Origin of the sequence: Cardiobacterium hominis, from assembly GCF_900637305.1 — a bacterium.
GTDB lineage: Bacteria > Pseudomonadota > Gammaproteobacteria > Cardiobacteriales > Cardiobacteriaceae > Cardiobacterium > Cardiobacterium hominis.
Window position 1 is genome coordinate 2,453,662 of record NZ_LR134365.1, and the last position, 115,343, is coordinate 2,569,004.

At 60.3% G+C, this 115,343-nt stretch carries 87 protein-coding genes, 4 tRNA genes and 1 pseudogene (2 of these 92 only partly in view); 37 read left to right on the forward strand and 55 right to left on the reverse strand.

Translation table 11 applies throughout. The features are described from left to right. The 9 genes from mlaE to EL199_RS11850 all read right to left on the reverse strand — a co-directional run. Positions 1 to 289: the 5' portion of a lipid asymmetry maintenance ABC transporter permease subunit MlaE gene (mlaE, locus tag EL199_RS11815; protein WP_040356178.1), read on the reverse strand. Its footprint begins 494 nt before the window's first position; the window shows 289 of its 783 coding nt (coding positions 1-289); it begins with the start codon at positions 287 to 289; its stop codon lies beyond the left edge, outside the window. Positions 290 to 294: 5 nt separating this feature from the next. After that, positions 295 to 1,101 carry an ABC transporter ATP-binding protein gene (locus EL199_RS11820; protein WP_004143084.1) on the reverse strand — a complete coding sequence of 269 codons (807 nt, stop codon included), beginning with the start codon at positions 1,099 to 1,101 and terminating at the stop codon, positions 295 to 297. Beyond that, positions 1,091 to 1,567, reverse strand: coding sequence for an EVE domain-containing protein (locus tag EL199_RS11825; RefSeq protein WP_004143082.1), 477 nt, complete (start codon positions 1,565 to 1,567; stop codon positions 1,091 to 1,093). Before EL199_RS11825 ends, EL199_RS11820 begins: the two co-directional genes overlap by 11 nt. Before the next feature lie 310 nt (positions 1,568 to 1,877). After that, the gene (locus EL199_RS12880; protein WP_232008306.1) at positions 1,878 to 1,997 is read right to left on the reverse strand and encodes a transferrin-binding protein-like solute binding protein; all 120 of its coding nucleotides are present in this window, start codon (positions 1,995 to 1,997) and stop codon (positions 1,878 to 1,880) included. Positions 1,998 to 2,022: 25 nt separating this feature from the next. Then, the gene (locus EL199_RS11830; protein ID WP_004143077.1) at positions 2,023 to 6,159 is read right to left on the reverse strand and encodes a translocation/assembly module TamB domain-containing protein; all 4,137 of its coding nucleotides are present in this window, start codon (positions 6,157 to 6,159) and stop codon (positions 2,023 to 2,025) included. Continuing rightward, positions 6,156 to 7,979 carry an autotransporter assembly complex protein TamA gene (locus tag EL199_RS11835; protein WP_004143075.1) on the reverse strand — a complete coding sequence of 608 codons (1,824 nt, stop codon included), beginning with the start codon at positions 7,977 to 7,979 and terminating at the stop codon, positions 6,156 to 6,158. Before EL199_RS11835 ends, EL199_RS11830 begins: the two co-directional genes overlap by 4 nt. 4 nt (positions 7,980 to 7,983) lie before the next feature. Beyond that, positions 7,984 to 9,522, reverse strand: a complete 1,539-nt coding sequence (gene murJ / locus EL199_RS11840) for a murein biosynthesis integral membrane protein MurJ (protein WP_004143073.1) — start codon at positions 9,520 to 9,522, stop codon at positions 7,984 to 7,986. After that, a complete protein-coding gene (locus EL199_RS11845) occupies positions 9,522 to 10,358 on the reverse strand; it encodes a methylenetetrahydrofolate reductase (RefSeq protein ID WP_004143072.1) in 837 nt (278 codons plus the stop codon). The genes murJ and EL199_RS11845 overlap by 1 nt, the downstream gene beginning before the upstream one ends. 17 nt (positions 10,359 to 10,375) lie before the next feature. Next, positions 10,376 to 10,609 carry a hypothetical protein gene (locus EL199_RS11850; protein WP_004143070.1) on the reverse strand — a complete coding sequence of 78 codons (234 nt, stop codon included), beginning with the start codon at positions 10,607 to 10,609 and terminating at the stop codon, positions 10,376 to 10,378. A gap of 147 nt (positions 10,610 to 10,756) precedes the next feature. Between EL199_RS11850 and EL199_RS11855 the strand changes: the two genes are divergently transcribed. Both EL199_RS11855 and EL199_RS11860 read left to right on the forward strand, forming a co-directional pair. After that, complete coding sequence (locus EL199_RS11855; RefSeq protein ID WP_004143068.1) at positions 10,757 to 12,091, forward strand: DEAD/DEAH box helicase; 1,335 nt, start codon at positions 10,757 to 10,759, stop codon at positions 12,089 to 12,091. A 235-nt stretch (positions 12,092 to 12,326) separates the two neighbouring features. Next, positions 12,327 to 14,291: a hypothetical protein gene (locus EL199_RS11860; protein ID WP_126316093.1), complete on the forward strand. Its 1,965-nt coding sequence runs from the start codon at positions 12,327 to 12,329 to the stop codon at positions 14,289 to 14,291. Between the two features lie 61 nt (positions 14,292 to 14,352). Here EL199_RS11860 and clpA read toward each other — a convergent pair whose 3' ends face one another. Together clpA and clpS are read right to left on the reverse strand one after the other, a co-directional pair. Beyond that, complete coding sequence (clpA, locus tag EL199_RS11865; RefSeq protein WP_004143064.1) at positions 14,353 to 16,638, reverse strand: ATP-dependent Clp protease ATP-binding subunit ClpA; 2,286 nt, start codon at positions 16,636 to 16,638, stop codon at positions 14,353 to 14,355. Positions 16,639 to 16,652: 14 nt separating this feature from the next. Then, positions 16,653 to 16,967 carry an ATP-dependent Clp protease adapter ClpS gene (gene clpS, locus EL199_RS11870; protein WP_004143062.1) on the reverse strand — a complete coding sequence of 105 codons (315 nt, stop codon included), beginning with the start codon at positions 16,965 to 16,967 and terminating at the stop codon, positions 16,653 to 16,655. A gap of 108 nt (positions 16,968 to 17,075) precedes the next feature. On the opposite strand from clpS, the gene EL199_RS11875 reads away from it, so the two are divergent. From EL199_RS11875 to mnmA, 7 genes are all read left to right on the forward strand, one after another. Next, positions 17,076 to 18,896, forward strand: coding sequence for a M61 family metallopeptidase (locus EL199_RS11875; protein ID WP_126316094.1), 1,821 nt, complete (start codon positions 17,076 to 17,078; stop codon positions 18,894 to 18,896). A 45-nt stretch (positions 18,897 to 18,941) separates the two neighbouring features. Further along, a complete protein-coding gene (gene pyrC / locus EL199_RS11880) occupies positions 18,942 to 19,973 on the forward strand; it encodes a dihydroorotase (RefSeq protein ID WP_004143058.1) in 1,032 nt (343 codons plus the stop codon). A 12-nt stretch (positions 19,974 to 19,985) separates the two neighbouring features. Beyond that, entirely contained in the window at positions 19,986 to 21,149 is a 1,164-nt protein-coding gene (locus tag EL199_RS11885; protein WP_004143056.1) for a M20 aminoacylase family protein, read from the forward strand. Between the two features lie 25 nt (positions 21,150 to 21,174). After that, positions 21,175 to 23,070 carry an ATP-binding cassette domain-containing protein gene (locus EL199_RS11890; protein ID WP_004143050.1) on the forward strand — a complete coding sequence of 632 codons (1,896 nt, stop codon included), beginning with the start codon at positions 21,175 to 21,177 and terminating at the stop codon, positions 23,068 to 23,070. A 587-nt stretch (positions 23,071 to 23,657) separates the two neighbouring features. Beyond that, positions 23,658 to 24,674: a nitronate monooxygenase gene (locus EL199_RS11895; RefSeq protein ID WP_004143045.1), complete on the forward strand. Its 1,017-nt coding sequence runs from the start codon at positions 23,658 to 23,660 to the stop codon at positions 24,672 to 24,674. 120 nt (positions 24,675 to 24,794) lie between these two features. Continuing rightward, entirely contained in the window at positions 24,795 to 26,609 is a 1,815-nt protein-coding gene (mnmC, locus tag EL199_RS11900; RefSeq protein WP_126316095.1) for an FAD-dependent 5-carboxymethylaminomethyl-2-thiouridine(34) oxidoreductase MnmC, read from the forward strand. Positions 26,610 to 26,631: 22 nt separating this feature from the next. After that, positions 26,632 to 27,741 (forward strand): tRNA 2-thiouridine(34) synthase MnmA, encoded by a 1,110-nt coding sequence (gene mnmA / locus EL199_RS11905; RefSeq protein WP_004143043.1) that lies wholly within the window; start codon positions 26,632 to 26,634, stop codon positions 27,739 to 27,741. A gap of 312 nt (positions 27,742 to 28,053) precedes the next feature. Here mnmA and ahpF read toward each other — a convergent pair whose 3' ends face one another. Further along, on the reverse strand, positions 28,054 to 29,616 hold the full coding sequence (gene ahpF, locus EL199_RS11910; protein ID WP_004143042.1) for an alkyl hydroperoxide reductase subunit F: 1,563 nt from the start codon (positions 29,614 to 29,616) through the stop codon (positions 28,054 to 28,056). Between the two features lie 92 nt (positions 29,617 to 29,708). Beyond that, complete coding sequence (ahpC, locus tag EL199_RS11915; RefSeq protein ID WP_004143040.1) at positions 29,709 to 30,272, reverse strand: alkyl hydroperoxide reductase subunit C; 564 nt, start codon at positions 30,270 to 30,272, stop codon at positions 29,709 to 29,711. Between the two features lie 158 nt (positions 30,273 to 30,430). Between ahpC and EL199_RS11920 the strand changes: the two genes are divergently transcribed. From EL199_RS11920 to EL199_RS11940, 5 genes are all read left to right on the forward strand, one after another. After that, positions 30,431 to 31,336, forward strand: a complete 906-nt coding sequence (locus EL199_RS11920) for a hydrogen peroxide-inducible genes activator (RefSeq protein ID WP_004143036.1) — start codon at positions 30,431 to 30,433, stop codon at positions 31,334 to 31,336. A 210-nt stretch (positions 31,337 to 31,546) separates the two neighbouring features. Further along, positions 31,547 to 32,206, forward strand: coding sequence for a hypothetical protein (locus EL199_RS11925; protein WP_004143035.1), 660 nt, complete (start codon positions 31,547 to 31,549; stop codon positions 32,204 to 32,206). 60 nt (positions 32,207 to 32,266) lie between these two features. After that, positions 32,267 to 32,962, forward strand: coding sequence for a sulfate transporter CysZ (cysZ, locus tag EL199_RS11930; protein WP_004143029.1), 696 nt, complete (start codon positions 32,267 to 32,269; stop codon positions 32,960 to 32,962). 51 nt (positions 32,963 to 33,013) lie between these two features. Further along, entirely contained in the window at positions 33,014 to 33,247 is a 234-nt protein-coding gene (locus EL199_RS11935) for a DUF896 domain-containing protein (RefSeq protein ID WP_004143028.1), read from the forward strand. Between the two features lie 2 nt (positions 33,248 to 33,249). After that, complete coding sequence (locus EL199_RS11940; protein WP_004143027.1) at positions 33,250 to 33,831, forward strand: GNAT family N-acetyltransferase; 582 nt, start codon at positions 33,250 to 33,252, stop codon at positions 33,829 to 33,831. A gap of 75 nt (positions 33,832 to 33,906) precedes the next feature. Here the strand turns inward: EL199_RS11940 and EL199_RS11945 are convergent, their stop codons facing one another. The 16 genes and pseudogenes from EL199_RS11945 to EL199_RS12020 all read right to left on the reverse strand — a co-directional run bounded on the left by EL199_RS11945 (position 33,907) and on the right by EL199_RS12020 (position 52,312). Continuing rightward, complete coding sequence (locus EL199_RS11945; RefSeq protein ID WP_004143026.1) at positions 33,907 to 34,752, reverse strand: NAD-dependent epimerase/dehydratase family protein; 846 nt, start codon at positions 34,750 to 34,752, stop codon at positions 33,907 to 33,909. Next, entirely contained in the window at positions 34,749 to 35,153 is a 405-nt protein-coding gene (locus tag EL199_RS11950; protein ID WP_004143025.1) for a thiol-disulfide oxidoreductase DCC family protein, read from the reverse strand. Before EL199_RS11950 ends, EL199_RS11945 begins: the two co-directional genes overlap by 4 nt. Positions 35,154 to 35,160: 7 nt before the next feature. After that, entirely contained in the window at positions 35,161 to 35,631 is a 471-nt protein-coding gene (locus EL199_RS11955; RefSeq protein ID WP_004143024.1) for a DUF2269 family protein, read from the reverse strand. Then, complete coding sequence (locus EL199_RS11960; protein ID WP_040356072.1) at positions 35,628 to 36,002, reverse strand: DoxX-like family protein; 375 nt, start codon at positions 36,000 to 36,002, stop codon at positions 35,628 to 35,630. The genes EL199_RS11955 and EL199_RS11960 overlap by 4 nt, the downstream gene beginning before the upstream one ends. A 590-nt stretch (positions 36,003 to 36,592) precedes the next feature. Further along, entirely contained in the window at positions 36,593 to 37,111 is a 519-nt protein-coding gene (locus EL199_RS11965; RefSeq protein WP_004143022.1) for a GbsR/MarR family transcriptional regulator, read from the reverse strand. 329 nt (positions 37,112 to 37,440) lie between these two features. Beyond that, complete coding sequence (locus tag EL199_RS11970) at positions 37,441 to 38,280, reverse strand: DUF4198 domain-containing protein (RefSeq protein WP_004143021.1); 840 nt, start codon at positions 38,278 to 38,280, stop codon at positions 37,441 to 37,443. 155 nt (positions 38,281 to 38,435) lie between these two features. Continuing rightward, positions 38,436 to 38,909, reverse strand: a complete 474-nt coding sequence (locus EL199_RS11975) for a hypothetical protein (RefSeq protein ID WP_050768133.1) — start codon at positions 38,907 to 38,909, stop codon at positions 38,436 to 38,438. A gap of 152 nt (positions 38,910 to 39,061) precedes the next feature. Then, the gene (locus tag EL199_RS11980; RefSeq protein ID WP_004143019.1) at positions 39,062 to 41,323 is read right to left on the reverse strand and encodes a heavy metal translocating P-type ATPase; all 2,262 of its coding nucleotides are present in this window, start codon (positions 41,321 to 41,323) and stop codon (positions 39,062 to 39,064) included. A 223-nt stretch (positions 41,324 to 41,546) separates the two neighbouring features. Continuing rightward, on the reverse strand, positions 41,547 to 42,836 hold the full coding sequence (locus tag EL199_RS11985; protein ID WP_004143015.1) for a hypothetical protein: 1,290 nt from the start codon (positions 42,834 to 42,836) through the stop codon (positions 41,547 to 41,549). Between the two features lie 42 nt (positions 42,837 to 42,878). Further along, positions 42,879 to 44,177, reverse strand: coding sequence for a nitrous oxide reductase family maturation protein NosD (locus tag EL199_RS11990; RefSeq protein ID WP_004143014.1), 1,299 nt, complete (start codon positions 44,175 to 44,177; stop codon positions 42,879 to 42,881). A gap of 165 nt (positions 44,178 to 44,342) precedes the next feature. Next, positions 44,343 to 46,253, reverse strand: coding sequence for a TAT-dependent nitrous-oxide reductase (gene nosZ, locus EL199_RS11995; RefSeq protein WP_004143012.1), 1,911 nt, complete (start codon positions 46,251 to 46,253; stop codon positions 44,343 to 44,345). A gap of 83 nt (positions 46,254 to 46,336) precedes the next feature. After that, entirely contained in the window at positions 46,337 to 48,682 is a 2,346-nt protein-coding gene (locus tag EL199_RS12000; RefSeq protein WP_126316096.1) for a NosR/NirI family protein, read from the reverse strand. A 373-nt stretch (positions 48,683 to 49,055) separates the two neighbouring features. Further along, positions 49,056 to 50,798: pseudogene (locus tag EL199_RS13695) on the reverse strand (bifunctional alpha/beta hydrolase/class I SAM-dependent methyltransferase). A 116-nt stretch (positions 50,799 to 50,914) separates the two neighbouring features. Continuing rightward, positions 50,915 to 51,505: a CDP-alcohol phosphatidyltransferase family protein gene (locus EL199_RS12010; RefSeq protein WP_004142998.1), complete on the reverse strand. Its 591-nt coding sequence runs from the start codon at positions 51,503 to 51,505 to the stop codon at positions 50,915 to 50,917. Beyond that, positions 51,502 to 52,029: a hypothetical protein gene (locus EL199_RS12015; protein WP_050768131.1), complete on the reverse strand. Its 528-nt coding sequence runs from the start codon at positions 52,027 to 52,029 to the stop codon at positions 51,502 to 51,504. Before EL199_RS12015 ends, EL199_RS12010 begins: the two co-directional genes overlap by 4 nt. Further along, a complete protein-coding gene (locus EL199_RS12020) occupies positions 52,022 to 52,312 on the reverse strand; it encodes a hypothetical protein (RefSeq protein WP_040356069.1) in 291 nt (96 codons plus the stop codon). Before EL199_RS12020 ends, EL199_RS12015 begins: the two co-directional genes overlap by 8 nt. A 121-nt stretch (positions 52,313 to 52,433) precedes the next feature. Here EL199_RS12020 and EL199_RS12025 point away from each other — a divergent pair, with 121 nt between their 5' ends. Genes EL199_RS12025 through EL199_RS12035 form a run of 3 tightly spaced genes read left to right on the forward strand, consistent with a single transcriptional unit; the run spans position 52,434 to position 54,150 of the window. Continuing rightward, positions 52,434 to 53,237, forward strand: a complete 804-nt coding sequence (locus tag EL199_RS12025) for a glucose 1-dehydrogenase (RefSeq protein ID WP_040356066.1) — start codon at positions 52,434 to 52,436, stop codon at positions 53,235 to 53,237. 2 nt (positions 53,238 to 53,239) lie between these two features. Beyond that, positions 53,240 to 53,731, forward strand: a complete 492-nt coding sequence (locus EL199_RS12030; RefSeq protein WP_004142992.1) for a GAF domain-containing protein — start codon at positions 53,240 to 53,242, stop codon at positions 53,729 to 53,731. Continuing rightward, positions 53,728 to 54,150 carry a hypothetical protein gene (locus EL199_RS12035; protein ID WP_004142990.1) on the forward strand — a complete coding sequence of 141 codons (423 nt, stop codon included), beginning with the start codon at positions 53,728 to 53,730 and terminating at the stop codon, positions 54,148 to 54,150. The genes EL199_RS12030 and EL199_RS12035 overlap by 4 nt, the downstream gene beginning before the upstream one ends. Before the next feature lie 41 nt (positions 54,151 to 54,191). Here the strand turns inward: EL199_RS12035 and citC are convergent, their stop codons facing one another. Next, the gene (gene citC / locus EL199_RS12040) at positions 54,192 to 55,205 is read right to left on the reverse strand and encodes a [citrate (pro-3S)-lyase] ligase (RefSeq protein ID WP_004142989.1); all 1,014 of its coding nucleotides are present in this window, start codon (positions 55,203 to 55,205) and stop codon (positions 54,192 to 54,194) included. Next, on the reverse strand, positions 55,202 to 55,552 hold the full coding sequence (locus EL199_RS12045) for an HIRAN domain-containing protein (RefSeq protein WP_004142988.1): 351 nt from the start codon (positions 55,550 to 55,552) through the stop codon (positions 55,202 to 55,204). Before EL199_RS12045 ends, citC begins: the two co-directional genes overlap by 4 nt. Positions 55,553 to 55,716: 164 nt before the next feature. Between EL199_RS12045 and trpS the strand changes: the two genes are divergently transcribed. The 6 genes from trpS (at position 55,717) to EL199_RS12075 (ending at position 59,030) form a co-directional block, all read left to right on the forward strand. Then, on the forward strand, positions 55,717 to 56,727 hold the full coding sequence (trpS, locus tag EL199_RS12050; protein WP_004142987.1) for a tryptophan--tRNA ligase: 1,011 nt from the start codon (positions 55,717 to 55,719) through the stop codon (positions 56,725 to 56,727). Between the two features lie 115 nt (positions 56,728 to 56,842). Further along, a complete protein-coding gene (locus EL199_RS12055; protein ID WP_040356153.1) occupies positions 56,843 to 57,814 on the forward strand; it encodes a bile acid:sodium symporter family protein in 972 nt (323 codons plus the stop codon). A 4-nt stretch (positions 57,815 to 57,818) separates the two neighbouring features. Further along, a complete protein-coding gene (locus EL199_RS12060) occupies positions 57,819 to 58,685 on the forward strand; it encodes an NUDIX hydrolase (RefSeq protein WP_004142985.1) in 867 nt (288 codons plus the stop codon). Positions 58,686 to 58,781: 96 nt separating this feature from the next. Beyond that, positions 58,782 to 58,856, forward strand: a tRNA-Lys gene (locus tag EL199_RS12065). A gap of 18 nt (positions 58,857 to 58,874) precedes the next feature. Continuing rightward, positions 58,875 to 58,949 (forward strand) — tRNA-Lys (locus EL199_RS12070). 5 nt (positions 58,950 to 58,954) lie between these two features. Next, positions 58,955 to 59,030, forward strand: a tRNA-Lys gene (locus EL199_RS12075). Positions 59,031 to 59,111: 81 nt separating this feature from the next. On the opposite strand, the gene EL199_RS12080 is transcribed toward EL199_RS12075, so the two are convergent. After that, positions 59,112 to 59,585: a hypothetical protein gene (locus EL199_RS12080; protein ID WP_004142983.1), complete on the reverse strand. Its 474-nt coding sequence runs from the start codon at positions 59,583 to 59,585 to the stop codon at positions 59,112 to 59,114. Continuing rightward, on the reverse strand, positions 59,585 to 60,298 hold the full coding sequence (locus EL199_RS12085; RefSeq protein ID WP_004142981.1) for a nuclear transport factor 2 family protein: 714 nt from the start codon (positions 60,296 to 60,298) through the stop codon (positions 59,585 to 59,587). The genes EL199_RS12080 and EL199_RS12085 overlap by 1 nt, the downstream gene beginning before the upstream one ends. A gap of 187 nt (positions 60,299 to 60,485) precedes the next feature. Here EL199_RS12085 and EL199_RS12090 point away from each other — a divergent pair. Both EL199_RS12090 and EL199_RS12095 read left to right on the forward strand, forming a co-directional pair. After that, positions 60,486 to 60,562, forward strand: a tRNA-Pro gene (locus tag EL199_RS12090). 110 nt (positions 60,563 to 60,672) lie between these two features. Next, on the forward strand, positions 60,673 to 62,397 hold the full coding sequence (locus EL199_RS12095) for an SLC13 family permease (protein WP_004142978.1): 1,725 nt from the start codon (positions 60,673 to 60,675) through the stop codon (positions 62,395 to 62,397). Between the two features lie 210 nt (positions 62,398 to 62,607). On the opposite strand, the gene ypfJ is transcribed toward EL199_RS12095, so the two are convergent. The 3 genes from ypfJ to EL199_RS12110 form a co-directional block, all read right to left on the reverse strand. Continuing rightward, positions 62,608 to 63,444: a KPN_02809 family neutral zinc metallopeptidase gene (gene ypfJ, locus EL199_RS12100; RefSeq protein ID WP_004142977.1), complete on the reverse strand. Its 837-nt coding sequence runs from the start codon at positions 63,442 to 63,444 to the stop codon at positions 62,608 to 62,610. 21 nt (positions 63,445 to 63,465) lie between these two features. Beyond that, entirely contained in the window at positions 63,466 to 64,197 is a 732-nt protein-coding gene (locus tag EL199_RS12105) for a type III pantothenate kinase (protein ID WP_040356062.1), read from the reverse strand. Between the two features lie 293 nt (positions 64,198 to 64,490). After that, complete coding sequence (locus EL199_RS12110) at positions 64,491 to 64,967, reverse strand: hypothetical protein (RefSeq protein ID WP_040356059.1); 477 nt, start codon at positions 64,965 to 64,967, stop codon at positions 64,491 to 64,493. A gap of 58 nt (positions 64,968 to 65,025) precedes the next feature. Here EL199_RS12110 and rpe point away from each other — a divergent pair, with 58 nt between their 5' ends. After that, positions 65,026 to 65,706, forward strand: coding sequence for a ribulose-phosphate 3-epimerase (gene rpe / locus EL199_RS12115; protein ID WP_004142967.1), 681 nt, complete (start codon positions 65,026 to 65,028; stop codon positions 65,704 to 65,706). Further along, positions 65,703 to 67,130, forward strand: coding sequence for an anthranilate synthase component I (gene trpE / locus EL199_RS12120; protein WP_004142966.1), 1,428 nt, complete (start codon positions 65,703 to 65,705; stop codon positions 67,128 to 67,130). The genes rpe and trpE overlap by 4 nt, the downstream gene beginning before the upstream one ends. A gap of 494 nt (positions 67,131 to 67,624) precedes the next feature. Here trpE and mscL read toward each other — a convergent pair whose 3' ends face one another. From mscL to brnQ, 3 genes are all read right to left on the reverse strand, one after another. After that, positions 67,625 to 68,056 carry a large conductance mechanosensitive channel protein MscL gene (gene mscL, locus EL199_RS12125; RefSeq protein ID WP_004142965.1) on the reverse strand — a complete coding sequence of 144 codons (432 nt, stop codon included), beginning with the start codon at positions 68,054 to 68,056 and terminating at the stop codon, positions 67,625 to 67,627. Positions 68,057 to 68,208: 152 nt separating this feature from the next. Continuing rightward, complete coding sequence (locus tag EL199_RS12130; protein WP_004142964.1) at positions 68,209 to 69,063, reverse strand: D-amino-acid transaminase; 855 nt, start codon at positions 69,061 to 69,063, stop codon at positions 68,209 to 68,211. Between the two features lies 1 nt (position 69,064). Beyond that, a complete protein-coding gene (gene brnQ / locus EL199_RS12135; RefSeq protein ID WP_004142963.1) occupies positions 69,065 to 70,420 on the reverse strand; it encodes a branched-chain amino acid transport system II carrier protein in 1,356 nt (451 codons plus the stop codon). A 211-nt stretch (positions 70,421 to 70,631) separates the two neighbouring features. Between brnQ and EL199_RS12140 the strand changes: the two genes are divergently transcribed. Continuing rightward, positions 70,632 to 71,606, forward strand: coding sequence for an IS30 family transposase (locus EL199_RS12140; RefSeq protein WP_126316097.1), 975 nt, complete (start codon positions 70,632 to 70,634; stop codon positions 71,604 to 71,606). A gap of 19 nt (positions 71,607 to 71,625) precedes the next feature. On the opposite strand, the gene EL199_RS12145 is transcribed toward EL199_RS12140, so the two are convergent. Beyond that, positions 71,626 to 73,014, reverse strand: coding sequence for an MFS transporter (locus EL199_RS12145; RefSeq protein WP_040356151.1), 1,389 nt, complete (start codon positions 73,012 to 73,014; stop codon positions 71,626 to 71,628). A gap of 378 nt (positions 73,015 to 73,392) precedes the next feature. Here EL199_RS12145 and EL199_RS12150 point away from each other — a divergent pair, with 378 nt between their 5' ends. Next, the gene (locus tag EL199_RS12150; RefSeq protein ID WP_004142959.1) at positions 73,393 to 74,868 is read left to right on the forward strand and encodes an inorganic phosphate transporter; all 1,476 of its coding nucleotides are present in this window, start codon (positions 73,393 to 73,395) and stop codon (positions 74,866 to 74,868) included. Between the two features lie 251 nt (positions 74,869 to 75,119). Further along, entirely contained in the window at positions 75,120 to 75,713 is a 594-nt protein-coding gene (locus EL199_RS12155) for a MarC family protein (RefSeq protein ID WP_004142958.1), read from the forward strand. Between the two features lie 59 nt (positions 75,714 to 75,772). Here EL199_RS12155 and EL199_RS12160 read toward each other — a convergent pair whose 3' ends face one another. From EL199_RS12160 to oppB, 3 genes are read right to left on the reverse strand one after another with little or no spacing between them, the layout of a single operon-like run. Next, a complete protein-coding gene (locus EL199_RS12160) occupies positions 75,773 to 77,386 on the reverse strand; it encodes an ABC transporter ATP-binding protein (RefSeq protein ID WP_004142957.1) in 1,614 nt (537 codons plus the stop codon). Positions 77,387 to 77,391: 5 nt separating this feature from the next. Next, complete coding sequence (locus EL199_RS12165; RefSeq protein ID WP_004142956.1) at positions 77,392 to 78,279, reverse strand: ABC transporter permease subunit; 888 nt, start codon at positions 78,277 to 78,279, stop codon at positions 77,392 to 77,394. Next, positions 78,276 to 79,238: an oligopeptide ABC transporter permease OppB gene (oppB, locus tag EL199_RS12170; RefSeq protein ID WP_004142954.1), complete on the reverse strand. Its 963-nt coding sequence runs from the start codon at positions 79,236 to 79,238 to the stop codon at positions 78,276 to 78,278. Before oppB ends, EL199_RS12165 begins: the two co-directional genes overlap by 4 nt. Before the next feature lie 135 nt (positions 79,239 to 79,373). Here oppB and EL199_RS12175 point away from each other — a divergent pair, with 135 nt between their 5' ends. Continuing rightward, positions 79,374 to 80,966 (forward strand): peptide ABC transporter substrate-binding protein, encoded by a 1,593-nt coding sequence (locus EL199_RS12175; RefSeq protein ID WP_004142953.1) that lies wholly within the window; start codon positions 79,374 to 79,376, stop codon positions 80,964 to 80,966. A gap of 263 nt (positions 80,967 to 81,229) precedes the next feature. Here the strand turns inward: EL199_RS12175 and prlC are convergent, their stop codons facing one another. The 9 genes from prlC to EL199_RS12220 form a co-directional block, all read right to left on the reverse strand. Continuing rightward, positions 81,230 to 83,383, reverse strand: coding sequence for an oligopeptidase A (gene prlC, locus EL199_RS12180; RefSeq protein WP_004142952.1), 2,154 nt, complete (start codon positions 83,381 to 83,383; stop codon positions 81,230 to 81,232). A gap of 194 nt (positions 83,384 to 83,577) precedes the next feature. Next, entirely contained in the window at positions 83,578 to 84,828 is a 1,251-nt protein-coding gene (gene ccoP, locus EL199_RS12185) for a cytochrome-c oxidase, cbb3-type subunit III (protein WP_004142951.1), read from the reverse strand. Beyond that, positions 84,825 to 85,025: a hypothetical protein gene (locus EL199_RS12190; RefSeq protein ID WP_004142950.1), complete on the reverse strand. Its 201-nt coding sequence runs from the start codon at positions 85,023 to 85,025 to the stop codon at positions 84,825 to 84,827. The genes ccoP and EL199_RS12190 overlap by 4 nt, the downstream gene beginning before the upstream one ends. Before the next feature lie 6 nt (positions 85,026 to 85,031). Further along, a complete protein-coding gene (ccoO, locus tag EL199_RS12195; protein WP_040356142.1) occupies positions 85,032 to 85,643 on the reverse strand; it encodes a cytochrome-c oxidase, cbb3-type subunit II in 612 nt (203 codons plus the stop codon). A gap of 26 nt (positions 85,644 to 85,669) precedes the next feature. Then, a complete protein-coding gene (gene ccoN / locus EL199_RS12200; RefSeq protein ID WP_004142948.1) occupies positions 85,670 to 87,088 on the reverse strand; it encodes a cytochrome-c oxidase, cbb3-type subunit I in 1,419 nt (472 codons plus the stop codon). Between the two features lie 316 nt (positions 87,089 to 87,404). Then, on the reverse strand, positions 87,405 to 88,568 hold the full coding sequence (ppk2, locus tag EL199_RS12205; RefSeq protein ID WP_004142946.1) for a polyphosphate kinase 2: 1,164 nt from the start codon (positions 88,566 to 88,568) through the stop codon (positions 87,405 to 87,407). 144 nt (positions 88,569 to 88,712) lie between these two features. Beyond that, positions 88,713 to 89,180, reverse strand: a complete 468-nt coding sequence (locus EL199_RS12210) for a hypothetical protein (RefSeq protein WP_004142945.1) — start codon at positions 89,178 to 89,180, stop codon at positions 88,713 to 88,715. Between the two features lie 21 nt (positions 89,181 to 89,201). After that, positions 89,202 to 89,615 carry a hypothetical protein gene (locus tag EL199_RS12215; RefSeq protein ID WP_004142944.1) on the reverse strand — a complete coding sequence of 138 codons (414 nt, stop codon included), beginning with the start codon at positions 89,613 to 89,615 and terminating at the stop codon, positions 89,202 to 89,204. Between the two features lie 66 nt (positions 89,616 to 89,681). Continuing rightward, a complete protein-coding gene (locus EL199_RS12220) occupies positions 89,682 to 90,182 on the reverse strand; it encodes a hypothetical protein (RefSeq protein ID WP_004142943.1) in 501 nt (166 codons plus the stop codon). Positions 90,183 to 90,355: 173 nt separating this feature from the next. Between EL199_RS12220 and EL199_RS12225 the strand changes: the two genes are divergently transcribed. The 6 genes from EL199_RS12225 (at position 90,356) to EL199_RS12250 (ending at position 98,603) form a co-directional block, all read left to right on the forward strand. Beyond that, positions 90,356 to 91,663 (forward strand): DUF2157 domain-containing protein, encoded by a 1,308-nt coding sequence (locus EL199_RS12225; RefSeq protein WP_004142942.1) that lies wholly within the window; start codon positions 90,356 to 90,358, stop codon positions 91,661 to 91,663. Further along, positions 91,660 to 92,259, forward strand: coding sequence for a GDYXXLXY domain-containing protein (locus EL199_RS12230; RefSeq protein ID WP_004142941.1), 600 nt, complete (start codon positions 91,660 to 91,662; stop codon positions 92,257 to 92,259). The genes EL199_RS12225 and EL199_RS12230 overlap by 4 nt, the downstream gene beginning before the upstream one ends. Before the next feature lie 198 nt (positions 92,260 to 92,457). Next, complete coding sequence (locus EL199_RS12235; RefSeq protein ID WP_004142940.1) at positions 92,458 to 95,280, forward strand: DNA translocase FtsK; 2,823 nt, start codon at positions 92,458 to 92,460, stop codon at positions 95,278 to 95,280. Between the two features lie 222 nt (positions 95,281 to 95,502). Next, on the forward strand, positions 95,503 to 96,363 hold the full coding sequence (locus EL199_RS12240; protein WP_004142939.1) for a LolA family protein: 861 nt from the start codon (positions 95,503 to 95,505) through the stop codon (positions 96,361 to 96,363). Between the two features lie 315 nt (positions 96,364 to 96,678). Next, entirely contained in the window at positions 96,679 to 98,001 is a 1,323-nt protein-coding gene (locus EL199_RS12245) for a replication-associated recombination protein A (protein WP_040356054.1), read from the forward strand. Next, complete coding sequence (locus EL199_RS12250) at positions 97,998 to 98,603, forward strand: DUF6636 domain-containing protein (RefSeq protein WP_004142937.1); 606 nt, start codon at positions 97,998 to 98,000, stop codon at positions 98,601 to 98,603. Before EL199_RS12245 ends, EL199_RS12250 begins: the two co-directional genes overlap by 4 nt. Positions 98,604 to 98,662: 59 nt before the next feature. Here the strand turns inward: EL199_RS12250 and EL199_RS12255 are convergent, their stop codons facing one another. From EL199_RS12255 to nth, 3 genes are all read right to left on the reverse strand, one after another. After that, entirely contained in the window at positions 98,663 to 104,047 is a 5,385-nt protein-coding gene (locus EL199_RS12255) for an Ig-like domain-containing protein (RefSeq protein WP_126316100.1), read from the reverse strand. Between the two features lie 112 nt (positions 104,048 to 104,159). After that, complete coding sequence (locus EL199_RS12260) at positions 104,160 to 114,980, reverse strand: spherulation-specific family 4 protein (RefSeq protein ID WP_126316101.1); 10,821 nt, start codon at positions 114,978 to 114,980, stop codon at positions 104,160 to 104,162. Between the two features lie 166 nt (positions 114,981 to 115,146). Beyond that, positions 115,147 to 115,343: the 3' end of an endonuclease III gene (gene nth, locus EL199_RS12265; RefSeq protein ID WP_004143529.1), read on the reverse strand. It continues 436 nt past the right edge of the window; only the last 197 of its 633 coding nucleotides appear in the window; its start codon lies beyond the right edge, outside the window — the gene reads right to left on this strand; its stop codon occupies positions 115,147 to 115,149.

Genomic DNA, 115,343 nt, shown 5'->3' on the forward strand with positions numbered 1-115,343 from the left:
CACGCAACAGCGACAACGCCACCATCGTGCCGAGCGCCTGCTCCGCGCCGAAGCGCACCATCGTCGTATAAGCCTGGAATGACAGCACCATGCCGACGAACAACCCGGCGACCAAAATAATCGGCAGCGACAACACGCCCGCCGCATACGTCGCGCGCAGCGTGAGCAACGGCTTGCGCAACAAAATCGCCACATGGCGCAGCAGCGCCAGCGCGAACAAACAAAAATCACCCAGCGCGGCGAGACAGGCGAGCGTCGTCGCCCCTACCGCCGCAAGAAAATCCGACACAAACTTCATCGCACCCGCTCCAGCAAACCCTGCGCATAATCGGCGGCAGGAAAATGAAACGCCACCGGGCCGTCCGCCTCGGCATGCATGAACTGATGCACCAAGGGGTCCGTGCTCGCATACAGCTCGGCGGGCGCGCCATTGGCGAGCAACTTGCCGCCGGAAAAGAGCAGGATGCGGTCGGCAATCTTGCTCACCTCGGCCACATCATGCGACACCACAAAACTCGTCATGCGCAGGCCGTCGTTCAAATCACGCACCAGGCGGGTCAGCACGCCCAGCGAAATCGGATCCTGCCCGGTAAACGGCTCGTCATAAATCATCAACTCCGGATCAAAAGCAATCGCCCGGGCGAGTGCCACCCGCCGCGCCATGCCGCCGGACAGCTCCGCCGGCATCAGCGCCGCCGCACCACGCAGACCGACGCGCTGCAACTTCATCAGCGTCACCGCCTCAATCAAACGGCGGTCAAGGCGCGTCTTCTCGCGCAGCGGAAAAGCGACATTCTCCGCCACCGACATATCCGAAAACAGCGCGCCGGACTGGAACAACATGCTCATCCGCCGCCGCAGCCGCATCAGCGCCGCGCGCGACAAATCCGGCACCGACTCGCCCAGCACCTCGACCGTCCCCGCGTCTGGGCGCAACTGCCCGGTCAAAAGACGCATCAACGTCGTCTTGCCCGTACCGGACGGCCCCATGACGGCGACCACTTCGCCGCGCGCAATCTCAAAACTCACATCATCAAAAATCTTGCGACTGCCGCGTGCAAACGACAAATGCGCGACGCGCACCACCCAATCAGTAGCCATCAACAGCCTCCCCGGCCAGCGCCAGCACCGCCTGCCACTCGGCAGGGGTAACCGGCGAAACCGACAACCGGCTGCCCTTGCGCACCACCTCCATGCCGGCAAGCGCGGGCACATCCTTCAACTGCGCCAGCGACACCATCGCAGAAAACGCGCGGACAAACTGCACGACGACCAAATCCCAGCGCGGCGCATCGAGCGACGCCTTCGCGTCAAAATAGCGGCTCTCTGGGTCAAACTGCGTCGGGTCAGGGCGCGCCTCGCCGACAATCTCCACCACGCCGACAATGCCAGACGGCTTGGCGTTGGAATGATAAAAAAACGCCCGGTCGCCTGCGCGCATCTGCCGCATAAAATTGCGCGCCTGAAAATTGCGCACGCCGTCCCACGGCTCGCGCTGCCCCGGACGCGCACGCAAATCATCGAGGGAAAAATTGCCCGGCTCGGACTTTAACAACCAATAATTCATGCAAAAAGACGGTCAAAAAGAAAGCGCGCATCATACCGACAACGGTGGCGGTATGCCAGCGCATGACGATTATAGCGGGCCCCATTTGTGTTCCATAACAACAGTACGCAGCAGAAAGCCCTTGCTTCTGCGAGAAACAGAACCAGCGTGTACGGGATAAAAATGGATAGCTATAACATCAGGTTAAACCATAAAGCGCAGCAAAAAAAAAGGATTGGATGCGCGACGCATCCAATCCTGCTTCAGAGCAAACGGTTTTATTCAGCGTTAGACCAAACGCACCGTCTTGATTCAACAATGACGAAAATATTTATCGCTCTTTGGCACCAAAAGCACCAATAAATTCTTTTTCGTTAGGCATGGAAGAATCCTTGCCATAAGTACCGGAAATTTCTTCACCCCGGTTTCCAAAGAAACGACCATCGGTCACCACCTTATCGTTAGTCGCGCCGCCGTTAGTCCCGCTCAAATTCGTAGATGAGGTCCACCGCGCGCTCTTGTGCGTGGGCGCTCGCTTCGATGTTGAGGTGTTCGGTGAATTGGTAGCGGGCGATGAATTCGGTGACGCCGGTGAAGAAGTTGCTTTTCAGGCCAACGTACATGTCCTTGCCGAGGTATTTGCCTGCTTTGAGGCCGGTGACGCCGAGGTCGAAGACGTCCAGCCCGCTGTCTTTGCCGAGTGCGTCCAGTTTGCCGCCGCCCGGCAGGATGCCGCCGAGTGAGAGGCTGGCCGCGCTTTGCAGCAGCGCTTCGTTGTCCATGGTGCCATCCGGCGGGCGACCAAAGAGGAGGTAGGAGAGGATGGCGGAGTCGGGCAGTTTGGGCGTGGAGGTGAGTTTGAGTTGCAGGCGTTCAACGCTGCCGGTGATGGCGGCGCCGACTTTGATGTCTTTGCGGTCAATGGTGCGCAGGGCGAGGAAGTCGATGGTGGGGTTGGCGATGTTGCCGCCGGTAAAGGTGACTTTGCCGCGTTTGATGTCCAGCTCCTGGCCGTAGAGTTCGTACACGCCGCTCGCCACTTCGATGGTGCCTTTGGCGGCCAGCGGACGGTTCGGGCGCTCGATGATGGTCATGCCGCCTTTGAGGCGGATATTTACATCTTTGTTTTTGAAGTAGACTTTGTCGCCCAGGAGGATTTCGATGTCAGCTTTGAGCGGTACGGGCGGCTCGACCGCCGCCAGCGGCTTTTTTGGGTTTTCTTCGTTGAGGATAACGACGTCTTTGGAGATTTCGACGCCGCCGCTGGTGTCGGGGATGGAGATGTTGGCTTTGGGGACGTGGATTTTGCCTTTGACTTCGATGCCGCTCGTCGGGTCAATGGTGATGCGGAAGTCGGGCGAGATGCTGACCATCATGGTTTTGGAGTCGGCAATGAGCATGTTTTTGCCGACAAGCGCGAGGTCAAGGCGGGTCGGCGCAAGGTACAGCACGCCTTTGGCGTCGAGGTTGCCGTCCGGGGTGCCGATGTTGCCGTTGATGTCGATTTGTCCGCTGCGGTGCGCCGAGAGGCGGAGGCGGATGTTTTTGAGTTCGGTCGCGTATTGCGGGATTTTGATGAGGCCGTTTTCGAGTTGCAGCTCGCCGCTGACTACCGGCGCTTTGGCGCTACCGCTGAATTGGAGGACGCCGCCGACGCGGCCGCGCATTTCGCTCGCTTTCGGCACGAAGTTGCGGTACTTGCCGATGTCCGGGATGTTCACTTTGATTTCGCCGGAAAGCGTTTGTTTGTTCAGGTCGCTGATGAGGGCGCGGCCGTTGATGCTGCCGCTGTCGCCAAGGTCGATGGCGAGGGTGTTTTCTGCCTGGCGGTCGGTGAAGCGGGTGCGCAGTTGCGCGGTTTTGATGGCGAGGTTGAGCGGCGGCTGGCCTTTGATTTGGATATTGATGTTGCCGGGGGTGAGGTGCAGGTCGGCGTTGCCGCGCAGTTGGCCGCTGTCGGCGATGGCGATTTTGCCTTCGCCTTGCAGCGCGGTGTTCAAGCGGATGTTTTTCGGGATGAGTTTGCCGAAGCTTTTGGGATCCAGGGTGCTGATGCGGTAGGCGAGTTCGGTTTGTTTGTCGCGTTTGAGGTCGAGGCAGAGGCCGCTGTGGGCGTCGGCGAGGCAGAAGTCGCGCAGGGTGATTTGTTTGGGGGCGATTTGCAGGGCGCTGCGTTGTTTCAGGCGCCATTGCATGTCGTAGCCGCTGGCTTCCAGGCTGTTGATGTCGCCTTTCCAGGCATCCGGCGCGCTGAAGCCGCCGCTGGCGGCGAGTTGCAGGTTGGCGTCGCCGCCGCTGGTGCGCAGGGTGAGGCTGTGGCGGTCGTAGTTGCCATCGCTTGCGAGCTGGATGTCTTTCCAGTTTTGTCCGGCTGTCTGTACGCCTTGTAGCTGGATGCGGTTGTTGAAGCGCCCGCCTTTTTTCAGGCTGGTGGCGAGGTCGGCTTGCAGGCTGGCGATTTTGTGACCGGCGTAGGTGAGCGCTTTGCCGCTCAGTTGTGCCTGGAGTTCGGGCGCCTGGCGGCTGCCCGTCAGTTTGCCTTTGCCTGTGAGGCTGCCGCCGAGGGCGGGGTGGAAGGCAGCGAGGCGTTTGCCGTCAAGGTCGAAGTCAAGCGCGAGGGTTTTGTCGTCCAGTTTGCCGTCAAGGGCGACGCGGTTGTCGCCGATTTTGATTTCCAGCGCTTTGATGTGGTATTGGCCGCCGTCCATCTTCATTTGGCCATGTCCGGCCAGCGCTTGTTTTTGCCAGCGGCCTTTGAGGTCGTTGATGTCGGCGGTGAGTTGGACTTTGCCGTTTTTGACGCTACCCGCGCTGGCAAGCCGGGCGCTGATTTCGCCTTCGAGGGTTTTCAGCCGCTCCCATTGGTGCGGGTGCAGGTTTTTGGCATCTATTTTGGCGTTCCAGCTGACGTGCGGCGACCAGCCGCTTTCGCCAGTGAGATGCAGGCTGCCTTGCAGGCTTTGGGCGTCGAGCTTGATGTCGCGGATGTTGTGCAGCGGGTCGAGGGTGCCGCTGCCTTTGAGGGTGAGCGCCGGGAAGTGTTCGCCGCGCGCGTCGCCTTCGATGGTAACGGCGAGGCGGTTGTACGCGCCTTTGCCGGTCGCGCTCCCTTGTCTGGAGGCGACGATGGGGTTTTTCGTATCGCCGACGCGCAGGTTTTTCCACATCAGTTTGCCGTCCAGTTGGGGCTGGAGCAGGTTGCCGCTGACGCGCACGTCGCCGTTGATGTCGCCGCCGATGATGGGCAGAAGACGGTCCAGGCTGGGGGCGGCGACGTGCAGTTGCAGGTCGGCGCTGGCGGCATCGGCGCTGCCGTTGGCGCGCAGGCTGTTGCCCGCGAGCTGGAGTTTAAGGTCGCGTACGTCCAGTTTGCCCGCGCCGTAGTTGAGGCTGCCCTGGCCGTTCAGTGGTTGTTTTTGCCAGTGACCGCTCAGGCGCTCGATGCCGAGGTAGGCGTTGCCGTCGCCGCCGTGGGTCTGGATGTGGCCGTCCAGTTGCAGGTCGAGGTCGGGGCGCCAGTTTTTGCCGTTGATGCCGCTGATGTCCAGGGTGCCGCGCCAGGCGGGCGCGCCGCTCAAATCGGCTTCGCCCTGGTAGCGCGCGCTGCCGCCGAGGGTGGCGAGTGTGAGGTCGATGTTTTGTAGTTTGGCGTCGCCGTAGTCGCCGGCCAGGTTGAGTTCGGCAGGCGGCAGGTCTTTGCCCGCGAATGCGGCCTGGAGTTCGCCGCGCAGGGCGCTGTAGTCGCCGCTCAGTTTGAGGCTGCCGCGCTCGCTTTGGTATTCGTGGTTGTGGTAGTCGAGGTTTTTCCAGGCGAGGGTGGCGTCGAGGTGTTTTTGTGCGGGGGCGAGCGCGCCATCAAGGCGGATGTCGCCGCTGACCGCTCCGGTGAGGGTGAGTTGTAGTTGTGGTTTGAGCAGGCTTTGTTGCCAGCGCAGTTGTGCGCTTTGTCCGGGCGGGAGCAGCGGGGTGTCGGCGTCAAGGGCGAGGGTCAGTGGGTAGTCGCCGCGGGTTTCGGCTTTGCCGTCGAGGGTCGCTTTGCCTTTGTCGCTGTCGAGTTTGCCTTGTAGTTTGAGCTGGCTGTCGCGGTAGTCGGCATCCAGTTGGGCGCTGTGGATGTTGATGAGGGGTTTGTCGCCCTGGCGCAGTTCGATGTTTTCCAGCGTGAGGTTGTGCAGCGCGAGGTTTACCGGCAGGTCGAGGTCGGGCAGTTTTTCGGGCGGGGCGCTGTCGTGTGGTGTGTCGGGTTCGTCGCTCGCAGGTGGCAGGAGGATTTGTGCGTCGCGAAGGTGCAGCGCGTCGATGTTCACGTCGCCGGAGAGGAGGTCGCGTGCGCGCAGGTTCAGGCGCAGTTCGGCGGCGCGGATATCAAGCCCGGCGCCATGGAGGTGCAGGTTTTGCCAGCGCTGGTCGCCGAGGAGGTGGCCGTCGAGTGTGTCGTATTCGAGGGTGTAGGGGGTGAAGCGGGCGATGAGGTCAGGCAGTTGGCGGTAGCCGCTGTCGCTGCCGAGCAGGTAGTAGAGTGCGCCAGCCGCGATGAGGATGAGGATGAGGGTGGCGAGAAACAGCCATTTGAGGGTTTTGTACAGGCCGCGCGCCAGTCGTGCCGGGGTCACAGGTCAAGCTCCGCGCCGATGCTGATGTGCAGCCGTACTTTGTCGCCGTATTTTTTGTCAAAGCCGTGTGCGACGTCGAGTTTGATTGGGCCGACCGGTGATTGCCAGTGCACGCCCGCGCCTGCGCCGATTTTGATTTTCGGGTCGTTGATGTAGGCGTCGCCCGCATCAACGAATGCCGCCGCCGCCCAGTCGGGCTTGAAGTAGTATTCGTATTCGAGGCTGCCGACGGCGAGGTAGCGTCCGCCGATGTTGTTGTCGCCGGCGTCGCGGCTGCCGATGTTTTCAAAGGCGTAGCCGCGGATGCTGCGGTCGCCACCGGCGAAGTAGCGCATGCTCGGCGGGATGCGGTCGAAGTCGTCCGTCCAGGTGGCACCGAGCGCCATGCGGCCGACAAGGCGGTTTTTGTCGCCGAGCGATTGTAGGTAGCGGCCGTCGAGGTTCGCCTGGACGACGCTCGCGTCCGAGAGCAGTCCTTTGCCCGCGCCGAGCAGGCCGAAGCGGAACTGGTAGCCATCTTTGGGGTTGAGGCGGTTTTTGGTGGAGGTGTAGGTCCATTGTCCCTGCGGGTAGACGAGCAGGGTTTTGCCGTGGGTGAGGCCGATGGTGAATTTTTCCCAAGAGGCGACGAGGCCGTAGCGGTGCTCCCAGTCGCCGAGGCGGAAGTTGTAGCCGCCTTCGCCGAAGGCACGACGGCTGTCGTAGGTGTCGCGCTTGATGTGGCCGCCGAGGCGGAAGTAGTAGTAGTCGGTCGCCGGGTTTGCCGCCGGGATGCGGTAGAGGGCGTCCACGCTGCTGGTTTTGGTCGAGGCGTAGAGTTTGCTGCTGAATTGGTGGCCGCGGCTGTTTACCCAGCGGCGGTCGAAGTCGAATTTGCCGCGCACGCCGCTGTCGGTGGAGTAGCCGATGCCGAGGATGTAGTGTTTGTTTTCGTCCATGGTCAGCTGGCCTTTGATCGGCACGGTTTTGCGTTCGCGGTCGGGTTCGTCGCCAATCAGCGCTTCGGCGAAGTAGCCGCTACCTTGCAGGTCTTGTTGCAGGGTGGCAACGTCGGAGGAGAGGTAGGGCTGGCCGGGCTGGAACTGGACGAAGCGTTGCAGGAGGTCGGGCGAGAGCGGTACTTCGTTGAATTCGACAGTTTCAAAGGTGTAGCGCATGCCGCTATCGAAGATGAGTGAAACGTCGGCAGTGTTGGTGTCAGGGTTCACCTGGATGCTGTGTTCGCGGAAGGCAGCATCGAAATAGCCGCGCGCACTGGCAAGCGCGACAAAGCGCGCCTTGTAGGTTTCGTAGGTGTTGTGGTCGAGTGTCGTCCCGGATTTGAGCGGGTTTTCGGCGAGCAGTTCGCGGAATTTTTCGTCGCGCTCCGCTTCGCCCAGCACTTGCAGGTTCACCTGGCCGAGTTTGGTCACTTCGTTTTGTGTGACGGTGTAGATGACGGTGATACCGTCGGCGCTGTCGTCCAGCTGTACGTCCACCTGGGTGTGGTAGTAACCAAAGGGCTGCTGCGAGCGGCGGATTTCTTCGCGTCCGCTTTCGATGAGGTATTGCACGTAATCGGGCTGGTCGATTTTTTCGCCAACGACTTTTTCCAGCGAGAGATAGACTTTGGCGTTGTCGTGCCGGGTTTTGTCCTTGATGCCGCGGATGTCGATTTTGCGGATGGTTTTGCCGTCAAGGCTGGCGGCGTTTTTCGTCGCGCGCGCAGCGGGTTTGGCTGCAGGCACGGATTCCAGCGTGATGGTGTCGGCTTTTTTGCCCTGGGCGGGGAGGGTCATCAGGGCGAGGCAGAGTGCGGTAAGCAGCGGTTTGGTGTGCATGGTGTCATCCCGGTTGCAGTTGTCGCCAGCGCAGGCCGAGCGCGAATAGGACGGCGATGTAGCTCATGCCGCCAATGCCGACCAAAAGGAGCAGGTCGCGCAGGCGCATGAAGGCGGTTTTGGCGAGCCAGTCGGCGGCGTCGCCTTGCAGGTAGAGCAGTATGGAAGCGAGGGCGGCGTTGGCGAACAGCACCCGCAGGAAGAACCAGAGCGAGCCGGTTTTCAGCGAGACGCCTTCGCGGCGCAGGAAGTAAAGGAGCAGGCTCATGTTGGCCAGCGCGGCGAAGCTGCTGGCGGCGGCAAGTCCAACGTGCGCGTAGTAGCGGCTCAAAATGAGGGCGAAGACGATGTTGAGCAGCATCGCGCTGATGCCTGCCTTGACCGGGGTTTTGGTGTCGTGGCGGGCGTAGAAGGCGGGGGCGAGGACTTTCACCATGATGTGAAAGAGCGCGCCGATGCCGTAGGCGCGCAGGCTGAGGGTGGTCATTTCGACGTAGTGCGCGTCAAAGCGGCCGCCGTAGAGGAGACCGGCGATGATGGACGGGGCAAGGACTATCAGGCCAACCGCAGCAGCGCTGCCAACGAGAAAGCCCCAACGCAGCGCCCAGTCCAGCGTGCGTACGAATTGCGCGTCGTTGTCGGCGGCGCGCAGCGCGCTCAGGCGAGGCAATATTACCGTGCCGAGGGCGACGCCAATCAGCCCGACCGGCAGTTCGACCAGGCGGTCAGAGTAGTAAAGCCAGGAGATACTGCCTGTTACCAGCCACGAGGCGAGGTAGGTGTTAATCAGCACGGTCAGCTGGCCGACAGATGAGCCAAACAGCGTCGGCACCATCAGTTTCAGGATGCGGCGCACGCCGCTGTGTTTCCAGCCCCAGCGCGGACGCAGCAGCATGCCGCATTTATAAAGGAACGGCAGTTGCAGCGCCAGTTGCGCCACGCCGCCGAGAAACACCGCCCAAGCAAGCTCCATGCCGTACACGCTGCCGTCATGCGGGGCGCCGTGATAATGCCGCCAAAGCGCGGCGGCAATCAGGGTGATGTTAAGCAGCACCGGCGTCAGCGCCGGGATGCCGAACTGGCCGAAGGTATTGAGCACGCCGCCCGCCATCGCTGTTAAAGAAATCAGCAGGATATAGGGGAACATGATGCGCAGCATGTCGCTCGCCAGCACGAACTGCTCCGGGCGCTCGCTGAGGCCGCTTGCCACCAGCGTGATAATCGCGCCGGAAAAAAGCACGCCGATGGCGGTAATCACCAGCAGGATGCCGAGCAGGGTGCCGCTGGTGTGGCGCAGCAAATCTTTCAGCTGCTCCGGGTGTTCGGTGCGGGTAGCGGAAAAAACCGGCACGAAGGCGTTGGCAAAACTGCCCTCGGCGAAGAAACGGCGCAGCGTATTGGGAATGCGCAGCGCGGCGTAGAAGGCATCAGTCACCATGACGTCAAAATAGCGCGCGACCAACATGTCGCGCAGCAGGCCGAGGACGCGCGAGAGCAGCGTCATCACGGCAAAAACGGCAGAGGAGCGACCGAGTGAAGCCATCAGCACCAGCCCAGACGCTTACACAATTCGCCGATAAGATCGGCGCGGTTCATGCTGTAAAAATGCAGCGCCGGCACGCCTTCGGCAATCAGCCGCTCACAAATCCCGGCGACCACATCGGCACCATAATCACACAGCGCGGGCAGATCGTCCTGGAGCGCCTCCAGCCGCTTGCGCAACCAGCGCGGGATTTCCGCGCCGCAGGCGTCAGAAAAACGGCTTAACTGGTTGAAATTGCTGATAGGCATGATGCCCGGCACGATGGGCACGTCAATGCCGAGCGCCAGCGCCTCATCGCGGAAACGCAAGAACGCCTCGACATTATAAAAATACTGCGTCACCGCATCCGTCGCGCCCGCCGCGACCTTGTCGCGAAACGCCTGCAAATCAGCGGCAGGCGTATGCGCACGCGGATGCACCTCCGGATACGCGGCGACGAAAATGCGCGCGTTGTTACCCCAGAGCTCACGCACATAAGCAACCAACTGCTGCGCCGTGGTAAACCCGGCATTCTCGAGCGCGCCGGACGGCATATCGCCGCGCAGCGCCATCAGGCGATAAATGCCGAGCGCACGATAATCATCGAGCAGCGAGCGAATATCGGCCTCGCTGGAGGCGACACACGTCAAATGCGGCATCACCGGCGGGCCGTTCTCCGCGACCAGACGCGCCACCAGATTCATCGTGCGGTCGCGCGTACTGCCGCCCGCGCCATAAGTCACCGAATAATACTCGCACTGCAAATACGCAAGCTCGCGGCGCACCGCAGCCAACTTCTCCGCACCCTCCGGCGTTGCCGTCGGAAAAAACTCACAACTGAGCGGAACCTTGCACACAGCCACAAAAAACTCCCTTAACGCTTGAAACGCGCCGGCTTGATATAAAGCACCAGATTATCCTTGACCTTATAATCGCGCCCGTTGACATCACTAAAACGATAAAAACCCTTGGCGTCCTTCTTCGGCGAACCCGTGGCATAAAGCACATCGCCTGCCATCATCTTCACCTCATAAAGACTCTGCTCGCTGCGCAAGGCACATGCCTGCAAAACCAGCGGCAACAAAACAAAAAACAACCATCTATTCATGAAACAGAACCTGATTGAAAAAGCCTAAAATACAGCGGCGCAGTATAACAGAGCGCTCCCGCCGCGTGTAGCGCGGGCGCGACTGCCCGGAAGATGAAAAAATGGTATAATCCGCGCAGTTACCACAGAAAAATCCCGAGAGACTACATGGCAGAAAACCACACGACCGCGACCGCTTTCAGCAGCCTTCCCATTCACCCGGCCATACAAGAAGCGCTGGAAGACAACCGACTCACCCACACCACGCCGATACAAGAAAAAACCCTGCCGCTGACCTTGGGCGGCCACGACGTCATGGGACTGGCGCAAACCGGAACCGGCAAAACCGCTGCCTTTCTCATCTCGCTCTACCACTACCTCCTCACCAACCCCGTCCACCCCAAAGCCAAAGGGCCGTGGGCGATAGTGCTGGCGCCCACGCGCGAACTGGCCGTACAAATCAAAAAAGACGCCGACCAAATCGGCGCTTACACCGGGCTGAACAGCCTTGCCATCTACGGCGGCGTCAGCATGGAACACCAACGCAACCTGCTGGAAAACGCGCCAATAGACATCATCATCGGCACGCCGGGGCGCATCATCGACCTCTACAAACAAAAAATCATCCGCCTGAAAAACATCGAAGTCTGCGTGCTCGACGAAGCCGACCGCATGTTTGACCTCGGCTTCATTGACGACGTGCGCTACCTCCTGCGGCAAATGCCGCCCGCGCACGAGCGCCTGAACCTCCTGTTCTCCGCGACCATGGCGCAAAAAGTGCAGGAACTCGCCTACGAATACTTCAACGCGCCGGAAACTGTAAGCATCGAAAGCGGGCAGGCCACCGCCGACAACATCACCCAAATCCTCTACCACACCGCCAAACACGAAAAAACCCCGCTGCTCATCGGCCTCTTAAACCGCGACAAACCGGCGCGCAGCATGATCTTCCTCAACACCAAGCGCGACCTTGAACGCCTCTCCGTCGTCCTGGAGGCAAACGGCTACCCGAACGCCGCGCTTTCCGGCGACATCCCGCAGAAAAAACGGGAAAAAATCATCAAAGACTTCCAGAGCGGCGCGGTGAACATCGTCGTCGCGACCGACGTCGCCGCGCGCGGCCTGCATATCCCGGACGTTACCCACGTCTTCAACTACGATCTGCCGCAAGTCGCGGAAGACTACGTACACCGCATCGGCCGCACCGCGCGGGCGGGCGCTTCCGGCACTGCCATCAGCTTCGCCTGCGAAGAATACGTGTACTCGCTGCCGGAAATCGAACACTACATCCACAACAAACTGCCCGTCTTCCCGCTGGACGAAGAGCTGCTGGCCGACGTCATCCCGCCGAGCGAAGAAGCACTGCGCGCGCTCAACGAACAAAAAGCCGAACGCCTCGCCCGCAACGGCAACCGCCAACCGCGCGGCAACAAACCGGAAAGTCACCGTCGCCGCAACCCGCGCCACAAAAGCGGCAACCACGAACCCAACGGCAATCACTAAGTATCTGCCAAGAAAAAACCGCCATAAGGCGGTTTTTTCATAATATCGCGATGCCTTCCTTGCCCACACCCTAAGCGATACACGCAAAGTTCCGTACTCTGTACAAGGCGCGCCATCGAAGACAGTACGCGGTTGTATGGCGAGGTAGAGCAACACCATACGAGGCTTTGCGTGGATTGCTATAAACAAAATTTGCTATAGTTTTCCCGATTACACCACAACATAAGGACATCTCATGACATTACGCACTGCTATCATCGTCGCCGCACTAAGCGCCACTGCTGCCCATGCTGAAATGCACTATTTCGGTGGCCATTATCAATGCCGAAATCCATCCTATCTCAATATGGCCATCGAATACGGCTCACCCACCCAAGCCAATATATGGTATTACAACCGCACCATGAGCAGCCCGTCTTTCCTCCAGGGCAAAGCAGAAAAATGGACAGAAAAAGGTGGTTATCTGGAAATTCCTTATAGCGATGACCTTGCCATTAAAGGTAAACAGGCGACCTGGATGCGCGATAAAGATAAAGCAGACGAAGACTGCACCACTTTTACGTTAACACCCAAAGAGAAACCGTTAACAGAATATGACCATTACCTCAAACTGCTCAAAGAAGTGAGTACAGATGACAAAGGCATGAACGCCGTTAATACGGCCGAATTTGCATTACCACCGCGCGACATGCTCCCCGATCTGGATCGCACTGCCTACAGCGAACAAATCAAAACGGCAGAACAAGACTACTGGAAACGTGCATTGGAAGATCGCGCCAAAGCAGCATTCACCCTACCCATAGATGGCGACGGCACAGCCTACATCAATAAAGTCAAACCCCTTTTCGGTACAGATATGGGGCCGAATGGCAGCATTGCCAAATTCGATTACAGCTGGCGCGAACAAGTCTATCGTGACCAAACCACTATGGCATACCGACTTGCCATGAGTGGAGCAAATCCACAATTGGCGCGCTACAGCGATGACGAAATCTGTGCCCGCACCAAATACAATGACGGGCTTTATGGTGAACAGGCTGCAACATTTATCGTAGGCGTCCCCTTCCCGTTCTGGGATCGGGATTTCACCCAGCCAGTCATTGATACTCTGCGTAAATGCGAACACACCAATTCAGCAAACTGGCTGGTCGAAAATTTCCCGAAAATCAACGCAGCCAGCGAACGCTATCGCGCAGTAAGCAATGAAATTCAGGCATTGCTTGCCAAACCGGATACTTACGAAACTTTTGTCGAAACGAATGGCTTGAGTCTCAAACCAGAAATATTGGAATTACAAAAGCTCAAAAATGAAGACATTGATATCTTCAGCGCCGGATTGCTTGAACAAAAACGCGGGCGCATAATCGAAGCCCTCAGTGAAGCATTGCCCGGACTTATTGACAAGAAACTACAAGAAAAAGACTATGACCGCTCCTATACTCTGTGTAATGACGTCTTGCCTAATCATAACGACTTCCGTGCATTAAACCAGCTCTATCAAAATTGCACCGAAATAGCACCTGCCCGCATTGCGCAAACCACATTGGATAAAGCGGTCGCCCGTGCAGAAAGCGCGGATACACTTAATGCCGCTGAAGCAGCAGACTGGCTGGTATTGCGGCGGGTTTACGATGCCCCGGAAGATGCAGTTGCGGCCGCTGAAGCAAAATTGAATGCCCCGCGACAACGCATTGCCGATTTGATATTGGTCACGGCAGAAAAAGCCATCGTCGCCAACCGCAATGAAACCATCGACAAATCTATTTGCCCCGTAGCTTATGATGCGCCCGATATCATCAAAAACGCGATGAAACTTTGCGCTAGCCGTATCGGTGAACATAATGTGGCGGTAGAAGAAGCACAATGCGATGCGGCGGTGAATGCCGCAGGCAAAGCGCGAGAAATTGCCAATGCCAATATCCGCCTGTTCCTGGATGGTTATTTGGGTGGTCGTGAAAGAGAAATGAACATCCGCAAACTGATTTGCGACAGCCGTGGTCACATAGATATTGAAATTAGCGGAGATGGCTGGTTTGGCAGTGCCCGCGATCTTACGCTTAAACTGGATGATAAAACAGTCAAAGCGGTTATTGAACCGGACAAAAATGGTGTGTGGATTGTTACGAAAGTCAAAGGTAAAACACCTAAAGATGGCTTTTCTCCTGCCGCCTGTTTGTTTGGCGACACATATTGCGAGTAATGCCATTGCATCAATTAAAACCCCGCCGTAGCGGGGTTTCTTTTCTGGGCAACGGACGGCGTCAGATTTCCGGCAGTGCTTGCGGGGCGTCGCTGTTGGCGCTGATGTCGAGCGCCGGTGCGTCGTCGCGGATGGTGATTTGTACGTGGCCGCCGTGTTCTGCCAGTTCGCCGAAGAGCATTTGTTCGGCGAGCGGCTGTTTGATGTGTTTCTGGATGAGCCGCGCCATCGGCCGCGCACCCATTTTCGGGTCGTAGCCGTGTTGGCCGAGCCAGGCTTTGGCGGCGTCATCGAGGCTGATGCTGATGTGTTTGTCTTCGAGTTGTTGTTCGAGTTCGATGATGTATTTGTCGATGACGTGGCGGATGGCGTCCGCGCCGAGCGGGGCGAAGCGGATGATGGCATCCAGGCGGTTTCTGAATTCGGGGGTGAAGTGGCGTTTGATGGCCGCGTCCGCCTGCGCGTCGCTGGTTTCTTTGGTGTTGACCGCGGCGAAGCCGATGCGGTTTTTTTCCATTTCAAAGGCGCCGACGTTGCTGGTGAGGATGATGATGAGGTTGCGGCAGTTGATTTCGCGGCCGTTGCTGTCGGTGACCTGGCCGTGGTCCATGATTTGCAGCAGCAGGTTCATGATGTCCGGGTGCGCTTTTTCGATTTCGTCGAGGAGCAGTACGGCGTGCGGGTTTTTCTGGATTTGTTCGGTGAGCAGTCCGCCTTGTTCGTGGCCGACGTAGCCGGGCGGCGCGCCGATGAGGCGGCTGATGGTGTGTGATTCCATGTATTCGCTCATGTCGTAGCGCAGCAGTTTGATGCCGAGTACGTGCGCGAGTTGGCGGCAGACTTCGGTTTTGCCGACGCCGGTCGGGCCGGTGAAGAGGAAGCTGCCGATGGGTTTTTCGGCGTCTCTGAGGCCGGCGCGGCTGAGTTTGATGGCGCTGGCGAGGTGTTCGATGGCTTCATTCTGGCCGAAGACGACGGTTTTGAGGTCGCGCTCCAGGGTTTTGAGTTGGTTGCGGTCGTCCTGGTTGACGCTTTTTTCGGGGATGCGGGCGACGCTGGCGACGAGTTTTTCGATCATGAGGGCGTCGATGGTGTCGCTGCGTTCGGTTTCGGGGAGGAGGTGCAGGCGCGCCCCGGCTTCGTCGATGAGATCGATGGCTTTGTCCGGCAAGCGGCGGTCGTTGATGTAGCGGTCGGAGAGGCGCACGGCGGCTTCGACGGCTTCGGCGCTGTAGCGGATGTGGTGGTAGGCTTCGTAGCGCGGGATGAGGCCTTGCAGGATGGCAATGGCGTCGTCAATGGCGGGCTCGGCAATGTCCACTTTTTGGAAGCGGCGGGCCAGCGCATGGTCTTTTTCGAAGATTTGCCGGTATTCTTTGTCGGTGGTGGCGCCGATGCAGCGCAGTTCGCCGTTGGCCAGCGCCGGTTTGATGAGGTTGGAGGCGTCCATGCTGCTGCTGCTCGCCGCACCCGCGCCGATGATGGTGTGGATTTCGTCAATGAAGAGGATGGCATCGGGGATGGCGCGCAGTTCTTTGAGCAGCGCCTTGATGCGGTTTTCGAAGTCGCCGCGGTATTTGGTACCGGCGAGCAGTGAGCCGATGTCGAGGCTGTAGATGGTGGCTTTTTCGAGGATGGCGGGGACTTTGCCTTCGACGATGGCTTTGGCAAGGCCTTCGGCGATGGCGGTTTTGCCAACGCCTGCTTCGCCGACGAGGATGGGGTTGTTTTTGCGGCGGCGGCAGAGGGTCTGGATGGTGCGCTCGATTTCGGCGCTCCTGCCGATGAGCGGGTCAATGCGGCCTTCGCTGGCGCGCTGGTTGAGGTTCACCGCGTATTCTTTGAGGGCGGAGCGGCGCGGGGCTTCGCGGTTTTCTTCGTCGTCTTCGCGCGTGCCTTCGCTTTCTTTGGCGGTCTGTGCGGTACCGTGCGAGATGTAGTTGACGAGGTCAAGCCGCTGGATTTCTTGTTGGCGCAGGAAGTAGGCGGCGTAGCTGTCGCGTTCGCTGACGATGGCAACGAGCGCGTTCAGGCAGCTCACTTCTTTTTTGCCGGCGTTGCGCGCGTGCAGCACGGCGCGCTGGATCATGCGCTGGAAGGCGGTGGTCGGCTGGGTGACACGGCCGCTGTGTTCGGCGGGGAATTGCGGGCAGTGTTCGCTCAGGTAGCGGTTGAGTTGTTCGCGTAGCTGGGCGAGGTTGGCGCCGAAGCTGTGCAGGGCGTCGGTAACGCTGCGCTCGTCCAGGAGCGAGAGCAGCAGGTGTTCGAGGGTCAGGAATTCGTGGTTGGCGCTTTGGGCGCTGTGGTAGGCGCGGTCAATGGCTTTTTCCAGGGCGGTGGAGAGCATGGGGTTTCCTCGGTTTAGTGCGGTCGTAGCACGCAGAGCAACGGGTAGTTGTTGGCGCGTGCGTGTTCGATGACTTGGTTGACTTTGCTTTCGGCGATGTCAAAGGGGTAGATGCCGCAGACGCCGCTGCCCTGTTCGTGTACTTGGTACATGATGTCTTCGGCTTCGGCGAAGTTTTTGTTGAAGTAGCGCATCAGCACATCCACGACGAAGTCCATCGTGGTGTAGTCGTCGTTCAAGAGGACGACTTCGTACTGGCGCGGCTCGCCCAGTTCGGGGTCGGCGGTAAGTGTCTCGGTATCGGGGTCGAAATCGTGTTGCGGGCTCATGGCAGGGTCTTTGGTTACAGGCGCAGAGATGGCGGCGGCGCGCCTTTTTTCAAGAGCGACGGGGGCGCGGATGATAAAATAGCGGTAATCATCCGCATCGAGGTCATTATGTCAGCTTCTGCCATTTCTTACCACGTCAGCCCCGCGCCCGGCGGGCACCGTTTCAGCGTGCAACAGCGCGTTCCGGTTGCTCCCGGCAGCGAAGTGGTCTTCTATATGCCGATATGGATACCCGGCAGTTATATGCGCCGCGACTTCGCCCGCTTCCTCTCGCGCCTTGCCATCACGGACGCCGACGGCAACGCCATACCGTTCAGCTTTGACAACCCCTCGCGCTGGCGGCTGCGCGTACCCAACGGCTGCCACGAACTGCGCCTGACTTACCACATCTACGCGCGCGACATCTCCGTGCGCGGCAATTACCTCGACCACGAACGCGGTTTCCTGAACCCCTGCGCCAGCTGCCTTGCCATCGAAGGCAGCGAACACCTGCCGCACCGTTTAGTATTGGCGCTCGAAGGCCACCGCGCCGGCTGGCAAATCATGGGCGCGCAGACCGGCGCCGACGGCGCCTACTGGTTCGACAACTACGACCACCTCATCGACACCCCGCTGATGTTCGCCGCCGAACTCACCGTCCTGCCGTTTACCGCCGGCGGCGTGCCGCACGACATCGTCCTCAGCGGCAAGACCTGGGACTACGACCACGAACGCCTGCGCCGCGATGTCCAGACCGTCTGCCGCGAAGCCGTCCTCCTCTTTGGCGGCCTGCCCGCCATGCCGCGCTACACCTTCCTCCTCCATCTGGGCGACAACATCTACGGCGGCCTCGAACACTGCCGCTCCACCCTGCTCATGGCCTCGCGCAACAGCCTGCCCAAACCGGACAACAGCAACAACCAGCGCTACATCCAGCTCCTCGGCCTCTTCTCGCACGAATACTTCCACACCTGGAACGTGAAAGCCATGCGGCCGCGCGAATACCAGCACTACGAACTCCAACAAGAACAGCCCACCGAAATGCTGTGGCTGTTTGAAGGCTACACCGCCTACTTCGACAACCTCCTCCTCGTCAGAAGCGGCGTCATCGACGTGCAGACCTACCTCAACCTCCTCGCCGAAGACATCGCCCGCTACCGCCAAACCCCCGGCCGCGAACACCAAACCCTCGCCCAGTCCAGCTATGAAGCCTGGACCAAACTCTACAACGGCGGCGAAGACACCGCGAACAGCAGCACCAGCTACTACATCCAGGGCTCACTCGCCGCCTGGAGCCTGGACGCCTGGCTGCGCGCGCACAGCGACGACGGCGTCAGCCTGCAAATGCTCATGCACCGCCTCTGGCACGACTACCACCAACACGGCGCCGGCCTGGACGAAGAACGCTTCCTCCGCCTCACAGCCGACCTCCTGCCCGAAGACCTCGAACCGGCGCTGCGCGGCTTCCTGCACCGCCTGAACCACAGCACCGAAGCACTGCCGCTGGAAGAAGTCGCGGCCTACCTCGGCCTCACCATCCACATGCAAACGGCGGCAAGCCCCGGCGAACTGCGCAGCGACGCCCCCGAACACCGCCGCCACCAAAGCAGCCCCGGCATCCGCTGGAAACAGCAGGGCGGGCGCTACCTCGTCAGCCGCATTGACGAAAACAGCCCAGCAGCGCTGGCAGGCATCGCCATGGACGACGACATCATCGCCGTCAACGGCTACCGCGCGACAGACGACCAACTCGAACGCCACCTGCACCACGCCGCGCCCGGCAACGCCGCGCTGCTGCACATCTTCCGCGACAACATCCTGGAAGCCATCGCCTTCACCCTCCGCCCCGCCCCGGCAGACAGCTGCAACATCAGCCGCGACCCGGACGCGCCAAGCGCCGCGCGCACCCGCCGCCGCCACTGGCTCAACCGCCAGCACGACAACGAATAAAACCCCTTCGCGCCACGAACCCCAAGCACAAATCAGGAACGCCCCATGCAAACCCTCACCCTCCCCACCCCGGACGACCTGCACATCCACCTGCGCGACGGCGCCGCCCTGACCCGCACCGTCCCCGACGCCGCCGCCCAATGCGCACGCGCGCTCATCATGCCCAACCTCACCCCCGCCGTGGATACCCTGGACGCCGTCACCGCCTACCGCGAGCGCATTCTCGCCCACATCCCGGCGGACAAAACCTTCACCCCGCTGATGAGCCTCTATCTCAGCGACAGCCTCACCCCGGAAACCGTGCTGGCGGCGAAAACGGCGGGCGTCGTCGCCATCAAATGGTATCCCAAAGGCGCGACCACCAACTCCGCCCAGGGCGTCGCCGACCCGCAAAAACTCGACCCGATACTGGAAGCGATGCAACAGGCGGGACTGCTGCTCCTCATCCACGGCGAAGTCACGACCGACGGCGTGGACATCTTCGACCGCGAAGCCACCTTCATCGACACCACTCTGGAACCGTTACGCCGCCGCTTCCCGCGCCTGCGCATCGTCCTCGAACACATCACCACCGCGCACGCCGTCGCCTACATCCAAAGCCAAGGCGACAACCTCGCCGCCACCATCACCGCGCACCACCTGCTCTATAACCGCAATGCGCTGCTTGTCGGCGGTCTCAAACCGCACTACTACTGCCTGCCCATCCTCAAAACCGAAGCCGACCGCCGCGCGCTGCTTGCCGCCGTCGCCAGCGGCGACCCGCGTTACTTCATGGGCACAGACAGCGCACCGCATCCGCGCCACGCCAAAGAAAACGCCTGCGGCTGCGCGGGCTGCTACACCGGCCACGCCACCCTGCCGTTCTACGCCGCCGCCTTCGAGCAGGCGGGCGCGCTGGACAAACTCGCCGCCTTCGCCGCAAGACACGGCGCCAACTACTACGGCCTGCCCTACAACAGCGGCGAAATCACCCTCGAACGCCGCGCGCAAACCTTCCCGACCAGCCTGCCCTACGGCGACAGCGAACTCGTCCCCTTCCTCGCGGGCGAAACCTGGCCGTGGCGCATCGCCGCATAACCCGGAGCGCCCATGCCCGCCATCACCCCTCACACCCCCATCGACCAACACATGCGCGACTGGCGGCATGACCTGCACCGCCACCCCGAAACCGCCTACGAAGAAACCCGCACCGCTGCCAAAATCGCCGCCCTGCTGCACGACTTCGGGCTGGACGAAATCCACACCGGCCTCGCGCAAACCGGCGTCGTCGGCGTACTGCACGGCAACCGCCCCGGCAAAACCCTCGGCCTGCGCGCCGACATGGACGCCCTCGACATCCACGAAACCAACACCTTCGCGCACCGCTCACAAACCGCAGGCAAAATGCACGCCTGCGGCCACGACGGCCACACCGCCATGCTGCTCGGCGCCGCCGAATACCTAAGCGCCACGCGCGACTTCGCCGGAAGCGTCGTATTCATCTTCCAGCCCGCCGAAGAAAACGTCGCCGGCGGCAAACGCATGTGCGACGAAGGCCTGTTCACCCGCTTCCCGGTGGATAGCGTCTATGCCCTGCACAACTGGCCGGAACTGCCCGCCGGACACATCGCCGTCCACGAACACGAAGTCATGGCCTCCTTCGACCTCTTTGACATCGACATCCACGGCCAAGGCTGCCACGGCGCCATGCCACACCTGGGTATCGACAGCATCGCCATCGCCGCACAAACCATCAGCGCCCTACAACACATCGTCAGCCGCAACCTCGACAGCGCCGAACGCGCCGTCGTCAGCGTCACCCAAATCCACGGCGGCGACACGTACAACATCCTCCCCGGCACAGTACGCCTCTCCGGCGGCACCCGCGCCTTCCGCCCGGAAATCCGCGACCTGCTCGAAACCAACATCCGCAGCACCGCCAGCGGCATTGCTGCCGCCCTCGGCGGCCGCGCCGAAATCCACTACCAGCGCCGCTACCCGCCGACCCGCAACCACCCCGAAGCCGCACGCCACATCTACCGCATCGCCCAAACACTCATCGGCGCCGAGCGCGTCCAGCTCAACCCGCCACCGAGCATGGCCGCCGAAGACTTCGCCATCATGCTGCAAGAACGCCCCGGCGCCTACATCTGGCTGGGCAACGGCAAACCGCACCCTGCCGCCGTACTGCACAGCCCAAACTACGACTTCAACGACGACATCCTTGCCACCGGCGCCAGCCTTTGGATTGCCCTGGCACAAGCACAGACATAACCCGCTCGCCCCATACAAACACCCCATGCTCGAACTCCAGCACATCACCCTCTCCCGCAACGGCATCAACCTCATCGAAAACGCCGACGCCCGCATCCACCCCGGGCAGCGCGTCGGCCTCACCGGACGCAACGGCAGCGGCAAATCAACCCTGCTCGCCCTGCTGCGCCACGAAATCGACGCCGACAGCGGCGACTACCGCCTGCCGCCCGACTGGCGCATCGCCAGCGTCGCCCAGGAAACCCCGTCTTTGCCGGACAGCGCGCTTGACTACGTCCTCGCCGGACACGCGCCCTACCAGGCCGCACTGGCTGCCATCGTCGCAGCCGAACAAAGCGGCGACGGCCACGCCATCGCCAAAGCGCACGAACAATTCTCCGCCTGCGACGGCTACGCCCAGCCCGCACGTGCCGCCGAACTGCTGGACGGCCTCGGCTTCCCGCCCAGCGAACAGCACCGCGCCGTTGCCAGCTACTCCGGCGGCTGGCGGATGCGGCTCAACCTCGCGCGCGCCCTCATCGCCCCGGCCGAACTGCTGCTCCTGGACGAACCCACCAACCACCTCGACCTCGACGCCATCATCTGGCTGCAGGACTACCTCAAAACCCACCCGGCGACACAAATCATCATCGCGCACGACCGCGAATTCCTGGACGCCCTCTGCACCCGCATCCTGCACATCGAAAACCGCCAACTGCAAAGCTACAGCGGCAACTACAGCGACTACGAACGGCAGAGCTACGAACAGCGCCTGCAAGCGGGCGCGCAATACCAAAAACAAGAGCGCCAGCGTGCCCACCTACAAAACTACATCGACCGCTTTCGCGCCAAGGCGACCAAGGCACGCCAGGCACAAAGCCGCCTGAAAGCGCTGGAAAAACTCGACGCCGCGCCACCGCCACCGCCCGAAGCCGACTACCGCCTCGCCTTCCTGCCCGCGGAAAACCACCCCAACCCGACGCTCATCGCCCAAAAAGCCCGCCTCGGCTACGGCGACAAAACCATCGTGCAAGAACTCACCCTGCGCATCGCCGCCGACGCACGCATCGGCATCCTCGGCCGCAACGGCGCGGGCAAAAGTACCCTGATGAAAGCGCTCGCCGGCGAACTCGCGCCGCTCGCGGGCAGCATCGAAGCGCACAAAAACACGCGCATCGGCTACTTCACCCAGCACCAGCTGGACGCCCTGCGCGCCGAACACGACGCCCTCTGGCACATGCAGCACGTCCTGCCGCAAGAAAGCGAACAACAACAGCGCAACCGCCTCGGCGGTTACGGCTTCCACGGCGACAAAGTCACCGCCCCCGTCGGCCAATACTCCGGCGGCGAAAAAGCCCGCCTGGCACTCGCCCTCATCATCGCCCAGCGCCCGAACCTGCTGCTCTTGGACGAACCCACCAACCACCTCGACCTCGCCATGCGCGACGCCTTGACGCTGGCGCTGCAAAACTACGACGGCGCCATGCTCATCATCTCGCACGACCGCAGCCTGCTGCGCGCCGCCTGCGACGAATTCCGCCTGGTTGCCGACGGCAAACTCCAGCCCTTTGACGGCGACCTCGAAGACTACCACCGCTACCTGAGCGCCAGCCGTCAAGCCACAACAACGACCCATCCGCCCGCCAACAGCGCCGACAACCGCCAGGAACAAAAACGGCGCGAAGCCGAACAGCGGCAGCGCCTGCGCCCGCTCAAACAGGCGGTGGAAGCCCAGGAAAAAACCATCGCCAAACTGGAAGCCGCGCTGGAAAAACACAAAACCGCGCTTGCCGACCCGGCGCTGTACGAAGCGGACAACAAGGCACGGTTAAAAGAAATCCTCGCCGCACAAAGCGAAGCACAAAAAGCACTGGACGCGGCAGAAGCGGCGTGGACGGAAGCGGCAGAGGCGCTGCAACAGGCAGAACAAGAACAGGCTTAAGACTACCGCTACAGCCACCGCACGCCGCACAAACCACACAAAACCACAACACCGCACACCGTCGCGCAGCCCATTACCTCAAAAAACCACACACCCGTCTTCCTTCGCCCATCCCCAATTTTTGACGCACCCCATAATAACAACGCAAAATCAAACAATTAAAAGACAACCCTCTAAAAACAAACCGTCGCAAAAAACCACAAACCCCTCATCCATTCCGCCAAAAACACAAAAAACCACAACAACACACAAAATTCATACCCGATAACCCAACGAAAACTTCAAAAAAACGAAAAAAGCCACAAAAAAACGTCGGTAAAAGTGCCGAAATTCCAAAAAACTTTATAAAAAAACGATGCAAAAACAACCAATAACAACGACAAAATAAAACAAACACACATCCGCTTGACACGCCCTGCCCTGCTCCCTATAATCCGCCCCGACATCATTGATGTTATCTCCTCTATATCCTCCTTTGGTGGTTGTTTGCCGGGTCGCAAGACCCGGCATTTTTTTTGCCCGCGACCGGCCACATCACGACGAATCCGCTATAATTCCGGCAAGATACACACAAAAGGGAATCACGCATGTACCTCGTCACCAATGCCCTGAGCGAACAACTCGGCTGCCAATACCCCTTCTGGCAGGCACCACTGCCCTTTGACCTCATCAGCGCCGACATGTCCGGCCGCATCAGCGCCCAAGGCGCGCATGGCATCATCCGCATCGCCGCGCACGACACGCGCGACAGCCTCACCGCCAAAATCGACGCCTACCGCAAACACCATGCCGCGCCGTCCTTTTGCTTCGCGCACTGCCTACCGCAACAACCGCAGGGCGATAAACCCGATACCTTCGCCGCCGAACTGCTGCAAACCCGCCTCAATACCGAGCCGCTCACCCTACAACGCGGCGACCACTTCCTTGACCTGCTCGATACCGCCATCGCTGCCCGCCCGCGCGCCATCGGCTTCGCGCAAGGCCTGCCCGACCGCGAAACCCTCTCCCTCATCCGCGAACAGGGCATCTTCACCTTCGCCATCGTCGGCAACCTGCTTGAAGCGCTGAGCGCGGACGACTTCGGCGTGGATGCCCTCGTGCTGCAAGGCATGGAAGCGGGCGGCGAACGCTCGGCCTTTAGCAATGACCTGCCGCACGTCGAACAAACCGCACTCTCGCTCCTGCAACAAGTGCGCGCCTACAGCAACAAGCCGCTCATCGTCTGGGGCGACCTCACCGGCGCCGCCGACATCGTCGCCGCCATCATCAGCGGCGCGCAGGCCGTCATGCTGGACCGCCCCTTCCTCGCCTGCGCCGAAAACGGCCTGGACGACGAAACCCGCGCGCGCGTCATCCACGGCAGCGAATACCAAAGCCAAATCAGCGACCAATACACCGCCCGCCCGCTGCGCTGCCTGCAGCATGCCTTCAGCGACGCCGACGAAGCACTGCTATGTGGCCAGGAAAACCTCTTTGCCGCCGCCTTTGCACAACAGCCGGAAGCGCGCCCGCTACCCGTTTCCATCAGCGCCATTGACGACCCGCAGACGCTGACCCATTACCTCAATCACCAGGCACAACACATCCGGCAGATGATTGCCTGAATATCCGCAGCGCATCGCCCAACAACACGCTCACCATAGGTGCGCCTTGGCGCACCACAACAAAACCACATGAACGTTGCAGCATAACCGCCCCGCGTTCTCATACATAAAACCCGCCCCATGCTCCTCCAACCCGCCCGCCTCACCCTTGACGCCAACGGCCAACCGCGCAGCGACCACTACCAAGACATCTATTACAACCCCGGCGCGGGCTTTGCCGAAAGCGAGCACGTTTTCATTAACGGCAACCGCCTGCACGAGCGCATCGCGCGCGCCCGCCACCTCACCATCGGCGAAATCGGCTACGGCACCGGCCTCAACTTCATCCGCACCGCCGACACCTTCCTGCGCGAAGCCCCGCCGGAGGCGCGCCTGCACTACATCAGCTTTGAGCTGCACCCCATCGCCGCCGACACCCTCGCCACCCTCCAGCGCGACTGGCCGCAGCCGGACATCCGCGCCGCCGTTCTCGCACAAAACCCGCATAACCACCCCGGCCACCACCTTATCAAAGCGCACCCGCGCATCCACCTGCACCTCATCCAGGGCGACATCCGCGCCACCCTGCCGCTACTGCGCGCGCGCGTGGACGCCTGGTACCTCGACGGCTTTGCCCCGGCAAAAAACCCCGAATGCTGGACGCCCGAACTCCTTGCCGAGCTCGCCCGCCACAGCGCCCCCGGCGCGACCGCCGCCACCTTCAGCGCCGCGCGCAGCGTGCGCGATGCCCTCAGCCAGGCCGGATTTCACCTCGAAAAAATCCCCGGCTACGGCACAAAACGCGACATGCTCACCGCCACCCTCGTCGCCCCGCCCGCGCCGCAGCCACACTGGACAAACGCCCCCGCCGCGACAACCGGCAGCATCGCCATCATCGGCGCCGGCATCGCCGGCAGCACCACCGCCCGCGCGCTGGCAGAAAGCGGCCGCCACGTCGTGCTCTATCACAGCGACGCCCACCCCGCCGCCAGCGCCGTCCCCGTCGCCGTGCCCTACCTCAACCCGGACAGCGACGCCACCCCGAACCGACCCTACCAAATCGCCGCCTGGCACCACGCCATGCGCGCCCTGCACCAATACCCGCGCGCCCTCTACGACCCCTGCGGCGTCTACAGCCATGCCACCGACGACGGCGAACGCCGCCGCCAACAAGCCATCCTCGACGCCGCCCTCCTAAGCGACGCCGAACTGCGCGGCGATGCCAACACCCTCCACTACCCGCGCGGCGGTGTCATCCACCTGCCCGCGCTGCTCGCCGCCCTTGCCGACCACCCCGACATCGAACAGCGCCAGGCGACCCTCACCAACCTGCGCGAACTGGACAGCCACGCCGCCATCATCCACTGCTGCGGCTGGCAAACCGCGCTCCTGCCCGAACCGGCACTGCATGACGCCATCCGTCCGCTGCGCGGTCAGGGCAGCCTGTTTGACAGCGACACCGTCCCCGACGCCGTCCACTGCGGCGCGCGCACCCTCATCCCGGACGGCAACCGCCTCTACAGCGGCGCCAGCTTCAACCCGAACGACAGCGACCTCGTGCCGCGCGCAGCAGACGACGACGCCAACCGACAAGCCATCTACGCCCGCCATCCCGACGCCAACCCCCGCCTGCACAGCCACTACATCGGCATCCGCGGCGCCAGCCGCGACTACATGCCGCTGCTCGGCGCCATCCCGGACGCCCGCGACGTCGCCGAAAAATACGCCGACCTGCGCCGCGACGCGGGCATTCACATCGCGCGCGACATCGCCCACCACCCGCGCCACTACATGCACCAAGGCCTCGGCAGCAAAGGCTGCACCCAGGCATGGCTGAACGCCGACATCCTTGCCGCCATCATCAACGACACCCCCATCCCGCTGCCGCAGCCACAACTGGAGCGCCTCGCCCCCGCCCGCTACCTGCTGCGCGCCCTGAAACGCGGACAGCTTTGAAACCACAGAACTACAGAACCCCATGACCCCATACACCCCGCCGCAAGGCGCCAAAATCGCCGTCGGCATCTCCGGCGGCGTTGATTCCTCCGTCGCCGCCCTCCTCCTGCGCGATGCCGGTTACGACGTCTTCGGCATCTTCATGAAAAACTGGGAAGAAACCTACAGCAGCGGCTATTGCAGCGCCGAAGAAGACGTCGAAGACGCGCGCGATGTTTGCGAAACCCTCGGCATCCCGCTGCACACCGTGAACTTTGTCGCCGAATACCACGAGCGCGTCTTCCGCCACTTCCTCGCCGAATACGGCGCCGGACGCACCCCCAACCCGGACATCCTCTGCAACCGCGAAATCAAATTCGCCGAAATGGCGCACTACGCCGCAGAACTCGGCGCGGACTACCTTGCCACCGGCCACTACGCGCGGCGCGGCACGCACCACGGCGCGCCCGCCCTCTACAAAGGCGTGGACGGCAGCAAAGACCAAAGCTACTTTTTGAGCCAAATCACCCCGGCGCAGCTCGACAAAGCGCTGTTCCCGCTGGGCGGCATGGCAAAAAGCGACGTGCGCCGCATCGCCGAACAGGCCGGACTGGTTACCTACGACAAAAAAGACTCCACCGGCATCTGCTTCATCGGCGAGCGCCCCTTCCGCGACTTCCTCGCCAACTACTTCGAAAACAAGCCCGGCAAAATGATAACCCCGCAGGGCGTATGGGTTGGCGAACACATCGGCCTGATGTACTACACCATCGGCCAGCGGCAGGGGCTGGGCATCGGCGGCATCGCCGGGGCGAGTGAAGAACCGTGGTACGTCCTCGACAAAAACCCGGCGGACAACACCCTCATCGTCGGCCAGGGCGAGCATCCGCTGCTCTACCACGACACCCTCACCGCGCGCCAACTCGCCTGGCTGAACGAAGCGCCGGAAGCCGGGCGCGTCTATCAGGCGAAAACCCGCTACCGCCAGCCCGACCAGCCCTGCCGCATCACCTGGCAGGGCGAAGACGAAATCACCGTGCAATTCGACGAACCGCAGCGCGCCATCACCCCTGGCCAGTACCTCGTCCTCTACGACGGCGAGCGCTGCCTCGGCGGCGGCGTCATCGAGGCGCGCAGTAACCGCGACGTCTAGGGGCTGTTTGCATTTCGTTTTGAATGCGGTCGCTACGCGGTTTTTACACCCCCTCCCTACCCCTCCCCCGCTTCGCAGGGGAGGGAAATTCAAATTGCAAACACACCCTAGGCGTGTTTGCCATTCAATAAACAAGCCCCTCTCCCGGTGGGAGAGGGGTTGGGGTGAGGGCAGGGACAAACAAAATCCGCATGACAACATGCATTTCAAAAACACCTTATTTTGAATAAGGCTGCCGCTACGCGGTTTTTACACACCCTCCCCAACGCGCATACACAAAAAAGCCGGATTGCTCCGGCTTTTTCTGCGTGATTATTGCTGGCGAATCAAATAGTCGAAGGCGGAGAGCGCCGCTTTGGCCCCCTCGCCCATCGCCACGATGATTTGTTTGTACGGCACGGTCGTCACATCACCGGCGGCGAAGATGCCCGGCGTGCTGGTCTCGCCCTTGGCGTTGATGACGATTTCGCCGAAGCGGGTGCGCTCCACCACGTCGCCCAAAAAGTCGCTGTTCGGCACCAGGCCGATTTGTACGAAAATGCCTTGCAGCGCCAGTGTTTGCGCGGTGTCGGTCGTGCGGTCGGTATAGCGCAGGCGGCTCACTTTGCCGTTTTCTGTGTCAATCGCCTGCGCGGCGGCGTTGGTGATGACGTGGATGTTGTCACGTTTGCCCAGTTGCTCAACCAGCACTTTGTCCGCTTTCAGCTCCGGCATGAATTCCAGCACGGTAACGCTTTTGACGATGCCGGCGAGATCCAGCGCCGCTTCAACGCCGCTGTTACCGCCGCCGATGACCGCGATGTCTTTGTCCTTGAAGAACGGGCCGTCGCAGTGCGGGCAGAAGGCGACGCCGTTGCCGATGTTTTCTTTTTCGCCGGGGATGCCAAGCTCGCGCCATTTGGCACCGCTGGCGACGATGAGCGTGCGGGTCTCAATCGTCTCGCCGGTGTTGAGCAGCACTTTGTGCGTCGCTCCGCCTTTTTCCACGCTTTGCACGCGCAGGTTTTCGCGGAGGGTAATCGGGTAGGCGGCAAGGTGGGTGTGCAGTTTGCCCGCCAGTTCCGGGCCGGTGGTTTTCGGCACGGAGATGAGGTTTTCGATGTCCATCGTGTCTTTCACCTGACCGCCGATGCGGTCGGCAACGAGGGTGACTTTCAGCCCTTTGCGCGCCGCGTAGATGGCCGCTGATGAGCCGGCGGGGCCGCCGCCGATGACGACCACGTCTTGCAGCGGCAGGCTTTTGGCGGGTGCGGCGGCGCTGGCAAGGTCAGGGTAGCGTTCCAAGAGTTTTTCGACGAGGCGGGCGGTGTCGATTTTGCCGTTGGCGAAGGCTTCGCCGTTGAGATAGACCGCCGGTACGCCCTGGATGTTTTTCGCTTCTATTTGTTCCTGAAAGAGACCGCCGTCAATCATTTCGCTGCTTATAGCGGGGTTCAGCAGGGCAAACTGGTTCAGCGTTTGCACCACGTCCGGGCAGTTGTGGCAGGAGAGCGAGATGTAAGTGCTGAAGGCGAGCGGCTGACGCACGGCGCGGATGAGGGTCTGGATGCTCTCATCGAGCTTGAGCGCGCTGCCGCCCGCTTGCAGGATGGCGAGAATGAGCGAGCTGAATTCGTGGCCGCCGGGGATACCGCTGAAGATAATGCCGGTATCCGTGCCGTCGGCGAGCAGTTTGAAGCTGACCGGCGAGGTGAGCGCGGCGTCTGCTTGCTCGATGAGCGAGAGACGCGGCGAGGTGGCGACGATTTGCGCGAGGAAGGTTTTCAGTTCGTCGCGCTTAGCGTGGTTGCCTGCGGCGAGGACGAGGGTGATGTCGCGGCTAAGGGCGGCGAAGTATTGGCGGACGGTGTCCAGCATGGCTTGGTCGAGTTGCATGAGGGTTCCTTGTGTAGGGTTGCGGCTACAAAAACAGCGCCCGCAGGCGCTGCTGTTTTGCTTTATGCGGTGGCGGTGCGCCTGTACCGGATTTAGATTTTGCCGACGAGGTCGAGGCTCGGTTTCAGCGTTTCCTGTCCGGCTTCCCAAGCGGCGGGGCAAACTTCGCCGTCGTGCTGGGCGACGTATTGTGCGGCTTTGACCTTGCGCAGCATGTCTTTGGCGCTGCGGCCGATGCCGTTGTCGTGGATTTCCGCGACTTTGATTTTGCCTTCCGGGTTGGCGAGGAAGGTGCCACGGTAGGCAAGGCCTTCTTCTTCAATCATGACGTCAAAGCCACGCGCCAGCACGCCGGTCGGGTCGCCGAGCATCGGGTATTTGATGCTGCTGATCGCCGGGCTGTGGTCGTGCCAGGCCTTGTGGGTGAAGTGGGTGTCGCAGGAGACGGCATAGACTTCCACGCCCAGCGTTTGCAGTTCGTCGTAGTGTTTGGCCATGTCTTCCAGCTCGGTCGGGCAGACGAAGGTGAAGTCCGCCGGGTAGAAAAGGAAGATGGACCACTTGCCTTTGACGTCTTCATGCGTGATGGTTTTGAATTCGCCGTTGTGGAAAGCCTGTACGGAAAATTCGGGGATACTGCGGTTGATGATGGGCATGTTTGCTCCTGATGATTACGAATAAAGGAAGCCGCCGGAGCGACTGCGGCGCGTATTATAGTCAGCGCCAACGCCTTGAAAAGCCTTGCAGCCTGTAATGTTCAGCTTTGGTTTTTTTAATGTATAATGGATTTTCATTCAATTTAGGTGAATAACAGATGATTACCCTGCGCCAAATCCAGTTTGCCCTCGCCGTCGCCCGCCACAAACATTTCAAGCGCGCCGCCGAGGAGTGCAACATCTCGCAATCCGCCCTCTCGCTTGGCATCGCCGAAATGGAAAAAAACCTCGGCGTCATTGTCTTCGAGCGCAACAACAAACAAGTCGTCATCACCCCCATCGGTGAGGAGCTGCTGCGCCGCGCGCAACAAATCTACCTTGACGCGCAGCAACTGGTCGAACACGCCCACGCCGGACAGGAAACCCTGCACTTCCCGATGGCGGTCGGCTTCATCCCGACCATCGCGCCCTATCTCTTGCCACAGGCGCTGCCGGTCATCCGCCACGAATACCCCGATTTCGAGCTGAACATCCGCGAAGACGTGAGCGAGCGCCTGGTCTCTGCGGTGCATAACGGCATGCTCGATGCCGCCGTCATCGCCCTGCCCTACGACACGCCGGGGTTGAACGCCTTTGAATTCGGGCAGGAACGCTTCTACGTCGTCGCCCACGAAAACAACCCCTTGAGCAAGCAGGATAAAATCACCGCCAAACAACTGCGGCAAGGCACGCTGCTGCTTTTAAGCGAAGGCCACTGCCTGAAAGACCACATCATGGAAGTCTGCAAATTCCGCGACGACATCAGCCCGGACAGCTTCCGCGAGGCGAGCCTGAACACCCTGGTGCAAATGGCGGTGAACGACATGGGGGTGACGCTGGTGCCGGAGATGGCGCTGCCCTCGCTGCAAAATCAGCCGCACATCCGCACCGTCGCGCTGGACGTCGCCGCGCCGCACCGCCGCCTGGCCGTCATCACCCGCCCGAACTACCCGCGCACCGCCGAGCTGGAAACGCTGATGGCGCTGTTCAAAACCGCGCTGGAAAAAACCAGGGCTGCGGCGTAAATTACCAGACAGGGGCGGTTCCTAACTGCCCGTCTCATTTACCCACAAATGGACGCTGCGCCTGCCCGACGGCAACAGCTACAAGCTCTGCACCAGCCGCACCAGCGAGCGTTCGCACATTCCAGTAAACACACCGGTAACGGTGACGGTGCGCGACAGCGTGTTTGACCGCAGTATCGAATAACCTGATATCACAATAGGAAACACACCATGAAAACATCATTGAAACTGGCCGCCTTGTTGGCAATAACCTTACCCGCCGCTCACGCGCAGGATTTTGACAATTACCGCGCCGAACCAAACCAATGGCTGGGATTGAAAGACAAGAAATTTCACCTGAACAGTACCAACGATCAGGGCAACATCTGCGATATAGAAGGCGACCTGAAAAACAACCGCTGGGAAGATGGCGAAGGCTGCACCATAGACTTCTCGTTTTTAGAAAACGGCAATATCAAAGTGAGCGTGCCGGATAGCGCATCTATGAAATGCCGTGAATATTGCGGATTAAATGCCGGATTTGAAGGAACCTACCGCCCCGAACCCGCACAATGCAGCGACAAGGGAACCGAACAAATGGAAGCAAAATTCCAGGCAGCCTATCGCGCCAAACGCTATAGCGAAGCCATAAAAATCAAAGAAACTTACCTGCAACAATGCAAAACCTTTGTGCATTGGCTGGATGAATTGGGGCAGCGCAACGATTTGGCCATCAGCTATTACCATGCGGGGGACAACGCCCAATGCCGCGCCACATTACAACCTGCCGTTAAAATCGTGGACAATGACGAAGGCGTTTCCCCCATATTGCGCGAATCCTTCGAAAAACAAAAACGCGCCGTACAATTTAATCTCAACAAATGCAAATAACGCGCCATCGCCTATCCCCAGCACCGCCACGGTGTTGGGGATAAAAACAAACCGTTCCCCATGAACACCCTCGCCTGCCTCGCCGAAGCCTTTGCCTGGCTCATCCGCCCCGGCATCCGCCGCTTCATCCTGCTACCGCTTGCGGTGAACATCACCCTGTTCGCCGCGGGCAGTTACGCCGCCTTTCACTACAGCGACGCGCTGGTTGAAAGCCTCCTGCCCGGCTGGCTTGCCTGGCTGCACTGGCTGCTCTACCCGCTCCTTGCCGTCGCCCTGCTCATCCTCACCTACTACAGCTTCAGCCTGATGGCGAACCTCATCGCCGCACCGTTTAACAGCCTGCTCGCTGCCGCCGTCGAAAAAGCCGAACGCGGCGACCCGTCGCCGCCTGCCACCCCGTTGTGGCGCGACATCCTCATGAGCCTCATACAAGAACTGCACAAACTGCTCTACTTCCTCGCGCTCGCCCTGCCCACCCTCATCCTCGCGCTCATCCTGCCGCCGCTCGCGCCCGTGCTGTGGTTTCTCTACACCGCCTGGTGCGCCGCGCTGCAATACCTGGACTACCCGATGGCCAATAACGCCGTCCCTTTCCGCGCCCAGCGCGCCCGCCTGCGGCAAAACCGCGCCGACACCCTCGCCTGTGGCGGCGCCATCAGCCTGCTGACCACCGTCCCCGTCCTCAACCTCGTCGCCATGCCGGTTGGCGTCATCGCCGCCACGCTCTACTGGTGCCGCCATCTGCGCCAGCCTTGAAACCCCGCGCGCGGACACCATATCCGTCTCACCCAAACCAAGGAGACCCACATGACCATTCCCGTCCTGAACCGCATCAACGAACTGGCGCACATCGCCAAAACCCGCGCCCTCACCGCAGAAGAAACCGCCGAACGCGACCAACTGCGACGCGAATACCTTGCCGCCATCCGCGGCCAGGTCGATAACCACCTGCTTGCCACCCGCATCGTCGATAGCGAAGGCGTGGACGTCACCCCGCAAAAACTGCGCGACGCACAAGAAGCCCAGCGCAAACCCCAATAACCATGCACATCCGCCCCGCCCGCGCCGAAGACGCCGCCGCCATCGCCCCCATCCTGCTACCCGTGCTGAAGGCGATGGAACTGCCCTTCCTCGCCCGCCACGGCCTGGAAACCACACGCACCCTGCTCGCCAGCGCTATCGCCCACCCGGACTACCGCTACGGCTACGCGCGCGGCATCGTAAAAATCCTCGACGGCCGCATCGTCGGCGCCGCCTTCGGCTACCCTGCGGAAGACGAAGCGCAAGTCGATGCCCCCTTCGCCGCCGTCCTGCAACAGCACCGCCTTGACCCGGCGCAGCGCCTCTTTACCGACCCCGAAGCCTTCCCGGACGAATGGTATCTGGACACCATTGCTGTTGCCCCAGAGCAGCGCGGTCGCGGCGTCGGCAAAGCGCTGTTGCGCACCCTGCCCGAAGTGGCGCTTGCCCGCGACAAAACCCGCATTGGCCTGAACGTCGATGAGGCAAACCCCAACGCACACCGCCTCTACACCCGCCTCGGCTACAAAACCGTCGGCACGCGCGAACTGAGCGGGCACCGCTACCACCACATGCAAAAAACCCTAAGCGGACGCGGCCACTGACCTCCCTGCCCTCGCTCGCCCAACCGCCTTAGGGTGGTTTTTTTATTTCATGTTTCAGCGTATTGGTGTCGTGCGCTAAAACCCCGCCACATCTGCCGCGGCAAACTGCTCCGGTGCCAGCGGCGCACGGCCGAGCAAGGCGGTGAAATCGCGGTTATCGGCGCAAGAGCCATCCGCCAGCAGGCGCAAGGTGGCAGCGCTCACCATGCCGTCGCTCAAATAATTGGTGAGCGGCAAAAACGGTGCAAGCAGCGGCAACGGCAACGGCAACACGCGCGCCGCTGTTTTACCGTGCAGCGTCGCGCGCAGGGTGTTCAGATAAGCGGCGAGCGACAGCGCGCGGCCGCCGCTCATGTTGAGGGTGGCATTGCGCGATGATGCCGCGAGCAGCGCGGCAACGCCGTCAGCGACATCGTAAACATGCACCGGTTGCAACATCTGCCGCCCGCCCTCCGGCAAGGCGAAGAGCGGCAGACGGGCGAGATGGATAAACAGCTCGCAGCTTTTGCCACCGCGCCCGTACACCACCGAGGGGCGGACGATGTCGGTGGTGAGTTGCGCGCGCACCGCCTCGTCGCCGCGTCCCTTGCTGCCGAGAAAGGCGACCGGATGCCAGGCATCGGCGCCGAGCGCGGAAACTTGCAGCCAGCGGGCGACGCCCGCCTCACGCGCCCAAGCGGCGAGCGTTGCCGGGGCGTGATGGTGCACGGTTTCGAGTCTATCCGCGTCGCGGCTCATGATGCCAACGGCGTTCACCACCGCGTCCTGCCCGCGCAGACAGGCACGCGCCGCGCGCTCATCCAGGGCGCGCAGGTCGAGTTCCTTATGCGTGGGCGTTTGCACTTGATGCCCGCAGGCGCGCAAGCGGGCAGCAAGATGGCGGCCGATAAAGCCGCTGCCGCCGAGGAGCAGGATGTTCATGGTTTACGCCGTGTTGGGCGATAACACGTGCCGCTGTCACAAGTAGCGTGCGGCAGAAACCAGCGCGAGAATCGGTAGCGATGACGCGCGAGCAGGGGATAACCCCAATCGGCGAGCGGGCGCAGCAGCGGCCAGTTCCAGATGCGGTGCAGGCGGTGGCCTTCGCATTCGCGGTACATGAGGCGCAGGGCGGGCATGCCGCGCAGGATAGTGCCGTCGGCGCAAATGGCATGGATGAGCGTGAGCGCAGCGTCATGGCTGATGCCATGCGCTGCCAATCGGGCTTCGTTTCCTTGTACCGGTAGCAGGGCGAGACTGCCGCTGCGGTTAGCCGCGCGCGCCCGTGCCATTGCGCGTTGGCAGAGCGGGCAGTCCGCGTCGTAGAAGAGGGTGTGTTGCATATTGTCCTCACATCGGTTTGAAAACCATCAAGAAATAAATAACCACCGTGGCGCAGAAGGCGGGATAGCCGAGCAGCTCCCAGCGCCGCGCCAGTTTCCCGTAACGCGCTGGCATGGTTTCCGCCCCGGCGGCGTGGGCGTCAGCGGCGATTTTCGCCATTTGCAGTTGCAGCCACACCACCGGCAGCCAGCAGACACCGGCGAAGGCGTAGAGGGCGAGCGTCATCCAAATCCACTTCGCCGACCACGGCCAGCCCGCCTGCCAAATCATCCACGTGCCGGAGGCGACCTGAAAAATCACCGTCGGCGTGGTGAACCACCAGTCGGCGCGCACCACCCAGCGGGCGACAACCGACTGCGCCGCAACCGAACCGCTGCGGTTCACCCAAAACATATAAAACGCCGTGCCGAAGCCGGTGCCAACCAGCAGCGTGGCGGAAATGATGTGTAAAGTCTTGACGAGCAAATAGGTATTCATGGGTTTCTCCTCGCAAGATAGCAGATGAGCGCCAGAATCGGCAGATTTTTGATGAGCGGCGCGAACGGGTGCAGCCACGCCTGCGGCAGGCACCAGGCGACGATGAGGGTGTAGGCGGCGACGGTCACCGCTTGCAATCCCCATAAGGCGTGGCTGCGGGCAAACGGGGTAAAGCAGCACATCCCGAGGACGACATCCCAGGCGGATGCGGCGTAAAAAAGCGGCTGTTGCAGCGCCGGCGGTACGCCGATTTGCGCGAGCAGTTGCAGCGATTCACCCGGTGCGACCAGCGCGGGTTGCAGCCCGCTCCACAGCCACAGCACGCCGAGCGAGCGCGGTAAATAACGGGGCAGATTTTCACGGGCGGGCATGTTCACCTCCTTTTGTTGGTTTAGGAATTTCTGCAAAAACAGAAATTAAATGGGTTAAAAAATGCGCGGGGCGCAGGGTTGTAGCGTTTCTTGAAAAAGGTGAGCGCTTTTTCAAGGGAACCCGGGGAGGGGGTGAACAATCATTGATGAACCAAAATTCCTGTTTTTCAATTGATTGCTGCCCTCACCCCAACCCCTCTCCCAGAGGGAGAGGGGCTCGTTCGTCGAATTATCAACAGCCCCTTAGGGGCTGTTTACAATTCAAATCTCCCTCCCCTGCAGGGCGAAGCCCGCAGCGGGGGAGGGATGGGGAGGGGGTGGACAATGCCGCTTACGAGATGAAATTTCGATTTTTCAATCGTTTGCTGCCCTCACCCCAACCCCTCTCCCACAGGGAGAGGGGCTAGTTCGCTGAATTGTAAACAGCCCCTAGGGCATGTTTGCATTTCAGCGGATAAGCCCTCTCTCTTGCTACGCGAGCAATGCTTGTCACAGTGGGAGAGGGGGCATATCGCGCTTTACCCCACCTTCAGTTCACTCAATAAATGCCCCAATGGCTTCCCATCATTCCGCACAGCCTCAACAGCAGACTAATGCAGTAATTTCTGAATCCCCGCCCCCAGCTTCAGCACTTTTTTCATCGTGCCGACCGAGAGGCGCAGCATTTCGTTCGTCCAGCTGGTGAGCGTGCTGATAAATTCGTGCGTTTCTTGAATCCGCGCGCGTGCGGTTTCATTTTCCTGCGCAAATTCCGGGCTTTCCATCAGGCTTTGCAAGAATTGCACCGTCGGCTCGATTTCGCGGCGCTGCCGCTCGGCAACGATGATGCGAAAGAGCGTCCACACGTCTTCGGAGGTGGCGAAATGGTCGCGGCGATCGCCCATGATGTGGACGGTTTGCACCAGTTGCCAGCTTTGCAACTCCTTGATGCTGTTACTGACATTGGAACGGGCGACGCCCAGCGTCTCGACGATTTCGTCGGCGTTCATCGGTCGCCCCAGAATGTAGAGCAGCGCATGGATTTGCGCCACGGTGCGGTTCACGCCCCATTTGGCGCCCATTTCGCCCCAATGCAGGACGAATTTTTCGGTGGTCGGGTTCAGTTTCATGGCGGGCAGTTTAGGTTTGTGCGTTATTTCTGTCAATACAGAAATTACAAGCAATAAAAACACCCGCAGCAAGCGGGTGTTTTTGTGCAGTCGCACTTAGGGGCTGTTGACAATTGAGACATCCCCCTCCCCTTGCAGGGCGAAACCCGCAGCGGAGGAGGGTCGGGGCTCCCCATGAAAAAGGCGGACGCCTTTTTCATGGGAACCCGGGGAGGGGGTGGGTGATGTTGTTGATGAATCGAAATTCCGGTTTTTCAATGGATTGCTGCCCTCACCCCAACCCCTCTCCCAGAGGGAGAGGGGCTCGTTCGTCGAATTGTCAACAGTCCCTAGTGATGGTGGTGATGTTCGTGCTCGTGCGGGGCAGCGCGTTTTTCGCCGATGGGGATGATGAGCGTGCTGGAGAGGCTGTGCTCCATGCAGGTTGCCTTGTCTTCAAACGGGGTTTTGTGGTTGACTTTTACTTTCCACAGTCCTTCGATGAGCGGAATCATGCCCACTTTGCCTTCTTTGTCGGTTTTGCCGGAAAAGGCCTGCGGTTCGCGGTGATCATGCGTCGCTTCCAGGTCTTTTTCCATGAAGGTGTCGGCGGTGGCGGTTACGGTCGCACCCGCGAGCGGTTTGCCATCGTAATAGACTTGCAGCGGGAAGACGGCGTCCAGTTTGATTTGCGTCGGGTCGGCCAGCGGCACGATTTCCAGCGCCTGTCCTACCGGCTTGCTGACGGCGGCCACGTCCACCGCGTCATCTCCGGCAACAACCAGCGCCTTGCCGAACATTTGCGCCTGCTGGCAGGTGCTGGCGTCGGGCATGTCTTTCAGGTTTTGCTGTTTCCAGCCGCTGTCGTTTTTGGACCAGAAGGTCGGCTGGTAAATGGCGCTGACCCAGTATGCGCCTTTGCCCAGTTTTTCTTTGGAAACGTACTGGTAGTTTTCGCCCTGCTGGTTCATGTCCTGCGCTTTGCCGTCCATGCCGATGAGTTGCAGCGGTTTGAAGATGTGCAGGCGGTCGGCTTCAATCGGCTCGGCGGCGGGGTAGTCGTGACCGTAGGCGAGGTCGGCCTTCAGCACTTCGTCGGCGGCGATTTTTGCGGGGGCATTGACCCAAAGTTCGTGCGCCTGGGCGAGGGAAGCGACGGCAACCAGTGCGGCGAGTAGCGTTTTTTTCATCAGGAAAACTCCGGTTAAAGGGTTGGTGTTGCTTGTAAAAGCGGCGCAGATTGTAACAGGGTATCCTGAAAGTCGCAAATGCGAATGCCTTGCAACGCGACGCGTGACGGAGCCGCTGTCCTCGCCATGTGGGCACGCACGGTTTTATTTTTTATTTATTCCGCGCCGCGTTTCGTCGGACAGAAAATATAGATAAGAAGATAGCCGAGTAATAAAAGCCCGTTTATCGCGCCCCTTTTATCTTCCAGCCCTTTGAGCGCGAGAAAAGTTTCAGAAACGTTTGGCAAATTTCCGGTCTGAAATGCGATAGCGGATGCTTCATGCGAGACGGGAATGATGAAGCATTGGCTGTTAATGACGACGAGCAGGGAAACTATCAGCAACAGCAATGTTTTTGTGCCGCTGTCGCTGAGGTAACGCATTAAGCTGCCAATAAAAAAGAGCCAGACACCCGGCAAGGTTGCCATGGCGACGACGTTATCCACGAAATAGCGCTGCCAATAGAAAAATGCGGCATCTTGTATTCTCCCGCCACTATTGAGGGCCGCAAAGGCGATGAAACTGCCGATAATCATGCTGCAAGCAATGAGAATGACGACGTAGCCTGTCTTTTGCATGTGTTTTTTCATGGTTGCTATCCTGTGGTGCAGATGGTCATATTTTCCCGCCGCGCGGGGGTTAAGCCGGATGGAATCGGGATTTCCATAGCTGGCTATTAATTTATGATACACCTTTTTAGATAGCATGCAAACTATTTAGGCGACGGAGTGCCGCCTGATGCTCAATCTATCCGCGCCCGTTTGAGGCGCAGCGCGTTGCCGAGGACGGAGATGGAGCTTAACGCCATTGCCGCACCGGCGATTATCGGGTTAAGGTAGCCGAGGGCGGCGAGCGGGATGCCGAGGATGTTGTAAATGAAGGCGAAAAAGAGGTTCTGCCGGATGTTTTGCAGGGTGGCGCGGCTGATGAGCAGCGCATCGACGAGTTGGTTGACGCTGTGCTGCATCAGGGTGGCGGAGGCGGTGTGGGCGGCGATGTCCGCGCCGTCTTTCATGGCAAAGCTGACGTTGGCAGCGGCGAGCGCGGGCGCATCGTTGATGCCGTCGCCGACCATCGCCACTGTTTTGCCCGCTGCTTTCAGCGCGTCAATGGCGGCGGCTTTGTCGCGCGGGCTCATGTCGCCGCGCGCGTCGTCGATGCCGAGTTGGCGCGCTATCCAGGCGACGGTGCCGGTATTGTCGCCGCTCATGATGCAGACGGCGATGCCGTGTGCTTGTAAACGTGCAACGGCGGCTTGGCTGTCGGCTTTGAGCGCATCGGCGAGGGCAAAGGCGCCAAGCGGGCGGTTGTTTACGGCGACGGCGACGATGCTGGCGACCGCCCAGACGTCGCCCAGGTTTTCCGGGAGCGTCAGGCCGCAGTAGTCGGGTTTGCCGACGCTGACGGTGCCAACGCCGGCGACGTCCGCGCGGATGCCCGCGCCGCTGTCGGTTTTGGCGTTGGCGGTCTCCGGGATGGCAATGCCGCGCGCGGTGGTGGCAGCGACGATGGCGCGGGCGAGCGGGTGGGTGGCGTTTTGTTCGACGGCGGCGGCGAGGCGGTAGAGTTCGTGGGATCTTTCGTCTGTATTGTCTGCGGTCGCTCCGCGATTTTTCACACCCCCTCCCTCGGTTCCCATGAAATAGGCTTCGTCTTTTTCATGGGCGCTCTCTCCCTCCCCCGCTTCGCAGGGAAGGGGGCTTTTTCCCTCCGCCAGCCACACCGCGGCGATTTGCGGGCGACCTTCGGTCAGTGTGCCAGTTTTGTCGAGGACGACGGTATCAACGCGCGCCGCTTCTTCCATCGCCGCCGCGTCCTTGTACCAGATGCCGTGCCGCACCGCCTTGCCCATGCCGACCATAATCGCGGCGGGCGTGGCAAGGCCGAGGGCGCAGGGGCAGGCGATGACCAGTACCGCGACCGCGTGCATCAGCGCGGTTGTCGCGTTGCCCTGCAGCGCCCAGGTGAGGGCGAAGGTGGCAACGGCAATGGCAACCACCGTCGGCACGAAGATGGCGGCGGCGCGGTCGGCGATGCGGGCGATGGGCGCTTTGCTGCCCTGCGCTTCGGCGAGTGCCGCCATCATGTCGCCAAGCAGGGTCTGGCTACCGAGCTGTTCGGCGCGATAAATCAGGCTGCCGTCGCTCACCAAGGCGCCAGCCAGTACGCGGCTGCCGGGCGCTTTCGCTTCCGGCCGCGATTCGCCGGTCAAATGGCTTTCGTCTGTCCAGCCGCTGCCGCTTTCCACGATGCCGTCGGCGGCGATGCGTTCGCCGTGGTTAGCGCGCAGCAGGTCGCCGATTTGTACTTGGTCCAGCGGCACGGTTTGCCAGACGCCGTCGCGTTGGCGGCTTACCTGGCGTGGGGTGAGTTGCAGCAAGAGGCCGAGGCTGTTCAGGCTGGTTTTTTTGCTGCGCTGCTCCAGGTATTTGCCGAGCGAGACGAAGCCGATGACCATCACCCCCGCTTCAAAATAGACGTGGCCGTGGCTGTGCGGCGCGCTCATCATGTAGAGCGAGTAGAGGTAAATCGCGCCGGTGCCGAGGGTGACCAGCACGTCCATGTTGGCAAGGCCGCCTTTGATGCTTGCCCAGGCGCTTTTGTAGAACGGCACGGCGAGCCAGAGCTGGACGACGCTGGCAAGCGCTAGCTGCGCCCACGGCGGCAGCATCCAGTTGTGGCGCCCCAGCATCATCCCCGCCATGCCGACGAGGAACGGCAGGTTGATGGCAAGCAGCAGCCACAGTCGCCAACCGGGATGCGTCGCATCTTCCGGCGCGGGCGTCGCGACAGGAGTGCTGGCGCTAAAACCGGTTTTGGCAATGAGGGCGGCGAGCGCGGTGGGATCGGTCTGGCTGGCATCGTAAGTAATCTGCGCTTCCTCGCTGGCGAAATTGACACTGGCGGCAGCGATAAACGGCTTTTTGTTCAGGACTTTTTCGAGACGGCTGGCGCAGGCCTGGCAGGTCATGCCGTCAATGTGGTAGCGGATTTTTTGCTGCATGGTTTTCTCACGGGCAGAGTGTCGTATATCGGCGCGGACAAGGCACGGGGTTATATAGCAATCCTCCTAAAGCCCCATACGGCGTTGCGCTGCCTCGCCGTACAACCGCGTGCTGTCTTCGGCGGCGCGCCTTGTATGAGACTTTATGAGTATTGCTATATGGGGGATGGTTGGGCGTTTTCAAGGGCAAGAGCGCATTCGCGCTGATGTTCCGCCACGCAGGTCAGCGGTGGTTTTTGCCGAACAGGCGGTAAAGGTCGCCGGTGCACAGGTTGAGCAGGCTCACAGTGAAGAAAGCAACAAGGAACGGAAGGAAGCTGCGCGGCTCGAAGGCGGTGCAATGTGCCGGGGAGTAGGCGCAGGGCAGGGTCAGCCAAACGAGCCAGGCGGTCAGCAGCAGGTTGAGCCAGAACAGCAGGGCGACGCCGCTTGGGCTCGTCGTTGCAGGAGATTGCGGCGCAAGCGACGGCAACGGCTGCCCGCTGGTAATAGTGGTAACGACGGCGGCGATTTCCCGACAGGTCTCTTTGGCCTCTTGCAGGCCGGTGACGTCCAGGCGGTAGGTGTGGTCGAGGCGGTCGGTGAAATAGAGCAGGTAGTGTTTCTGGCGCTCGATGCGGACTTCCCGCCATTCGACACCCAGGATGTCCGCCCAACGCAGGCTGAGTGCCGGAACGCCACCCGTGCGGTAGATATGCAGACTGTCGCCATCGATGGTCGCCTGTCGCCGGACGGGGACGGTGCGGCGGTAGCGACGGTAGTTGTGGATAAGCACGCGCAGGATGCAAAGGATGCCGAGGGCGAAGGCGGCGAGGGTGAGCGGATGGAGGATGCGCAGGAGAAGCGGCGCGCCGTCCGGCCAGGTGCGCAGGCGGGCATCGAGGAAGGCGGGCAGGAAAAGCAGTACCCACAGCAGCAGGGTCAGCATGTAGTTATCGCGGGTATGGCTTTGGTCGAAATGCTTGTGCGGCTGCTCGTACCAGATATGGGTGAAGCCGGCAGGCGGGGCGGGCAGGATGGGTGGCAGGACGCCGCGCAGGCAGTCTTGCGCGGTGGCGGCGATGTCGCGGTAGGTATTGCCTTCGCGTTCGAGGCGGCGGTCGCGGTAGTCAAACGGCGCGCCGTCGCGCGGGGTGATGCGCAGGGTTTGCAGGACGCCGTGAGTGGCGACGCTTTCGATGTCCTGCCAGCGCCATTGTTGCTGGATACTGCCGCTGCGGGTGTAGATGGTCAGCCCCAGCGGGTCGCAGACAAGGCAGGGGGCGAAATAGGCGGTGCGGCTGGCGGCGTAGTCACTGCGCAAAACGCTGACGGCGACGGCCAGCCATAGCAGCAGGCACAGCCAGCCGTAGTGCGTCAGACCCAAGAGGGCGGATGCCTTGGGGTCATAGAGGATACCGAGGAGGATGACGCCGATGGCCAGCCAGCCCCGGCTATTCCGCCAGGAGGAATGCGTATCGCCGCCCCAGCCACGGCTGTGCGGATTGGCGAGGTCGGGGGTGAAGTGAGGCATGGGTGGCTCCTGTGGTGTTCGTTGGTCGCTTCTGATGGTGATTTATGGCGCGACCGTCGGTGGGTTCATCAGCGGGTAGCTGTCCACCACGCCGCCGGGGTGGATGGCGGGGAATTGTTGTTGCGCGTATTTGAGCAGCTGCGCCGCCGGGCTGTTGATGAGGATTTTGGCGTTCGGCGCGCGCCACAGCACTTGGTCAAGGATGTTGTTCGGGCGGTAGGGCAGGTCGGCGATGCCGTCGCCGTCAAGGTCGAAGGCGGTGTTGTCGCTCCAGTAGTTGCCCTGGCCGTCGTGCGACCATTCGTGGTAGCGCGTGCCGACGTACATGACTTGGGTCTGGTTGTTGATGAAGGCGTTGCGGTAGTTTTGGTTGTCGGTGGAGCCTGCGGTGCTGTGTACGCCCAGGGTGCAGCCTTCAAAGTGGTTGTCGTGGAAGCCGTTGCGGTTGGCGTTGTAGAGGAAGACGCATTTGTTGGCGCGGTTGATGCGGTTGCCGTGGATTTGTGCGTCATTGACGGCGTTGAGCATCAGGCCGTGTTCGCGGCTGTCGCGCCCGCTGTTGTCGCGCACGGTGATGCGGTTGGAGAACATGATGACGTAGGCGGATTCGAGGCTTTCGGTGTGGTTGTGCGCGACTTCGCTGTCTTCGGTGTACATGTAATGCACGCCGAAGCGCATGTCGCGCATGGTATTGCGCTCGAAGTGGTTGTATTTGCTGTTGGTGACGTAGATGCCGTCGCGGCCGCCGCTCAGGGTGTTGTCGCGGATGATGGTGTGCGGGCTTTTCCAGATTTGGATGCCGTTGCCGCGGTCGTTCACCCGGCCGGTGGTTTGGCCGATGACTGTGTTGTGTTCGACTATGGTGCTTTCCGGGCCCCAGATGTAGATGCCGAACAGGTTGTCTTCGACGTGATTGTGCCAGATGTGGGCGCGGTCGGCTTTGCGGTCGGCGAAGATGCCCGCGTCCATGTCGAACTGGCTGTTGCCGGAGTGGCGCACGGTGAGGTGTTCGATGGTGCTGTCCGGTGCTTTGAGGTGCAGCACTTTGCCTTTGCCGCCGCCGTCCAAGATGGTTTTGCCGTCCGGGCTGCCGCTTAGGGTGATGGGGGTGTTGATGGTGTAGTTGCCCTGCCAGGTGCCGGGCGCAAGGGTGATGTGGTCGCCGGGTTGGGCGGCGTCAAGCGCGGCTTGCAGGTCGTCGCCGGGCTGGAGGGTGAGGTTTGTCGCGCGCGCGGCGGGGATTTCGTCGCCGGGTTGGGGGAGGTTTAGTGCATGGGCTATGGTAAAAAGGTTCACGACGGCAAGTGCCGTCGTGAGTTTTATTTGGTTTGTCTGGATCATGTTGTTCGCTAGTGTCGGGTTGTTTGGGATTTTTATCTGCCCTGACAGGAGATGTGTCCCTGCCCTCACCCCAGCCCTCTCCCACAGGGAGAGGGGGCAGTCTGGCGGCTTTTCCAGCTTCAGTTTTCTGCATGAAGTAAGGGGCGAGGTTTTCCCGATTTTTGTTTAGGCTTTGGCTTTAACCAGCATGCGGCCGGACATTTCCATGTGCAGGGCGTGGCAGAACCATTGGCAGTAGTACCAGTGGACGCCGGGGCGGTCTGCTTTGAAGGTCACGGATGCGGTCGCCTGCGGACTGATTTCAATCGCGATGCCGTAGTCACCCAGGGTGAAGCCGTGGGTGAGGTCTTCGATGAGCTCTTTGTTGGTGACGTAAACGGTGACTTCGTCGCCTTCGTTGACTTCGAATTTGGAGAGACCGTAGGCAGGCGCGGTCGCGGTCATATAGACGCGGACTTTGTCGCCGTCGCGGATGACGGTGTTGGCGGTGTCGAGATCGACGCCGTCTTTTTTCGCCTGTTCGCGCGCTTCTTTCCAGAAATCGTCGTCACGGTTCCACACACTGAGCGGGTTCACTTTGTTGCGGGCAACGATGATCATATCGTGCGGTTCGGCGAAGCTCGGACCATCGTGGACGAGGCGCATGTGGTCGCCGGAGATGCTGATGAGCTGGTCGTTTTCCGGTTTGAGCGGACCGACGTTCAAGAAGCGGTCTTTGGAGAATTTGTTGAGCGAGACAAGCCATTGGCCATCAGCTTCTTTGGTTTCGCCCATTGAGCTGTGGTTGTGCCCCGGCTGGTAGTGGACGTCGATTTTTTCGATGACCGGCTCAACTTTTTCGCCCTGGTAGGCCTGACGTGCTTTTTCGATGTTCCATTTGACCATCTGGCTGTCGATGAACAGGGTGGTGAAGGCGTTGCCTTTGCCGTCAAATGCGGTGTGCAGCGGCCCCAAGCCGAGTTCGGGCTGGGCGACGATGAGGTCTTTGGCTTCGATCTTGTCGTCAAAGTAGTCGTCGAGTTTGCGTACGTCGAGGACGGAAACGGTCGGCGAGAGTTTGCCGTTCAGCACGATGTGGATGCCATCCGGCGCGGCGTTACAGCCGTGCGGTGAGTTAGGCACCGGGATGTAGCGGGTGTATTTGGAGCCGTGGGTGCCGTCGAGGACGGGAACGCCGTTGATTTCTTTGAAGTCGCCGTTTTTGATGCCTTCTTCGATGCGCTTGATGTTGAAGACGACAACCCAGTCGGTTTCGCTGGAGGACATTTCGCCGACATCCAGGCCTTTTTCCGAGTTATAGCAGGTGGAGAAGGCGTATTTGCCCTGGTAGTCGGCATCAAGGTTGTCAAGGTTGCCGTCCACGCGCACTTGCCATTTGACATCCATGGTGTCGCCGTCCACGGCAGTGAAGGCGGTCCAGTAGTCTTTTTTCGGGTTGTCGGTGTCGAGGATGGTTTTGCCATCGTTTGGCCACGGGATGATGTGCTCGCCGTTGGCGAATACGTAGCCGGTTTTCGGGTAGCGCTGCGGGCGCAGACCGTGGATGGCGGAAACGTTCGGGATTTCGACCATCGCGTCGCATTTCATCACGTCGCAGCGGATACGGGCAACGCGGGTGTTCGCCTTGTCGTTGACGAAGATATAACGGCCATCATAGGTGCCGTCGGTGAAGGACATGTGCGGGTGGTGCAGGTCACCGTTCATGTAGATGCCGCCCTTGTCTTCGAGGAATTTTTTGGTTTCCGGCAGCATTTTTTCGCGCATGATGCGGCGGCTTTCGTTGGTTTGTCCCCAACCGGTAGCGCTGTCGCGGTTAAATACCGGGATGCGCATCAGTTCACGCATGGACGGCATGCCGAGGATGCGCAATTCGCCGGACTGGCCGCCGGAGTTGAAAACGTAGTACTGGTCAAGGTCGCCCGGGGCAACGTGATCGCTGGGTTCGGAGGCTGCTTCGGCGCTCGCGGTTTGTGATGAGGCCAAGAGGCCAGCGCCTCCGGCAACGGCACCGCCGGTGGCGACCGCTGCGCCGAGGAATCCGCGACGCTTCATTTTCAGTTTGTTGTCTTCTGACATGATGATGCTCCAGTTTGAGTTGAACGTAATCGTTAGTCCTTTTTACATACAGGGAAGCGCTCCCGCTGTATGTATAAAAAGATTCAGGAGGTTGCCCCGCTGGCGGGTGGCTCGCCACCGACCGGTTTCAAGGCGATCTCGCCGCTGCGGATGGCTTCCACCCGTTTTTGCCGCTCTGCCGCTTTTTGCGCTTTGGCAATTTCCAGCAGAAGGTGCATACAGCGAGATTTGTCATGATACAGCACCTGGCAATTCAGGCACTGAATACATTCGTTTTCGTTGATATTGCCTTCGGGGAAGATGGCTTCCACCGGACAATCCTGCGCGCATTTTTGGCAGGGGTTGCCGCATTCCGGGTAGCGCTTCAGCCAGTTGAAAAGACGCAGTTTGGCGGGGATGGCCAGCGCCGCGCCCATCGGACAGAGATAACGGCAGTAGAAACGCTCGATGAAAAGCCCAATGAGTAGCAGAGTAAGGGCGAAGGCGACATACGGCCAGGCGCGCCCGAATTTGAGGATGATGGCTGTCTTGAACGGCTCAACTTCCGCCAAATGTTCGGCAAGCCCCATGTCGTAGAGCGAGAAGCCGAAGAGCAGCAGGAAGATGATGTATTTGATGGCCGTCATCCGTTCGTGCACTTTGAAGGGGAATTTGAACTGCGGCACATGCAGTTTTTTCGCGATGTAGTTCGTGAGTTCCTGCAAGGCACCGAAGGGGCAGAGCCAGCCGCAGAAGAAGCCGCGATTCCACATCAGCGAGCCGAAGGCCGTCGCGCACCAAAGGATGAAGATGACGGGATCCATCAGGAAGACGTTCCAGTCGAAGCCTTTGATGAGCGAGTTGGTGAAGGCCAGGACGTTCACCACCGACAACTGCCCGTTCACTGATAATTGCGCACCGAGGTAACCGCCCAGCCAGAACAGGGTGAAGACAAGGTAGCAATTGCGGAAGGCTTTGTAAGCGCGCGGGTATTGGGTAATCCAGTCCTGGAACATGAAAACGCAGACCAGCACGAAGATGGCGATGCCCAGCACGACAATCTGGACGGTCTTGTCACGCCATGCCTGTTGCGCGATTTTCGCCTGCACGCTCAATTCACCGTCATCATGGACGGCAGCCACACCACCTGCCGCATCTGCCGGAGCGGCGGTTTGCGCGGCTGCGGGCGGCGGCTCAACGTAATCCGGGTTGGGGATTTTTTTGGTGTAGGCGGCAGGCAAGTTGTAATCCATATCAAAGGTGATGAAAGCCTTGTCACGCGCTCCAGTGGCGCGCTGTACCAAGAGTTCCAATTGCCACGGGCGGGCAACGTCCAGCGTTTGCTCGGTCGGCACGGTAAAGAGCGCGATTTCCGGGAAATGCGGCGCACCGGTGGCCAGGATGTCGCCGATACGACGGTGGTTGCGGTCGCGGAAGTGGAAACCGTTGCCGTCCTGCTTCAATTTCAGACGGTCAAAAATCCCGCCGCGCACATAACCTGAACCTTTGAACGAATACAGACCCTTACCGGCGACTAAAATCGCCTGCTGCCCGGGCTGCAACTGTTTCGTCATCTGTTCATAAACGGCGTCGCCGAGCAGGCTGCGGCCAATAGACGGCACTGATACCGGCGCATAAAACATCTCGATGAATTCATCTTCCGGATTGCTGCTTTCCGCGCGCTCCGCTGCCTCAGAGTGCTTCGCCTTGATGAAGCCCTCGTTGACTTCGCCGACGTGCAGCTGGAACGAACGCACCGCGCCACTACCGGTCAGCTCCTGCCAGCTGCTTTTCTCCTGCTTGTCCATATCGACGACAGTCAATTCCTTCGGCTGCGCGGGTACGGCTTCCTCTGCGCCGCCGCCCTGCATCGCCTTCGCAGCGGCAATCGCCGAGCGGGCAATCGTCTCGTTGATGACCATCACCGTTACCGTCGCGCCGCTGATGACATCGGGCGCGTCCTGATTCATGCCGTCGCGCGGATAATTACGCCCGGTGTAAGCGTCGATATAGGCGTTGACCTTCTCGATCGGAATGCCGATCAGCACAATCGGCTCCGAGTGCTTGACCAGCTTCGCCTTCGTGATGGTGAAATCCTTGTCCACGCCGATCATGATGTGAATCGGCTTGCCGGAATAACCACCGGACGGCACATAATCCGAGTTGAGGAAGACATAGCCGATCGTTTCCTCACCTTTCAACACCGGCACCAGCGGCGGCTGTTCCTGAATCGCACCGTAGCCGGTTGCATCCGGAAAGAACACCGTCGCCGGCACCTTGCTGGTGAATTCCTGCAACGAGCCGTCGCTGTGGAAAAGCGCTGCGCGCAGCTCCTTCGCCGTCGGCATGGGCGCGGCAACAGCAGTTTGCACAAAAAATAATGCGGCAGCGACCACCGTCGCTACCGCGAGACGCCGAAACAACGTTGCGGCGATGACTAACTGTCTCATGATTTCCCCACGTTGATTATTGCCTTTATTGGAGTGTGCATATTCTAACAAAACCCTCATTCATTTGTCTTGATGAACATCAAACCGCAGGAAAAACCTCAAAATTCCCCGTGGATTCCGCAATTGAGAATCGCTGAAATTCATCGTCTGCATGGCAAAGCGTTCATGCGGCTGCCATGCAGCGAACGTCGGCGAAAATCGGCTAAAACCTTTTCAGATTTCCATTTCGCCGCATGATTTTTTATTGCGGGTTTTATTTGGCCTGAATATGGTTCTGAATCATAAAAGGGATAGCAGTTCCATTATGGATGCGGGCAATGGCAGAGAAATTCCGCGATATGCCCCGCCCTGCCATCCGGCGAGAGGACGCAGGTTATTTTTTCCGCGCCAGGCTGACGGTGAAGATGCCGTATTCGTCTATCCACTGATGGATTTTGTGGAAACCGGCGCGGGCGACGAGTTGGTCCATTTCTTGCTGGCTACGGCGGCGCATCACCCAATCCGGGCTGCCTGCCTTGTGACTGGTGAGCGCGCGGGCAATCATTTCCAGCTGCGGGTGCCACGGCTGGCCGGTATAGATGAGATAGCCGCCGGATTCGATGGCATCGCCGAAGCCGTCCAGCGAGTGCTGGATGAGGTCGTTGTCGGCAAAGAGTTCGTGCAGGCCGGAGACGATGCCCAGCGTTGGCCGCGGGTCAAGGTTTTGGTAGTTGGCGCGGTCAAAGGCGTTCACTTCATTGAAGGTGGCGATGTTTTCCAAGCCGCGCGCGGCAATGAGTTCGCGGCCGGCGGCGACGTTAATCGGGCTGTAGTCGCGCAGGCGGATGCTGTTTGGGCGCACGTGTTCGTTCAAGGCGTCCAGAATGTAGCGGCCGTGGCCGGAGGCGATGTCCAGCACGTGCACCGGTTTGCCCGCGCGTTGGAGCAGGGCGTTGGCAAGGGCGATGGCTTTGCCGATGTTCTTTTTGCGCTGGCGGATGCCGCGCCAACCGATAGCGTTCAAGTAGTGGCGGTCAAAAGCACGGCCGATGGGGTTCGTGCCTTGCGGCTGGTTTTGATAGACGTAGTCGAGGGTGCTGCCGCTGTCGTAACCGGTATCGCGGCCGATGCGCAGTCCTTAGCTCCAGCGCGCGCCAAGGCGCAGGGTCGCGCGGTAGAACGCCCACCACAGGCCGCGCAGGCTATAGCGCGGCAAAGGCGTCGCCAGTTCGTCCGCTTCCACGCGGCTGGCACTCGCCAGATGCGCGGTGGTGACGTCCACCGCCTGCCAGGGTGCGGCAAAGCGCTCGCGGATGAAGGGACGGATGAGTGCGAAGGCGCGCTCGCGTTCGGCTTCGCCGAGGGTGTCGTGGTAGAAACCGGGCAGGATGTGGCGCGCTTTGTGCTGGCTGCCGAGGCGGTTGTAGAAGTCGTGTTGCGGCTGATGCTACACGACTTTGTCGTCGCTGGAGATGAGGAGCAAGAGCGGGGTGGTGATGGCTTGTGCGTCGGCAACGATGCGCGAGGCGGTGTCGTCAAGGCCGAGCAGGACGCGCACCGCGATGGGGCGGACGATAAGCGGATCGCGTTTGAAGTCTTCCTGCCGCGCTTTGTCGTGAGTGAGGTGGCGTGCTTTGAGGTAGCTGTTCACGAAGAAGTTGCCGCGCAATTTTTGCAGCAGGCGCAGCACGGGACGGGCAAACGGCAGGTAGAGTTTGACGCCGAAGGCGGGCGCGGCGAGTACGGCGCAGCGAATCGGCGGCGCGTAGTCGTGCAGCCAGGTGGCGACCAGCACCGCGCCGAGGCTTTGCGCGATGACTGCGGTGTTCTCCGGTGCGATGCCGTAGTTGTGCGCGATGTGCGTCATGAAATCCTGGATGTCGGCGACGCTGGTGGTGATGCTCGGCGAATCGCCGCGCGCGCCGGGGCTGTTGCCATGACCGCGCGCGTCCCAAGCGAAAAAGGCGAAGTCATCCAGGCCGAGTTCGTCGGCAAGATACATCAGGCGGCCGGAGTGTTCGTGGCCGCGGTGAAAAAGGACGATGGCCTTGTCCGTGCTGCCGTCTTGCGCCGGGCGGTAGCGGTAGAACAGTTCGCTGCCGTCGGTAGTGGTGAAGGTTTTTTCTTGCGTATTCATCGGGATTCCTTCTGTATAGCTATACACCTAAAGCCTCAGACAAGGCGCGTCGCCGAAGACAGTACGCGGTTGTACGGCGAGGCGACGCAACACCGTATGAGGCTTTAGGGGGATGGCTATAAACCGTGACGGATGCGCTGGATGCAAGTCAGCGCGAGGAGGATGTTCAGCAGCCACAGAGTGACGTTCAACCAGCCAGGCAGGCTTCCCGCCAGCGCGTAGTAAAAGGCCAGGCTGCCGATGACAAAGGCGCGGTCGCTTTTGCCAAGCGGGCCATCGTAACGGCGGCCGTTGCCATGCACCGCACCCAGCACGCCGCAAAATTCGCTCAGCGCCGCGAGATAGATAAAGACACCGACGGAGAGCGCACCAAACGGCGCGACAAAGGCAAAGGGCAAATAAAGCGCGGCATCGGCGATAACGTCGGTGGTTTCATTGAGATAACCGCCGAGCGCCGATTTCTGCCCGAACTCGCGCGCCAGCATGCCGTCCATCGCGTTCAGCGCCATGCGCAGGAAAAACCACAGCGGCAGCAGCATGAATAGCGGCGCGTGCGTAGGGGCAAGCGCGAGGGCGATGCCCAATACTATGGAAATAGCGCAGGCGCATAGCGTCACCTGATTGGCGGTAACGCCACGCGCGAACAGTTTTCGCACCAGCGGACGCAGCAGGTTTTGGAATTTGGGTTTGAGGGCGTAGATGCTCATGCGGCGACTCCGAGGGCGATTTCTTGTTCAGCAATATAAAGCGATTTGGCGAGGGCAAACATTTCTTGTCGCGCGTCAATAATTTCTTTTTCATCGTCATCGAGGCGAGATTTGTCGAGATTAGCAAGGCGCGCGTAATGGCTGCGGAAAGATTGCCGTGCTTCATCTATTGGCAGTCCCTTCTGCCGGTTTTTCGGCAGGCTGAATGCGCGGTCAATCAGCGCATAATCCGGCGTCAGAATGATTTGAAAATGTCGCTGGATAACTTCCATTTCGTTAATGGCACTTTGCAGGCTGGATTCCATCGCGCGGCTGTTGGCATAGCGGTCAAAATCGTTTTGCAGAATGGCGAGCTCGGTGGCAATCATTAAGGGCACGTCGCTGGTTTTTACGATTTCCCGGATATGGTTCAATAATTTCTTTCGGGTTTCTGAAAGCGATTGTCCCGCCGAAGTCAGACGCATACCCCTGATGAAGATTTCTTCTTCAAAGAGTATTTGCATGGTGATGGATGTTTTATCCATTAGGAGCATCCAGCCAACCCGGCCCCAAATCCGCATCAGCATTACTCGTATCAAAACCGCGTGCGCGAATGAAATCCGCGCCATACCAGCGTTTCAGCGATTTTAACGAACCCGTCGGCAATCTGGCACAAGCAAGCCAATCCCAGGCCGTTTCAATATCGCCTGCTTCGCGGGCAGTTTGCGATTCTGCCGCGCAAACCGTATCCATGCCGCTTTCGCGCAAAAGCGCTGCACGTTTCGCGGGATCGAGATAGCTTTTGGTCGGGTAGATTTTTTCCGTCATGCTTTAGCTCCGTTACTCATGAATACGGCGATTCTAGGCGCGGCCTGGCGGCGGCGTCAATCATCGCCAAAGGGAAGGGCGGCGTATAATGCCGTCGTTCATTCCAACCGGAGTAATCATCATGGCAAGACTTGCCGGAAAAACCGCCCTCGTCACCGGTGCTGCCCGTGGTATCGGCGAGGCTATCGCCCGCGCTTTCGCCTCTGAAGGCGCGTTTGTTTATCTGAGCGATATCAACCACGCCGGCGGCGAACGCGTTGCCGCCGAAATTGGCGCAAACGCCCGCTATCTGCCGCTGGACGTGCGCGAGGAGCGCGACTGGGAAGCGGCGCTGCAAACCATCGCCGCCGACCACCGCTCGCTGGATATTCTCGTCAATAACGCCGGCATTACCGGCATTGAGACCAGCCGCGAACACGACCCCGAACACGCCTCACTCGCCAACTGGCGCGCGGTGCTGCACACCAACCTCGACGGCACTTTCCTCGGCTGCCGCTACGCCATCGGCGCGATGCGCTCGCAGGGTACGGGTTCTATCATCAACATCTCCTCGCGTTCCGGCCTGGTCGGCATCCCGACTGCCGCCGCTTATGCGGCGAGCAAGGCGGCGATTCGCAACCACACCAAGAGCGTCGCCCTTTACTGCGCGCAGCAGGGGCTGGCGATTCGCTGCAATTCCATCCATCCGGCGGCGATTGACACGCCGATGTGGTGGCCGATGCTCGGCGGCACGGAAGCGCAGCGGCCGGAGCGTCTTGCCGAAATGGCACGCGCCATTCCCGTGCGCCGCCTCGGCCGCGTGGAAGAAGTCGCCGCACTCGCGCTGCTGCTCGCCTCGGACGAAGCGACCTACATCACCGGCAGCGAGTACAACATTGACGGCGGCCTGCTCGCCGGTAGTGCCGCCAGCCCGAAATCGGAATAATCATGCACGAACTCCATTTGACCGCCGCCGACAAGGCGGCGCGCTACGCGCAAATCCTGCCGCAACTGCGTGCCATCATTGAAGATGAAAGCGACACTGTCGCCAATCTCGCCAACACCGCCGCCGTACTGAAGGAAGCGTTCGGCTGGTTGTGGGTCGGCTTTTACCGCGTCGTCGGCGACGAGCTGGTGCTCAGCGCCTTTCAGGGGCCGCTTGCTTGTACCCGCATCGCGCGCGGCCGCGGTGTTTGCGGGCAGGCGTGGGCGCAGAACCGCACGCTCATCGTGCCGGACGTCAATGCCCACCCCGACCACATCGCCTGCTCCTCGCGCTCGCAATCGGAAATCGTCGTGCCGCTGCGTGATGCGAGCGGCGCGGTGTGGGCGGTGCTGGACGCGGACGCGGAAGCGCTCGCCGTGTTTGACGAAACCGACGCGCAGGGGCTGGAGACAATCGCTGTCTGGCTTTCTGAGAAACATGGGGTAATCGTATGAAAATATGGGGACTATTTACCGCGCTGGCATTGCTGCCCGCGGCTTATGCGCTGGATGCTCAAGATGTCGGCGAATATGTCATTCTCGATACGCAGGAACGCCCGACACCCATGCAGATGCGCTTCTATTTAAAAGGCGAGCAATGGCTGATGGACGGTCGTCGTGCGCCGGAAGCGTGGGCACCGGTGTGCCAAGGTACGGGCGATTGCCGCTTGGTCATGGCGACCGCGGCGGATATTGATGTGTGGAAGGCGGTTCTGCCGGAGCAATGGCAGCCGCTGCGCTTCAGCTGTGTGAAAAATATCGCCATGGCCTTTTGCCACGTGGAAGACCGCGAGAAACCATCGCGTCGTGCCTACTGGATGTTCGCCCTCATTAACGGTGTACCGCAGCCGATGATGGTGAACCGTCTCAAGTAGCGGCAATTTGTGCGAAAAAAAGATGCCTGCGGGCATCTTTTTTATGGGCGGGGGTTTCCGCTTTCCGGCAATTCGCCGCCTTGCAGGTAGGCGAAGGTGGTCGGCGGCACCAGCGGGCGCACGGCTTCGAGGTTGCCATTCGCGATGAGTTCGCGCACGCGCGAGGCGCTGATGTATTCGCCGTCGGCACGCAGGCGTTCGACGATTTCAAGCTGCGGCGCACCGGCAAATTCTTGTTGCAGCGCTTGGTTGTAGATGGCGGTCGCGGCGCTGTACGGCTCATGGCCGACGTAGCGCTTCGTGATGCCGAGCGCGGGCGCGATGTGCTCTTTGAAGATGCGCGCATCGAGCCGCGCCTGGATGGTGGTGACGTCGTCGTCTTCGCGCAGGAAGTAGGAGGGAAAGGTGGCGGCGGAAATGATGTAGTCGCCGGTCGGGTGGACGTACACGTTTTTCAGCGGCGCAATGCCTGCTTTGACCAGCGCGAGGCGCACCGAACCGGGGTAGTGCGAGAGGTCTTCGCTCAAGACGAACAGATGGACGACGTCATTCTCGCGCGCCGCTTTTTCCACGAGGTAGCGGTGGCCGTTGGTGAACGGGTTGGCGTTCATGACGATGGCGGCGATGCGGCTTCCCGCCACGTATTTGCCGCGCAGCGCCGCGAGGTATTGCGGCAGGCCGTGCAGCGCGTTTTCAAGGAAATACAGCTTGTCTTCAACGTGGGCGATTTCGCGGAACCCCAGCCAGGCAAAGGCATCGCGCGCGCTTGCTTTGGTGTACACGTAGCAGGCGGCATATCCGGCGCGGTGCACGTCGTTCATCAGCGCGCTCATCAGGGTGTTGAACAGACTGCCGCCCTGATGTTCGTGGTCAATGGCAATACATTTCAGGATATTGCGGTAACGCGCGCCGGTGGCGATGAGCCTGCCGTCATCGTCGTGGATGCCATAGACCGCGTCCAGATGCGTTTCGCCACGGATGCCCTCGCGCGCGAGCAGCGCTTGCCAGGCGGTGCGGTCAGCGGCGATGCGCGCCGGAAAAAGTTGCTGTATCAAAGGGCTTTGCGCGGCGGGTAGATGTTGAATTTCACCCAGCGGTGTTCTTCGCTGTGCGGGTCGATTTCGACGATTTTGCCGCAGAGGCTGTCGTGGCGGTCAAGCAGGCTTTGCAACTCGCGCGCGTATTCGCTGGGAACGTAGCCGATTTTGTTATGGTGCCAGAAAATCATGACCGCGTTGGCGTCATGCGGATTGTCCGGCTCATGGCGCAGGTCAAGCAGGTCGCCACGGTGCATGAGCGAGGCGAGGTCTTCGGCGCGGTAGTAGGCGAGTCCCGCGACCGGTACTTGGGCGACGACGGGCGGTGGCGTTCGGCGGAAGGTTTTTTTCAGAAGATTCCACATGGTGTTTACCTAGATTAAATGTTTCGTGATTGTTCGTTAATGATAGCGAAATTCGTGCCAACAGGCGACTATTGCGCGTTTTTTTCCCGCCGCGACGTACCGCGGCAATCGGCTATAATCCATTTCCCACCGTAAACATCATTTTTTCACCTCAAGGAATCCGCATGAGCCAAAAACGTGTCTTGACCGGCATCACCACCACCGGCATCCCCCACCTCGGCAACTACGTCGGCGCCATCCGCCCGGCCATCGCCGAAAGCCGCGCCAGCGGTGAAGAATCCTTCCTCTTTCTCGCCGACTACCACGGCATCATCAAATGCCACGATCCGGAACAAATCCACCGCTCGACGCTCGCCGTCGCCGCCACCTGGCTCGCCTGCGGCCTTGACCCCGAAACCATCACCTTCTACCGCCAGTCCGACATTCCCGAAGTGCCGGAGCTGACCTGGATTTTCAACTGCGTCTGCGCCAAGGGGCTGATGAACCGCGCGCACGCCTACAAGGCGTCCGTCGATGCCAACCTCGCCGAGGGCAACACCGACCCTGACCACGGCATCTCGATGGGGCTGTTTTCCTATCCGGTGCTGATGGCGGCGGACATCCTCATCTTTAACGCCACCCACATTCCGGTCGGGCGCGACCAAATCCAGCACGTCGAAATGGCGCGCGACATTGCCGGACGCTTCAACCACCGCTACCGCGAGCTGTTCGTCCTGCCCGAAGCGGTCGTTGATGACGAAATCGCCCTGCTCACCGGCCTCGACGGCCGCAAGATGAGCAAAAGCTACGGCAACACCATCGCCCTCTTTGAAGATGAAAAAGCGCTGCGCAAGCAAATCATGAAAATCGTCACCAACTCGCAAGAGCCGGGCGAGCCGAAAAATCCTGACGAATCCACCATCTTTGAAATCTACCGCTCCTTCTCCACCCGTGACGAACAGGCGGCGATGCGCGACCGCTACGCCGCGGGCATCGGCTGGGGCGACGCCAAACAGGCGTTGTTTGAACAAATCAACGCCGAACTCGCCGAACCGCGCGAACGCTACCGCGAGCTGACCGCCAATCCGGCGCGCATCGAAGACATCCTGCAAGCGGGCGCCGCCAAGGCACGCAAACACACGCGCCCGCTGCTGGACGCGGTACGCGACGCAGTCGGCATTCGCCCCTTGCGCTGATTTACGAAGCATGGCGGGCGGCTTGAGCCGCCCGTTTTTTATGCGCGGGCTTATCGCGTGTCCTGGCGCAGCAAGCCTTGTTATACTCGCCACCTTCACAACCGCCCCCACGCCCATGAACCCGCTCCGCCGCCTGCATCTCGACCCCTTCCTCGTCATGATTTTGCTGATGGTACTTGCCGCCACCATCGTACCGGCGCAAGGCATCGGCAAAACCTTCTTCAAACACCTCACCACCGCCGCCATCGCCCTGCTCTTCTTCATGCACGGCGCCAAACTCTCGCGCGAAGCGGTGCTGGCAGGCGTCGGCCACTGGCGACTGCATCTGCTGGTACTTTCCACCACCTTCGTCCTGTTCCCGCTGCTCGGTCTCGCCCTGCGCCCGCTGGTGCCGACGCTGCTCATCCCGGAAACGTATCAGGGATTCCTCTACCTCTGCGCCCTGCCCGCGACCGTGCAATCCGCCATCGCCTTTACTTCCGTCGCACGCGGCAACGTCGCCGCCGCCATTTGCAGCGCCGCCACCTCCAGCCTGCTCGGCGTCTTCCTCTCGCCGCTCCTGGTCGGGCTCTTGTTAAGCGCACAGGGGCAAACCGACCTCGCCAGCTCCATCCGCGCCGTCATGCTGCAACTGCTGCTGCCCTTCATCCTCGGCCACCTCTCGCGTCCGCTTACCGCGGCGTGGGTTGCCAAAAACCGCCGCCTCATCCGCATCACCGACCAAAGCTCCATCCTGCTCGTCGTCTATACCGCCTTCAGCGAAGCGGTGCTGGAAGGCATCTGGAGCCGCGTCAGCCTCGGCACATTGGTCATTATCGGCGTGGTCTCGCTCGCCCTGCTCGCCGTCGTACTCGCCTTCACCACCTACAGCGCCCGCGCGCTCGGCTTCAACAAAGCCGACGAAATCACCATCGTCTTCTGCGGCTCGAAAAAAAGCCTCGCTAACGGCATCCCGATGGCCAACATCCTCTTTCCTCCCGCCAGCGTCGGCATCCTCGTCCTGCCGCTGATGCTCTTTCACCAAATCCAGCTGATGCTCTGCGCCGTGCTGGCGCAACGCTACGCCAAACGTCCGCAAGAAGACTAACCCCATGACCTACCTCGCCAAAATCGAACAACTCAACAGCGCCGACCTCGCCGCCTACCGCCCGCTCATCCTCGACGGCGACCCCGTCGGCCTCATCTGGCGCGACAACCTCGCCCGCCTGCGCGACCACGGGCTTGACCTGCGCGACGACGGTGACCGCCTCATCTGGTACGCCCCCGCCGACTTCGCCGCACGCAACGCCATCCTCGCCGAACTGGCACAAGCACTCGCCGCAGAAGGCTACGTGCGCGGCTGGCGCAACGAACAACTGCCGCTGCTTGCCAACCTGCACCGGCCGGTGCGCGCGCTGATTGAGCGTGCCGCCGCGCCCGTCATCGGCGTCTGCGGTTACGGCGTGCATATAAATGGCACCACCACGCGCGACGGCGTACCGCATATGTGGATTGCGCGCCGCGCTACGACGAAAAGCGTTGAGCCGGGCAAACTGGATCAAATAGCTGCGGGCGGCATCCCCTACGGCATCAGCGTCTTTGCCAACCTCATCAAAGAAAGCGACGAAGAAGCGGCCATTCCGGAAGCGCTGGCGCGACAGGCACGCCCGGTCGGCATCATCAGCTACACCGCGCAAACCGAAAACGGCATCCGCGCCGACACCCTCTACAACTACGATTTGGAACTGCCGCCCGACTTCCGTCCGCACAACCGCGACGGCGAAGTGGGCGAATTCCTCTGCCTGCCGCTTGACGAAATCGCCCGCCTGGTGCGCGACAGCGACGCCTTCAAACAAAACTCCGCCGTGGTCGTCATCGACTACCTCATCCGCCACGGCTACCTGAAGCCAGACGATACCCCAGACTACCCCGCACTCTGCCGCGGCATCCACCGCCGCCACCCGCAGATGCACAGCTAAGCGCGCCAACAAAAACAGCGCGCTAGCAAAACGCACGCAAAAACCCTTGCATAACAGAAATATTTTGGCATAATGCGCGCCCTCAAACGGGCAGACGGGTCGTTAGCTCAGTGGTAGAGCAGTTGGCTTTTAACCAATTGGTCGAAGGTTCGAATCCTTCACGACCCACCATTCATCCCGTCCCGCCAAGGGTCGTTAGCTCAGTGGTAGAGCAGTTGGCTTTTAACCAATTGGTCGAAGGTTCGAATCCTTCACGACCCACCACTTACGGGCCGTTAGCTCAGTTGGTAGAGCAGTTGACTCTTAATCAATTGGTCAAAGGTTCGAGCCCTTTACGGCCCACCAGATTCTTGAAACCGCCAGCAAGGCGGTTTTTTCGTATGCGCAGAAAAAACGCAGCCCGCAGGCTGCGCTGATGACGTTCCGCTATTTCTTCGTGCGGAAATTGTCCAGATAGGGATTCATGTCCAGCTTCCAGCCGTCCGCCGTCTTGCGCCAGCGGGTAATGAGCGCCGTGCCATTGACGACGCGGCTGCTGTCTGGCTCGTAAGCGTGCAGTACGACCAGCGCCTGATCAACGTCGCCCTGTTCGGTAAGCTGCATTTTCTGCGCGACGAATACCGCTTTGTTGCTGTTAATCCCCGCTTCGGAAAAGGTCTGGCGCAGGTACTGCCCCATCATCTGCACCGCTTTGCGCAGCCGCTTTTGTCCTTCATCGCTGTTGGCGGTGTGCTGGTCGAGAAAGGCGATATCGGCAATGGTCTGTTTTTCCAGTCCTTTACTGTTGCGCACCAGCGCACGCATGAAGTATTCCGCTTTTTTGCCGACGGCTTGTTCATCATCCAGCGAAGGCGTGCTGACGCAGGCGGAGAGCAGGACAAAGAGCGCCAATGCGCTCATTATTCTTGCGGAACGAGCCATTTGCCCCCCTGGTTCATCATTTTTAGATTAAGGTCGCGGCTTGTGCCGTTGCCGTAGATGATGCGGGCGTTGAGGCTGGCAGCGTTACCCTGCTGGCGCACGCTTTGCGGGGCGATTTCAATTTGGCGCACCCCCTGTTTTTCGCTGGCGAAGTATTCGCTGCTGCCCGCTTTCATGAACAGCGCCCCCTTGGCGGTGCGCTCGTCCCACCAGCTTTGCTGCGGGTTGTACGGTACGAAGGAGTAGCGCCAGGCGGTTTCGCCATCACCATGATAGAGCGCGCTCAGATAGGCGTGAGCGGTGGCGGTGATTTCGTTGCCGCCTTCAATGCTGCCGCTGTACGCGGCGGCGCTCACTTGCGGTTTCGGGGTGCGCGGGCTATTGCCGCCACGCACGATGCTGACGTCATCGCTCTGCAACAGCGGCGCAAATTCGTCGTCGCTTGCGGCAATTTCCGGCATCGGGGGGGGCTCGTAGAAATCCGGCGCGGATGACTCTGCCATCCCGCCGTCTTCCATGCTCATCAGTTGCGGGTATTCGTAGAGGTCATCAACCGGCGCGCCCTCGGTGGCAATGGATTCCAGCGCGAGGGTATCGTTGTTTTCGTACTGATAGGGTGGTGGCGCCGACCCGCAGGCGCCGAGCAGCAACATGCCCAGAGCGAGGAATCCGTGCCGTAACGCTGTCTGCATCTATGCACTCCGCAGAGGAAAAGGCGCACAAAATAGCGATTAGGCTGCACAGGGTCAAGTATCGTTTTTACGACACTTTTCGCCGGTAAATGCCTGCCAGCACGCCGTTTTTCTGACGCTTTTTCTTCCTGCTACGCCTGTCGCTTGCAATGAATCGGAAGCCGTGTATAATCCGCGCTCTCTTAATCGGGGTGTAGCGCAGTCTGGTAGCGCGCTTCGTTCGGGACGAAGAGGTCGCAGGTTCAAATCCTGTCTCCCCGACCATTGAATTCCAGAAGAAAATCGGGCTTTGCGCCCGATTTTTTTATGCGCGCATTGTCGCGTTTTCTCCCGCGCTGCTAAGATGAACCGCCCACCCCAAGCGAGGAGAACCCGTGGACTGGATCGTATTGCTCACCCTGCCGCTGCTTTTGCTCACGCTCGCCAGCGGTCGCGTTGCCCCTGCCGTCGCTTTTTTTACCGTCGCGGCCGCCTTCATGCTTGGTGGCATCGTCAGCACCGAGGCGTTTCTCACCAGCTTCAGCAATCCGGCGCTAGCGACGCTGGTGGTGCTTTTGCTGGTGTCTGCGGTGATTGAGCGCTCGCCGCTGCTGCACCGCCTCTCCAACAAAATCCTCGTCGGCGACGAAAAGCACGCCTTCATCCGCCTGACCGGCATCAGCACGCTGCTCTCGGCTTTCATGAACAACACCGCCGTCGTCTCCACTTTTCTCGTCACCCTCACCCGTCAGCAGAAAATCCCGCCGTCGCGCCTGCTGATTCCGCTTTCTTACGCTTCCATCTTGGGCGGCATCACCACGCTGATCGGCACGTCCACCAACCTCGTCGTCAATTCTTTCGTCGAAAGCGCCGGTCTGCCGCCGCTGCGCATGTTCCAGTTCAGCGCGGTCGGCATTCCGGTCGCGCTTGTCTGTCTGGTCGTGCTGTATTGGCGGATGCGCGTGCTGCCCGCGAACAGCAACAGCAGCCAGGACATCAAAAACACTTATTTTCTTACCGTCGAGGTGCTGGCGGAGGCGGACATTGCCGGTAAAAGCGTCGCTGAGAGCGGTCTAAAGCGGCTTGACGACCTCTATCTGGTGGAAATCCAGCGCGATAATTACCTCATCTCGCCGGTACGGCCGGAGGTGCGCATCCGCCCCGGTGACCAACTGGTTTTCAGCGGCTCGATTGAGCATATCGGCGGCCTGCAAGCCTTTCGCGGCCTGAAAATCCTCGGAGAACACGCGAGCGACCTGCTCGCCAGCAACCTCGTCGAAGCGGTCATCGCGCACGAATCCGACCTCGTCTATAAAACCCTGCAAGAAATCGACTTCCGCGGCCGCTTCAACGCCGGCGTCGTCGGCATCCGCCGCGGCAACAAGCGCCTTACCGGCCGCCTCGGCCACACCATCCTGCACGTCGGCGACAGCCTCATCCTTGCCGTCGGCAGTCATTTTGCGGTACAGGCCGACCTGGAAAAACATTTCCACATACTGAGTACCAGCTACACCCCGCCGCGCCTCACCAACCGCCAGGGCAACCGTGCCATCGCCGGTTTCATCCTCGCCGTCCTCCTGGAAACGCTCAACCTGCTGCCGCTGCTGCATAGCCTGCTGCTGCTCCTTAGTGTCTATCTGCTCGCGGGCTACACCAGCATCGGTGAACTGCGGCGGCGCATCCCGTTTGAGCTCATTGCTATCATCGGCTCGGCCATCGCCATCGCCAAAGGCATGGACAACACCGGCGCGGCGCAGCTCATCGGCACTTTCATGCAGCACGTCTTTCACGATAAAAGCGTCTTCATCGCCTTCGCCGGCATTTACTTCATGACACTCATCACCACCGAAATCATCACCAACAACGCCGCCGCCGCGCTCGCCATTCCCATCGCGCTTTCCACCGCGCAGGCGCTCAACGCCGACCCGCTGCCGTTTGTCATGGCGGTGGCCTACGGCGCCAGCGCCTGCTTCATCCTGCCGTTTGGCTACCAGACGCACCTGATGGTGTACACCCCCGGCCGCTACACCTTGCGCGATTACCTGCGCACCGGCGTGCCGGTCAGCCTCACTTACAGCGCGCTGGTGCTGCTGCTGACGCCGCTGGTCTTTCCGTTTTGAGTGCGGTAAAGGGCTTTGGTTTTTGATTGTGGGGCTTGCCGTCAATAACGCTAGCCCAGCCACCCCATACTGAGCTGTTAGTGCCTGTTCAAAATACCCCCTCCCCCACAGGGGGAGGTGACATATCGGTGGCTTGCCCCGCTTTGGTCACTACACAGAGCGCTAAAAAGTAGCTTCTATGTGATTTTGAACAGGCGCTTAGCGGGCGCTTCAGTTGAAGGTATTGCAGCGGTTGATTTCGCCGTATTGCAGGCCGTTGTTGAGCCAGCGCATGCGGTCGGCGGCAGTGCCGTGGGTGAAGTTCGCCGGATTGACCCGGCCGCCGGCGCGTTGCATCAGGGTGTCGTCGCCCACCGCTTCGGCGGCTTTCAATCCTTCGCGGATGTCGCCGTCTTCGAGGCGGATTTTGCTGTATTTTTCCAGTTTGTTGCCCCAGATACCGGCGTAGCAGTCGGCTTGTAGTTCGATGCGCACCGAGATTTGGTTGGCCTCGGTTTTGCTCACCTGCCGCATGTAGCGGTGCGCCTGGCCGAGGGTGCCGAGCAGGTTTTGTACGTGGTGGCCGACTTCGTGCGCAACCACGTAGGCAAAGGCGAAGTCGCCGCTCGCGCCCATTTTTTGCATTTCGCGGTAGAAGCTGGGGTCAATGTAGAGTTTTTGGTCGGCGGAGCAGTAGAAGGGGCCGGTGGCGCTGCTGCTGATGCCGCAGGCGGATTGGACTTGGCCGCTGAATAGCACCAGCGTCGGGTTGTGGTAGGTTTTGCCGTGCTGTTTGAAGACGGGTTTCCACACGTCTTCGGTCGAGGCGAGCACCGCGCTTAAAAACTGCCCGGCTTCGTCGTTGGCAGGTGGCGCACCGGCGCTGCTGTATTGGCTTTGGCTCTGGCTGCCTTCGAGGAATTGCAGCATGGTGCCGGGGTCGATGCCGAACATCCAGCCGATGAGGATGATGGCAAGGCCGCCGAGGCCGAGGCCGCCGGCGGTGGTGCCGCTGAAGCCGCGGCGGTCTTCGATGTTGTCGCTGCGGCGGCTGTTTTTCCAGTCCATATTGGTCTCCCGGTTGTTGGGTTAGTCGGTGGCAAGGCGGTCGATCATGCCGCGGAACATTAAGTCGGGTTCGATGCGGTAGTCGGGCCGGTTGCCGAAGAGGATTTGTGCGTCGCCGCCAAAGGCGAAGCGGTGGTAGTAGTGGCCGGTGGTGGTTTCGAGTTCGTCCATGATGCTGTTGATGCCCGCCGGGATGGCGTGGTGGATGCCCGCGCCGATGCAGGAGGCGGTGTCGGTGCCGAGCAGGTTCGGCGTCCAGCGCATCGGCCGCAGTTTTTGCGTGTTTTGCAGGAGCGCGTTTTCGGCGAGGCGGATGCCGGGCAGGATGAGGCCGCCGATGTGTTGGCCGTCGCGCTCGACCACGTCGAGGGTGATGGCGGTGCCGCAGCCGACGACGCAGAGCGGTTCGTGGGTGAGGCCGCGCGCACCGAGCATGGCGAGGTAGCGGTCGGCGCCGAGGGTATGGGCTTCGCTGTAGGCGACGGTGAGGGTGTGGTTGGTTTCTTTTTGCGCGATGAAGGTTTGCAGCGGTTTGCCCCAGAGGTCATCAACGATGGCAGCGACTTCGGTTTCGATGCTGGCGTTATTGACGCAGCTGATGGCGATGCGGCGCGGTTCGGGCAGCAAGTGCCAGGCGCGCCACAGTTTGGTGCGCCAGTCTTCTTTGTAGGAGGCGGCTTCGACGATGCCGGGGACGGCGTTGCCGTAAAGCCATTTGATGCGGGAATTGCCCGCGTCGATGAGGAGATACATGGTTGTCAGAACCCGGCTATTTTCCCCTCCCCTGTGAAGCGGGGGGAGGGTTGGGGTGAGGGTGTAGCAATCCTCCGAAAGCCTCATACGGTGTTGCGCCGCCTCGCCGTACAACCGCGTACTGTCTTCGGCGGCGCGCCTTGTCTGAGTCTTTCGGTGTATGGCTATATTTTGTCGCTTCGCGAATTTTTACACCCCCTTCCTGTCCTTCCCCCGCTTCGCAGGGGAAGGGACTGTCTATTTGCGCTTGCAAGCAGAATTTATACGTCATCATGCAACTGGCCTGGCTTTTTTCAGTCCATGAAGACGGGCTTGCCGTCGCGGATGCTAATACGCCGCCCTTTTTGGTCGATGTCGCCATCGAGGGCGAACGCCGTCCAGCGGTTGGCGACGGGCAGGTAGGGGCGCGCGTTCCATTCGGCAAGCAGGGCAAACAGCACGGCGGCGAGGCCGTCGGCGAAGGGCGCGGTGATGCGGGCGAGGCTGGCGCCGTCCTGTGCGATGAGTTCGAGGGTAACGCGCCCGGCGGGGGCGCCGTCGCGGTAGAGCGTGCCGTCGTGGCGCAGGCGCAGCTCAAGGTGTTCGGCAACCGCCAAGGTCAGCGCTTGCAGCAGGCCGCCATGCAGCGCGGGCGTGCCTTCCAGCGGCCAAGCGAGGGCGAGGGATGCCGCATTCGCCGCACACACCGGGGCGGCGGTCTGCACACGCAGCCATGCCAGCGGTTCGGCGGCATCGGCGAGGGCTTGCACGGCGGGGAGCGCGTTTTGCACGGGTGTTTCCTGAAAGTTGCTAGAATGGCGCGGCATTTTACATGAACATGAGGATTTTATGCCCGCCTTGCCTGCCCTGATTGCCCCCTCGATTCTCTCCGCCGATTTTGCCCGTCTGGGTGAGGATGTCGCCGCCGTGCTTGCCGCCGGGGCGGACGTCATCCATTTTGACGTGATGGACAACCACTTCGTCCCCAACCTCAGCTTTGGCGCGCCGATTTGTCAGGCGCTGCGCGACTACGGCATTAGCGCGCCGATTGACGTGCATCTGATGGCCTCGCCGGTGGACGCGCTGATTGAGCAGTTTGCGCAAGCAGGCGCGGATTACGTGTCCTTCCACCCGGAGGCGAGCATCCACATCGATCGCTCGCTGCAACTCATCAAAAGCCACGGCATGAAGGCGGGGCTGGTGTTCAACCCGGCGACGCCGCTTGCTTGCCTCGATTACGTGCTGGACAAGATTGACCTCATCCTCATCATGTCGGTCAATCCCGGCTTTGGCGGGCAGGCATTTTTGCCCTCTGCGCTGGACAAACTGCGCGCCGCGCGCCGCATCATTGACGCAAGCGGGCGCGACATCCGCCTCGAAGTCGATGGCGGCGTGAAAACGGACAACATCGCCGCCATTGCCGCGGCAGGCGCGGACATGTTCGTCGCCGGTTCCGCCATTTTCAACGCGCCGGACTACGCGGCAGTCATCAACACCATGCGCGGCGAAATTGCCAAGGCGGGCGCATGAACTACACCCACCAGCCCGTCGTCCGCACCATCCTCGCCGACCTGCTCACCCCGGTTGCCCTTTACGACCGCCTCGCAGACGCGCCCTACACCTACCTGCTCGAATCCGTTGAAGGCGGCGAGCGCTGGGCGCGCTACTCGATGATTGGCCTGCCCGCGCGCGAAACCGTGCGCATCCGCGACCACCAGCTGCAAATCCGCCGCGACGGCGCCGTCATCGAAGAACAGACAGTGGCCGACCCGCTCGCCTGGATTGCCGAATACCATGCGGCACTGCGACCGGCGCCGCTTTCGCTTGACCTGCCCTACACCGGCGGCCTCGTCGGCTACTTCGCCTACGACACCATCGGCTACATCGAAAAACGCCTGGCGCAGCGCTCGCAGAACGACCCGCTCGGCCTGCCGGACATATTATTCATGCAAAGCCTCGACCTCGCCGTGCTGGACAACCTGCGCGGCGAAGTCCACCTCATCAGCCACGCCGACCTTGCCGACCCGAACGGCATTGCCGCCGCCGAAGCGCGGCTGGATGCGATGGTGGACGCCATCAACCGCCCCGGCAAAGCCAAAGTGCGCTCGCTCAACGCGGACGGCGCGCGTCCGGAAGTGCACTACCACTACCCCGAAGCGGCCTTCAAGGCAGACGTCGGCAAAATCCGCGAATACATCATGGCAGGCGACTGCATGCAGGTAGTGCCGTCGCAGCGGATGAGCTGCGCCTTCCCGCACCCGCCGCTTGACTACTACCGCGCGCTGCGCATCACCAACCCGTCGCCGTACATGTACCTGCTCGATTTGGACGACTTCCACATCATCGGCTCCTCGCCGGAAATACTGGCGCGCAAACAGGGCGATACCGTTACCGTGCGCCCGCTGGCCGGCACGCGCAAACGCGGCAAAACGGCAGAAGAAGACCTGGCGCTGGAAAAAGAACTGCTGGCGGATGAAAAAGAAATCGCCGAACACGTGATGCTGATAGACCTCGGCCGCAACGACATCGGCCGCATCAGCCAGACCGGCACGGTGAAAATCAGCGAAAAAATGGTGATAGAGCGCTACTCGCACGTGATGCACATCGTCTCCAACGTCGAAGGCAAACTGCGCCCCGACATCAACGCGATGGACGTGCTGCGCGCCACCTTCCCCGCCGGAACACTTTCCGGCGCGCCGAAAATCCGCGCGATGGAAATCATCGACGAAGTCGAGCCGGAGCGGCGCGGCGTCTATGGCGGTGCGGTCGGTTACTGGTCGTGGAGCGGCAACATGGACATGGCGATTGCCATCCGCACCGCCATCATCAAGGACGGCCGCCTCTACGCGCAGGCGGGCGCGGGCATCGTTTACGACTCCAACCCCGACAGCGAATGGCAGGAAACGCTCAACAAGGCGAGCGCGCTCATTGCCGCCGCGGCGTTGCTGGACTGAATACAGCCATCCCCCGAAAGCCTCATACGGTGTTTCGTTGTTGGGGATCCTAAGGATGTGTTTGCAATTTGAGTCCCCCTCCCCCGCGGAGCGGGGGAGGGGGTGTGAAAAGTCACGTAGCGACGGCATTATTCAAAACGAGGCAGTCCTCAAACGTATGTTGTCATGCGAAGTTTGTTTATCCCTGCCCTCACCCCAACCCCTCTCCCAGAGGGACAAGCATTGCTCGCGTAGCGAGAGAGGGGCTCGTTCGCCGAATTATCAACACGCCCTAGGGTGCGCCTTGACGCACCATTGACAAGAAACCAATATTTCCGCGACGGTGCGCCAAGGCGCACCCTATAACACTGTTTCAGCAGCAATTTGTCTGAAACTTTAGGTGGATGGCTATATAGCAATCAACAGCCCCTTCCTGTGCGAAGGGGTTTTTTGCGCGCAAAAAAACAGCGCCTCGCAGGCGCTGTTTTATCGTGGCGACGTAATCCGCGCGGCGGTTACTTGTCCGACTGGTTGGCGGCAGCGCGGCGCACGGCGAGGCTGTCGCGGATTTCGCGCAGCAGCAGGATTTCTTCAGACGGCGGCGCAGGCGGCGCTTCTACTTCTTCTTTTTTCTTCATGCTGGCGGTGAGCTTGTTCATCGGGATGATGATGAAGATATAGATGGCGAGTGAGACGAGGAAGAAGTTGACGATGGCGGTCAAGATTTTGCCGTATTGGAAAACGGTCGGCTCTTCGCCAATCAGCGGCGGCAGGGAGAACATGAGCGAATCGAAGTTCGGCTTGCCCACCAGCCAGGCGATGAGCGGGTTGATGAAGCTCTCGACGAGGCCGCTGACGACGAGGCCGAACGCGGCACCCATGACGACACCGACGGCGAGATCGACGACGTTGCCACGGGCGATGAAGGTCTTGAATCCGGATAACATGTGTGATTTCCTTGGTTGTTGAAAAGGCTGGCGATTATAGGGAGACTTGCGAAGCGGTCATATTACGGTTCACTTATGTGGGCGGGTGCAGGCAAAAAAATGGTGCGACAGGTCGCACCATTTTTTTCGTCGCGCTTTTTCGTCGTGTGGCGTTATTCCGCCGTCTCGCGCAGGAACTGGATGTAGCGCTCGCGCAGTTGCCGGGTGAACGCGCCCGGTTTGCCGTCGCCGAGGCGGTGGCCGTCAATTTCGACGACGGGCAGGATGAATGCGCCCGCGGAGCTCAGGAAGGCTTCGTCAGCGTGGTGCGCTTCTTCGACGCTGAAGGGGCGTTCTTCAAGGGTCATGCCGAATGCGCCGAGGAGGGCGATGGCCGCCTGGCGGGTGATGCCGTTCAAGATGTCGTGCGTCGGCGGGCGGGTGATGAGGGTTTGCCCGCGGCGAATCCAGGCGTTGTTGGAGCTGCCTTCGGTGATATTGCCCGCGTCGTCCATCAGCCAGGTGTCGTCGTAACCGGCGGCGACTGCGGTCATTTTGGCGAGCGATTGGGCGAGCAGTTGGGTGGTTTTGATGTCGCGCCGCGCCCAGCGGATGTCCGCCTGGGTCATGACGCGCAGGCCTTTTTCGGCGGCGGGGCTGTTGATGATGGCGCGCGCCTGGGTGAACATCACCAGGTTCGGGGGCAGGTTCGGGTCGTAGAGGAAGTCGCGGTCGGCTTCGCCGCGGGTAACGTGCAGGTAAACTGTGCCTTCTTGCAGGTTGTTCGCCGCGATGAGGCGTTTTTGTACAGCGACGATTTCCGCGAGCGGCAGCGGCAGCGGCATGGCGAGTTCGTGCAGGCTGCGTTCGAGGCGGCGTAGGTGCGCGGCGTTGTCCGCCAGTTTGCCGTCGATGACGGCGCTGACTTCGTAAACGCTGTCGGCCATGAGGAAGCCGCGGTCAAAGATGGAAATTTTCGCTTCGTTTTCCGGCAGGTAGTCGCCGTTGATATAGACGGTACGGGTCATTTTATACTCCGGGTTGTTGCGGGGGTTCGGCGAGACGGACGCCGGCGAGGTGCAAGAGCAGGCCGATGGCAAGGCCCACCGCGCCAGGGACGAGCCAGCCGAGGCCGATGTCGTAGTACGGCAGCCAATGGCTGATTTGCGCGACGGTTTCGGGGCTGAAGCCGAAGGCGATTTTCGCCGCGTCAAACAGTCCGGCGATGCCGGTCAGGCTCATCGTCGCCACATACACGATGCGGCTGCCGCCAAAGATGCGGTGCAGGAAGGCGAGCAGAATCAGGGCGATGGTCAGCGGGTAGAGCAGCATCAGCATCGGGATGGAGAGTTTGACGATGGTGCTCAGGCCGACGTTGGCGAGCAGGCAGGAGATGACGGTAAAAAGCGTCGCAAACTGGAAGTAGGAAACGCGCGGCAGGATGCGGTTGAAATACTCGGCGCAAGCGGTAATGAGGCCAACCGAGGTGGTGAGGCAGGCGAGGAAAACGATGATGGCCAGTAGCGCCTTGCCCGCGCCGCCAAAATAATGCAAGGCGACTTTTGCCAGCACCGCCGCACCGTTTTCCTGCAAACCGATACCGGCGACGCTGCTCGCGCCCATATAGGCGATGAAAACGTACACCAAGGCGAGGCACAGCACCGCAAGGCCGCCGGAGAACGACACCATGCGCAGCACCTGCCGCCGTCCGTGCAGACCCAGCGCGCGTACCGCGTCAATGACGATGATGGCAAACACCGGCGAGACGAGGCCGTCCATCGTTTGATAGCCTTCAATCAGCCCGGTCGCGACCGGATGCTCCAGATAGCCGCCCTGCGCAGCCTGTAACGCGCCCATCGGCTTGAACGCCGCATAACCGACGAGAATGGCAATGGAGGCAAGCAACAGCGGCGTCAGCACTTTGCCGATACGGCTGACCAATTTCCCCGGCGACAGCGCCAGCCAATAACTGAGCGCAAAAAAAGCGAGACTGAACAACGCCAGCGGCAGAAAACTGCCGCGTTGCGCTTCTGACAAGAACGGCACCACGCCAATCTCGAACGACACCGTCGCCGTGCGCGGCAACGCGAACAGCGGGCCGATGGTCAAATACAAAAGCACCGTATAAATCAGACCGTAGCGCGGCGTGACCCGCGCGGCGAGCGCCTGCGCGTCGGCGGTGTTCGCATAAGCCACGGCGATAATCCCGACCAGCGGCAAACCAGCGCCGGTGAGGAGAAAACCGAACATCGCGGCGAACACATGCGCGCCCGCCTGCTGACCGAGCAGCGCCGGAAAAATCAAATTTCCCGCGCCAAAAAAGAGCGCGAACAACATCAACCCCGTCGCCCAAAAAGCCGAACGGTCACGAAGCACAGCGGACATAAAACCCCATTAAAATTTTGGATATCAAGAAGCGGGGGAATATAACAGAATCGTCATCGCCGCGCGAAATGAAACCCGATGATGCGCTGTTTACATACACATCGAGCGCTCAGGTGTATGTGGCGAATTTACAATTCAAGTGCAACAGCTACAAAAAAGACATCCATAAGCGATACTGCAAAAAACATCAAAACATTGCAGGAGACCGAAAATGGATGCCTACCGTCATATTACGCCCATTGAGCGGGGTTGCATAATGACCTTGTTCAACCAAGGTCATAGCCCCGCCGCTATTGCCACCATGTTGAAGCGCCACAGATGCACCATCTTGCGCGAACTGAAGCGCAATAGCGCTGGCGAAAGCTACGACGCCAGCAAGGCGCAGGAGAAATACGACAGCAGGCGTAAGCGCTGCCGCCGCAAGCGTAAACTTGATGACCCGGAACTTTTTGCCCTGGTCAAGGAGAGGTTTCTGAAACTGCACTGGTCGCCGGAGCAGATTCAGTACCGCTTGCGCCACGAAGGCCGCACGCACGCCATCAGCTACGCCACTATCTACCGCGGTATCTACGCCAAGCGTTTCAATGACCTCGACTGGGCGATAAGCGGCAAGCAAAGGCTGCGCCACCGTGGCAAGAAGCGGCGGCGCAAGGGCGAGCCGACACGTGATAACTTCCCGGTTGAGCATGCGCTGTCGGCGCGTCCGCCAGAGGCACAGGCGCGGGAGCGCATGGGCGATTGGGAAGCCGATACCGTTGCAGGCGTGGTGGGTGGTGCGGTGTTGCTGACGTTGGTTGACCGCAAAAGCCGCTATCTGCGGTGCGTCCGGCTGGAGAAGAAGACGGCGGACGGCGTGAATGCGGCGATGATTGAAGCCTTGCGCGGGCAGACGGTACACAGCATCACGCCGGACCGGGGCAAGGAATTTGCGCGGCATGCGGTGGTGGCGGAGGCGTTGGGGATAAAAATATACATTCCGCCGCCGTACCAGCCGTGGCAGCGCGGGACAAACGAGAACACCAACGGCCTGTTGCGTGAATATTTTCCGAAGCATCAGGATATTGCGCAATATCCTGATGATTACCTTGAAAAGGCGGTGCTGGCATTGAATAACCGCCCGCGCAAATGTTTGCAGTGGAGGACACCTTATGAAGTACATTTTGACAAGGCGTTGCACTTGGTTTGACAATTCGCCGTAAATGGCTTCAGCGCGAAAGCAGCGCCGCGCCGTCGTTTTCGTGCAGGCGGGAGAAGATGAGCGCGGAGGCGAAGGTGATGCTGCCGACGGCGACGAAGGTGTAGCGGAAGGCGGTATGCAGGTCGCCGTGGCTGATGCCGTCCAGGCTGAAGGTTTTGAGGAGCAGCGCGCCGATGGCAATGCCGAAGCTGGTCGAGAGTTGCATGTTTACCGAAAGCAGGCTGTTGCCGCTGCTGTTTTGGTCGGGGCGCAGGTCGGCAATGGAAAGGGTGTTCATCGCGGTAAATTGCAGCGAGTTGCCCAGGCCGATGACAAAGAGCAGCGTAACCCAGATCCAGAGCGGGGTGTGCTGCGGCGGGATGGCGACACTCATCATCAGCATGCCGAGCAGGCAGGTGTTGGTGAGGATGGTGCGGCGGTAGCCGAAGCGGTCAATGACGGGTTTGACGAAGGGTTTGGAGAGAATGGCGCCGACGACGGTCGGGGTCATCAGCCAGCCGGAAAGGCTGGCGCTGTAGCCGAAAGCGAGTTGGTAAAGAAGCGGCAGGAGGAAGGGCATGGCGCCGATGCCGAGACGGCTGACGAGGTTGCCGATAAGACCGATGCGGAAGGTGCGCACCAGAATGAGGTTTATGGGAAAAATCGGATGGTCGCTGCGGCGCGCGTAGCGCAGGTAGGCAAGGCCGCTCGCACAAGACAACACGCCAAGCAACAGCGCCCAGGGCAGGTTCGCCCCGCCGTGCGGCGCGATTTCCAGGGCGAGGGTCAGCCCGGTGGCGGTCGTGGCAATCAGCAGGAAGCCACGGCCGTCAAAACGGGCGACGTTGCCGTAAACGTCGGGCATGATGGGAATGGCGCAGAGAATGCCGATAATGCCAAAGGGGATGTTGATGAGAAAAATCCAGTGCCAGCTCGCATATTGCACAAGGTAGCCGCCGACGATGGGGCCAAGGATGGGGCCGATGAGCGCGGGCATGAGGGCGTAGTTGATGGCATTGATGAGCTGCGCCTTTTCGTACACTTTCAGCATCGCAAGGCGCGGCACCGGCATGATGATGGCGCCGCCCATGCCCTGGATGATGCGCGCGCCGACGAACATCGGCAGGTTGGTGGCAAACGCACAGAGGAGTGAGCCGAGCATGAAGACGACGAGCGCGATGATGAAGGTTTTTTTCGTGCCGAAGCGGTCGGCGAGATAACCGCTTGCCGGAATGAGCAGGGCGACGGTAAGGGCGTAAGAGATGACCGCCGATTGCATGTTCAGCGGCGAGACGTGCAGGTCGGCGGCAATCGTCGGCAGGGCGGTGTTCAAGATGGTGGCGTCCAGCATCTGCATGAAGATGGAGATGGCCATCAAAAGCGGCAGCCAGCGCGAGGGAGGGTTGGTGGCGTTCATCGGAAAGCGGGGCGAAAGCGGGCGGTCATTATAGCCATCCCGTTTGACTTCCATACAGATTCGCCGGGGTTTCCACCGCATTTGCACCACGAAATCCATCATGCGGCGTGCAATGCCGTGTTTTCTAGCGTTTTCGCAAGACCGCTATGGGCGGCGACATCCGCGCCGGCGGCGTTTTCCGTGGTTTTTTATGAGGCTAGCAATGCTCCGGTTTTTTTCTTTTGCGGGTTCGGCAAATGTTCTAAAATTGCGCCCGTTTGCGAAATCGTCATATTTTTATGATTTCTCGTTATGGCGCGCAGACCTCCCGCAATTTTGGATTTTTTTATGCAAAAACCGACAACCACCGAGTCGCCCGCAAAATGCGGCACATCCGGTATGAGCCAGTTTTTGGTTGCCGTGTTCATCGCTACGGTAGCTTATTTCGTCTATTGGGGGCTGGGTTACACTGGCTTCAATCACAGCTTCATCTTCCTCCTCGCCTGCGCTTTCGGCCTCTTTATGGCCTTCAATATCGGCGGCAACGATGTCGCCAATTCTTTTGGCACCTCCGTCGGCGCCGGCACGCTTTCCATCACCCAAGCACTGATTGTCGCCGCCGTGTTTGAAGTGAGCGGCGCGCTAATTGCGGGCAAAGAAGTGACCGATACCATCAGCAAGGGCATCGTGGATTTGAGCGTCATCGACATCCAGCCGATGCAGTTTGTCTTCGTCATGATGAGCGCGCTGATTGCCGCCGCATTGTGGCTGCTCTTTGCCTCTTACAAAGGGCTGCCGGTTTCGACGACGCACTCCATCATCGGCGGCATCGTCGGTGCTTCCATCGCGCTCGGCATCAGCCAGCACAGCAACGCCACCTTCTCGCTGGTGTACTGGCACAAAATCGGCCACATCGGCATGTCGTGGGTCATCTCGCCGGTGCTTGGCGGAATCATGTCGTGGATAGTCTATGGGCAAATCAAAAAACACGTGCTGATGCACGGCACCGTCGCCGACCATGCCACCTACGCGCGCCGCGTGAAAAGTTTGCGCACGCGCATCCACCAGCCGATGACCAAGCGCATCAGCCAAATCCACTCGATGATGATGCTGCGCGAGGACGACGGCGCCCACGCCCCCGGCACCGAAGAAGAAAAAGTGCTTGCCCGCCGCGCCCTGCGCGTGTGGATACCGCTGATCGCCATGTTCGGCGCGCTGATGATTACCTCGATGCTCCTCTTCAAAGGGCTGAAGAACCTCAACCTCGGCCTCTCCAACCTGCAATACAGCCTCATCATCGCCGTGATTAGCGCGGCGGTGTGGTTTGTGGTGCGCCGCTATGCCCGCCGCTTCCGCAGCTCGGAAGTCAGCCGCGCCACCTATATCCTCTTTAGCTGGATGCAGGTGGTGACCGCCTCCGGTTTCGCCTTCAGCCACGGCTCGAACGATATCGCCAACGCCATCGGCCCGTTTGCCGCCATCCTCGATGTGCTGAAAAACCAGGCCATCGGCGAGGGCGCCATTCCCGTGCCGACCATCGCCATGGCGGCCTTCGGCGTCGCGCTCATTGCAGGCCTCTGGTTTATCGGGCGCGAAGTGATTGCCACCGTCGGCACCCATCTCGCGGAAATGAGCCCTGCCGCGGGCTTTACCGCCGAACTTGCCGCCGCGATTGTCGTGATGCTCGCCTCCTCGCTCGGCCTGCCGGTATCGAGCACGCACATTCTCGTCGGCGCTATCCTCGGCATCGGCCTTGTGAACCGCAACGCCAACTGGCGCCTGATGAAGCCCATCGCGCTTGCCTGGCTGATTACCGTCCCCGCCGCAGGACTCTGCGCCGCGCTGGCGTTTGTGCTGTTTAACGCGGTGTTTTGACGACTTCATCCTGCAGCCATTTATAGCAATCCTCCGACAACCTCATAAGGTGTTTCGTTGCTGGGATTATAGGGTGCGCCTTGGCGCACCATTGATAAGAAACAAATGGTTACGCGACGGTGCGCTATGGTGTTGTTTTCAGCGACGCGCCTTGTCTGAAACTTTATGTGGATGGCTATAAATGATGCTTGCCGCCGTACAGACCCAACCAAGCCGCCCGCCACGGCTTTTTCATTTCTCAAGGAGCCACCATGGAAACCCTCTGGGCGACCGCCATCACCCTCTTTCTCATCATGGACCCGCTCGGCAACGTGCCGATATTCCTCGTCGTGCTGGAGCACGTCGCCGAGCACCGCCGCCGCTACATCATCCTGCGCGAGCTCATCATCGCGCTCATCGTCATGCTGCTCTTTCTCTTTGCCGGACCGGCGATGCTGCGCACCCTCGGCATTTCGCCGGAAGCGGTCGCCATCGCTGGCGGGCTGGTGCTGCTCATCATCGCCATCCGCATGATTTTCCCGCTGCGCGGCAGCTCGGTCATGGGCGATGACGACGAAGACCACGGCGAACCGCTGCTCGTGCCGCTCGCCATCCCGCTACTCGCCGGTCCTTCGCTGCTCGCGACCCTGATGCTGCGCGCCAACAGCGGCAATATCCTGCAACACACCCTGCCCGCGCTGCTGCTCGCCTGGGCGGCTTCAGCGGTGATTTTGCTCGCGTCCCCCTTTTTGTACCGCATCTTTGGCAACCGCGGCCTGAAGGCGATGGAGCGCCTGATGGGCATGGTGCTGATCTGCATCTCGGTGCAAATGCTGCTCAACGCTTTCGCGCGGGTGCTGCATTGACATTGAGCGGATAAAAAAATCCCGCCATGGGCGGGATTTTTTTATAGTCGCAGACAGGGTTACAAGTCAAACGCTGCTTTTATCAGGCGCTGGGTGTATTCGGTCTGCGGGTCGTTGAAGATTTGCATGGACGCGCCGCGCTCAACCACTTCGCCCTGCTTCATCACCAGCACTTCGTCGCTCATCGCGCGCACCACCGAGAGGTCGTGGCTGATGAAGACGTAGGAAAGGCGGTATTTTTTTTGCAGGTCGCGCAGGAGTTCGACGACTTTCACCTGAATGGAGCGGTCAAGCGCCGAGGTGGGTTCGTCCAGCAGCACGAATTTCGGCTCAAGGATGACCGCGCGGGCGATGGCGATACGTTGTCGTTGCCCGCCGGAGAATTCGTGCGGGTAGCGGTTTATCATCGTAGGCGACAGCGACACTTCTTCGAGCATCGCCGCGACTTTGTCGGTGCGCTGTTGCCGCGAGAGTTGCGGCTGGTGCACCAAGAGGCCTTCGCCGATGATTTCGCCGATGGTCAGGCGTGGCGAGAGCGAGCCGTAGGGATCCTGAAAGACGATTTGCATGTCGGCTTTGAGTTTTTGCCGCGTTTTTTCGTTGATTTTGGCGAGATCCTGGCCTTCAAAGTGGATGTCGCCGCGATACGGCAGCATGTGCATCAGCGCTTTGCCGAAGGTGGATTTGCCGGAGCCGGATTCGCCGACGATGCCGATGGTCTGCCCCTGGTGCAGGGTGAGGTCGATACCTTTGACTGCATGGAAGATTTTGCGCGGTTTGCCGAAGAAGCTGCGCTCGACGATGAATTCGACGTGGACGTTTTTGGCGTCGATCAGTACGGGCGCGTCTGCCGGTTGCGGTTCTTTCAGGCCTTTCGGCGTGGCGTTGATGAGTTCGACGGTGTATTCGTGCTGCGGGTTGGCAAAGACTTGTTTGATGCCGCCTTTTTCGACGATTTGCCCGTGGCGCATGACGCAGACGTTTTCGGCGTAGTGTTCGGCGAGGCCGAGGTCATGGGTGATGAAGATAATCGCCATGCCCATTTGCCGTTGCAGGTCGTGTAGCAGGTCAAGGATTTCCGCCTGGATAGTGACGTCCAGCGCGGTGGTGGGTTCGTCGGCAATGAGCAGGTCGGGCTCGTTGATAAGCGCCATGGCAATCATGATGCGCTGCAGTTGGCCGCCGGAGAATTCGTGCGGGTACTGTTTCAGGCGGCGCTCGGTTTCGTTGATGCCGACGCGCTCCAGCAGGGTTTTGCAGCGCGCGCGGATTTGTTCGGCAGGCGTTTTCGGATGGTGCGCGGCGATGGCTTCGCCCAGCTGTTCGCCGATGCGCATGAAGGGGTTGAGCGAGGTCATCGGCTCCTGAAAGATCATGCCGATGCGGTTGCCGCGCAGTTGGCGCAGGGTTTCCGGCGGCGCGTCCAGCATGGAGACGCCTTCAAAGGCGATTTTGGAGTCTGCGCCGTATTCGGTCATGTTGTCCGGGTGCAGGCGGACGATGCTCATCGCGGTTACGGATTTGCCGGAGCCGGATTCGCCGACGAGCGCCAGCGTTTCACCCTTGTTCAGGCTGAAGCTGACGCCGCGCACGGCGTGCACGGTTTCGCGGTCGAGACGGAATTTGACGTCGAGGTTGTCGATGGTGAGGAGAGGGGTATTGTTCGTGGTCATCGTGCTTACCGGTCTTTGGGGTCAAGGGCGTCGCGCAGGCCGTCGCCGACGAAGTTGAAGCAAAAGAGGATGGTCGCAAGGATGATGGCCGGGAAGATGAGCATCCACGGCGCGGTTTCCATGCGGTCAGCGCCTTCGGAGATGAGTACGCCGAGGCTGGTCATCGGCTCCTGCACGCCCAGGCCGAGGAAGCTCAAAAAGCTCTCGGTAAGAATGACGGCGGGGATGGTGAGGGTGACGTAAATGATGACGGTGCCGAGAGTGTTCGGCACGATGTGGCGCTTGACGATGCTGCCGGTGGAGACGCCCAACACTTCGGCGGCGGCGACAAACTCTTTGTGGCGCAGGCTCATCGCCTGACCGCGCACGATGCGCGCCATCGTCAGCCATTCAATCGCACCGATGGCGGCGAACATCAGATAAATGTTCTTGCCGAAGAAGGTCATCAGCAGGATGACGAAGAACATGAACGGCATGGCATAAAGCACATCCACCACGCGCATCATGATGCTGTCGATGCGGCCGCCGTGATAACCGGCAATCGCGCCGTAGGCGACGCCGATAATCAGACTGACGGTGGTCGCGCAGAGGCCGACCAAAAGCGAGATGCGGATGCCGAACATGGTGCGCACGAAAAGATCGCGGCCGTTGCCGTCAGTGCCGAACCAGTGGCCGTTTTCCAGACTCGGCGGCGAGGGAAAATCCAGATCCCAGAAAACCTCATCCAGCGCGAACGGGCGCAGGTGCGGGGTAATCAGCGCCGCGCCGGCCATCAGCAGCAGGATGACGATGGAAACCATCGCTGCCTTGTTCTTGACGAGACGGCGCCAGGCTTGTTGCCACAGACTTTGCCCTTTCTGGGCGGTGGCGGGGGTGGTGACGGAATTGCTCATGAACGTAATCTCACTTTCGGATCGAGGAAGGCATAGGCGAGGTCAACCAGCAGGTTGAACAACAAAATCAGCGCGCCATAGAAAACGACGACGCCAAGCACCAGCGTGTAGTCGCGGTTGAGCGCGCCATTGACGAAGAAGCGGCCGATGCCGGGAATATCAAAAATCTTCTCGATAATGACCGAGCCCGTCATCACCGCCGCACACGCCGGGCCGAGATAACTCACCACCGGCATCAGCGCTGGTTTCAGACAATGCTTCAAAATCACCTGCCGCTCCGGCAGCCCCTTGGCGCGGGCGGTGCGCACATGGTTGGCGTGCAGCACCTCAATCATCGAACCGCGCATCATCCGCGAAATATAGGCAATCTGCGGCAGGGCGAGACACGTCACCGGCAAAATCGCCTGCGACAGCCCGTATTCCCCCCAACCAGCGGTACGCGGCAGCCAGTCGGCGCTCCAGCCATGCTCCTGCAACCACAGGCGCAACGACACCGCAATGCCCAATTTCAATAGCGCCGCCATGACGAAACTGGGGATGGTGATACCGATCATCGCAAACGCCATAATCGAATAATCGGCGCGGCTGTTCTGCCGCATCGCCGCACTAATGCCAAGCAGCGAACCGATGACGACCGCAATAAAAATCGCGGTAATGCCGAGCTCTGCAGACACTAAAAAACCGTCAGCGATCATCTCGTTGACGGTGCGGTCAGCGTACTGAAAAGAAGGGCCCAAATCGCCTTGCGCCGCATTGCCCATATAGCGGAAATACTGCTGGTACAGCGGCTCATCCAAATGATAAACGCGGTTCAGGTTGGCTTCGATCTCCGGCGGAATCTTGCGGTCCTGGTCGAACGGGCCACCCGGTGCGGCACGCACCATAAAAAACGCCAGCGTAACGATGACGAGCAACGTCGGAATCGCAACCAACAGGCGGCGGAAAAGATACTGGAACATAAGCAAACCTTTAATTCACTAAAAATCATGATGATAGAGTTTGAATTACGCCGAGGCGAAGATGGATAATAACCCATGAATAATTAATATGGTAGGCTAAAACGCTCCCCCACCCGCAAACTTGGAGAAAAAACCATGAAAAGCCAGAAAAAACCGCTGATAATCCTGCTTACTGCCGCGATCAGCATCGCCGCGCAGGCAGCCAACGCCGAAAGCATCCTGCGTCGCGGCAACGGCAGCGAGCCGCACAGCATTGACCCGCAGACCGCACAAGGCGTGCCGGAATCGAACATCCTGCGCGACCTCTTTGAAGGCCTCATCGGCGAAGACGCGAGCGGCAACCTCGTCCCCGGCGTCGCCGAAAAATGGGAAATCTCTTCAGACGGCAAAACCTACACCTTCCACCTGCGCGACGCCAAATGGAGCGACGGCAGCCCGCTGACCGCGCACGACTTCGTCTATGGCTGGCAGCGCGCGGTTGATCCCGCGACCGGCAGCCACTACAGCTTCCTCCTCTACCCCATCAAAAACGCGAAAAAAATCGCCGAAGGCGAGCTGAAAGACGCGACACAATTGGGCGTAAAAGCCACCGACGACCACACCCTCGTCGCCGAACTCGAAGGGCCGACGCCGTACTTCCTCGGCCTCGTCACCCACGCCACCGCCTACCCCGCGCCCAAAGCCGCCGTCGAAAAACACGGCAAAAAATGGACGCGTCCGGAAAACATCGTCAGCAACGGCCCGTTCAAACTCGACAGCTGGCAACCCAACGCCCAACTCGTCGCCGTCAAATCCGACCAATACTGGGACAAAGACGCGGTCAAACTGGACAAAGTCATCTACTACCCGACTGAAAACCAAACCAGCGACATGAACCGCTACCGCGCCGGCGAAGTGGACATGACCTACGAAATCCCCAACGACCAAATCAAAATGTTGCGGGAAAACTTCAAGGACGAACTCAAAATCAGCTCCTACCTCGGCACTTACTACTACGGCTTCAACGTCACCCGCCCGCCGTTCAAGGACAACCTCAAACTGCGTGAAGCGCTGACCCTCGCCATTGACCGCGACGTCATCACCGACAAAGTCACCGGCGCGGGCGAAAAACCGGCATACAGCTTCGTCCCGCCCGGTATCAACGGCTACGACCACTACACCCCGGAATACGCCAGCCTGGACAAAGCCGCGCGCATCGAAAAAGCGAAAAAACTCTACGAAGAAGCGGGCTACGGCAAAGACAAGCCGCTGAAAGTGGATCTCCTCTACAACACCAGCGAGAACCACAAAAAAATCGCGGTCGCGGTTGCCGCTATGTGGAAACAAAACCTCGGCGTACAAACCAACCTGACCAACCAGGAATGGAAAGTCTTCCTCAACACGCGCACCGAGAAAAAACAAACCGAAGCCTTCCGCGCGGGCTGGATTGGTGACTACAACGACGCCTACAGCTTCCTCGAACTGTTCCAGTCCAAGAGCGGGCTGAACGACAGCGGCTACGTCAATGAAAAATTCGATGCGCTGCTCGCCCAGGCCGGACAAGAACAGGACATGGGCAAACGCGCCGCCATCCTGAAAGACGCGGAAAAAATGCTGACTGACGACTACCCCGTCGCCCCGGTTTACAGCTACGTCACCAAACGCCTGGTCAAGCCTTATGTGAAAGGCTACGCGGAAGAAAACGTCATGGATCACCGCTCGTCCAAATATATGTGGATTGAAAAATAAGCGCCTGCGCTTGAATTGAAAAACCGCCCTCTGGGGCGGTTTTTTAATATAGCGATACACCGAAAACCACATACGGTGTTTCATTGCTGGGGGTTATAGGGTGCGCCTCGGCACACCATTGATAAAAAAGAAATATTTCCGCGACGGTGCGCCGAAGCGCAACCCTATGGTGTTGTTTTCGGCGGCGCGCCTTGTATGAGACTTTATGAGTATCACTATACACGCGGCGCTGTTTTGCAATGCCTGTAAACAAGCCCGCGACGTCAGCCCTTGATGCCGCGCTGTTTCAAAAGTGCATCCAGCGTCGGTTTGCGACCCATGAAGGCCTCAAACACCTGCATCGGCGGGCGTGAGCCGCCGTCGGCAAAAACGGTGTCGCGGTAGGCCTTGCCCGTCGCCTCATTGAGGATGCCGTCGGCGGCAAAGCGCGAGAAAGCGTCCGCCGCCAGCACTTCCGCCCAGAGGTAGCTGTAATAGCCCGCCGCGTAGCCGCCGGAGAAGATGTGGGTGAAGGAATGCGCGCGCCGCGCCCATTCGGGGTCGGGGGTGACGGAAACCTCGTCGCGGATGCCCTGCATGACGCGCGCGACGAAGCTGCTGCGCTCGCCCGCGTCTTCGTAGTTCAGGCGGAAATCGAGCAGGCCGAATTCAAGCTGGCGGATGAGGGCGCGCGCGGCAAGGTAGTTTTTTGCCTCCAGCATTTTCGTCAGCAGTTCGTCCGGCAGCGGCGCGCCTGTTTGGTAGTGGGCGGAGATGAGCGGCAGGCTTTCTTTTTGCCAGCACCAGTTTTCCATCATCTGGCTGGGAAATTCGACCGCGTCCCAGGCGACGCCATTGATGCCGGAAACTTCTGCCACGTCCACCCGCGTCAGCATGTGGTGCAGGCCGTGGCCGAATTCGTGAAAGAGGGTGACGGCGTCGTCGTGGCGCAAGAGCGCGGGCTTCTCGCCCACCGGCTTGCCGTAGTTGCAGACGAGGTAGGCGACGGGTTTTTGCAGGCTGCCATCGGGTAGACGGCGGCGGGTGATGGCGTTGTCCATCCAGGCGCCGCCGTTTTTATGCTCGCGCGCGTAGGGGTCAAGGTAGAAGGAGGCGATGTGCGCGCCGTTTTCGTAAATTTCGTAGAAACGCACGCTGGCGTCCCAGACGTCCACCCCGCTTTTTTCGCGGATGTCGATGCCGAACAGTTTTTTGGCAACGGCAAACAGCCCCTCCTGCACTTTCGCCTCCGGGAAATAGGGGCGCAGGGTTTGGTCATCGACGGCATAGCGCGCGTTTTTCTGTTTCTCGCTGTAGTAGGCGATGTCCCACGGTTGCAAGTCGTCCACGCCGTAAGTTTCTTTCGCCCATTGGCGCAGTTCGTCGGTCTCGGCGCGGGCTTGGGCGCGGCTGCGCTGCACCAACCCTGTGAGAAATTGCATCACTTCTTCCGGACTGTCTGCCATTTTCGTAGCGAGTGAGTAGTCGGCGTAGGTGGCAAAGCCCAGCGTTTGCGCGAGGGTGTGGCGCAGTTCGAGGATTTCGTTGATGACGGCGCTGTTGTCCCATTTTCCCGCATTCGGCCCCTGGTCGGAGGCGCGGGTGGCGTAGGCACGGTAGATTTCCTCGCGCAGGGCGCGGTCGTCGCAGCGGGTAACGACGGCGCTATAGCTCGGATAATCCAGGGTGAGGCGGTAGCCCTGCTCGCCCTTGCTTTCTGCCGCTTCTTTGGCGGCGGCGAGGTCGTGTTCGGTCAAGCCCTTGAGCGCATCGGCACTGGCGACGGTCTTGCTCCAGCCCATGTTGGCGTCCAGCACATTCTTCTCAAACTGCGAGGAGAGTTCGGCGAGGCGCTTGCTGACGTCGCGATACGTCTGCTGCTTGTCCGCAGGCAGGCCGATGCCGGAGAGGCGGAAATCGCGCAGCGCATCGGTAATGGCCTTCTGCTGCGCCGGGCTGTAGGCGGCGAAGGCGGCGGCTTCTTTCAGCTTGACGAAGCCCTGATAGAGCGCCTCATGCTGGCCGAGCCAGGAGCTGTAATCGGTGATTTTGGCGAGCGCGGCGTCGTGTGCCTCGCGCAGCGCGTCGCTGTTTTTGACGTTGTTCAAATGGACGACGATGCCCCAGGCGCGGTTCAGCTTGTCGGCGGCATCCGACAGCGGCACGAAGAAATTGTCCCAATCGGGCGCGGCGATGGCGGCGATTTTTTCGACCTGCTCGCGGTTGTGGTTGATGAGGAAGTCGATGGCGGGGGCGACGTCCGCCGGGGTGAAAGCGCTGAATTTGGGCAAGCCGCTGAAATCAAGCAGCGGGTTGTTTTTCAGCGCCTCGGGCAGGGCGAGCGGCGTGCTTGCGGCATCGCCGGCGTAGGCGAAACGGGAAAGACGCAGCGCGGCGAGACCAAGGGCGCTGGTGGCGAGAAATCGACGACGGTGCATTTTGCCTCCTGTGGCGGGTTTCGGCAGATGTGCCAGAGGCGGGCAATATAGCCGCTTCCCCGTAGATTTTCTAATGAAGCGATGGCGGTAAGGCTTCATTTATGGCGCTTCTGCCCGTAGGACGTAGTAAAAATGAGCGAGCGAGAATGAAAAAGCCCCGCATGGCGGGGCTCTTTAGTACGCTCAACGTGCGTTTATGGTGCGGTCGCGGCTTCACTGCTTGCCGGGGTGGCTGCTTCAGCGGGTTTTGCGGTTTCGCTGGCGGGTTGCACGCTTTCAGCGGCGGACGGTACGGCTTCCGCAGCCGGTTTTTCGGCTGCGCTGGTGGTGGTGGCAGCTTCTGCGGCGGTGGCTGTTGTTTCAGCAGCCGGTTTTTCGGCTGCGCTGGTTGTAGCGGCAGCTTCTGCGGCGGTGGCTGTTGTTTCAGCAGCCGGTTTTTCGGCTTCGCCAGCCGCTACCGGGGTAGCGGTTTTTTCTTCTTCCGCGCTGTTGTCTACTTCGCTTTCGTCCTGGCTCAGAGAGTAAACGTAGGCGGCGACGACTTTGATTTTGGCTTCGCCCAGGATGTCTTTCCAGGCGGGCATGACGTTGTTGCGCGGGTGCTGGATTTGGTTCTGGATGAAGGTTTTCAGCGCCGCCGGGTCTTCGCTGTCTTCGGCGTACAGCCAGGTTTGGTCGGCAAGGTTGATACCGCCGATGACTGGGTTGCCTTTGCCGTCCGGGCCGTGGCAGGCGACGCAGCTCGTGCTGTAGAGTTCTTCGCCTTTTTCGGCAAGCGCCTGGTCATGTTCGTAGCCGCCGAGCGCGAGGATGTAGTTGCTGACGTCTTCGAGTTTTTGCTGGTCTTCGGCGCTCGGCGCTTGTCCCGGGGTCACGCTGATCAGTGCGCCACCGGCGGGCATGGCGCCGGTGTGGCCGTTGGTGATGGTGTTGATGATGTTCTCCGGTGTGCCGCCCCAGATCCAGTCTTTGTCGCTCAGGTTGGGGTAGTTGCCCGGAGTGCCACCCGCGTCAGAGGCGTGGCAGACGGCGCAGTTTTGCAGGAAGATGCGGCGGCCGATAGCAAGGGCATCCGTGTCTTTGGCAAGGTCTTCGACGCTTTTGCCCGCGTAGTGGCGGAAGTATTCGGCGGAACGCGCGTCAACGCGGCGGCTTTCCTGCTGGTATTGGGTAAGCTGCGTCCAGCCTTTGCTGCCTTTGTACACGCCCGGGTAGAGGAAAAGGTAGGCGATGGCGAAGGCGATCATGAGGTAGAAGAGCGACAGCCACCAGCCCGGCATCGGGTTGTTCATTTCTTTGAGGTCGCCATCCCAGGTGTGGTCAATCACTTCGCCTTCTTTGGCGTCGCCACCCGCCTTGATGTGGGTCGTCCAGTACACCAGGCCGATGTAGCCGAGTATGTGCAGTATGGTCACTGCCGCGATGAAGATGCTGACTGCTGTCATTTTTCTTGCCTCTTGTTTTGTTCTTCGGGTTGCCGCGGGTTGATGGGCGCGTCGTTGTCGTCTTTCAGCGCCAGTTTTTCGGCATCTTTATAGGGTTTGTGCCGCTGCGGCAGGTACAGGATGAGGGTCATGAGGATGAAGGATGCAAAGAGCACGACTGTGGTGTATTTGACCCATGCGATGCCGGCGGCGCTCATGTCGTGTTACCGCTTCTGTTCTTTGAAGGCCACGCCCAGTCCTTGCAGGTAGGCAACCAGCGCATCCATTTCGGTTTTGTCTTTGAGCGCGTCTTTGACGCTCGCCACGTCTGCCTCGGTGTAGGGCTCGCCCAGTTTCATTTTGGTGCGGATGCTTTTTTCGGTGAGGGTGATGTCCGCAGGGGTGGTGTTCAGCCAGGGGTAGGATGGCATGTTCGATTCGGGGACGACGCTGCGCGGGTTGGTGAGGTGGCGGTGGTGCCAGTCGTCACCGTAACGGCCGCCAACGCGGGCGAGATCCGGGCCGGTGCGTTTGGAACCCCACATGAAGGGGCGGTCGTACATGGATTCTTCGGCGACGGAGTAGTGGCCGTAGCGCTCGGTCTCCCAGCGGAAGGGACGGATCATCTGCGAGTGGCAGCCGTAGCAGCCTTCGCGTACGTAGATGTTGAATCCGGCAAGGCGTAGCGGGTCGTAGGGTTTGACGTAGCTGTTTTCCGGACGCAGCTGGTTGTCGAAAAACAGCGGCACGATTTGTACGAGACCGCCCCAGATGACGGCAAAGAAGGTGAGGATGCCGAGGATAACGACGCTTTTTTCGATGCGTTCGTGGCTCATGATGTTCATTGTGGTTTCTCCTGGTCTCAGGCGGGCTGCGTTTGTAGTTGGGCAGCGGGCTGTTTGGCTCCGGCCACGGTTTTCCAGCAGTTATATGCCATCAGGCACATGCCGCTCAGGAAGAAGGCACCACCGAGGAAGCGGACGAAGTAGAAGATGTATTTTTTGCCGAGGATTTCGATGAAGCTGTAGGTGAGGCTGCCATCGGCGACGGTTTCGCGCCACAAGAGGCCTTCCATGATGCCGGCAACCCACATGGAGGTGACATACAGCACGATGCCGATGGTCGCCAGCCAGAAGTGCACGAAGATGAGGCGGGTGGAGTACATTTCGGTTTTGCCGTAGAGGCGCGGCAGCATGTGGTAGAGCGAGCCCATGGTAATCATCGCCACCCAGCCGAGCGCGCCGGAGTGGACGTGGCCGACGGTCCATTCGGTGTAGTGCGAGAGCGCGTTGACTTCTTTAATCGCCATCATCGGGCCTTCAAAGGTACTCATGCCGTAGAAGGAGAGGGCGACGAAAAGGAAGCGGATGATGGGGTCGGTGACGAGTTTGTTCCAGGCGCCGGAGAGGGTCATCATGCCGTTAATCATGCCGCCCCAGGAGGGTACCCAGAGGATGACGGAAAAGGCCATGCCGAGCGACTGCGTCCAGTCCGGCAGGGCGGTGTAGTGCAGGTGGTGCGGTCCCGCCCACATATAGATGGAAATCAGCGCCCAGAAGTGGACGATGGAGAGGCGGTAGGAGTAAATCGGGCGGCCGGCCTGTTTCGGCACGAAGTAGTACATCATGCCGAGGAAGGCGGCGGTAAGGAAGAAACCGACGGCGTTGTGGCCGTACCACCATTGCGCCATCGCATCGACCGCGCCGGAGTACACGGGATAGGAATGCAGCCAGTCAATCGGCAGGGCGAGGTTGTTGAAGATGTGCAGCACGGCGACGGCGATGATGTAAGCGCCGTAGAACCAGAGGCCGACGTAGATATGTTTTTCCTTGCGCTTGCCGATGGTGAAGAAGAAGACGTAGGCATAGGCAACCCAGACGACCGCGAGCAGGATATCGAGCAGCCAGGGCAGTTCCGCGTATTCCTTGCTTTGCGAGTAGCCGAGGACGTAGCTCAGTACGCCCAGTACCAGCACGGCCTGATAGCCGTAGAAGGTGAAGGCGGCGATTTTGTCGGAAACGAGGCGAACGCTGCAGACGCGCTGCACGATGTAGTACGATGTCGCAAAGAGCGCGTTGCCGCCGAAGGCGAAAATCACGCCGCTGGTGTGCACCGGGCGCAGGCGTCCGTAAGACAGGAAATCAATGCCGCCAAAGAGGGTCGGCCAGCGCAGTTGCGCGGCGATGATGACGCCGACCAGCATGCCGATGACGCCAAAAATAATCGCCGCCCAGGTGAACTGTTTGACGACGCGGTAGTTATAGGGTGTATCCATAGCCATCAGGATTACCTCATCATGTTCAATTTGTATAAAAAGGGAATTCCGGGAATGCCGGAAAGGTGAAATCAGGATAGCATTAAGCAAAGGCCTTAACAATCATCAAGGCGGGATTTTTTTGCGGTAAGTTCCGGTTATATCAGGAATTAAGACCAGTACCGTCTTATTTTGAAATAGTGTTTGCCGCCATTGGAATAAAAAATAACAGCGGTGATTTTCGAAATGGATTTGCCCCTGTTGTTGCCCGTGTCGTTAATGATTGGCGGGCATAAAAAACCGCCGCAAAAGTGATTGCGACGGCAGAAATGGCATAAACGGCTTAACCGTGGTCGATCGCCGAGCGCAGTTTAGCGTTATCCGTTTCGTACAGCGCCCCGGCGCGTACCACCAGGAGCGGGTCAATCGCGCCAATTTGCGCGTTGTCTTTTTCCTGATAGGGGATGCGGTGCAGCACGTAGCGCATTGCGTTCAGCCGCGCGCGTTTTTTGCAGTTGGATTTGACGACGATCCACGGGCTTTCCGCGGTATCGGTGTGGAAGAACATCGCTTCTTTCGCCGCGGTGTAGTCGTCCCATTTATCGACCGAGGCCTTGTCCATCGGGCTCAATTTCCACTGTTTCAGCGGGTGCGCTTCGCGTTCCTTGAAGCGGCGCCGCTGTTCGTCCTGGCTGACCGAAAACCAGAATTTGACGAGGATGATGCCGCTGCGGATGAGGTTTCTTTCGAAATCAGGCACTTCGCGCATGAATTCGTCGTATTCGGCGGGCGTACAGAATCCCATGACGCGCTCGACGCCGGCGCGGTTATACCAGCTGCGGTCAAACAGCACGATTTCACCGCGTGTGGGCAGATGCTTGATATAGCGCTGGAAATACCATTGCCCCGCTTCTGTTTCCGTCGGTTTTTCCAGGGCGACCACGCGCGCGCCCCGCGGGTTCAGATGCTCCATGAAGCGCTTGATGGTGCCGCCCTTCCCTGCCGCGTCGCGCCCTTCAAAGAGGATGACGATGCGCTGCCCGGTTTCTTTCACCCATTTTTGCAATTTGAGCAGCTCCACTTGCAGATGGTATTTCTGTTTCTCGTAATTTTTGCGGCTCATGCGGTTTTTGTAGGGGTACACGCCTTCGCGCCAACCGTCCACCAATTCATCGTCCGGGCGCAGTGTGCTGTCCTCGCCACTGCTGACGCTATGACGCAGAAACAGGCGGTGTACTTTTTCCAGGTCATCGGGCGAAAAACTGGCAAGCACGGTGTCTAAATAGCTGCCCGCCTCGCCCATGCGCCCGTCGGCGATGTCGCGCGTGATGATGTCGCGCAGCGCTTCTGCCTGGCTGTCCTCGGCGCGCTGCACTTTGGTACTGATTTCATGCGCTTCTACCTGCGGCGAGCCGGGTTTGCTGATAGGCTCAACGTCGATGATTTTTTCCATGTCAGACGCGGCTTGACGCGGCTTGCGGGCGGGATTTTTTTTAACGGTTGTCATGGGAGTCTCCTTACAGTTGATGAATAGCCAAGGTTGATATTAGCGCCAGTCGCACGCGCACTCCAGCGCGGCGGCATTTTTTTTTCATCTGGCCACCGCGTCGCTATTAAAAAACCCGCCGAAGCGGGAGATTGTCATGGTTTTTTAGGGCGATGCCGCTGTTTTTTCCAGCCCGCAATCTTTTTCAATCTGCATGTTTTTCGCACGCCATTGTTCCTGCTCTTCGGCAAGTCCTGCCGCATCAGGATTAACCATTTCTTTTTCCAGCAGGTTAATGTGGGTATCAAAATCGGTCTTGTCTGCAGCGCATTTGCAGTTCTCCGCCTTGTCTTCCCCAAAATGGATCGTGCAATCGCGCACAAATGCCGTCTTGAACGCTTCCATATTTTCACGCAGTTTGCCAAACAGTTTTTGCGCAATTTGTACTTTCGTCGGTTTTTCTCCGCTGGTTTTGGATTCCGTCAAAAGTTCTTGAATCGTCGCTTCGCCCATTTTATCCATAAAGGCTTGCGTGTTGGTCATTTCACCAGAAGTCGCTGTCTGTGCAGTGGCGGGAATCGCCGAAGCGGCCAAAAGCAGCGCGGCAAGCATGGGGTACAGTTGTTTTTTCATGAGAATTCCTTTTTTAACGGATTACAGGTTACAGGCTCTTTTAATTTCATTTTCTTTTTCACCCATTTGTTTTTGAATTTCGTCCCGCTGGTCTTTATTCAGCATTTGTTGTTCCAGCTGTTTCAGCGTCTCATCAAAGTCCGTCTTTTCGATGAAGCATTTGCATTCTTTGGCTTTATCTTTGCCATGAGCGCTGACGCAGTCGCTTTCGTAGGCTTTCTTGAAGTCATCCATGCGCGCGCGTAGTTTCGCCATCAGCTTTTTGCCAACGGCTTCTGGCGTTGGTTTTTTGCCATCAGTATCTTTCTGCAACTCTTGCATGGTCTCTTTGGCTGCTTCAAGTATCAGCGTTTTGGAGGCGGCGAGGTCTTCGGCGTATGCGTTCACACTTGCAAGAAGTATTACGGCAAGCGGAATTTGTAGCAGTTTTTTCATGAATATTCCTTTTCAATCCGGGCAGGGATAAAAAGCCCCGCAATGCGGGGCTTTTTAAATGGGTAATTAACCTTTTTTACCCATTGCTTCTTTCATTGCTTTTTCGGTAGCGTCTTTCATGACTTTGAAATCAAGATCGCAGGCTTTGTAATTTTCTTCGGTTTTGGCTTCCAGCGCTTTGGTATCTTCTGTTTGCTGCGCTTGCGGGTTAGCCATTTGTTTTTCCATCAGGGCAAAAACGGCCTCGTAGTCGGTCTTGTCGGTGACGCATTGGCATTTGCTGGCGCTGTCCTGGCCGTAGAGTTCGGCGCAGTCTTCGGTGCCTGCTTTTTTCATGTCATCGAGATTGGCGCGCATTTTTTCGATCATTTTTTTGCCTACCGCTTCCGGTGTCGGCGCTTTACCGCTGCTTTGCGCTTCTTTCATCACTTCCGTCATGACTTCGTTGCCGATTTTCTGGCCGAGTTCCTGGGATTTTTTGCCTGCGCCAATATCTTGGGCGCCCGCGGTCAGCATGGCACCAGCGAGAAGCATTGCGGCGAGTGAGGTTTGCATCAGTTTTTTCATGAGGGATACCTTTATATCTGTTTGTGTGAACGAAATGTCCCGTCACGACGGGAACGGCGCTGATTGTAAGCGATTTGCGCGGCGATTGCGCATCGCTACGGGAATTTTATTTTTTGCGCGCCACATTTTGCGTATCATGCGCGGCAAACCGTTACTGTCAGAGGGTCTTTGTTATGAATCAACGCGCGGCCTTTTCCCGCGATTTGTTGGCGGAGCTGCCACTGTGGGAGCAGAAGGGCTGGATTTCGCCAGAGCAAGCGGCACGTTTGCGTCAACAGTACGCGCTTGCCAAGCCGCATAGCGGCGCGTGGTGGCAGCTGGTGCTGTCGCTGTTTGCGGTGCTGTGCGTCAGCGCCGGTGTGATTGCGCTGTTTGCCGCCAACTGGGCGGCGTTATCGCGCGAGGTGCGCATCGTGCTCTCGCTGACACCGCTGCTTTTGGCTCAGTTAGCCGTGCTTTATGCGATTTATGCGCGGCCAGACAGCACCGCTTGGCGCGAATGCAGCGCACTGACGCTGGCGCTCGCCGTAGGTGCGGCGATTGCGCTGATTGCGCAGACTTATCATATTGAATCCGACCTGCCCGCATTCTTGCGTGTCTGGTTGTGGCTGGCGCTACCACTGCCGTTTTTGACGCGCGGCTGGGCAGTCGCCTTTTTCGTCGCTTTGCTCACGCACATCTTGGGTTTCCATACGCTTGGCCGCTTCCTGTACGCGCCTGATGTGTTCTGGCGCTGGGAGTATCCGGCCTATATGTTGGCGCTGCTCGCCCTGCTTCTGTGGCAACGACAACGCGGCAGCGATTATCACGACCAGCACTACGCCTGGCGAACTTTCGCCGCAGGCAACGCACTGGTTTTCGCCCTCGCGCTTTGCAGCGAAGGTACGCACGGCGATTTCCTGCCGGTATGGGTTTGCCTCGCCACGTGGTATCTCGCCAGCCGCACGCTCGGTGGACGCAATGCGATGGCGCTCGTGTTCCAGCTGGTTCTCGCCTTCATCCTGCTTTTCCCCGATTTGTTGAGCGAGCGCACCGATGGCCACGGTCTGCATTTCGTGCTTACGCTCAGCCCGCTCACCGCCGTCAGTGCCGTACTGTTCGTCTTCGCGCTATGTCGCTGGAAACGTTTGCACGGCTGGGATATTGCCTTCGCTGCGAGCGGCGTTCTCCTTTACTTCCTTGGCACGCAGCGTGAGCTTTTCGGCCAACTCTGGCCGTGGTTGCCGACGCTGGTCGTGGTCATTCTCGGTCTGTGGCGGGCGCGCATAGCGCTAGATCACAGCCTGTTCGCCGTCAATGCCGCGCTTATCTGGGTGCTGATGGCGCTGTTCGCCCGCTTCGTTGCCGACGAATTGCCGCTATGGCTGAAAGGCATCGTCTTTATCGGTGCCGGTACAGCCTTCTTTATCCTCAATTTGCGCCTTGCCCGCCGCCCGCAACGTAGCGCCCCCGCCGCTGTTATCCCGGAAGAACAACCATGAAACGCCTCGCCCTGCTTCTGCTGCTCCTGCCGCTGTTCGGTCTGCAATGGGCCGTCCCCGTCGCGCAAATCCTGCGCGGTGAAACCATGCTGCGTGAAGGCACGGCGCTACGCCTCGCGCTACAACCCGTTGATCCCTACGACGCCATGCGCGGTCGCTACCTTGCCCTCTCCTTCACCGAAAGCACGCGCGAACACAGCCTGCCGGACGGCATGCGCCCCGGCGACACCCTCTACGCCGTACTCGGTGCTGACCCGGATGGTCTTGCACACATCACCCGCCTGAGCCGTGAGCCGCAAGACAGCGCCTTTGCCTGGAAAATTCCGACCGACACCCCGCCGGGCGCGAAAGTGCGCATTGATATCCCGCTGACCCGCTTCTATCTGCCGGAAGACGATGCCGTACTCATTGACGAAAACCTGCGCTGGCGCGGCGACGGCGAACGCCCGCAAATCGCGGCAAGTCTCGGTGTGCGCGTGAAAAACGGGGCGATTGTCGCCGAAAGCCTGTGGCTGGATGGCCGACCCTACCGCGAATGGCTGCTGGAACATACAGACAGCACCGCGCAGAAAAAGCAGGCAACGAAAGAAAAATAGCCGCCCCCAAATAGCTGCGCGGGGGTCAGCCGTACTCATCTGAAAACGGCTGCGCTGCCTCATTTCCCGCTCCGCGACATCATCAGGCGCCCCACGGAAAACGCACCGCTCTCCCCTACGCTGCGCGTGCAAAGCGCCCTGTATTTTTTTACAATGTCGCCCTTTTATAACGTCTTTTTACGCGGTTCACCATTCATTATGTCCCCTCCCAATTCGACCGAAAGCTGGCGCTATCACCTGCGGCGCGGCGTTTCCGATGTGCTGTTCATCATCATGCTCGTCCTCGCCTTTTTGCTGCTGCTCGTCCTTTTTGGCTATCACAACACCGATCCGGGCTGGAGCACCTCCGGCGCAGCGCAGGAAACCCGGCATTTCTTCGGAATTTTAGGCGCTTATACAGCCGATGCGCTCTTTTCACTGCTCGGTTACGCCGCGTATTTGCTGCCGCTCGGTCTCGGTGCTATCAGCTGGCAGAGTATGCGCCGCGCCCAATTGGATGCGGAGTTGATGGGCTGGAAAGCATTTGCCCTGGTGATTGCGATCGTTTCGCTGTGCGGGATTTTGTCGCTGCATTCCACTACGGTCATCAATTCGCTTGCCGTCACCGGCGGCGGTATCGTCGGGCAGAAGATGACGATCGAACTCCTGCGCATGTGGCCGGTGCAACTGGTGATGTGCATTTATACCTTGCTGTTTTTCATCGGCATCACCCTGCTGTTGGAGATGAGCTGGCTGCGCATTCTGGAATGGGTCGGCCAGCGCGGGGTCAATGCCTATTCTTGGCTGTGGCGCAAAGTCGATAGCCATACGGGCAAACCGCCACAAACGCCGGATGCGCCAAAACGCAGCCCGTTCGCGCCGGAGCCGGAAGTTGATGCGGATGCGGATAGCGCGACGGCAGCGGGTAAAACCTCTACCTTGGCGAGCGCCAGTGCAGCATTGCGCGACCGCCTGCTGGCAACAGTTACGAAATACAAAGCGCGCCGTGCCGGAAAACCGCGCCCGCAGCACACGCCAGTGTTTCAAGCATCGCCCGCCGCTTTTGATGCGACAGATGAGGACGATCTGCCGCCATTCCGCGCGCCGCCACGGCATGAAGCGAACGAAGCGCCGCAACGCAGCGAGCCGAACATCAGCTGGGCGCATTACAAGGCACAAATCGCGCCGGAGCCGGAAACCACGCCGCCAATGGATGATGACACCGGCGATTACCGCCCCAAGAGTGATTACTTTGCCCGCCGCCAGAGCGAAGGCTTGCCCCTGCGCGATGAGGCGCCGTGGCCAGCCGCTGCCGCCAATGATGCGGCTAACGACGGCGATTTGGACGTCTCTGACGACGATTTTGCCGCGCTGGAAGAAGAATATGATCCGCCGCCGTTTACTGCGGACACGCCCGAACCGCCTGCCGAATCGCGCAACGAACCGCAACTGCGCGTGCGCCTGAACAACGCTCCCGGCGCGGGCGCAGCCGCAATTGCCGCGCGCCGCGTGCCGTTCACCGCACCGAACCGCGTCGAAAAAACCTACCAGCTGCCCGCGCTGGATCTGCTCAACCCCGGCACCACCGCTGTCGCCAATTACAGCGACGAAGAACTGGACGAAATGGCGATGCAAGTCGAACAAGCGCTGAAAAACTACAAACTGAGCGTGCGCGTCGAGAACATCATCGTCGGCCCGGTCGTCACCTGCATCGAACTCTCGCTCGCGCCCGGCATCAAAGTCAGCTCCATCACCAACCTGGAGCGCGACATCGCCCGCCTGCTCTCGGTACAAAGCGTGCGCGTGGTGGAAGTCATCCCCGGCCGCCCCTTCATCGGCCTCGAAATCCCGAACCGCAAACGCGAAATGGTACCGCTGCGCGGCGTACTCGAATCGCCGCAATACCAAAAAGAACGCTCGCCGCTGACCGTCGTCCTCGGCGCGGACATCAGCGGCAAACCGGTCATCGCCAACCTCGGCAAAATGCCGCATTTACTCGTCGCCGGTACCACCGGCTCCGGCAAATCAGTAGGCATCAACGTCATCCTCGCCAGCATGCTCTACAAGGCGAAACCCGACGAACTCAAGCTGATTCTGGTTGACCCGAAAACTGTCGAACTCGCCATGTACCGCGACATCCCGCACCTGCTGGCGCCAGTCGTTACCGACATGAGCGACGCGGAAAACGCGCTGCGCTGGGCGGTCAATGAAATGGAGCGGCGCTACGAACTGATGGTCGCGCTCAAAGTGCGCAAACTGGACGAATTCAACAAAGTCATCCACGAAGCCGAAGCGCGCGGCGAACGCATCCCCGACCCGCTGGTCGATCCCACCCTGTTCGTCGGCCTCGCCAACCCCGCGCCGGACCTGAAACCGCTGCCGCACATCGTCATCGTCATCGACGAACTGGCGGACATGATGATGGTTGCGGGCAAAAACGTCGAACAACTCATCGCCCGCATCGCGCAAAAAGCGCGCGCCGCCGGCATCCACATGATACTGGCGACACAGCGCCCGTCGGTGGACGTCATCACCGGCCTCATCAAATCCAACATCCCGACGCGCATCGCCTTCCAGGTCTCGTCCAAAATCGACTCGCGCACCATCCTGAACAGCCAGGGAGCCGAATCACTGCTGGGCAACGGCGACATGCTCTACCTCGAACCCGGCAAAAGCGCGCAGCGCGTGCATGGCGCCTTCATTGACGACAAAGAAGTCGACCGCCTCACCACCTACCTCAAAACCCAGGGCGAGCCGCACTACGAAGACATCACCGACCCCGCGCCCGCAGGCGGTGGCAATGGCAGCGGCGGCAGCGGTGACGAAGACGGCGAACTCGACCCGCTCTACGACCAAGCGGTACAACTCGTCATCGAATCCGGCAAAGCCTCCATCTCCGGCCTGCAACGCCACCTCAGCATCGGCTACAACCGCGCCGCCCGCATGGTGGACGTGATGGAACGCGCCGGACTCGTCTCCCGCCCGGACAACAAAGGCATCCGCAAAGTGCTCACCGGCGGCGGGGGCGGCGAAGAATACTGACCGCCCTGCCCTCCCCTGCGCAGCGGGGGAGGTGCGGAGAAAAAATACAAAACGCGCGCCGCGACAACGCTGAAAACCCCGGTGTCCATACCATCCCCATTTACATACACCATGAGCGCTCAAGTGTATGTAAAAAACCTTACCGCCCCTTCATGCCTTGCCAAACGCCGCGCAAGCCCCCATCCACTAAAGTCGCCCCCTTTGAACCCACAAGGAACCCCGATGAAAAAACACCTGACCACAGCCCTACTCGGCCTTGCCCTCATCCTACCCGCCGCACACGCTGCGCCTGAAGCCCCGGCCAAAGACAAAAAACCCGCAGCGGCGGCCAAAGCCCCCGCGAAAAAAAACACCGACAACAAAAAACCGGCTGCCGCCAAAGAAAAACCCTTTGCCGCCGTCGTCAAACAACCCGTAGAGCGCGACAAACCCTTCGCCGCTGCAGTCAAACAGCCGAGCGCAGAAGCCCCTGCCGCCGAAGCACAAAAAACCGCCGCCCCGGCTGCACCCGAAGGCAACGCGCTGGACGCTTTCATGCGCGGCACCAAAGACCTGCAAGCGAACTTCACCCAAACCATCTACAACAAACGCGGCACCGAAACCAGCGAAGGCAAAATGTGGGTCGCCAAACCGGGCAAATTCTACTGGGACTACCAGCGCCCCAACCCGCAGAAAATCATCAGCAACGGCAAAAAGGTGTACCACTACGACATCGACCTCGAACAAATCAGCGTGCGTAGCCGCAGCGAACTCGTCGGCGACGTCGCGGTCGAACTCCTAAACGGCGAAGACAACGTCTCGCGCAACTACAAAGTCGAGCGCACCGTGAAAAACCTCGCGCCAGCGCGCCTGCAAAAATACATCGGCAGCGGCGTCAGCTACCGCTTAAAACCCAAAACCCACCAAGAAGAATACGACGCGCTCTGGGTCGTCCTGGACGGCAACGCCATCACCGCGGTGATGATAGACGGCGGCGGCACCCAGACCATCCTCACCTTCAGCGACATGAAGCGCAACAGCGGCATCCCCGCCAAACAATTCGAATTCACCCCGCCGCCCGGCGTGGACATCGTCGGCAAATAACCCCTCCACTCTCGCAGCAACAGCGGGAGTGGGTTTGTAATTCGCCCTCCCCTGCGAAGCGGGGGAGGGTTGGGGAGGGTGTGTGAAGAATTCACGTAGCGACAGCTCCAATACATAGAACATCCCCGCTGCCCTGTAAAACGTAGGGTGGGTCTTGACCCACCACAACGAACCGCTTGATTTGCGCGGCGGGGCAAGCCCCGCCCTACCAAATCAAAACACCCACTATAAGCGTGCGCCCCGGCGCCCCCATTTACATACACCATGAGCGCTCAAGTGTATGTAAAGCCTACCCACTACCAACCAGAGAACCTCATGAGCGGCCAACCCTTGCTCTTTACCCGCAACGGCGACGCCCCGCTCGCCGACCGCCTGCGCCCGAAAACCCTCGCCGACTACATCGGCCAGCGCCACATCCTCGGCGACGGCATGCCGCTCGCCGTTGCCATCGCGCAAAAAAAACCCTTCTCCATGCTCCTCTGGGGGCCGCCCGGCTGCGGCAAAACCACCCTTGCCCTGCTCCTCGCCGACGCCTTCGACGCGCGCTACATCCGCCTCTCCGCCGTCTTCTCCGGCGTCAAAGAAGTCCGCGAAGCCGTGGCGCAGGCCCAACAAGAACGCGCCATCGGCCGCAAAACCATCCTCTTTATCGACGAAATCCACCGCTTCAACAAAGCCCAGCAGGACGCCTTCCTCCCCTACGTCGAAGACGGCACCCTCATCCTCATCGGCGCCACCACCGAAAACCCCGCCTTCAACCTCAACAACGCTCTGCTCTCGCGCCTGCGCGTCTTCCATCTCAAGCCCCTGAGCGAAGACGAACTCGCGGAAAAACTGCGGCGCGGCCTCGCCGCCCTCGGCCTTGAAGCGGACGAACCCGCCATCGCCACCCTCGCCTACCAGGCAGGCGGCGACGCGCGCAAAGCCATCGGCTGGCTGGAAGAATGGGCGTTGTTGCGCCGCCAGGGCATCGACAGCGCCGCCGCGCTCGCACAAGCGCTGGCAGACCAGCCCAAAGCGCTGGACAAACAGGGCGACTGGTTCTACGAACTCCTCTCCGCCTTCCACAAATCGCTGCGCGGCTCCAGCCCGGACGGCGCCATGTACTGGTTCGCGCGCATGATAGACGGCGGCGCCGACCCGCTGACCATCGCGCGGCGCATGCTATGTGTCGCCAGCGAAGATATCGGCAACGCCGACCCGAACGCGCTCAGCCTCGCCCTGAACGCCTACCAGACCTACGAGCGCCTCGGCGCACCCGAAGGCTACCTGGCCCTCGCCCAGACCATCACCTATTTGGCGCTGGCGCCGAAAAGCAACGCCAGCTACAAAGCGATGAAAGCCGCCTTTGCCTACGTCCGCGCGAACCCCGCCCACCCCGTGCCGCTGCACCTGCGCAATGCGCCGACTGCCGTCCACAAAAACGAAGGCTACGGCGCAGGCTACCGCTACGCACACGACGAACCGCAGGCCTACGCCGCCGGCCAAACCTACCTGCCCGCAGAAATGGCGGGCATCCGCTTCTACCACCCCAACCGCCGCGGCTTTGAAATCAAACTGGCGGACAAACTCGAACAACTGCAAGCGCTGGACGAACAGACGAACACACCACCCAACCCCCACCGGAGCCCATCATGAAAACCGCCTTCCTCCTCGCCGCCCTGCTCGCTGCGACCGCCAGCGCACAAACCGTGCCCCGCCTCGAACCGGCCGACACCAGCCCCATCATCCAAGCGCCCGAGACCGACCCGACCCACGGCGCCATCATTCCGGCCGAAGGCATAACCCTCGAAGAGCGCGCGGAAGACGGCAACGACACCGAAGCCATGCCCAGCCTGTTCCGCCACGAATTCAACTTGCCCGGCAGCGCCGACGACGGAGACCGCATCCACTGCGGCGGCGACGTGCGTGACCACACCATCCCCGACTTCGCGCCCTACCAGGGCGTGCGCTGCACCACCCGCTACCCCGTGAGCCGCGAACTCGCCCAACCGCGCCCCGCCGACTGCGAACTCAACTGGGGCTTCACCTTCATCCTGCCCGCCCAAGGCAAAGCGGAAATCCGCTGGAAATGCCGTGGCGACACCGACTTCGCCTACAGCAACACCCTCGCCCTCGAAGACGGGCAAAGCCTCAAAGGCGACGGTTGGCAATGCCAGCGCACGGGCGACAGCATCACTTGCGAGAATGCCGACAAACACGGCTTCACTATCGGCAGCAAGGCGCAAAAGCTGTTTTGATACCAACCGCCCAAAGAAAAGCCGGAGCGATGCTCCGGCTTTTTTATGCGTGTGTGGCGTCAGATGATGTGGATGTTGGTGTTTTCCAGATCGTGGTTGGCGCCAAGGCGGGCGATGGTGACCGCCGCTGCTGCGCCGCTGCCATCCGGGTCGTAGGCGAGTTCGCCGGTCGCGCGGTCGTAGATGAGGTGGTCGTTCGCATCTTGTGCCGCTTTGCCCAGCACGAACTGGTCGGCAGCCAGTGTGCCGCTTTGCAGCGCGGTGAAGATGTTGTGATCGAGTTGCAGCACGTCGCCTTCGTTGAAGTTGAAGTCGAGGATGGTGTCGGCTTTGCCATCCAGGGGGCTCGCAAAGATGAAGGTATCCGCGCCTTTGCCGCCGGTGAGGGTATCGGCACCGCGTCCGCCTTCGAGCTGGTCGTTGCCCGCGCCGCCATCGAGGTGGTCGTCGCCGTCGAAGCCAAAGAGGTGGTTGTCGGCGCTGTTGCCCTTGATGGTGTCGTTGCCGGTGCCGCCTTTGGCGTTCTCGATTTGCGTGCCGTAGCCGATGAACATTTGGCCGTGCGTCGGCGTCAGGTCGTCATTGAGCGCCAGATGCGCGGTTTTTTCGCCTGCGTAGATCCAGCTGCCCGGCGTGAGGTCGATGTTGAGATCCAACGTTTGTTCGCTCGCGTCAAAGGTATCCAGGCCGCCGCCGTCGTGGATGTAGATGTCGTTGCCGACGGCGTCTTTGTTGAACTCTTTGAAGGTGTAGGTGTCATCCCCGCTGTGGTAGTTCGGGTTGACGCCAAAGCTGTGGTGCAGCGCGGCGAGGTCAAAGATGCCCAGTTTGTTTTGCGCGATGGGGAACTCGGGGTAATAGTTGCTGCCTGCTCTAAGCGGGATGGTTTCGCCATTGACGTAGGACATGACGCTGATGGTGTCGCGGTTTTCCGCCACGCTCAAATCCGGTCTGCCATCGCCTTTTTTCGCATGGTCGAACGGGTGGGTCAGGCCGAGGGTATGGCCGATTTCGTGCAGTGCCGCGTACCAGCCGTAGTATTCGATGGCGTCCCCGCCTGTGATGCGGTAGGGGATATCGTTGCGGAAGGCATCGTCGGCGGTGAAGCGCTCGGCGCTCAAGTGTACGCCGCCGCCATAGACGCCGTAGCCAACGGTCTCCGCGGTATCCATCGTGTGCTTGTAGAAGTTGAGCGTGGCATTGTTGCCTTCGCTGAATTTGACGTTGACGTGCTCGGCGATGTGATCGAGCACGGTACGAATGGCCGTTTTTTGTGTCTCGCTGTAAGTATCAAAGCCGCTCATCGCCTTGCCAGGCTCGTCTTTATCCACGGGCGAGGTGGCAAAGGCGTAGGTGACGTTCAGCCCTTGGCCGGGTTTGTGACCGATGAGGTGGCCCTTGCCGGTGAAGCCGCTGTCGATGGACTGGACGAAGTACGGCACGTCGGCATTGCGATCGCCGGCGAAGGTGGTGTCGGTGTTGGTGCCGTTGTGGTTCGCCGCCGTTTCGTCGTTATCGACGATGTGCGTGGTAACGCTCGTCTTCGCCGCATCCAGTTTCGCCCCTTGCGGCGCGCTGATTTCGACGCTGTATTTTTCGTCGTTTTCCGGCAGGCGGTCGTCGGAGGTGTTGATTTTGAAGGTCGCCGAGGTCTGCCCCGCCGGGATGGTCAGGGTTTTTTCGATCGGCTGCGGCGCGAAATCGGCATCCGTGGTTTCGCCGTGTTTGAGGCTTAGGGTGAGGGTGACCGGCTGGTTGCTCGCTTTATCGAGGGTGATGGTGTAGGTCGCCGCCTCGCCTTCGTTCACGCTGTCGCTGCCGCTGATGCTGACGTTCGGCAATTCGGTCGGCTGCGGCGGCTGTGCGGCGGCGATGTCGCTCGCCGTACTCTCCGGCGTTTCGGGGTGGTTGGCGTTGTCGTCGTAGGCCGCCTGCACGCTGATTTTGTGTCCGGCGTCGGCGGCGGTGAGCTGGTAGGTGCTGGCGGTCGCGCCGTCTATCGGTTTACCGTCGCGCAGCCATTGGTAGCTGACTTTGTCTTGCGCAAAGCCGTCGTCATCGTTGACGGTCGCGGTGAGCGTGCCGCCTACTTTGGCATCTCCCGTGATGGCAACGGTGCCTGCGTGGTTGGTCGGCTGCGGCGTCGGCGGTTGCGGGTTCGGTGCGGTGTTTTCCGCGACTTCCGCGGTTTTCGCGCTTTCTACGGTTTCTGCGGTGCCTTTGCCGTCGGTGTATTCGGCTTTGACGGTTATCGTCTTGCCTTTGTCCGTGTCTTGCAGGGTGTAGCTCCCGCCTTTGCCCACTTCTTGTCCGCCTGCAAACCAGCGGTAGGTGATTTGTCCCAAGCCGTCGTCGTCTTTGAGGTCGTTGCTGGCGGTCAGGGTCTCGCCTACTTTGGCGTCGCCCGTGATGGTGACGCTGCCAACGGGTTCGTGGTTGGTGGCGGGCGGTTGCGGCGGCGGGGTTTGTCCGTTGTCGGCAACTTCCGCCGTTTTCGCGCTTTCTACGGTTTCTGCGGTGCCTTTGCCGTCTGTGTATTCGGCTTTGACGGTTATCGTCTTGCCTTTGTCCGTGTCTTGCAGGGTGTAGCTCGCGCCTTTGCCCACTTCTTGGCCGCCTGCGAACCAGCGGTAGGTGATTTGTCCCATGCCGTCGTCGTCTTTGAGGTCGTTGCTGGCGGTCAGGGTCTCGCCCACTTTGGCGTCGCCTGTGATGGTGACGCTGCCAACGGGTTCGTGGTTGGTAGCGGGCGGTTGTGGCGGTTGCGGGGTCGGTGCGGCGTCGCTCACTTCGGCAGTGGGGTCGCTGCTGACGACTTCAGCGTGTCCGGCGCCGTCGGTGTAGATGGCTTTCACCGTGATGGTTTTGCCTTTGTCGGCAGGCTTGACGGTGTAGGTCGCGCCGGTGCCGAGCGGGGTGCTGCCGGCAAACCAGCCGTAATTGACGTTGGCGGGCACGCCGTCGGCGTCATGCGCGGTCGCGGTCAGGGTCTCGCCCACTTTGGCGTCACCTGCGATGGTGACGCTGCCGGGTTGGTTGTTGCCCGGTGGCTGCGGTTGCGGTGTCGGGGGCGCCGCGTCTTCTACCGCGACGGTCGCGTCGCTGGATACGCTTTCGGCGTTTTGTCGTCCGTCGCTGTATTCGGCTTTGACGGTGATGGTTTTGTTTTTGTCGCCGGGCTGCACGGTGTAGCGCTCGCCCTGCCCTACTTCTTGTCCGCCTGCGAACCAGCGGTAGGTGATGGTGCCGAGTCCGTCGTCGTCTTTAATGTCGTTGCTGGCGGTCAGGGTTTCGCCCACTTTCGCCTCGCCCGTGATGGTGACTTTGCCTGTCGGCTTGTGGTTGAACGGGCTGACGGGCGGGACGTTCGTCTGCGCGTCGCCTATTTGTGCGGTTGGCGCGCTGGAGAAGGCTTCGTCATGACCCAGGTCGTCTTTGTATTCGACGTGCACAGTCAGCGTTTTGTTTTTGTCGCCCGGCTGGATGGTGTAGCTCGCGCCGGTCGCGCCGGAGATGGCGTCGCCATCGACAAACCATTGGTATTTGATGTTTTGCGGTTGCACGCCGTCTGCGTCTTCAACTTTGGCGAGCAGGGTTTGTCCGATTTTGGTCGCGCCGATGAGTTCGACTTTGCCTTCCTGGTTGTTGGCGGCGTCGGGGTAGTTGATGGTGATTTTGGCGCGGTTGTAACTGGGGTTGCCGTTGCGGTCGTTCAGGATGTATTCGATCGGATCGGGGTCGCCGTCTTTGAATTCTTTGTCCGGGGTGAAGGTGACATTACCGCCACGGCTCACGGTCCACACGCCTTGTTTTTCAACGACAAGGCGGGTGACGGCGTTTTTGTCTTTGTCCAGCAGTTTGACGGTGTTCGGGTCGATGTCGCGCTGGGCGTCGGTGTCGTTTTCAACGACGTTGATGGTGATCGCGCCGCCGCGTTGTTTGACTTTGACGGTGTCGTCGTACAGCACCGGCTGGTAGGCTTTCAGGTTCGGGTCAGGGATGCCCGGATGCCCCGGCATTTGCGGGCTGGGGTTGAGCGGGTTGGGCGCCGGATTGGGGTTGGGCTGCGGTATGGGGGTCGGGTTCGGCGTCGGCTGCGGCAGCGGCGGGGCGACGGTGTCGCCAATGCTGCCGGTAGCGGCGCTGGTGTGCGCTTCGTTATGTCCCTGGCCGTCGGTGTAGTTGGCATAGACGCTGATGTGTTTGCCACGGTCGGCGGCGGTGAGGGTATAGGTCGCGCCGGTCGCGCCGGAGATGGCGTCGCCGTCGGCAAACCATTGGTATTTGACGGTGCTGGTCTGCACGCCGTCGTTATCGGCGACCACCGCTTTCAGGGTGCCGCCGATTTTGGCTTCGCCGTCGAGGGTGACGACGCCTTCGCTGTTCGGCTGCTGGTTCGGGTCGTAGGTCAGGGTGATTTTCGCCGGTTGGCTGGTGTGGCCTTCCTGGTCGCTGATGGTGTATTGCACCGGGGTCGGGTTGCCTTTGAAGCCGGGTTCGGGCTTGAAGATAACGTGTCCGTTGAAGGTGACGTTCCATTCGCCTTCGCCGGGGACTTTCAGGATGGTGGTCGCTTTGCCAGCGGCATCGAGCAGGCGCACGCTGTGTACGTCAATGTTCGGCACGCCGTCCGGGTCGGTGTCGTTTTTCAGGACGTCGATGGTGACGGTATCACCCGGCGAAGCGCTTTCTTTGTCGTCGTTCGCCACGGGGGCGTTGCCCGGCTTGGGCTGGTTGGGATTCGGATTCGGATTCGGTGTGGGGTTGGGTTGCGGCGACGGCCCCGGCGGCAGCGGCGGCGGTACCGGGTTGCCGGGGGGAACCGGCGACGGGTTGCCAGGCGGCAAGGGTGAGGGAGTCGGGTTGGGCGCGGGCGACGGGTTGGGTGACGGGTTCGGCGCGGGGCTCGGTGAGGGGTTGTTGGGGGCGGGATTGGGCGACGGGTTCGGCGCGGGGGTGTTGTCGTGGTTGTCCGGCGCGGGCGCGGGCTCTTTGTAGGATTTGCCGCTCTTGCCGCTCGCCAGGGCGATACCGCCGGCAATCAGGCCGATGCCGCCGACGACGGCCAGCGGCGCGAGCGGCGGCTGGTCGGAGCCGAGCGTCTGTCCGGCGGCGACTTCGCTGGCCAGCGCGTGCTCCGGCGCGGCGGTGACGGGATAGCTGGTGAGACCGCCGTCGGCATTCACGCCGACAAGCGCGCCCTGCCCCTGCCCGAAGTAGTTTTCGATGACGAGATCGGTACCGCTATCAAAGGAGACGAGCAGGTCGCTGCCCTGCTGCGCGGTAGTGACGTTCTGCGGGCCGAGGCCTGTCGCAAGGTCGGTGAACTGGTAGCTGACGCCGTTTTCCGCCGGGATGTGCAGCGCGCTGCCGGCGGTGTCGAGGTTGTACTGGGCGACCGCGCGGCCGCTGCTGTCGTTCAGGGTGAGGGTGATTTGGGCCATGTTGCTTTCCTGTTTACTGTTTGCACCAAAGCGCCTGCCGCGGGAATGCGACAGGCGCTTCGTTTAGCTTCCTGTTGAATCTCCCGCCAGGCGACGGGAGGGCTGAATGCCGTTAGATGAGATGGCTGTGGTCATCTTGCGGCAGGTGATGGGTTTGCGGGACGCTGGACGCCGGTTCGCTGTAGCCTTGCGGCGTGCGGATTTCAACGTGCGAGAGGATGTCTTCCGCCGTGAGCGTTTTGCCGTTTTGTGCGCCGATGTCGATGGTGCGACTGTGTCCGGCATCGTCCGTGACGTGCAGGTGCTGGCCGCTCGCGTCATGGCTGACTTCTGCCTTGAGGTGTTCGCCGCCCGCCAGCACGATGCGGTCGCCTTCTTGCGGGTTGAAGTCAAGGATGCGGCTCGGTTCGTTCCAGCTCGCCGCGTCGTTGCTGTCCAGCAGGTAGGCGAAGGTGTCCGCGCCTGCGCCGCCTTCGAGCAACTGCGCGCCGTGGCCGGCAATCAGCACGTCATCGCCCGCGCCGCCGTGCAATTCGTGGCTGGCGCTCTGTTGGCTCGCCGCCAGCAGTTCGGCGCTGTGCTGGCCGAGGTATTGCAGCAGGTCTTCGCCCTGATGGCTGACGAGTTGGCTGTAGGCCGCGGCGTCAATGCCGTCGCCGATGAGGACGTCGTGGCCGTCGCCGCCGCGGGTGTGGTCGGCGGCTGCGTCCTGGCCGTCGGTAATGCTTGCCGTTGCCCCGTCTGCGGTTTGCAGCTGCGGTTCGTGGTGTTCGAGCGGTGCGGCGTTGTTGGCATCGACGATTTCGGTGGTGACGTGGTTGTTGTCGATGTTCGCCGTGGCCAGTTTGCCGTTGTTGTCGTGCTGCGTCGGGTTCGTCGGCATGCCGAGGTTGTTGACGTTTGCGGCAAGCTGGTCAAAGTTCTGCGGCAGCGCGTTGTACGGGTTGCCATCCTGTTCGGGATGTTTTTCGCGCTCGGCTTCCGGCAGCGGGTTTTCCTGGGTGTCGCTGGTGGGGAAGACCCAGCCGGCATTGCGTTCGCGCGAGGCTTTGATCACGGCGTCGTACTGGTCGGGCGTCACGTCATGGATCATGTGCATGATGCGGTGCGCGTTCTTCGGATCGTTTTCAAAGGCGCTTTTCGGCTGTTCGTAGTTATTGAGGTAGGTCTTGGCGCTGACTTCGCTCGTGACGAAGATGTCCGCATAGGGCGCAATCGCGTCGGTGATGTGGGTGCCGGGGTTGGCCATCACCAGTTTGTCGCCCGCTTTGGCCTTGACGTAGCGGTACAGCTCGGCCATGTAGGCGGTGCCCTGGTTGTTCTGCGCGGTGATTTCGTCAAAGAAGTAGCCGTGGATTTTGTCCTTGCCGTACAGCTCCAGGTATTTGTCCACTTCGGCTTTGACTTCTTCTATCGGCCGTGTCTGGTAATGGGTGCGGATGTAACCGATGTTCTTGATGCCAGCGGTGATGTTGTCGTCTATCAATTTGGCGTAGTCGCTATTGACCTTCTCGCCAACACCACTCGCCGGGTTGACGATGACATACGGTACTTTGCCACCGCCTGCTTTGTGCACGCTTTCCCAGTAGGTGTCTTTTTCCCAGCCGCCGGTGGGGTATTTGTAGGCGGGGATGATCATCGACTGCGCGCTGACGCTGCCGCTAAACGGCGGGACGTTGTCGTTCACGTTGCCGACGAGGGCGTTGCCGATTTCGACGGTATAGGTTTCCGTGCCTTCCGCCTTACCGTCGTTATGGGTATCGACGGTGAAGTTTTTCGAGGTCTCGCCTTTCGGGATAACCACGCGCTGGATGTTCCAGGTGAGGTTGGCATCGCTGGTGTCGGTGCTGTTGTGTTTGACATGCACATCGACGCTGACGTCTTCGCTCGCCGGTTTGTCGAGGCTGACGGTGTAGGTCGCTTTCTCGCCTTCTTTGACGCTGGTGACGCCGGAGAGGGTGATGTGCGGGGCATTGGCCGCCGGCGGCGGGATGAGGTCGCTGTTGTTCGCCGCTTCCGGCACAACCGCCGGCGAGAGGTCGCTGATCGGTTTTTCCGCGTGGCCTGCCTTGTCGGTGTACACCGCTTCGGCGCGCAACTGCATGCCCTTGACCGCATCCGTCAGGGTGATGGTTTGCCCTTCCACGCCCGGCAGCAGTTTGTCGTTACCATACCAGCGCCAGGTGATGCCGCTGTCCGGCACGCCGTCGGCGTCGGTAAGTTTGGCGGTCAGCGTATGGCCGATTTTCGCCTCGCCTTCAAGGGTGACACTGCCCGGATGGTTGGCAGCAGGCGGCGGGGCGCTGTTATCGGCGATATTCTCCGTCGGCTGGCTGACGGGGGTTTCGTGGTTCTGGGCGTTGTCGTCGTACTCGGCCTTGACGGTGATTTTGTGTCCGGCGTCTTCGGCGGTGAGGACATAGCTCTTGCCAGTCGCGCTTGCAATCGGATTGCCGTCGCGCAGCCATTGGTATTTGACGCCATCATTCGGTACGCCGTCGCCATCTTTCACCTCAGCGGTGAGCGTGCTTCCCACCTTGTGAGCGCCGGAGATGGTGACGGTGCCATCTTCGTTCGGGTTGATCGGCGGATAGAGCGGGTCATCTTGCACGCGCAGGGTGAAGTCTTTGGTGAATACGCCACCATGACCGTCATCTGTAGTGATACTGAGCTTGAGTGTCGGCTCTTTGCCGTAATCTAGGATCTGTCCAGCTTTGAGTTTTAGTGTGCCGTCAGCAGTCACTTCAAAGCGGTCATCATTTACTGTGTAGGTGTGTTTGTCGCCCGTATCCGGATCGGTCGTCGTCAGTTTGCCAACCACAGCGCCCTCTTGCGCTTCATTCACCAGATCGTTAGAGAGCGTGATTTCCGTCGGCGCGTGGTTTTGAGGCTGCAATTGATCATTGCTGACCGCATCCGTCTCGGCGCTCTTCGGTGTTTCGGAATGTTTGGCGTTGTCTTCGTAAGTCGCCTGTACGCTGATTTTTCGTCCGATGTCTTCCGCGCTGAGACGATAGGTGCTGCCCGTCGCGCCATCAATTTTCTCGCCATTGCGCAGCCATTGATATTGCACATTGTCCGGCACGCCATCGGGATCGGTGATTTCAGCAGACAGTTCAACGCCCACTTTCGCCTCACCCTTGATAGCAATGCTACCCGGCCGATTGTGCTGCGATGTGCCGTCGTTGTTGTCAGCGATGAAGGTTCCTGTCTCGCCTTTAATGCTGTTGGCCTCATTAAAGGCAACGATTGTGCTGCCATCTTTTACCGACTTCGCACCTAGCGTCAATTTACCGCTATGCGCATCCAGACTGACGTGCTCCGGCAGCTCTGCAAGCCATGTTCCATTCAAACGCTGCCATACGCCTTCTTTATTACGTCGCAGCGTAAGAATCCGTTCAAAATCGGTTTCATCACGATAACGGACATTGAGGTAATCCGCACCATCTACGGGTGTGATTTCCACGCTGCCTGGTTCACTACCTGCCACCATTTTCGGCACAGGCGGTCTGTCATTCTCGTTAATCGTGGTTTCAATCTGCTTGCTACTGTCATGAAGCGCCGCGCCCTTCGCCTCAACGATGCTCACACGATAGCTGCGACCGCCCTGGAACTCGTTGTTATCCTGCGTGGCAACTTCCAACGCAACGGAAGATGCTCCCTTGCTGAAGGTAACAGTACGCTCTTCCGCCTTGACGTTGCCGTCATCAGTATTGATATGCTCAATACGCACCGTAGCCGTCACATCCTGCAGGATGGGTTTACTCAGATGCAACGTATAGCTCGCACTATCCCCTTCTGTAACAGCGCGATCACCCGTAATGAACAGCGTCGGCTCGGTTTGCGGTGTCGCCTGGCCACTATCGCTGTCGCTCTCAACGACAATAGTTTTACTGGCCGTTGCCCCGCTGCCAGTAAATGCGCTTACCGGGGTGTGATCATCTACCAGCGACGGCGCCAACATCAGCCTGCCATCATTTTCATCAAACCATGCGCCTGTAGGCAGCGGATCATTTCCAAGCTTCTCCCACTTGCCACTCGGACGAACGACGAAGGTGTACTCTTGTTCTTTGCCATCGTGGATATAACTGACATGGAGCGTGTTCGCATTTTGAGGCGGCGTAATTGTCACCCCTCCTTGCTTTTCATCCAGACCTTTTACGATGGTTGGCGGTTCGTCTCGTGACGGCAGTACCGTTTGCGCGTCCACGACCGTATCCGTCTGCGCACTGAGCGGATTTTCCGAATGATTACTGAGATCTTTATAAGAAGTCTGCACGGAGATTTTATGCCCCACGTCAGCCGACGTCAGGGTGTAGCTATCGCCGTTTGCCTGAGCAATCGGATTGCCGTCACGTAGCCATTGGTAAGTGACCGTGTCCCGATCAACACCATTATTATCCTGAATCTCAGCAATGAGCATCTCGTGCTCTTTCGCCGTACCCTTAATGGCAATCGAGCCCTCGCGGTTCGGGTACTGCTTCGGAATATTATCGATAACCGCAGAAGTTTCCCGACTTTGCAGCGATTCCTGATAGTGGTCATTATCCACATAACTCGCGCGCGCACTCATATGGCTGCCAATATCAGCGCGAGTCAAGGTATAGGTCATCTCCGTTGCGCCATCAATGACGGCGCCATTGCGCAACCATTGATAGGTAATTTTTGTATTCTTATCTATGCCATCTTCATCATAAACATGGACGGTAAGCGTTTCACCGACACGTTCAATACCATCAATCGCGATCGTGCCTTCGCTATTCGACCCCGGGCGCGGCGGCGTTTGATTGCCGGTAACGGCATCCGTCTCGCCGCTCTGCGGCGTTTCCGCATGCTGCGCGTTGTCGGTGTATTCGGCTTTGACGCTGATTTTGTGCCCTTCGTCTTCGGCGGTCAGCGTGTAGCTTTTGCCCTTCGCGCCCGTGATGTCTTGGCCGTCGCGCTGCCATTGGTAGCTGACTTTGGCTTCGTCAAACTGGTCGGCGTCATGGACTTGCGCGGTCAGGGTTTCGCCTACTTTGGCGTTGCCGCTGATCGCGACGTCGCCTTCGTGGTTCGGCTGCGGTTGGGGCGGGTTGACCGTCGGGTAGTTCGGGTCGTCCTCTACGTTCAGGGTGAAGGTTTTGTTGTAGCTGCCGCCGTGGCCGTCGTCAGTCGTGACTTGCAGCGTGACTTTCGGCTCGGTTGCAAAATCAAGGTGCTTGCCGTCTTTCAGCTTCAGCGTGCCGTCAGCGGTGACTTCAAAGCGGTCGTCGCTCACTTTGTAGGTGTGTTGATCACCCGCGTCCGGATCGGTCGTCGTCAGTTTGCCGATTGCTGCGCCGTCTTTGCCTTCGGTAACTTGGGTTGCTGAAAGCTGGATGTCGGTCGGTGCCTGGTTGGTCGAGGTCTGCGGCTGGACGACTCCGCTTTCGGCGTCGTGGCTTTCTTTGTTGCCCGCGTTGTCGGTGTATTCGGCTTTGACGCTGATTTTGTGTCCTTCGTCTTCGGCGGTCAGGGTGTAGGTTTTGCCGGTTGCATTAGCAATTGGCTGCCCGTCGCGCTGCCATTGGTAGTTGACTTTGGCTTCGTCGAACTGGTCGGCGTCGTGGACTTGTGCGGTTAGGGTTTCGCCTACTTTGGCGTTGCCGCTGATGGCAACGTCGCCTTCGTGGTTCGGTTGCGGTTGTGGCGGGTTGACCGGCGGGTAGTTCGGGTCGTCCTCTACGTTCAGGGTGAAGGTTTTGTTGTAGCTGCCGCCGTGGCCGTCGTCAGTCGTCACTTGCAGCGTGATTTTCGGCTCGGTTGCAAAGTCGAGGTGTTTGCCGTCTTTGAGTTTCAGCGTGCCGTCAGCGGTTACTTCAAAGCGGTCATCGCTCACTTTGTAGGTGTGTTTGTCGCCTGTGTCCGGGTCGGTCGTCGTCAGTTTGCCCACCGTCGCGCCGTCTTTGCCTTCCGCGACTTTGTCATTGTCGAGGCTGATATCGGTCGGCGCGTGGTTGGTCGAGCTCTGCGGCTGGACGATGCCGCTTTCGGCGTCGTGGCTTTCTTTGTTGCCCGCGTTGTCGGTGTATTCGGCTTTGACGCTGATTTTGTGCCCTTCGTCTTCGGCGGTCAGGGTGTAGGTTTTGCCATTGGCACCGGCGATTTCCTTACCGTCGCGCAGCCATTGGTAGCTCACTTTGCTTTCGTCAAAGTTATCCGCGTCATGAACTTCGGCGGTCAGCGTCTCGCCCACTTTGGCGTTGCCGCTGATGGCAACGTCGCCTTCGTGGTTCGGCTGCGGTTGCGGATTCGGATTCGCCGGGTCAACCACCGGAGCGGTGGCGCTGCTGGTCGGCGCTTCAGAGTGCTGCGCGTTGTCGGTGTAGGTCGCGCGCACGCTGATGGTTTTGCCCGCATCATTTGCGGTCAGCTGGTAGCTGCTGCCGGTCGCACCGGCAATGGCGACACCATTGGCCAGCCATTGGTAGGTAACGTTTGCCGGGACGCCGTCATCGTCGTTAACGGTCGCGGTCAGGGTTTCGCCCACTTTCGCCTCGCCCGTGATGCTGACCGTGCCTTCGTGGTTCGGCTGCGGTTGTGGCGGCTGCGGGTTCGGATTGGCGGGGTCAACCACCGGCGTGGTGGCAGCGCTGGTCGGTGCCTCAGAGTGCTGCGCGTTGTCGGTGTAGGTCGCGCGCACGCTAATGGTTTTGCCTGCTTCTGCGGCGGTCAGCTGGTAGCTGCTGCCGGTTGCACCGGCGATGGCAACACCGTTTGCCAGCCATTGGTAGGTAACGTTTGCCGGTACGCCGTCATCGTCGTTAACGGTCGCGGTCAGCGTCTCGCCCACTTTCGCCTCGCCTGTGATGGTGACCGTGCCTTCGTGGTTAGTCGGCGGGACTGGCGGCTGCGGATTCGGATTGGCGGGGTCAACCACCGGCGTGGTGGCAGCGCTGGTCGGTGCCTCAGAGTGTTGCGCGTTGTCGGTGTAGGTCGCGCGCACCGTGATGGTTTTGCCCGCATCATTTGCGGTCAGCTGGTAGCTGCTGCCGGTCGCACCGGCGATGGCAACACCGTTCGCTAGCCATTGGTACTGCACGTTCGCAGGCACCCCGTCATCGTCGTTAACGGTAGCGGTCAGGGTTTCGCCCACTTTCGCCTCGCCCGTGATGCTGACGGTGCCTTCGTGGTTAGTCGGCGGAACCGGCGGCTGCGGGTTCGGATTGGTGGGGTCAACCACCGGAACGGTCGCCGTACTGGTCGGTGCTTCGCTGTGGTTGGCGTTGTCGGTGTAGGTCGCGCGTACCGTGATGGTTTTGCCCGCATCATTTGCGGTCAGCTGGTAGCTGCTGCCGGTTGCACCGGTGATGGCAACACCGTTTGCCAGCCATTGGTAGGTAACGTTTGCCGGTACGCCGTCATCGTCGTTAACGGTCGCGGTCAGGGTTTCGCCCACTTTCGCCTCGCCCGTGATGGTGACCGCGCCTTCGTGGTTAGTCGGCGGAACCGGCGGCTGCGGGTTCGGATTGGCGGGGTCAACCACCGGCGTGGTGGCAGCGCTGGTCGGTGCCTCAGAGTGCTGCGCGTTGTCGGTGTAGGTCGCGCGCACGCTAATGGTTTTGCCTGCTTCTGCGGCGGTCAGCTGGTAGCTGCTGCCGGTTGCACCGGCGATGGCAACACCGTTTGCCAGCCATTGGTAGGTAACGTTTGCCGGTACGCCGTCATCGTCGTTAACGGTCGCGGTCAGCGTCTCGCCCACTTTCGCCTCGCCTGTGATGGTGACCGTGCCTTCGTGGTTAGTCGGCGGGACTGGCGGCTGCGGATTCGGATTGGCGGGGTCAACCACCGGCGTGGTGGCAGCGCTGGTCGGTGCCTCAGAGTGTTGCGCGTTGTCGGTGTAGGTCGCGCGCACCGTGATGGTTTTGCCCGCATCATTTGCGGTCAGCTGGTAGCTGCTGCCGGTTGCACCGGCGATGGCAACACCGTTTGCCAGCCATTGGTAGGTAACGTTTGCAGGCACCCCGTCGTCGTCGTTGACGGTCGCGGTCAGGGTTTCGCCCACTTTCGCCTCGCCTGTGATGGTGACGGTGCCTTCGTGGTTAGTCGGCGGAACCGGCGGCTGTGGATTCGGGTTCGCCGGGTCAACGACTGGCGTGGTCGCCGCACTGGTCGGTCCTTCAGAGTGCTGCGCGTTGTCGGTGTAGGTCGCGCGCACGCTGATGGTTTTGCCCGCATCATTTGCGGTCAGCTGGTAGCTGCTGCCGGTCGCACCGGCAATGGCGACACCATTGGCCAGCCATTGGTACTGCACGTTGGTCGGGACACCGTCGGCATCATCAACTTTGGCGGTCAACGTTTCGCCGACTTTCGCCTCGCCCGTGATGCTGACCGTGCCTTCGTGGTTCGGTTGCGGCTGTGGCGGCTGCGGGTTCGGATTGGCGGGGTCAACCACCGGCGTGGTGGCGGCACTGGTCGGTGCCTCAGAGTGTTGCGCGTTGTCGGTGTAGGTCGCGCGTACGCTGATGGTTTTGCCTGCTTCTGCGGTGGTCAGCTGGTAGCTGCTGCCGGTTGCACCGGTGATGGCAACACCATTGGCAAGCCATTGGTAGGTAACGTTTGCCGGTACGCCGTCATCGTCGTTAACGGTCGCGGTCAGGGTCTCGCCTACTTTCGCCTCGCCAGAAATGGTGACTGTGCCTTCGTGGTTAGTCGGCGGAACCGGCGGTTGCGGATTCGGATTCGCCGGGTCAACAACCGGAGCGGTGGCGCTGCTGATTGGTGCTTCGCTGTGGTTGGCGTTGTCGGTGTAGGTCGCGCGCACGCTGATGGTTTTGCCCGCCTCATTTGCGGTCAGCTGGTAGCTGCTGCCGGTCGCACCGGTGATGGCAACACCATTGGCGAGCCATTGGTATTGCACGTTGGTTGGGACGCCGTCGGCATCATCGACTTTGGCGGTCAGGGTTTCGCCCACTTTCGCCTCGCCAGAAATGGTGACGGTGCCTTCGTGGTTGGTTCCAGGCGGGGTTGGCGGCTGCGGGTTCGGCGTCGGGTAGTTCGGGTCGTCCTGTACGTTCAGGGTGAGGGTTTTGCTTACGGTACCGCCGTGGCCGTCATCGCTGGTGATTTGCAGGGTGACGGTTTTTTCGCTCGCGTAGTCAAGGTGCTGCCCGGCTTTGAGTTTGAGGGTGCCGTCGGCGGTGACTTCAAAGCGGTCGTCGCTCACTTTGTAGGTGTGTTGATCACCCGCGTCTGGGTCGGTCGTTGTCAGTTTGCCCACGGTCGCGCCGTCTTTGCCTTCGGTGACTTGGGTTGCTGAAAGCTGGATGTCGGTCGGTGCGTGGTTGGTCGAGGTGGACGGTGCAACATTAGTAGTCGCGGCACTGTCGTGGCTTTCTTTGTGGCCCGCGTTGTCGGTGTATTCGACTTTGACGCTGATGGTTTTGCCGACATCCCCCGCTTGCAGGGTGTAGCTCTTGTCGGTCGCGCCCGCAATCGGTTGACCGTTCGCCGACCATTGGTATTTGACTTTGCTGGCATCGAACTGGTCGTCGTCATGCACGTCAGCGGTCAGTTTTTCGCCTACTTTGGCATTGCCGCTGATGGCAACGCTGCCCGGATGGTTCTGGCCGGGTTGCGGCGGTTGCGGAGTCGGTGTGCCGTCCACGACTTTGGTGGTCGAGGGCGTGCTGATGTTTTCCGGGTTGCCGCGGTTGTCGGTGTAGCTGATGTTGAGGCTGATGGCTTTGTCTTTGTCCGCAGCGCTCACGGTGTAGGTCGGGCCGGTCGCGCCCTGAATGGCTACGCCATCTGCCATCCATTGGTATTTGACGCCGGTTGCGGGGACGCCGTCCGGGTCGTTGATGTCGGCGCTCAGGGTCTGGCCGACTTTCGCATCGCCTGTAATGACCGCGCGCCCTTTGGTATTGCCGCCCGGCGTGCCGTTGTCATAGGTGACGGTGATGGTCGCCTTGTTACTGACTTGCCCCGCGTTGTCGCTGACGGTGTACTGCACCGGGGTCGGGTTGCCGATGAAATTGGTTTCCGGAGTGAAGGTGACTTTGCCGAAGCTGACGTTCCATTTGCCCTGTCCGGCGACGGTCAGTTCGGTGACGGGTTTGCCCGCCGCATCCAGCAGGCGGATGCTGCTCGGATTGAGGTCGCGCTGACCGTTGGCGTCCATGCCGCTGTCGTTATCCAGCACGTCAATGGTGACTTTTTCCTTCGGTGTGCCTTTGACCTTGTCGTGATTTGCAATCGGTTTCGGGTCGCTGCTGGGCTGGTTTGGCGTCGGCGGTTGCGGGACGGGGTTCGGTGAGGGTGCCGGCGGATACGGGCTCGGATTGGGCGTCGGTGTCGGAGTGCCGGGGTTACCGGGATTGCCCGGATTGGGCGAAGGAATGTTGGGACCGCCCGGATTACTCGGATTGTTCGGATTATTGGGCGACGGATTCGGTGCGGGCGTATTCGGTGACGGATTATTGCCACTGCCGCTACCGCCGTTATTGCCGCTGTCCCAGCCTTTGCCGCTGTCGTCATTTGCCAGCCCAATCCCGGCGGCGACCAGACCGACCGCCCCCAGCACGCCCAACGGCGCCCAAACGGGTTGTTCTGAACCCAGTGTTTGGCTGGCAGCGATTTCCTCCGCCAGCACGTGCTCCGGCGCGGTCGCGACCGGGTAGCTCATGAGGCCGCCGTCTGCCTGCATGCCGACCAGCGCGCCTGGCTCGTTCTGCGCAAAATAATTTTCGATGACGAGATCCGTGCCTTCATCGAAAGAAACCAGCAGGTTATCGCCCTCGCGCTCGGTGATGATGCCTTCCGGACCGATGCCGGTCATCGGGTCGGTGAACTGGTAGTACGCGCCATCAACCGCCTGTATGTGCAGCGCGCTGCCTGCGGTGTTGATGTTGTACTGACCGAGGGCGTTGCCGGCGGTGTCGTTCAGGGTGAGGAGGATTTGCTGAGACATACTGGTTCCTTGTAATAGATTAAGATTTTGCTGAAAGTCCTGTCAGGATTAACTGACTATGACCGTCATTATACAAAAAAATGACTATTTCGTTACCAGTAGATGAAAGCAATAGTTGTGCCAGTTTGCGGCGCTTCTGTATCACGGGCGGGCGCTCGCGCCCCGCTTATGCTTCAAATTGCGGGTTGTCGCAGAGATCGGAGATGAGGCAGGCGCCGCAGCGCGGTTTGCGCGCGATGCAAACATAGCGCCCGTGCAGGATGAGCCAGTGGTGCGCGTCCAGCAGGTATGCGGGCGGCACGCGCGCCATCAGCCCTTTTTCGACGGCAAGTACGGTTTTGCCCGGCGCGATGCCGGTGCGGT

What these genes read in the sequence shown, in the direction of transcription:
- EL199_RS12235 (WP_004142940.1), top strand. Translation starts at nt 92,458, where the DNA reads ATGTCCCCTCCCAATTCGACCGAAAGCTGGCGCTATCACCTGCGGCGC.
- oppB (WP_004142954.1), bottom strand. Translation starts at nt 79,238, where the DNA reads ATGTTCCAGTATCTTTTCCGCCGCCTGTTGGTTGCGATTCCGACGTTG.
- EL199_RS11990 (WP_004143014.1), bottom strand. Translation starts at nt 44,177, where the DNA reads ATGATCCAGACAAACCAAATAAAACTCACGACGGCACTTGCCGTCGTG.
- EL199_RS11920 (WP_004143036.1), top strand. Translation starts at nt 30,431, where the DNA reads ATGATTACCCTGCGCCAAATCCAGTTTGCCCTCGCCGTCGCCCGCCAC.
- clpS (WP_004143062.1), bottom strand. Translation starts at nt 16,967, where the DNA reads ATGAGCCCGCAACACGATTTCGACCCCGATACCGAGACACTTACCGCC.
- EL199_RS11895 (WP_004143045.1), top strand. Translation starts at nt 23,658, where the DNA reads ATGTACCTCGTCACCAATGCCCTGAGCGAACAACTCGGCTGCCAATAC.
- EL199_RS12260 (WP_126316101.1), bottom strand. Translation starts at nt 114,980, where the DNA reads ATGTCTCAGCAAATCCTCCTCACCCTGAACGACACCGCCGGCAACGCC.
- EL199_RS12155 (WP_004142958.1), top strand. Translation starts at nt 75,120, where the DNA reads ATGGAAACCCTCTGGGCGACCGCCATCACCCTCTTTCTCATCATGGAC.
- EL199_RS12160 (WP_004142957.1), bottom strand. Translation starts at nt 77,386, where the DNA reads ATGACCACGAACAATACCCCTCTCCTCACCATCGACAACCTCGACGTC.
- EL199_RS11980 (WP_004143019.1), bottom strand. Translation starts at nt 41,323, where the DNA reads ATGCAGCAAAAAATCCGCTACCACATTGACGGCATGACCTGCCAGGCC.
- EL199_RS11965 (WP_004143022.1), bottom strand. Translation starts at nt 37,111, where the DNA reads ATGAAACTGAACCCGACCACCGAAAAATTCGTCCTGCATTGGGGCGAA.
- EL199_RS12060 (WP_004142985.1), top strand. Translation starts at nt 57,819, where the DNA reads ATGACCTACCTCGCCAAAATCGAACAACTCAACAGCGCCGACCTCGCC.
- EL199_RS12215 (WP_004142944.1), bottom strand. Translation starts at nt 89,615, where the DNA reads ATGAAAAAACTGCTACAAATTCCGCTTGCCGTAATACTTCTTGCAAGT.
- EL199_RS12055 (WP_040356153.1), top strand. Translation starts at nt 56,843, where the DNA reads ATGAACCCGCTCCGCCGCCTGCATCTCGACCCCTTCCTCGTCATGATT.
- EL199_RS12035 (WP_004142990.1), top strand. Translation starts at nt 53,728, where the DNA reads ATGAAAATATGGGGACTATTTACCGCGCTGGCATTGCTGCCCGCGGCT.
- EL199_RS11890 (WP_004143050.1), top strand. Translation starts at nt 21,175, where the DNA reads ATGCTCGAACTCCAGCACATCACCCTCTCCCGCAACGGCATCAACCTC.
- EL199_RS11950 (WP_004143025.1), bottom strand. Translation starts at nt 35,153, where the DNA reads ATGCAACACACCCTCTTCTACGACGCGGACTGCCCGCTCTGCCAACGC.
- EL199_RS12080 (WP_004142983.1), bottom strand. Translation starts at nt 59,585, where the DNA reads ATGAGCGCATTGGCGCTCTTTGTCCTGCTCTCCGCCTGCGTCAGCACG.
- clpA (WP_004143064.1), bottom strand. Translation starts at nt 16,638, where the DNA reads ATGCTCTCCACCGCCCTGGAAAAAGCCATTGACCGCGCCTACCACAGC.
- EL199_RS12000 (WP_126316096.1), bottom strand. Translation starts at nt 48,682, where the DNA reads ATGAGACAGTTAGTCATCGCCGCAACGTTGTTTCGGCGTCTCGCGGTA.
- prlC (WP_004142952.1), bottom strand. Translation starts at nt 83,383, where the DNA reads ATGCACCGTCGTCGATTTCTCGCCACCAGCGCCCTTGGTCTCGCCGCG.
- EL199_RS12220 (WP_004142943.1), bottom strand. Translation starts at nt 90,182, where the DNA reads ATGAAAAAACTGATGCAAACCTCACTCGCCGCAATGCTTCTCGCTGGT.
- EL199_RS12165 (WP_004142956.1), bottom strand. Translation starts at nt 78,279, where the DNA reads ATGAGCAATTCCGTCACCACCCCCGCCACCGCCCAGAAAGGGCAAAGT.
- mscL (WP_004142965.1), bottom strand. Translation starts at nt 68,056, where the DNA reads ATGTTATCCGGATTCAAGACCTTCATCGCCCGTGGCAACGTCGTCGAT.
- EL199_RS12130 (WP_004142964.1), bottom strand. Translation starts at nt 69,063, where the DNA reads ATGACCCGTACCGTCTATATCAACGGCGACTACCTGCCGGAAAACGAA.
- EL199_RS11875 (WP_126316094.1), top strand. Translation starts at nt 17,076, where the DNA reads ATGTCAGCTTCTGCCATTTCTTACCACGTCAGCCCCGCGCCCGGCGGG.
- EL199_RS11850 (WP_004143070.1), bottom strand. Translation starts at nt 10,609, where the DNA reads ATGAATAGATGGTTGTTTTTTGTTTTGTTGCCGCTGGTTTTGCAGGCA.
- pyrC (WP_004143058.1), top strand. Translation starts at nt 18,942, where the DNA reads ATGCAAACCCTCACCCTCCCCACCCCGGACGACCTGCACATCCACCTG.
- ccoO (WP_040356142.1), bottom strand. Translation starts at nt 85,643, where the DNA reads ATGAGCCACGAACGCATCGAAAAAAGCGTCGTTATCCTCGGCATCCTC.
- EL199_RS12240 (WP_004142939.1), top strand. Translation starts at nt 95,503, where the DNA reads ATGAAAAAACACCTGACCACAGCCCTACTCGGCCTTGCCCTCATCCTA.
- ccoP (WP_004142951.1), bottom strand. Translation starts at nt 84,828, where the DNA reads ATGACAGCAGTCAGCATCTTCATCGCGGCAGTGACCATACTGCACATA.
- EL199_RS12045 (WP_004142988.1), bottom strand. Translation starts at nt 55,552, where the DNA reads ATGTGGAATCTTCTGAAAAAAACCTTCCGCCGAACGCCACCGCCCGTC.
- EL199_RS11985 (WP_004143015.1), bottom strand. Translation starts at nt 42,836, where the DNA reads ATGCCTCACTTCACCCCCGACCTCGCCAATCCGCACAGCCGTGGCTGG.
- EL199_RS12020 (WP_040356069.1), bottom strand. Translation starts at nt 52,312, where the DNA reads ATGACGGAAAAAATCTACCCGACCAAAAGCTATCTCGATCCCGCGAAA.
- trpE (WP_004142966.1), top strand. Translation starts at nt 65,703, where the DNA reads ATGAACTACACCCACCAGCCCGTCGTCCGCACCATCCTCGCCGACCTG.
- ypfJ (WP_004142977.1), bottom strand. Translation starts at nt 63,444, where the DNA reads ATGGACTGGAAAAACAGCCGCCGCAGCGACAACATCGAAGACCGCCGC.
- EL199_RS11960 (WP_040356072.1), bottom strand. Translation starts at nt 36,002, where the DNA reads ATGCCCGCCCGTGAAAATCTGCCCCGTTATTTACCGCGCTCGCTCGGC.
- ahpC (WP_004143040.1), bottom strand. Translation starts at nt 30,272, where the DNA reads ATGCCCATCATCAACCGCAGTATCCCCGAATTTTCCGTACAGGCTTTC.
- ppk2 (WP_004142946.1), bottom strand. Translation starts at nt 88,568, where the DNA reads ATGACAACCGTTAAAAAAAATCCCGCCCGCAAGCCGCGTCAAGCCGCG.
- EL199_RS12175 (WP_004142953.1), top strand. Translation starts at nt 79,374, where the DNA reads ATGAAAAGCCAGAAAAAACCGCTGATAATCCTGCTTACTGCCGCGATC.
- EL199_RS12085 (WP_004142981.1), bottom strand. Translation starts at nt 60,298, where the DNA reads ATGCAGACAGCGTTACGGCACGGATTCCTCGCTCTGGGCATGTTGCTG.
- EL199_RS11820 (WP_004143084.1), bottom strand. Translation starts at nt 1,101, where the DNA reads ATGGCTACTGATTGGGTGGTGCGCGTCGCGCATTTGTCGTTTGCACGC.
- cysZ (WP_004143029.1), top strand. Translation starts at nt 32,267, where the DNA reads ATGAACACCCTCGCCTGCCTCGCCGAAGCCTTTGCCTGGCTCATCCGC.
- ahpF (WP_004143042.1), bottom strand. Translation starts at nt 29,616, where the DNA reads ATGCAACTCGACCAAGCCATGCTGGACACCGTCCGCCAATACTTCGCC.
- EL199_RS11975 (WP_050768133.1), bottom strand. Translation starts at nt 38,909, where the DNA reads ATGAAAAAACACATGCAAAAGACAGGCTACGTCGTCATTCTCATTGCT.
- EL199_RS11940 (WP_004143027.1), top strand. Translation starts at nt 33,250, where the DNA reads ATGCACATCCGCCCCGCCCGCGCCGAAGACGCCGCCGCCATCGCCCCC.
- EL199_RS12105 (WP_040356062.1), bottom strand. Translation starts at nt 64,197, where the DNA reads ATGTATCTCCTCATCGACGCGGGCAATTCCCGCATCAAATGGCTTTAC.
- EL199_RS11825 (WP_004143082.1), bottom strand. Translation starts at nt 1,567, where the DNA reads ATGAATTATTGGTTGTTAAAGTCCGAGCCGGGCAATTTTTCCCTCGAT.
- EL199_RS12255 (WP_126316100.1), bottom strand. Translation starts at nt 104,047, where the DNA reads ATGGCCCAAATCACCCTCACCCTGAACGACAGCAGCGGCCGCGCGGTC.
- mnmC (WP_126316095.1), top strand. Translation starts at nt 24,795, where the DNA reads ATGCTCCTCCAACCCGCCCGCCTCACCCTTGACGCCAACGGCCAACCG.
- EL199_RS11970 (WP_004143021.1), bottom strand. Translation starts at nt 38,280, where the DNA reads ATGAAAAAAACGCTACTCGCCGCACTGGTTGCCGTCGCTTCCCTCGCC.
- EL199_RS12245 (WP_040356054.1), top strand. Translation starts at nt 96,679, where the DNA reads ATGAGCGGCCAACCCTTGCTCTTTACCCGCAACGGCGACGCCCCGCTC.
- ccoN (WP_004142948.1), bottom strand. Translation starts at nt 87,088, where the DNA reads ATGGCTATGGATACACCCTATAACTACCGCGTCGTCAAACAGTTCACC.
- mnmA (WP_004143043.1), top strand. Translation starts at nt 26,632, where the DNA reads ATGACCCCATACACCCCGCCGCAAGGCGCCAAAATCGCCGTCGGCATC.
- EL199_RS12230 (WP_004142941.1), top strand. Translation starts at nt 91,660, where the DNA reads ATGAAACGCCTCGCCCTGCTTCTGCTGCTCCTGCCGCTGTTCGGTCTG.
- EL199_RS12210 (WP_004142945.1), bottom strand. Translation starts at nt 89,180, where the DNA reads ATGAAAAAACAACTGTACCCCATGCTTGCCGCGCTGCTTTTGGCCGCT.
- rpe (WP_004142967.1), top strand. Translation starts at nt 65,026, where the DNA reads ATGCCCGCCTTGCCTGCCCTGATTGCCCCCTCGATTCTCTCCGCCGAT.
- EL199_RS12150 (WP_004142959.1), top strand. Translation starts at nt 73,393, where the DNA reads ATGAGCCAGTTTTTGGTTGCCGTGTTCATCGCTACGGTAGCTTATTTC.
- EL199_RS12010 (WP_004142998.1), bottom strand. Translation starts at nt 51,505, where the DNA reads ATGAGCATCTACGCCCTCAAACCCAAATTCCAAAACCTGCTGCGTCCG.
- EL199_RS11945 (WP_004143026.1), bottom strand. Translation starts at nt 34,752, where the DNA reads ATGAACATCCTGCTCCTCGGCGGCAGCGGCTTTATCGGCCGCCATCTT.
- EL199_RS11835 (WP_004143075.1), bottom strand. Translation starts at nt 7,979, where the DNA reads ATGCACACCAAACCGCTGCTTACCGCACTCTGCCTCGCCCTGATGACC.
- murJ (WP_004143073.1), bottom strand. Translation starts at nt 9,522, where the DNA reads ATGGCTTCACTCGGTCGCTCCTCTGCCGTTTTTGCCGTGATGACGCTG.
- EL199_RS12190 (WP_004142950.1), bottom strand. Translation starts at nt 85,025, where the DNA reads ATGAGCGCCGCCGGCATCGCATGGGTCAAATACACCACAGTCGTGCTC.
- EL199_RS12225 (WP_004142942.1), top strand. Translation starts at nt 90,356, where the DNA reads ATGAATCAACGCGCGGCCTTTTCCCGCGATTTGTTGGCGGAGCTGCCA.
- EL199_RS11955 (WP_004143024.1), bottom strand. Translation starts at nt 35,631, where the DNA reads ATGAATACCTATTTGCTCGTCAAGACTTTACACATCATTTCCGCCACG.
- nosZ (WP_004143012.1), bottom strand. Translation starts at nt 46,253, where the DNA reads ATGTCAGAAGACAACAAACTGAAAATGAAGCGTCGCGGATTCCTCGGC.
- EL199_RS11925 (WP_004143035.1), top strand. Translation starts at nt 31,547, where the DNA reads ATGAAAACATCATTGAAACTGGCCGCCTTGTTGGCAATAACCTTACCC.
- EL199_RS11855 (WP_004143068.1), top strand. Translation starts at nt 10,757, where the DNA reads ATGGCAGAAAACCACACGACCGCGACCGCTTTCAGCAGCCTTCCCATT.
- EL199_RS12015 (WP_050768131.1), bottom strand. Translation starts at nt 52,029, where the DNA reads ATGGATAAAACATCCATCACCATGCAAATACTCTTTGAAGAAGAAATC.
- EL199_RS12025 (WP_040356066.1), top strand. Translation starts at nt 52,434, where the DNA reads ATGGCAAGACTTGCCGGAAAAACCGCCCTCGTCACCGGTGCTGCCCGT.
- trpS (WP_004142987.1), top strand. Translation starts at nt 55,717, where the DNA reads ATGAGCCAAAAACGTGTCTTGACCGGCATCACCACCACCGGCATCCCC.
- EL199_RS12250 (WP_004142937.1), top strand. Translation starts at nt 97,998, where the DNA reads ATGAAAACCGCCTTCCTCCTCGCCGCCCTGCTCGCTGCGACCGCCAGC.
- EL199_RS11885 (WP_004143056.1), top strand. Translation starts at nt 19,986, where the DNA reads ATGCCCGCCATCACCCCTCACACCCCCATCGACCAACACATGCGCGAC.
- EL199_RS11860 (WP_126316093.1), top strand. Translation starts at nt 12,327, where the DNA reads ATGACATTACGCACTGCTATCATCGTCGCCGCACTAAGCGCCACTGCT.
- brnQ (WP_004142963.1), bottom strand. Translation starts at nt 70,420, where the DNA reads ATGTCCGCTGTGCTTCGTGACCGTTCGGCTTTTTGGGCGACGGGGTTG.
- EL199_RS12145 (WP_040356151.1), bottom strand. Translation starts at nt 73,014, where the DNA reads ATGAACGCCACCAACCCTCCCTCGCGCTGGCTGCCGCTTTTGATGGCC.
- EL199_RS12030 (WP_004142992.1), top strand. Translation starts at nt 53,240, where the DNA reads ATGCACGAACTCCATTTGACCGCCGCCGACAAGGCGGCGCGCTACGCG.
- EL199_RS11935 (WP_004143028.1), top strand. Translation starts at nt 33,014, where the DNA reads ATGACCATTCCCGTCCTGAACCGCATCAACGAACTGGCGCACATCGCC.
- EL199_RS12140 (WP_126316097.1), top strand. Translation starts at nt 70,632, where the DNA reads ATGGATGCCTACCGTCATATTACGCCCATTGAGCGGGGTTGCATAATG.